106 protein-coding genes, 2 tRNA genes and 1 pseudogene (1 of these 109 running past the window's edge) are annotated in these 115343 nt (G+C 65.6%); 34 read left to right on the top strand and 75 right to left on the bottom strand.

What is annotated here, in order from left to right; all coding sequences use genetic code 11:
• The 5 genes in view from QM615_RS09955 to QM615_RS09935 are tightly spaced (at most 55 nt apart) and all read right to left on the bottom strand, a layout consistent with a single transcriptional unit that may run on beyond the window.
• Window positions 1–379 carry the 5' portion of a YdcF family protein gene (locus QM615_RS09955; RefSeq protein WP_149406190.1) on the bottom strand. 338 nt of this gene lie to the left of the window's left edge, so only the first 379 of its 717 coding nucleotides appear in the window; it begins with the start codon at window positions 377–379; its stop codon lies beyond the left edge, outside the window.
• 55 nt (window positions 380–434) lie between these two features.
• Window positions 435–1043, bottom strand: coding sequence for a response regulator transcription factor (locus tag QM615_RS09950; RefSeq protein ID WP_149406191.1), 609 nt, complete (start codon window positions 1041–1043; stop codon window positions 435–437).
• Window positions 1044–1055: 12 nt separating this feature from the next.
• Window positions 1056–2165 carry a sensor histidine kinase gene (locus QM615_RS09945; protein WP_149406192.1) on the bottom strand — a complete coding sequence of 370 codons (1110 nt, stop codon included), beginning with the start codon at window positions 2163–2165 and terminating at the stop codon, window positions 1056–1058.
• Between the two features lie 46 nt (window positions 2166–2211).
• Window positions 2212–3015 carry an ABC transporter permease gene (locus QM615_RS09940; protein ID WP_149406193.1) on the bottom strand — a complete coding sequence of 268 codons (804 nt, stop codon included), beginning with the start codon at window positions 3013–3015 and terminating at the stop codon, window positions 2212–2214.
• Window positions 3012–3941 (bottom strand): ABC transporter ATP-binding protein, encoded by a 930-nt coding sequence (locus tag QM615_RS09935; RefSeq protein ID WP_149406194.1) that lies wholly within the window; start codon window positions 3939–3941, stop codon window positions 3012–3014. The genes QM615_RS09940 and QM615_RS09935 overlap by 4 nt, the downstream gene beginning before the upstream one ends.
• Before the next feature lie 128 nt (window positions 3942–4069).
• On the opposite strand from QM615_RS09935, the gene QM615_RS09930 reads away from it, so the two are divergent.
• On the top strand, window positions 4070–6103 hold the full coding sequence (locus tag QM615_RS09930) for a TPM domain-containing protein (protein WP_262498380.1): 2034 nt from the start codon (window positions 4070–4072) through the stop codon (window positions 6101–6103).
• A 68-nt stretch (window positions 6104–6171) separates the two neighbouring features.
• Here QM615_RS09930 and QM615_RS09925 read toward each other — a convergent pair whose 3' ends face one another.
• Complete coding sequence (locus QM615_RS09925) at window positions 6172–7557, bottom strand: glycine--tRNA ligase (RefSeq protein WP_149406195.1); 1386 nt, start codon at window positions 7555–7557, stop codon at window positions 6172–6174.
• A gap of 184 nt (window positions 7558–7741) precedes the next feature.
• On the opposite strand from QM615_RS09925, the gene QM615_RS09920 reads away from it, so the two are divergent.
• Complete coding sequence (locus tag QM615_RS09920) at window positions 7742–8203, top strand: ArsR/SmtB family transcription factor (RefSeq protein WP_306437454.1); 462 nt, start codon at window positions 7742–7744, stop codon at window positions 8201–8203.
• Window positions 8200–8640 (top strand): Fur family transcriptional regulator, encoded by a 441-nt coding sequence (locus QM615_RS09915; protein ID WP_037193030.1) that lies wholly within the window; start codon window positions 8200–8202, stop codon window positions 8638–8640. The genes QM615_RS09920 and QM615_RS09915 overlap by 4 nt, the downstream gene beginning before the upstream one ends.
• A 6-nt stretch (window positions 8641–8646) precedes the next feature.
• Here QM615_RS09915 and QM615_RS09910 read toward each other — a convergent pair whose 3' ends face one another.
• The 4 genes from QM615_RS09910 to recO are packed head-to-tail and all read right to left on the bottom strand — an operon-like array spanning window position 8647 to window position 11710.
• Complete coding sequence (locus QM615_RS09910; protein WP_149406196.1) at window positions 8647–9639, bottom strand: iron-siderophore ABC transporter substrate-binding protein; 993 nt, start codon at window positions 9637–9639, stop codon at window positions 8647–8649.
• 50 nt (window positions 9640–9689) lie between these two features.
• Complete coding sequence (locus QM615_RS09905; protein ID WP_149406197.1) at window positions 9690–10109, bottom strand: hypothetical protein; 420 nt, start codon at window positions 10107–10109, stop codon at window positions 9690–9692.
• Window positions 10102–10920, bottom strand: a complete 819-nt coding sequence (locus QM615_RS09900; RefSeq protein WP_149406198.1) for an isoprenyl transferase — start codon at window positions 10918–10920, stop codon at window positions 10102–10104. The genes QM615_RS09905 and QM615_RS09900 overlap by 8 nt, the downstream gene beginning before the upstream one ends.
• Entirely contained in the window at window positions 10877–11710 is an 834-nt protein-coding gene (recO, locus tag QM615_RS09895) for a DNA repair protein RecO (protein ID WP_149406199.1), read from the bottom strand. Before recO ends, QM615_RS09900 begins: the two co-directional genes overlap by 44 nt.
• 72 nt (window positions 11711–11782) lie before the next feature.
• Between recO and QM615_RS09890 the strand changes: the two genes are divergently transcribed.
• On the top strand, window positions 11783–13204 hold the full coding sequence (locus QM615_RS09890; protein ID WP_149406200.1) for an amidase: 1422 nt from the start codon (window positions 11783–11785) through the stop codon (window positions 13202–13204).
• A gap of 77 nt (window positions 13205–13281) precedes the next feature.
• Here the strand turns inward: QM615_RS09890 and era are convergent, their stop codons facing one another.
• The 8 genes from era to hrcA all read right to left on the bottom strand — a co-directional run bounded on the left by era (window position 13282) and on the right by hrcA (window position 21139).
• On the bottom strand, window positions 13282–14196 hold the full coding sequence (gene era / locus QM615_RS09885) for a GTPase Era (RefSeq protein WP_068052356.1): 915 nt from the start codon (window positions 14194–14196) through the stop codon (window positions 13282–13284).
• Between the two features lie 15 nt (window positions 14197–14211).
• Window positions 14212–15534, bottom strand: a complete 1323-nt coding sequence (locus QM615_RS09880) for a hemolysin family protein (RefSeq protein WP_149406201.1) — start codon at window positions 15532–15534, stop codon at window positions 14212–14214.
• A gap of 40 nt (window positions 15535–15574) precedes the next feature.
• A complete protein-coding gene (gene ybeY / locus QM615_RS09875) occupies window positions 15575–16117 on the bottom strand; it encodes an rRNA maturation RNase YbeY (RefSeq protein ID WP_068052336.1) in 543 nt (180 codons plus the stop codon).
• Between the two features lie 53 nt (window positions 16118–16170).
• Complete coding sequence (locus tag QM615_RS09870; RefSeq protein WP_032394544.1) at window positions 16171–17214, bottom strand: PhoH family protein; 1044 nt, start codon at window positions 17212–17214, stop codon at window positions 16171–16173.
• 93 nt (window positions 17215–17307) lie between these two features.
• Window positions 17308–18063, bottom strand: coding sequence for an alpha/beta hydrolase family protein (locus tag QM615_RS09865; protein WP_149406202.1), 756 nt, complete (start codon window positions 18061–18063; stop codon window positions 17308–17310).
• Window positions 18060–18833: a 16S rRNA (uracil(1498)-N(3))-methyltransferase gene (locus tag QM615_RS09860; protein ID WP_149406203.1), complete on the bottom strand. Its 774-nt coding sequence runs from the start codon at window positions 18831–18833 to the stop codon at window positions 18060–18062. The genes QM615_RS09865 and QM615_RS09860 overlap by 4 nt, the downstream gene beginning before the upstream one ends.
• 3 nt (window positions 18834–18836) lie before the next feature.
• Complete coding sequence (gene dnaJ, locus QM615_RS09855) at window positions 18837–19997, bottom strand: molecular chaperone DnaJ (RefSeq protein WP_094669153.1); 1161 nt, start codon at window positions 19995–19997, stop codon at window positions 18837–18839.
• A gap of 98 nt (window positions 19998–20095) precedes the next feature.
• The gene (gene hrcA, locus QM615_RS09850; RefSeq protein WP_027497502.1) at window positions 20096–21139 is read right to left on the bottom strand and encodes a heat-inducible transcriptional repressor HrcA; all 1044 of its coding nucleotides are present in this window, start codon (window positions 21137–21139) and stop codon (window positions 20096–20098) included.
• Window positions 21140–21272: 133 nt separating this feature from the next.
• On the opposite strand from hrcA, the gene QM615_RS09845 reads away from it, so the two are divergent.
• A complete protein-coding gene (locus QM615_RS09845) occupies window positions 21273–21578 on the top strand; it encodes a type II toxin-antitoxin system VapB family antitoxin (protein ID WP_008715485.1) in 306 nt (101 codons plus the stop codon).
• Between the two features lie 9 nt (window positions 21579–21587).
• Here QM615_RS09845 and hemW read toward each other — a convergent pair whose 3' ends face one another.
• Complete coding sequence (gene hemW, locus QM615_RS09840; RefSeq protein ID WP_149406204.1) at window positions 21588–22799, bottom strand: radical SAM family heme chaperone HemW; 1212 nt, start codon at window positions 22797–22799, stop codon at window positions 21588–21590.
• A 335-nt stretch (window positions 22800–23134) separates the two neighbouring features.
• Here hemW and QM615_RS09835 point away from each other — a divergent pair, with 335 nt between their 5' ends.
• The 5 genes from QM615_RS09835 to QM615_RS09815 are packed head-to-tail and all read left to right on the top strand — an operon-like array spanning window position 23135 to window position 28638.
• Window positions 23135–24853, top strand: coding sequence for a nitrite/sulfite reductase (locus tag QM615_RS09835; protein ID WP_149406205.1), 1719 nt, complete (start codon window positions 23135–23137; stop codon window positions 24851–24853).
• The gene (locus QM615_RS09830; protein WP_149406206.1) at window positions 24850–25560 is read left to right on the top strand and encodes a phosphoadenylyl-sulfate reductase; all 711 of its coding nucleotides are present in this window, start codon (window positions 24850–24852) and stop codon (window positions 25558–25560) included. Before QM615_RS09835 ends, QM615_RS09830 begins: the two co-directional genes overlap by 4 nt.
• Window positions 25557–26501 (top strand): sulfate adenylyltransferase subunit CysD, encoded by a 945-nt coding sequence (gene cysD / locus QM615_RS09825; protein WP_149406207.1) that lies wholly within the window; start codon window positions 25557–25559, stop codon window positions 26499–26501. The genes QM615_RS09830 and cysD overlap by 4 nt, the downstream gene beginning before the upstream one ends.
• On the top strand, window positions 26501–27805 hold the full coding sequence (locus QM615_RS09820; RefSeq protein ID WP_094612786.1) for a sulfate adenylyltransferase subunit 1: 1305 nt from the start codon (window positions 26501–26503) through the stop codon (window positions 27803–27805). The genes cysD and QM615_RS09820 overlap by 1 nt, the downstream gene beginning before the upstream one ends.
• Complete coding sequence (locus QM615_RS09815; protein ID WP_149406208.1) at window positions 27802–28638, top strand: sirohydrochlorin chelatase; 837 nt, start codon at window positions 27802–27804, stop codon at window positions 28636–28638. The genes QM615_RS09820 and QM615_RS09815 overlap by 4 nt, the downstream gene beginning before the upstream one ends.
• On the opposite strand, the gene QM615_RS09810 is transcribed toward QM615_RS09815, so the two are convergent.
• From QM615_RS09810 to QM615_RS09790, 6 genes are all read right to left on the bottom strand, one after another.
• A complete protein-coding gene (locus tag QM615_RS09810; protein ID WP_149406209.1) occupies window positions 28598–29653 on the bottom strand; it encodes a sulfate/molybdate ABC transporter ATP-binding protein in 1056 nt (351 codons plus the stop codon). The two genes, QM615_RS09815 and QM615_RS09810, sit on opposite strands and share 41 nt — an antisense overlap.
• Complete coding sequence (cysW, locus tag QM615_RS09805; RefSeq protein WP_149406210.1) at window positions 29653–30453, bottom strand: sulfate ABC transporter permease subunit CysW; 801 nt, start codon at window positions 30451–30453, stop codon at window positions 29653–29655. Before cysW ends, QM615_RS09810 begins: the two co-directional genes overlap by 1 nt.
• Window positions 30450–31343 (bottom strand): sulfate ABC transporter permease subunit CysT, encoded by an 894-nt coding sequence (gene cysT / locus QM615_RS09800; RefSeq protein WP_262498381.1) that lies wholly within the window; start codon window positions 31341–31343, stop codon window positions 30450–30452. Before cysT ends, cysW begins: the two co-directional genes overlap by 4 nt.
• Before the next feature lie 6 nt (window positions 31344–31349).
• Complete coding sequence (locus tag QM615_RS09795; protein WP_149406212.1) at window positions 31350–32372, bottom strand: sulfate ABC transporter substrate-binding protein; 1023 nt, start codon at window positions 32370–32372, stop codon at window positions 31350–31352.
• Window positions 32373–32575: 203 nt separating this feature from the next.
• Entirely contained in the window at window positions 32576–32665 is a 90-nt protein-coding gene (locus tag QM615_RS22370) for an Ms4533A family Cys-rich leader peptide (RefSeq protein WP_310180897.1), read from the bottom strand.
• Between the two features lie 118 nt (window positions 32666–32783).
• The gene (locus QM615_RS09790; protein ID WP_068052375.1) at window positions 32784–33017 is read right to left on the bottom strand and encodes a hypothetical protein; all 234 of its coding nucleotides are present in this window, start codon (window positions 33015–33017) and stop codon (window positions 32784–32786) included.
• Window positions 33018–33163: 146 nt separating this feature from the next.
• Here QM615_RS09790 and QM615_RS09785 point away from each other — a divergent pair, with 146 nt between their 5' ends.
• Window positions 33164–35155 carry a glycoside hydrolase family 15 protein gene (locus tag QM615_RS09785; protein WP_410482241.1) on the top strand — a complete coding sequence of 664 codons (1992 nt, stop codon included), beginning with the start codon at window positions 33164–33166 and terminating at the stop codon, window positions 35153–35155.
• A 10-nt stretch (window positions 35156–35165) separates the two neighbouring features.
• On the opposite strand, the gene QM615_RS09780 is transcribed toward QM615_RS09785, so the two are convergent.
• Both QM615_RS09780 and lepA read right to left on the bottom strand, forming a co-directional pair.
• Entirely contained in the window at window positions 35166–36173 is a 1008-nt protein-coding gene (locus QM615_RS09780) for a nitronate monooxygenase (RefSeq protein ID WP_149406214.1), read from the bottom strand.
• A gap of 124 nt (window positions 36174–36297) precedes the next feature.
• Window positions 36298–38145 (bottom strand): translation elongation factor 4, encoded by a 1848-nt coding sequence (gene lepA / locus QM615_RS09775; protein WP_371829190.1) that lies wholly within the window; start codon window positions 38143–38145, stop codon window positions 36298–36300.
• 150 nt (window positions 38146–38295) lie between these two features.
• Between lepA and QM615_RS09770 the strand changes: the two genes are divergently transcribed.
• Complete coding sequence (locus tag QM615_RS09770) at window positions 38296–38865, top strand: type II toxin-antitoxin system PemK/MazF family toxin (protein WP_149406215.1); 570 nt, start codon at window positions 38296–38298, stop codon at window positions 38863–38865.
• A 48-nt stretch (window positions 38866–38913) separates the two neighbouring features.
• Here QM615_RS09770 and QM615_RS09765 read toward each other — a convergent pair whose 3' ends face one another.
• Genes QM615_RS09765 through QM615_RS09755 form a run of 3 tightly spaced genes read right to left on the bottom strand, consistent with a single transcriptional unit; the run spans window position 38914 to window position 42287 of the window.
• Window positions 38914–39744 carry a transglutaminase family protein gene (locus QM615_RS09765; protein ID WP_094671346.1) on the bottom strand — a complete coding sequence of 277 codons (831 nt, stop codon included), beginning with the start codon at window positions 39742–39744 and terminating at the stop codon, window positions 38914–38916.
• An 8-nt stretch (window positions 39745–39752) separates the two neighbouring features.
• Window positions 39753–40727 (bottom strand): alpha-E domain-containing protein, encoded by a 975-nt coding sequence (locus QM615_RS09760; RefSeq protein ID WP_068052387.1) that lies wholly within the window; start codon window positions 40725–40727, stop codon window positions 39753–39755.
• Window positions 40728–42287 carry a circularly permuted type 2 ATP-grasp protein gene (locus QM615_RS09755; protein WP_255183248.1) on the bottom strand — a complete coding sequence of 520 codons (1560 nt, stop codon included), beginning with the start codon at window positions 42285–42287 and terminating at the stop codon, window positions 40728–40730.
• 355 nt (window positions 42288–42642) lie between these two features.
• Between QM615_RS09755 and rpsT the strand changes: the two genes are divergently transcribed.
• The gene (gene rpsT, locus QM615_RS09750) at window positions 42643–42903 is read left to right on the top strand and encodes a 30S ribosomal protein S20 (protein WP_027497522.1); all 261 of its coding nucleotides are present in this window, start codon (window positions 42643–42645) and stop codon (window positions 42901–42903) included.
• An 81-nt stretch (window positions 42904–42984) separates the two neighbouring features.
• Here the strand turns inward: rpsT and holA are convergent, their stop codons facing one another.
• The 11 genes from holA to QM615_RS09695 form a co-directional block, all read right to left on the bottom strand.
• Complete coding sequence (gene holA, locus QM615_RS09745) at window positions 42985–43959, bottom strand: DNA polymerase III subunit delta (RefSeq protein WP_223145645.1); 975 nt, start codon at window positions 43957–43959, stop codon at window positions 42985–42987.
• 50 nt (window positions 43960–44009) lie between these two features.
• Entirely contained in the window at window positions 44010–45602 is a 1593-nt protein-coding gene (locus QM615_RS09740; protein ID WP_149406217.1) for a ComEC/Rec2 family competence protein, read from the bottom strand.
• Window positions 45599–46483, bottom strand: coding sequence for a ComEA family DNA-binding protein (locus QM615_RS09735; RefSeq protein ID WP_149406218.1), 885 nt, complete (start codon window positions 46481–46483; stop codon window positions 45599–45601). The genes QM615_RS09740 and QM615_RS09735 overlap by 4 nt, the downstream gene beginning before the upstream one ends.
• 108 nt (window positions 46484–46591) lie before the next feature.
• Window positions 46592–47440: a DegV family protein gene (locus QM615_RS09730; RefSeq protein WP_094640205.1), complete on the bottom strand. Its 849-nt coding sequence runs from the start codon at window positions 47438–47440 to the stop codon at window positions 46592–46594.
• Entirely contained in the window at window positions 47437–48186 is a 750-nt protein-coding gene (gene octT, locus QM615_RS09725) for a diglucosylglycerate octanoyltransferase (RefSeq protein WP_149406219.1), read from the bottom strand. The genes QM615_RS09730 and octT overlap by 4 nt, the downstream gene beginning before the upstream one ends.
• Window positions 48173–48826 carry a histidine phosphatase family protein gene (locus QM615_RS09720; protein WP_149406220.1) on the bottom strand — a complete coding sequence of 218 codons (654 nt, stop codon included), beginning with the start codon at window positions 48824–48826 and terminating at the stop codon, window positions 48173–48175. The genes octT and QM615_RS09720 overlap by 14 nt, the downstream gene beginning before the upstream one ends.
• Entirely contained in the window at window positions 48823–49212 is a 390-nt protein-coding gene (gene rsfS / locus QM615_RS09715) for a ribosome silencing factor (RefSeq protein WP_032394567.1), read from the bottom strand. The genes QM615_RS09720 and rsfS overlap by 4 nt, the downstream gene beginning before the upstream one ends.
• Window positions 49209–49922: a nicotinate-nucleotide adenylyltransferase gene (gene nadD / locus QM615_RS09710; RefSeq protein ID WP_394855272.1), complete on the bottom strand. Its 714-nt coding sequence runs from the start codon at window positions 49920–49922 to the stop codon at window positions 49209–49211. Before nadD ends, rsfS begins: the two co-directional genes overlap by 4 nt.
• A gap of 107 nt (window positions 49923–50029) precedes the next feature.
• Window positions 50030–51445, bottom strand: coding sequence for a vWA domain-containing protein (locus QM615_RS09705; RefSeq protein ID WP_149406222.1), 1416 nt, complete (start codon window positions 51443–51445; stop codon window positions 50030–50032).
• Window position 51446: 1 nt separating this feature from the next.
• Window positions 51447–52328 carry an AAA family ATPase gene (locus tag QM615_RS09700; RefSeq protein ID WP_149406223.1) on the bottom strand — a complete coding sequence of 294 codons (882 nt, stop codon included), beginning with the start codon at window positions 52326–52328 and terminating at the stop codon, window positions 51447–51449.
• A gap of 45 nt (window positions 52329–52373) precedes the next feature.
• Window positions 52374–53651, bottom strand: a complete 1278-nt coding sequence (locus QM615_RS09695; protein ID WP_149406224.1) for a glutamate-5-semialdehyde dehydrogenase — start codon at window positions 53649–53651, stop codon at window positions 52374–52376.
• A 113-nt stretch (window positions 53652–53764) separates the two neighbouring features.
• Between QM615_RS09695 and QM615_RS09690 the strand changes: the two genes are divergently transcribed.
• Entirely contained in the window at window positions 53765–54883 is a 1119-nt protein-coding gene (locus QM615_RS09690) for an NADH:flavin oxidoreductase/NADH oxidase (protein ID WP_188078662.1), read from the top strand.
• A gap of 4 nt (window positions 54884–54887) precedes the next feature.
• Here QM615_RS09690 and QM615_RS09685 read toward each other — a convergent pair whose 3' ends face one another.
• The 9 genes from QM615_RS09685 to QM615_RS09645 all read right to left on the bottom strand — a co-directional run bounded on the left by QM615_RS09685 (window position 54888) and on the right by QM615_RS09645 (window position 67684).
• Complete coding sequence (locus tag QM615_RS09685; RefSeq protein ID WP_149406225.1) at window positions 54888–55844, bottom strand: D-2-hydroxyacid dehydrogenase; 957 nt, start codon at window positions 55842–55844, stop codon at window positions 54888–54890.
• Complete coding sequence (locus QM615_RS09680) at window positions 55844–57274, bottom strand: MFS transporter (RefSeq protein ID WP_231911481.1); 1431 nt, start codon at window positions 57272–57274, stop codon at window positions 55844–55846. Before QM615_RS09680 ends, QM615_RS09685 begins: the two co-directional genes overlap by 1 nt.
• Window positions 57275–57388: 114 nt before the next feature.
• Complete coding sequence (locus tag QM615_RS09675) at window positions 57389–58585, bottom strand: M20 family metallopeptidase (protein WP_149406226.1); 1197 nt, start codon at window positions 58583–58585, stop codon at window positions 57389–57391.
• Window positions 58582–59907, bottom strand: coding sequence for an aminotransferase-like domain-containing protein (locus QM615_RS09670; RefSeq protein ID WP_262498383.1), 1326 nt, complete (start codon window positions 59905–59907; stop codon window positions 58582–58584). Before QM615_RS09670 ends, QM615_RS09675 begins: the two co-directional genes overlap by 4 nt.
• A 2-nt stretch (window positions 59908–59909) precedes the next feature.
• Complete coding sequence (locus QM615_RS09665) at window positions 59910–61088, bottom strand: M24 family metallopeptidase (RefSeq protein ID WP_188078679.1); 1179 nt, start codon at window positions 61086–61088, stop codon at window positions 59910–59912.
• A gap of 223 nt (window positions 61089–61311) precedes the next feature.
• Window positions 61312–62025, bottom strand: a complete 714-nt coding sequence (locus tag QM615_RS09660) for a GntR family transcriptional regulator (RefSeq protein WP_230596661.1) — start codon at window positions 62023–62025, stop codon at window positions 61312–61314.
• A gap of 15 nt (window positions 62026–62040) precedes the next feature.
• On the bottom strand, window positions 62041–63513 hold the full coding sequence (locus tag QM615_RS09655) for an NAD-dependent succinate-semialdehyde dehydrogenase (RefSeq protein ID WP_149406228.1): 1473 nt from the start codon (window positions 63511–63513) through the stop codon (window positions 62041–62043).
• On the bottom strand, window positions 63510–66365 hold the full coding sequence (locus QM615_RS09650; RefSeq protein WP_149406364.1) for an FAD-binding and (Fe-S)-binding domain-containing protein: 2856 nt from the start codon (window positions 66363–66365) through the stop codon (window positions 63510–63512). Before QM615_RS09650 ends, QM615_RS09655 begins: the two co-directional genes overlap by 4 nt.
• Window positions 66366–66418: 53 nt before the next feature.
• The gene (locus QM615_RS09645; RefSeq protein WP_068052448.1) at window positions 66419–67684 is read right to left on the bottom strand and encodes an aspartate aminotransferase family protein; all 1266 of its coding nucleotides are present in this window, start codon (window positions 67682–67684) and stop codon (window positions 66419–66421) included.
• A 94-nt stretch (window positions 67685–67778) separates the two neighbouring features.
• On the opposite strand from QM615_RS09645, the gene QM615_RS09640 reads away from it, so the two are divergent.
• Complete coding sequence (locus tag QM615_RS09640; protein WP_262498384.1) at window positions 67779–68651, top strand: ribokinase; 873 nt, start codon at window positions 67779–67781, stop codon at window positions 68649–68651.
• 83 nt (window positions 68652–68734) lie between these two features.
• On the opposite strand, the gene crcB (QM615_RS09635) is transcribed toward QM615_RS09640, so the two are convergent.
• Complete coding sequence (gene crcB, locus QM615_RS09635) at window positions 68735–69109, bottom strand: fluoride efflux transporter CrcB (protein ID WP_149406230.1); 375 nt, start codon at window positions 69107–69109, stop codon at window positions 68735–68737.
• Window positions 69106–69525 (bottom strand): fluoride efflux transporter CrcB, encoded by a 420-nt coding sequence (crcB, locus tag QM615_RS09630; RefSeq protein ID WP_149406365.1) that lies wholly within the window; start codon window positions 69523–69525, stop codon window positions 69106–69108. Before crcB (QM615_RS09630) ends, crcB (QM615_RS09635) begins: the two co-directional genes overlap by 4 nt.
• A 107-nt stretch (window positions 69526–69632) precedes the next feature.
• Between crcB (QM615_RS09630) and QM615_RS09625 the strand changes: the two genes are divergently transcribed.
• The 5 genes and pseudogenes from QM615_RS09625 to QM615_RS09605 all read left to right on the top strand — a co-directional run bounded on the left by QM615_RS09625 (window position 69633) and on the right by QM615_RS09605 (window position 75163).
• Window positions 69633–71750, top strand: a complete 2118-nt coding sequence (locus QM615_RS09625; protein ID WP_149406231.1) for a RecQ family ATP-dependent DNA helicase — start codon at window positions 69633–69635, stop codon at window positions 71748–71750.
• 104 nt (window positions 71751–71854) lie between these two features.
• A pseudogene (gene ectA, locus QM615_RS09620) lies at window positions 71855–72427 on the top strand (diaminobutyrate acetyltransferase); the annotation flags it as partial.
• A 48-nt stretch (window positions 72428–72475) separates the two neighbouring features.
• On the top strand, window positions 72476–73753 hold the full coding sequence (gene ectB / locus QM615_RS09615) for a diaminobutyrate--2-oxoglutarate transaminase (protein WP_262498410.1): 1278 nt from the start codon (window positions 72476–72478) through the stop codon (window positions 73751–73753).
• 41 nt (window positions 73754–73794) lie between these two features.
• Entirely contained in the window at window positions 73795–74193 is a 399-nt protein-coding gene (locus tag QM615_RS09610; RefSeq protein WP_032379201.1) for an ectoine synthase, read from the top strand.
• A 118-nt stretch (window positions 74194–74311) separates the two neighbouring features.
• Window positions 74312–75163, top strand: a complete 852-nt coding sequence (locus tag QM615_RS09605) for a Sir2 family NAD-dependent protein deacetylase (protein ID WP_094640217.1) — start codon at window positions 74312–74314, stop codon at window positions 75161–75163.
• Here QM615_RS09605 and proB read toward each other — a convergent pair.
• The 12 genes from proB to QM615_RS09545 all read right to left on the bottom strand — a co-directional run bounded on the left by proB (window position 75136) and on the right by QM615_RS09545 (window position 90942).
• Complete coding sequence (proB, locus tag QM615_RS09600) at window positions 75136–76275, bottom strand: glutamate 5-kinase (protein WP_188078663.1); 1140 nt, start codon at window positions 76273–76275, stop codon at window positions 75136–75138. The two genes, QM615_RS09605 and proB, sit on opposite strands and share 28 nt — an antisense overlap.
• Before the next feature lie 2 nt (window positions 76276–76277).
• Window positions 76278–77729, bottom strand: a complete 1452-nt coding sequence (obgE, locus tag QM615_RS09595; RefSeq protein WP_149406232.1) for a GTPase ObgE — start codon at window positions 77727–77729, stop codon at window positions 76278–76280.
• A gap of 175 nt (window positions 77730–77904) precedes the next feature.
• Window positions 77905–78168: a 50S ribosomal protein L27 gene (gene rpmA, locus QM615_RS09590; protein ID WP_032379202.1), complete on the bottom strand. Its 264-nt coding sequence runs from the start codon at window positions 78166–78168 to the stop codon at window positions 77905–77907.
• A gap of 60 nt (window positions 78169–78228) precedes the next feature.
• Window positions 78229–78540: a 50S ribosomal protein L21 gene (gene rplU, locus QM615_RS09585; RefSeq protein ID WP_032394581.1), complete on the bottom strand. Its 312-nt coding sequence runs from the start codon at window positions 78538–78540 to the stop codon at window positions 78229–78231.
• 235 nt (window positions 78541–78775) lie between these two features.
• Entirely contained in the window at window positions 78776–82216 is a 3441-nt protein-coding gene (locus QM615_RS09580; RefSeq protein ID WP_149406233.1) for a translation initiation factor IF-2 N-terminal domain-containing protein, read from the bottom strand.
• Between the two features lie 504 nt (window positions 82217–82720).
• Window positions 82721–83134, bottom strand: a complete 414-nt coding sequence (gene ndk / locus QM615_RS09575) for a nucleoside-diphosphate kinase (RefSeq protein WP_032394582.1) — start codon at window positions 83132–83134, stop codon at window positions 82721–82723.
• A gap of 69 nt (window positions 83135–83203) precedes the next feature.
• Window positions 83204–83593, bottom strand: coding sequence for a DUF4233 domain-containing protein (locus QM615_RS09570; RefSeq protein ID WP_094670662.1), 390 nt, complete (start codon window positions 83591–83593; stop codon window positions 83204–83206).
• Entirely contained in the window at window positions 83590–85020 is a 1431-nt protein-coding gene (gene folC / locus QM615_RS09565; protein ID WP_149406234.1) for a bifunctional tetrahydrofolate synthase/dihydrofolate synthase, read from the bottom strand. Before folC ends, QM615_RS09570 begins: the two co-directional genes overlap by 4 nt.
• On the bottom strand, window positions 85021–87696 hold the full coding sequence (locus QM615_RS09560; protein ID WP_149406235.1) for a valine--tRNA ligase: 2676 nt from the start codon (window positions 87694–87696) through the stop codon (window positions 85021–85023).
• A 9-nt stretch (window positions 87697–87705) separates the two neighbouring features.
• Window positions 87706–89697 carry a prolyl oligopeptidase family serine peptidase gene (locus tag QM615_RS09555; RefSeq protein ID WP_149406236.1) on the bottom strand — a complete coding sequence of 664 codons (1992 nt, stop codon included), beginning with the start codon at window positions 89695–89697 and terminating at the stop codon, window positions 87706–87708.
• 28 nt (window positions 89698–89725) lie between these two features.
• Window positions 89726–90511 carry a SigB/SigF/SigG family RNA polymerase sigma factor gene (locus QM615_RS09550; protein ID WP_037193137.1) on the bottom strand — a complete coding sequence of 262 codons (786 nt, stop codon included), beginning with the start codon at window positions 90509–90511 and terminating at the stop codon, window positions 89726–89728.
• Window positions 90511–90942: an ATP-binding protein gene (locus QM615_RS09545; RefSeq protein WP_149406237.1), complete on the bottom strand. Its 432-nt coding sequence runs from the start codon at window positions 90940–90942 to the stop codon at window positions 90511–90513. Before QM615_RS09545 ends, QM615_RS09550 begins: the two co-directional genes overlap by 1 nt.
• Before the next feature lie 149 nt (window positions 90943–91091).
• Here QM615_RS09545 and malQ point away from each other — a divergent pair, with 149 nt between their 5' ends.
• Together malQ and fdhD are read left to right on the top strand one after the other, a co-directional pair.
• Complete coding sequence (gene malQ / locus QM615_RS09540) at window positions 91092–93299, top strand: 4-alpha-glucanotransferase (RefSeq protein ID WP_188078680.1); 2208 nt, start codon at window positions 91092–91094, stop codon at window positions 93297–93299.
• A 34-nt stretch (window positions 93300–93333) separates the two neighbouring features.
• On the top strand, window positions 93334–94173 hold the full coding sequence (gene fdhD, locus QM615_RS09535) for a formate dehydrogenase accessory sulfurtransferase FdhD (RefSeq protein WP_149406238.1): 840 nt from the start codon (window positions 93334–93336) through the stop codon (window positions 94171–94173).
• Here the strand turns inward: fdhD and QM615_RS09530 are convergent.
• On the bottom strand, window positions 94156–94839 hold the full coding sequence (locus tag QM615_RS09530) for a CoA transferase subunit B (protein WP_149406239.1): 684 nt from the start codon (window positions 94837–94839) through the stop codon (window positions 94156–94158). The genes fdhD and QM615_RS09530 overlap by 18 nt on opposite strands.
• A complete protein-coding gene (locus QM615_RS09525) occupies window positions 94836–95585 on the bottom strand; it encodes a CoA transferase subunit A (protein WP_179272194.1) in 750 nt (249 codons plus the stop codon). Before QM615_RS09525 ends, QM615_RS09530 begins: the two co-directional genes overlap by 4 nt.
• Before the next feature lie 109 nt (window positions 95586–95694).
• On the opposite strand from QM615_RS09525, the gene pcaH reads away from it, so the two are divergent.
• The 6 genes from pcaH to QM615_RS09495 are packed head-to-tail and all read left to right on the top strand — an operon-like array spanning window position 95695 to window position 101615.
• Window positions 95695–96411 (top strand): protocatechuate 3,4-dioxygenase subunit beta, encoded by a 717-nt coding sequence (gene pcaH / locus QM615_RS09520; RefSeq protein ID WP_068052499.1) that lies wholly within the window; start codon window positions 95695–95697, stop codon window positions 96409–96411.
• Complete coding sequence (gene pcaG / locus QM615_RS09515) at window positions 96404–97042, top strand: protocatechuate 3,4-dioxygenase subunit alpha (RefSeq protein ID WP_149406240.1); 639 nt, start codon at window positions 96404–96406, stop codon at window positions 97040–97042. Before pcaH ends, pcaG begins: the two co-directional genes overlap by 8 nt.
• A gap of 23 nt (window positions 97043–97065) precedes the next feature.
• Window positions 97066–98415: a 3-carboxy-cis,cis-muconate cycloisomerase gene (gene pcaB / locus QM615_RS09510; RefSeq protein ID WP_149406241.1), complete on the top strand. Its 1350-nt coding sequence runs from the start codon at window positions 97066–97068 to the stop codon at window positions 98413–98415.
• Window positions 98412–99593 carry a bifunctional 3-oxoadipate enol-lactonase/4-carboxymuconolactone decarboxylase PcaDC gene (gene pcaDC, locus QM615_RS09505; protein WP_149406242.1) on the top strand — a complete coding sequence of 394 codons (1182 nt, stop codon included), beginning with the start codon at window positions 98412–98414 and terminating at the stop codon, window positions 99591–99593. Before pcaB ends, pcaDC begins: the two co-directional genes overlap by 4 nt.
• The gene (locus QM615_RS09500; RefSeq protein WP_149406243.1) at window positions 99590–100411 is read left to right on the top strand and encodes an IclR family transcriptional regulator; all 822 of its coding nucleotides are present in this window, start codon (window positions 99590–99592) and stop codon (window positions 100409–100411) included. The genes pcaDC and QM615_RS09500 overlap by 4 nt, the downstream gene beginning before the upstream one ends.
• Complete coding sequence (locus QM615_RS09495) at window positions 100404–101615, top strand: acetyl-CoA C-acetyltransferase (protein ID WP_149406244.1); 1212 nt, start codon at window positions 100404–100406, stop codon at window positions 101613–101615. Before QM615_RS09500 ends, QM615_RS09495 begins: the two co-directional genes overlap by 8 nt.
• A gap of 7 nt (window positions 101616–101622) precedes the next feature.
• On the opposite strand, the gene QM615_RS09490 is transcribed toward QM615_RS09495, so the two are convergent.
• Together QM615_RS09490 and QM615_RS09485 are read right to left on the bottom strand one after the other, a co-directional pair.
• A complete protein-coding gene (locus QM615_RS09490; RefSeq protein ID WP_283347296.1) occupies window positions 101623–103512 on the bottom strand; it encodes a sugar phosphate isomerase/epimerase and 4-hydroxyphenylpyruvate domain-containing protein in 1890 nt (629 codons plus the stop codon).
• Entirely contained in the window at window positions 103509–104396 is an 888-nt protein-coding gene (locus QM615_RS09485; RefSeq protein WP_283347295.1) for a shikimate dehydrogenase, read from the bottom strand. Before QM615_RS09485 ends, QM615_RS09490 begins: the two co-directional genes overlap by 4 nt.
• A gap of 109 nt (window positions 104397–104505) precedes the next feature.
• On the opposite strand from QM615_RS09485, the gene QM615_RS09480 reads away from it, so the two are divergent.
• The 3 genes from QM615_RS09480 (at window position 104506) to QM615_RS09470 (ending at window position 107541) form a co-directional block, all read left to right on the top strand.
• Window positions 104506–105183, top strand: coding sequence for a TetR/AcrR family transcriptional regulator (locus QM615_RS09480; protein ID WP_283347294.1), 678 nt, complete (start codon window positions 104506–104508; stop codon window positions 105181–105183).
• 178 nt (window positions 105184–105361) lie between these two features.
• Window positions 105362–106720, top strand: a complete 1359-nt coding sequence (locus QM615_RS09475; protein ID WP_149406248.1) for an MFS transporter — start codon at window positions 105362–105364, stop codon at window positions 106718–106720.
• Window positions 106721–106728: 8 nt separating this feature from the next.
• Complete coding sequence (locus tag QM615_RS09470; protein ID WP_283347293.1) at window positions 106729–107541, top strand: N-acyl homoserine lactonase family protein; 813 nt, start codon at window positions 106729–106731, stop codon at window positions 107539–107541.
• A gap of 79 nt (window positions 107542–107620) precedes the next feature.
• On the opposite strand, the gene clpX is transcribed toward QM615_RS09470, so the two are convergent.
• From clpX to QM615_RS09445, 5 genes are all read right to left on the bottom strand, one after another.
• Window positions 107621–108901: an ATP-dependent Clp protease ATP-binding subunit ClpX gene (gene clpX, locus QM615_RS09465; RefSeq protein WP_032394600.1), complete on the bottom strand. Its 1281-nt coding sequence runs from the start codon at window positions 108899–108901 to the stop codon at window positions 107621–107623.
• 297 nt (window positions 108902–109198) lie between these two features.
• A complete protein-coding gene (locus tag QM615_RS09460; RefSeq protein WP_008715342.1) occupies window positions 109199–109840 on the bottom strand; it encodes an ATP-dependent Clp protease proteolytic subunit in 642 nt (213 codons plus the stop codon).
• A 47-nt stretch (window positions 109841–109887) separates the two neighbouring features.
• Window positions 109888–110538 (bottom strand): ATP-dependent Clp protease proteolytic subunit, encoded by a 651-nt coding sequence (locus QM615_RS09455; RefSeq protein WP_082898933.1) that lies wholly within the window; start codon window positions 110536–110538, stop codon window positions 109888–109890.
• Window positions 110539–110621: 83 nt separating this feature from the next.
• Window positions 110622–112001, bottom strand: a complete 1380-nt coding sequence (tig, locus tag QM615_RS09450; RefSeq protein ID WP_283347292.1) for a trigger factor — start codon at window positions 111999–112001, stop codon at window positions 110622–110624.
• A gap of 112 nt (window positions 112002–112113) precedes the next feature.
• A tRNA-Pro gene (locus tag QM615_RS09445) sits at window positions 112114–112187 on the bottom strand.
• Window positions 112188–112357: 170 nt separating this feature from the next.
• Between QM615_RS09445 and QM615_RS09440 the strand changes: the two genes are divergently transcribed.
• Together QM615_RS09440 and QM615_RS09435 are read left to right on the top strand one after the other, a co-directional pair.
• A tRNA-Gly gene (locus QM615_RS09440) sits at window positions 112358–112431 on the top strand.
• Between the two features lie 108 nt (window positions 112432–112539).
• Window positions 112540–113313 (top strand): DUF1542 domain-containing protein, encoded by a 774-nt coding sequence (locus QM615_RS09435; RefSeq protein WP_283347291.1) that lies wholly within the window; start codon window positions 112540–112542, stop codon window positions 113311–113313.
• On the opposite strand, the gene QM615_RS09430 is transcribed toward QM615_RS09435, so the two are convergent.
• Together QM615_RS09430 and QM615_RS09425 are read right to left on the bottom strand one after the other, a co-directional pair.
• Window positions 113310–114104, bottom strand: a complete 795-nt coding sequence (locus QM615_RS09430) for an Fpg/Nei family DNA glycosylase (RefSeq protein ID WP_283347290.1) — start codon at window positions 114102–114104, stop codon at window positions 113310–113312. The two genes, QM615_RS09435 and QM615_RS09430, sit on opposite strands and share 4 nt — an antisense overlap.
• The gene (locus QM615_RS09425) at window positions 114105–114584 is read right to left on the bottom strand and encodes a ribose-5-phosphate isomerase (protein ID WP_283347289.1); all 480 of its coding nucleotides are present in this window, start codon (window positions 114582–114584) and stop codon (window positions 114105–114107) included.
• A 16-nt stretch (window positions 114585–114600) separates the two neighbouring features.
• Here QM615_RS09425 and QM615_RS09420 point away from each other — a divergent pair, with 16 nt between their 5' ends.
• The gene (locus tag QM615_RS09420) at window positions 114601–115263 is read left to right on the top strand and encodes a DUF429 domain-containing protein (RefSeq protein WP_283347288.1); all 663 of its coding nucleotides are present in this window, start codon (window positions 114601–114603) and stop codon (window positions 115261–115263) included.
• The last annotated feature ends 80 nt before the right edge of the window (window positions 115264–115343 follow it).

Here is a 115343-nt window from a genome sequence, read left to right as displayed (position 1 = left end):
CCGACGCGGCCTCGGTGAACAGGTCGCCCTCCTGTTTGCCACCGACCGTGACGATCTCGGGGGCGATTCCCTGCTCGTACAGCGACGCGGCCTGGGACAGTCGTGCCTCGAACACCGTCGAGGGTGTGCCGCTGTACTGAGCAGCGCCGAGTACGACGATGGCGTCGGCCTTGGAGTAGTCGTCGATGCGCGCCACCTGCCATACCCGCACCGCTGTTCCCGCGACCAGCACCAACGACATCAGTACCACTCCCGCGACCAGCCGACCGGTCCAGCGTCCGAGCGTTCCGAAGAAGCCGAGGCGCTCGGGACCGGGGTCCGGGGCATACCGGTCGTCGTACGGATCACCGTACGAATCTCGGTCGAGAGTTGAATTCACTCCTCGAGTTTGCCAGGCCCAGGCATCGGAACCGTCACGGCGCGCCTCGAACGACCTACAGCCACCCCCGATCCTCGGCCACCCGGACCGCCTCGGCCCTGGTACTGGTGCCGGTCTTTCCGATCGCCGACGACAGATGATTGCGCACCGTGCCCTCCGAGAGGTGGACCTGAGCAGCGATGGACCCAGCGGTCCCGCCCCTGGCAGCCGCGCGGAGAACCTCCTGCTCTCGGGCCGTCAGCGGAGAGACGCCTTCGGTGAGGGTTTCGGTCGCCAGCGTCGGATCTACGACGCGAAGCCCCATGTGTACGCGCCGAACGGCGTCGGCCAGCTGCTTGGCGGGAGTGTCCTTGACCACGAAACCCGACGCACCCGCATCGATGGCGCGTCGCAGGTAGCCGGGTCGCCCGAACGTGGTGACGATCAGCACCCTCGACTGCGGGGCCACGAGCGCCAGTTCGGCGGTGACCTCGATACCGTTCTTGCCGGGCATCTCGACGTCGAGCAGGACGACGTCGGGTCGATGTTCGAGAACGGCGGCGGCAACCTCGTCTCCACGTCCCACCTCGGCGACGACCTCGAGATCGTGTTCGAGCCCCAGCAGGGCCGCAAGTGCGCCGCGCACAAGGGCCTGATCGTCGGCCAACAACAACGTGATGGTCATCGCGCCTGCGTCCTATTCACCGTGTACCTCCACCCTGAACCCACCGGTCGGCACCCGGGCGATCGTCAGTGAACCACCCGCTGCCGTCACCCGTTCACCGAGACCGCGCAGACCGTTGCCGCCGGACTGCTGGTCTGCCGGTCCCACCCCGTCGTCGACGATGGAGATGCTCGACGCCGTCAGCGTCACCCTGCACTGCCGTGCACGCGAGTGTCGAACCACGTTGGTCACCGCTTCGCGGAGCACCCAGCCGAAGAGTTCTCGATGCCGCAGCGGCACCACGTCGGCGTCGCAGGGCAGATCTGCTTCGATCCCCGCCGCGGTCAAAGCCGTTCGTGCACTGGCCAACTCGGATCCGACGTCGACCTGGCGCATGCCCCCGACGGTACTGCGCACATCGGCGAGCGCTTGCCGAGCAAGGGTTTCTAACTCGGCGATCTCCACGGCCGCGCGGGCCGGATCGATCTCGATGAGCCTGCCCGCCAGTTCGCTCTTGACGGTGATGACGGTCAGCGAGTGGCCCAGGATGTCGTGCACGTCCCGGCTCATACGCTCGCGTTCGGCCACGATGGCCAGATCGGCCAATTGTTGCCTGGCGACGGCCAATTCGTGATTTCGCTGGAAGACCTGCGTGATCCCCCACGCCGCGGCCGCGCTGATCAGCAGCTGAAATGCGAAGAAGGTGTCGGGCTCCCAGGACGAGATGAAGCGTGGCACCGCTTCGACAAGCGCGACCATCACCAACACCAACACCCACGCTTGCCTGACCGGCAGGGTCATCATGGCCAGTACTGCGATGTAGACGGTCGCGCCGAATGCGGTAGTTCCGATCCATACGCTCATGAGCACGGTCAGCGTGATCATGACTCCGAGCGCGATCCACGCCTGGGAGACCGGCAGCGGCTTTCCTCTGCGGTGTCCGTTACGAAAACGCCAGAAAGTGGACGTGAACACGGCACCGAAGGCAACGATCGTCATGACCCCGGCAACCTTCGCCGGCGTGTATTCCAGAGCGAGGATGTCGTTCAACGGATAGATCAGGTACACCAGCCAGATGGCACCGAACATCCAGCCGAACCGCCAGATCCGTCCCTCGGGAAGGTCGGCGGTGAACGTGGTCATGTCGCCCACGGTATCTCTGTGGACGACATGATCAGCGGTTTCGGTCTCACGCACGCTTGGTGTCTTTCCGGAACAGCAGCGCCGCTCCGGCGACGAACACCGTCGCCCACACCACCAGGTTCACCACGGCGATCACCAGGGTGCCGGTGTCGGCCGAGGTGAACGGTGCCCGGGACACGGTCGCCAGGCCGTAGAGCGGGGTGAACTGGGCCAGCATCGGAAACCAGCCGCTGTCACCGAGCGGGACGAACAGTCCGCCGGCCAACGCCAGGAAGGCGAGCACCGGTCCGAGGATCTGCATGACGTTCTCCGAGGGCAGCAGGTAGCCCATGAACAGCCCGAACGCGGCGAACACTGCAGAGCCGAGCCACGCGATCACTCCGCAGCTGATCCACACCCAGATCGGCATGTCCGCCCCGAAGAATTTCGCGACGACGAACACCACGACGATCGCAGCGGCACCCATCGTCATGGCCACCAGAACCTTGGTGATGATGTAGGCCACGGGCTTCAACGGCGTCAGGCGGAGCTGCCTACTCCACCCCTGCGCCCGTTCGACCGACACCATCGCTCCCCCGCTCGTGGTCGCGAGCATCGCGCCGTAGACGGCCATGCTGATGGCGATGTAACCGGTGACGTTGCCGTGCGCGAACGGGTAGTTGGTCCGGTAGTCGGACTGCGTGCCGAAGATGACGAAGAACACCGGCGGCATCACCAACGTGAAGATCAGAGTTCGCTTGTTCCGGAAGAGCCTGCGGATCTCGAGTCCGAGGAAGGTCGGCGAGAAACCGCCCCAGGCAACGGCTCTGGCAGAGGTACGGGTGGCTGCGGAGTGTGCGGTCGTGGTCATCGAATGCTCCCGGCGAGGTCGTTTTCGGCTGTGTCGTTTTCGGAATCGGTGGTCAGGGCGAGGAATGCGTCTTCGAGGTTGCGCGAGACGATTTCCAGATCGGTCGCGTGTGCATCGTTGAGTAGGTACCGGGCCACGGCGTCGGAGTCGCGTCCGTGCACGATCACCCGATCGCCACGTGTGTCGACGCGGTCCACCCCCGGCAGAGCCAGCAACACCGACTGGTCGACGCCGGGCAGCGTGGCGGTGACGGTGCGTCCCGCGGCCAGGTTCTTCACCTCGGCGGCGCTGCCGTCGGCGACGATCTTGCCGTGCCGCACCAGCACGATCCGGTCTGCGTAGGCGTCGGCCTCGTCGAGATAGTGCGTTGCGAAAAGCACCGTGCGGCCGGTGCTGGCGTCCTGGCGAATGGCGTTCCAGAAGTCGCGGCGCCCCTCGACGTCCATGCCGGTGGTCGGCTCGTCGAGGACCAGCAGATCCGGATCGGGCAGCAGTGCGAGCGCGAATCGAAGCCTTTGCTGCTGACCGCCGGAGCATTTCGCCACTCGACGGTCTCCGATATCGGCGATGCCGGCCCGGGTGAGGACCTCCTTCACCGAGCGGGTGTGGGCGAACAGCGCGGAGGTCAGCTCGACGGTTTCGCGGACGGTCAGATCGCGAAGCAGCCCACCGGTTTGCATGACGGCCGAGATGCGCCCCTGCGCGATGGCGTCGGCGGGCGTTCCCCCGAACACCGAGACCGTCCCGGTGGTGGGTGTCGCCAGGCCGAGCATCATGTCGATGGTGGTCGTCTTTCCCGCTCCGTTCGGTCCGAGGAATGCGACGACCTCGCCCGGTTCGATGGACAGGCTCAGCCCGTCGACAGCCCGGACCGAGCCGTAGGTCTTGGTGACGCTTCGCAGTTCGACTGCTTTCGTTGTGGTCATGGGAATCACTCTGCTGCGGCCGAGCGGCTCCGACCTCGTTCGGCCGTCACGATTGCGAGGTGACAACTGTCATGCATCCGGATCGACCTGCTCGATCTCACGGGCGCGCAGCCGGTAGATTTCAGGCCATGGCAGTCCAGCACCGGCGGCACACCAGCGCCCCAGTCGTTCGAGAAGCAATCCATCGATTTCGTCGTCTCGCCGCCGTGGGTGCTCTGACCCTCTTCGCCGCGGTCCTGCTCGCGCCGGGAGTTGCATCCGCCGAGGCTCCGTCGCGGCTGGCCACACAGATCACCGACAACGTCCAGGCACTCGACCCGGATGCACTCGCCGAGGTGCAGACCTCGATCGACGATCTCTACGGCAGCAGCCAGGTTCGGTTGTGGGTCACCTATGTCGCGGACTTCGACAACATGTCGGCGGCGAACTGGGCCGAGCAGACGTACCAGAGAAGCGACCTCGGCCAGCGCGACGTTCTGCTCGCCGTGGCCACCGTGGACCGTTCGTACTACCTCGCGGTGAACACCGGCCTGTCTCAGATCACCACCTCCGAACAAGATTCGATCCGCGTCGACGATGTCGAACCTGCACTGCGCGAGGAAGATTGGTCCGGTGCAGCCATTGCGGCCGCCGGTGCACTCGGCGACGCGTACGCCTCGAGCGGCAGCGGTGGCTCGTCGGCACCGCTGCTGATCGGCGTCGGCGCATTGGCCGTGGCAGGCGGCGGAGCCGTCGTCTACTCGTCGCGCCGCAAGAAGGCCCGCGTCGCCGCAGAGGTCGAGGCCGTGGCGAAGATCGACCCGAGCGACCCGGCCGCACTGGCCGCCTTCCCCATCGACGTCCTCGACACGCGGGCCAAGGAAATCCTGATCGAGACCGACAACGCGGTGCGCGCCAGCGAAGAGGAACTGAACCTCGCCCGTGGAGAATTCGGAGATTCCGCGGCCGCGCCGTTCATCACCGCCTACGACAACGCCAAGAAAGCCCTGGCCTCGGCGTTCGAGATTCGTCAACGCCTCGACGACGCCATCCCGGAAACACCCGAGCAGCGACGGGCGATGCTCGTCGAGATCATCTCCTCGTGTGGCCAGGCCGATCGCGAACTCGATTCGCGGGTGGAGGAATTCGACGGGTTCCGCGATCTCGTGATGAACGCCGACGCCCACCTCGACGAGCTGACCCAGGCAGTCGTCGGCTTGACGGTGAGAATTCCGCAGTCCGAATCGGTTCTTGCTCAGCTGCATTCGGACTTCTCCGAATCGGCGCTGAACTCGATTGCCGACAACGTCACGATGGCCAAGGAGCGGATGGCGCTGGCCGAGGAGAACATCGAGGCCGGACGCTCGGCGGCGGCACTTCCGCCCGGCAAGCAGGGGCCGGCGGTCACCGCGATTCGCACGGCCGAGCGAGCCGTCGACCAGGCCACGACCCTGCTGGACGGCGTCGACCATGCCCGTGACGACATCAGGCATGCCATCGCAACCCTGCCCGACGCCATCGCGGACGTGAGACGCGACATCGAGCAGGCTCGTGGATTGGCCGAACACGGCGGGGCCGAACTGCAGGCAGCCATGACAGCCGCACAGACGGCATTGAAGAACGCGGAGACGGCGCAGTCCTCGGACCCTCTCGGCAGCTACACCGCCCTCGCCGAAGCCGATGCCGAACTCGAGAAGATCGTCGACGAGGCGTCGGCGGACAAGGCCGCCGAGGACCAACTTCGGGCCCGCCTGGATCGCGATATCGCGGCCGCCCAGGCGCAGATCACCGCCGCTGCCGACTACATCTCGACGCGCCGCGGCGGAGTGGGTGCGGACGCCAGAACGCGCCTGTCCGAGGCCGAACGACACCTCGGTGCGGCGCGTCAGCTCGAACCCGAGAACCCGGACGAGGCCCTCAAGCACGCTCACGCTGCCAGCCAATTGGCCTCGCGCGCATCGCAGATCGCCCAGTCCGACGTGCAGAACTGGGAGAATCGCCACGGTCCGCGCGGCGGCAGTAGCGGCGGCAACATCGCCGGCGCGGTCCTCGGCGGCATCCTGATCAACAGTGTGCTGCGCGGCGGGGGTGGCGGCGGATTCGGTGGCGGATTCGGTGGTGGCGGGGGCTTCGGCGGCGGTGGTGGCGGCGGCGGCTTCGGCGGTGGCGGCGGCCGTTTCTAGTTTCCAGACAGACAGACGACAGGGCCCGATCTCACGAAGAGATCGGGCCCTGTCGGTTGATGACGCTCTTACGCGCCGATCAGACGGGACGCGATGTAGCCCTCGACCTGATCGAGTGCCACACGCTCCTGCGCCATGGTGTCGCGCTCGCGGATGGTGACGGCGTGATCGTCGAGAGTCTCGAAGTCGACGGTGATGCAGAACGGCGTGCCGATCTCGTCCTGACGACGGTAACGGCGACCGATGGCTCCGGCGTCGTCGAATTCGACGTTCCAGTACTGACGCAGTTGCTGCGCGAGATCTTTCGCCTTGGGCGTCAGATCGGCGTTACGCGAGAGCGGGAGCACCGCGACCTTCACCGGGGCCAGACGACGGTCGAGCTTGAGCACGACGCGCTTGTCGACGCCGCCCTTGGCGTTGGGTGCCTCGTCCTCGGTGTACGCGTCGACGAGGAACGCCATCAGCGAACGCGTCAGACCGGCCGCAGGCTCGATGACGTACGGGGTGTAACGGGTGTCGGTGGCCTGCTCGTAGTAGCTCAGATCCTGGCCCGACGCCTTCGAGTGCACCGAGAGGTCGTAATCCGTGCGGTTCGCGATGCCCTCGAGCTCACCCCACGCGCTGCCCTGGAAGCCGAACTTGTACTCGATGTCCACGGTGCGCTTGGAGTAGTGCGACAGCTTTTCCTTGGCGTGCTCGTAGAGCCGCAGGTTCTCCGGGTCGATACCGAGGTCGGTGTACCACTTCATGCGGTAGTCGATCCAGTACTGATGCCACTCGTCGTCCTCGCCCGGCTTGACGAAGAACTCCATTTCCATCTGCTCGAACTCACGGGTGCGGAAGATGAAGTTTCCGGGCGTGATCTCGTTACGAAAGCTCTTGCCGATCTGGCCGATGCCGAACGGCGGCTTCTTGCGTGAGGTGGTCAGCACGTTGGCGAAGTTGACGAAGATGCCCTGTGCGGTCTCGGGACGCAGGTAGTGCAGGCCCTCTTCGTTGTCGACCGGGCCGAGGAAGGTCTTGAGCAGGCCCGAGAATGCACGCGGTTCGGTCCAGGAGCCGGGCTCACCGGTTTCGGGATCGCGAATGTCGGCGAGGCCGTTCTCCGGCGGGTGGCCGTGCTTTTCCTCGTAGGCCTCGATGAGGTGGTCGGCGCGGTACCGCTTGTGCGTGTGCAGCGACTCCACCAGCGGGTCGGAGAACGTCTCGACATGGCCCGACGCCTCCCACACCTCACGCGGCAGGATCACCGAGGAGTCCAGCCCGACGGTGTCGTCACGGCTGGTGATCATGTTGCGCCACCACTGCTTCTTGATGTTCTCCTTGAGCTCGACGCCCAACGGACCGTAATCCCAGGCCGACCTGGTACCGCCGTAGATCTCGCCGCACGGGTAGACGAGGCCTCTGCGCTTGGCGAGGTTGGCGACGGTTTCGACTTTGGACTTGGGTGCCACTGGCGGAGCTCTCCATCTTCGGTTACATCGTGTAAGAGGTGACGTGGGCGTTTTCGCCCTGATCAGACTATCTGGCTCGGCGGTCGAATCCGAACAGCGGTCGAGTGCGGAAGTTGACATGCGCACTTGTGCATATCACAATGAATACGATTTGCAATAACAACTACCGCACTAACCTGGTGCCATGACGTCGATCGTGCAGGGAGAGTCCGCCGGCAACGAACCGGCGGCCGAAGGAGCCGCAACCGTGTCCACGGACTCGACAGTGGAAGCAAGTTCGCCCCACCGGCAAGACCCCGAGCATCCGTTGCACTCCGGCGATCCGTTCGCCGACGCTCCCCCGGCTCACATTCCGCCGAAGGAAACTCTGGCTGCGGCAGGCGACATCCTGCGGGCACTGGCGGCCCCGGTACGCATCGCCATCGTGCTGCAGCTGCGCGAGTCCGAGCGGTGCGTCCACGAACTCGTCGTCGCCCTCGGTGTCACGCAACCGTTGATCAGCCAGCACCTTCGGGTACTGAAGGCAGCGGGTGTGGTGCGCGGAGAACGCAACGGACGCGAGGTCCTGTACCGGTTGGTCGACGATCACCTCTCCCACATCGTCGTCGACGCCGTGGCCCACGCCGAGGAAGGCCGGAACCTGTGACCGACAAGTCCACCGACACCGCCACCCCCAGACGACCCGTCGTCGTCGGGGTGCGAGCCACCAAGCAGCGCAGCGCGATCTCGGACCTGCTCGACACCATCGAAGAGTTCAAGTCCGCACAGGATCTGCACGACGAATTACGCAAGCGCGGTGAGGGTATCGGCCTCACCACGGTGTATCGCACACTTCAGACCTTGGCGGACGCCGGGACGGTCGACGTACTGCGCACCGACAACGGGGAGTCGGTCTACCGGCGCTGCTCCTCGGGACATCACCATCACCTGGTGTGCCGCTCGTGCGGTTTCACCGTCGAGGTGGAAGGCCCCACTGTCGAGAAGTGGTCGCAGAGCGTCGCCGAATCCAACGGTTTCAGCGACGTCAGCCACACGATCGAGATTTTCGGCACCTGCAGTCAGTGCAGCGCTGCCGCTCGCTGAATCCGCTCAGGCGACGGCGTCTGCCACGCGAGGCACCACCGCGTCGATGGCGAACGGAATCGACAGCACCGAGTTGTACGTGATCGCTCCACGCTGATCGATGGACAACGGAACGATGGCATCGTTTCGGGCGGCTGTCAGCGTTCCGAAGATCGGGTTCTCGGCCACGACGTCGATGTCGTCGCCGGTACCGAGGTAGAGCACCACGTCGGCGTCGAGCTGCGAGATGTTCTCTGCCGAGACCGGAACGAAGAAGTTGGTCCCGTCGTCCTGGGCCAGAATCGGTTCCGGAATCTCGAAGCCCAGCGAGGTGACGAACGTGCCGCGGGCATCACCGGGCAGATATGCACCGAATTGGCCGTCGTACGGAAGCACCACGGCTGCAGTCTTACCCGCGAACTCCGGATGTGCGGCTCGCACCTGTTCGAGCGCAGCGGTGGTCTGCGCGTTCAGCTCCTCGCCACGTTCTGATTCGCCCAGTGCGCGAGCGATCGTGTCGGTGGCCACCTCGCGATCGACGGCGTAGGCGGCCGATCCGGCCGGTCGAGCGACCGTCGGGGCGATGTCACTGAGCCTGGCGTACGTGGCCTCGTCGAAGCCCGCGTTGAGCCCGGTGATCAGATCCGGTGCCAGCGAGGCGATCAGCTCGAAGTTCGGCTCGGACTCGGAGCCCAGCAGCGTCAACGGTGCGTCCCCCACCAACTCGTCGGTCCACGGACCCAGTCCGGTTTCGTAGAACGTGTACCCGGCGTTGCCGACGGGTACTGTGCCGAGCGCGATGACGGCATCGGCGTCGGACACCCCGAGCGTGACGATGCGCGTGGGCTTCTCGGCGATGGTCGTGCTGCCGTAGATGTGATCGATGACGACCGGGAATACTCCGTCCGCCGATTGCGTCGCCGTGTCGCCGGTGTCGGCAGTCGAGCAAGCCGTCAGGGCGACACCGAGGGCGATCACCGCCACCACCGCCGTGAGCATTCGGGTCCACCGCACAGTCATCGCATCCGCCTCTACTGGGAAGTAAGTACAGGCAAACCTTAGCTGACCGATCAGGGCAGTAGGCCCTCGCGCGCCTTTTCGACTCCGGCGAGCACCAGGATGAGCATCGTCAGCATCGCCTCGTCGTCCAACCCGTTCGCAGGAAAGGTGTAGCGCAACAGCACATCCGCGAGCTTGTCGTGAGTATTGACCGAGATGGCACCGAACTGCGAATCCGCATTGCGGTCGGCGACTTTCTTGTGCAGAGCCGGCTTCAACGGCCGGTCCCACGCCAGAACTGCAGTGAGCGAGAGCACCTCGAGGTCGGGCGAGAGTCGCACGGCACGCAGCGAGCACAGAGCACCCGCATAGTCGAAACCGAGAGAACCCTCCTCACCGAGTGTGACCGTCGCGAACTGCGAGAGCGCCAACTGGGCACGGGTCTGCAACGAAAGCCCCTCGTCCGGCGTCCCGTTCGCGGTGTCACTCATACTTGACTCCACCGAATCGTCGGTCCCGCGAGGCGTATTCGATACACGCCTCCCACAGATCCCGACGGTCGAAATCCGGGAAGAGCTTCTTCTGGAAGACAAACTCCGCGTAGGCCGACTGCCACAGCAGAAAGTTCGACGTCCGCTGCTCCCCCGACGGACGCAGGAACAGATCCACGTCGGGCATATCCGATTCGTCGAGGTACTTGGCGACGGTGGCCTCGGTGATCTTCTCGGGGTTCAGCTTGCCCGCAGCCACCTGCCTGGCGATTTCCCTTGTGGCGTCCGCAATCTCGGCCCGGCCACCGTAGTTGACGCACATCGTCAACGTCATCACGGTGTTGTGCTTCGTCAACTCCTCGGCGACTTCGAGTTCCTTGATGACGCTGCCCCACAACCTCGGTCGACGGCCGGCCCAGCGAACCCGGACCCCCATCTCGTTCATCTCGTCGCGCCGCCGACGAATGACGTCACGATTGAAGCCCATCAGGAACTTGACCTCGTCGGGACTGCGCTTCCAGTTCTCCGTCGAGAAGGCGTACGCGGACAGCCACTGCACCCCGATCTCGATGCACCCGCAGACGGTGTCCATGAGCACCGCTTCACCCTGCTCGTGTCCTGCGGTGCGCGGCAGACCGCGATCCTGTGCCCACCGACCGTTGCCGTCCATCACCAGTGCGACGTGGCGAGGTATCAGTTCCGGCTGCAGGATCGGCGGACGAGCGCCCGACGGATGCCGATCGGGAGGGCGCACCGTCGACTGTTCGTCAGGCCGAGGCCCCTGCTCTCGTCGTCGAATCACGGTTCCCATCCTGCCCGACGGTGTCGGCGAACACGGAGTCAGGTTGCGCCAGCGGTACCTGATGCGGGTGCGAGCGTTCGATGAGCGGAAGCGTGCGCAGCTGTCGTTCCAGATGCCATTGCAGATGCGCCGCCACCAGTCCACTGGCCTGCTTGCGGACGGCATCGGAGGTGGTGACGGTGTAGTCCCATTCCCCGCGCTCGAGCGCAACCATCAGATCGAGAACCCCGGTCGACGGCGTCGCCGATCCCGGCGGTCGGCAATGCACACACACGGCTCCACCGGCCGCGACATGGAACGCTCGATGTGGGCCCACCGCTGCGCACCGCGCGCAGTCGGTCAGTGCGGGAGCCCATCCGGCGAAACCCATCGCGCGCAGCAGGTACGCGTCGAGCACCAGCTCGGGAGGCCTGACGTGCTGTGCGAGGGCACGCAGGGCACCGACGGTCAACTGATGCAGCCGCTGCGCGGGTGCATGCTCCTCGCCCGCCAGCCGTTCGGCAGTTTCGAGAACCGCGCAACCGGTGGTGTAGCGACCGTAGTCGGCCACGATGTCTCCGCCGAACGCGTCGACCGTGTGCACCTGGGTGACGATGTCGAGGTTGCGTCCCGGATAGAGCAGAACGTCGATGTGCGCAAACGGTTCCAGCCGCGCACCGAACTTGGATTTGGTGCGGCGAACTCCCTTGGCAACGGCCCGCACGATTCCGTTCTCCCTGGTCAACAACGTGACGATGCGATCGGCCTCACCCAGCTTGTGCTGGCGCAGGACGACTGCGTTGTCACGGTATGGCCTCACGTCATCCAGTGTCCCACGCGGGCTGCGGCGGTGACCGTTCCCGCGCTGACGAGGAGTCGATACTGTGCAGGCGTGGATTTCCATCGGTCGACTCTCGTTGCTCAGGCTGCCGCTCTCGCGTCGGGTCGCATCACGTCGGTACAGGCGGTTTCCGAATCACTCGATCGCATCGAGAAGAGCCAACCCACGCTCAACGCGTTCCGCATCGTGCGCCGCGATGCAGCCCTCGCCGAGGCGGCCGAAGCGGATCGTCTGCGGGCCGCCGGCACCACCGCTCCCCTGCTCGGCGTTCCCGTTGCCGTCAAGGACGACGTGGACGTCACCGGGGAACCGACCGCCTTCGGATGCGCGGGCAACTTTCCACCTGCCACCACGGATTCGGAGGTGGTACATAGACTGCGTGCGGCCGGAGCCGTCATCGTCGGAAAGACCAACAGCCCGGAGCTCGGCCAGTGGCCGTTCACCGGCGGTACCTTCGGGCACACCCGCAATCCGTGGGACCGTGAGCGCACTCCGGGCGGCTCCTCGGGTGGCAGTTCTGCCGCGGTGGCTGCCGAATTGGTCTCTGCCGCTCTGGGTTCCGACGGTGCCGGCTCGGTGCGGATTCCGGCCTCGTGGACCAATCTCGTGGGGATCAAGCCGCAACGCGGACGCATATCGTCGTGGCCGGAGCCCGAGGCGTTCAACGGCATCACCGTCATCGGCCCGCTCGCGCGTACCGTGGCCGACGCGGCACTGCTCCTCGACGTGGTCTCGGGCAGTCACGACGGAGATCTGCATCGTCCGACGCCGCTGACGGTCTCCGATGCCGTCGGACGCAACCCCGGTTCGCTGCGGATCGCGCTGAGCCTGCGTAAGCCGTTCATTCCGACGCCTGCCCCGCTGGACCCGGAGATCGCTGGTGCCGCTTATCAGATGGCCGCGGTACTGCGGCTACTCGGGCACCGAGTGGTCGTCGACGATCCGGCATACGGAATGTTGTTGGGGCTCAACTTCTTACCCCGCTCACTGGCAGGTGTGGCGACCTGGCTCGACCGTCTCCCCGATCCGTCTCTCGCCGACCCACGCACCCGAGCCAACGCCAAGAGCGGCCGGGCTCTGGCCGGGGCACCGCTGCGCGCAGCACGCGCCGCCGAACCTCGCATCGGGCGTCGTGTCGGCCGGTTCTTCGACGAGTACGACATCGTGCTCGCCCCGACGACCGCCACCCCGCCGCCCCGGATCGAGGCCATCGACGGCATCTCCAACGCCGACACCGATCGAGTCATCACCGAGCACTGCCCCTACACGTGGCCGTGGAACGTGCTGGGGTGGCCGAGCGTCAACGTGCCCGCAGGATTCACCGCCGCCGGCCTACCTATCGGCCTGCAGTTGATGGGCCACGAATCCTCCGAGCCGCTGCTCGTTTCCGTTGCCGCTCAACTCGAGAACGTGCTGCAGTGGCACCGCAAGCGCCCCGATCCCTGGTGGACCCAGGTGAGCGAAACCTCGTAGCCCACTACGGGACAGGAGTGAAGCCTGCGGAACGACCGATGGGTCCAGCCGTGCACATGCGGCGAAGCCGCTCCAGGTCAGAACCCGAGCTTGCCCATTTGCTTCGGGTCGGTCTGCCAGTCCTTGGCGATTTTGACGTGCAGGTCCAGGTAGATCCTGGTACCGAGTAGCTTCTCGATCTGCAGTCGCGACGCGGTGCCGACCTCTTTGAGTCGCGAGCCACCCTTGCCGATGATGATGGCCTTCTGACTCGATCGCTCGACGTAGAGGATTGCGTGCACGTCGAGCATGTTGTCGTGGCCTTCACGAGGCAAGACCTCGTCGATGACGACGGCAAGGGAGTGCGGCAGCTCGTCGCGGACACCTTCGAGAGCGGCCTCACGGATGAGCTCGGCCATGAGGACTTCCTCGGGCTCGTCGGTGAGCTCACCGTCGGGGTAGAACGCCGGGCCCGGTGGCAGTTCCGACGCCAACAGGTCGACGAGCTTCTCGATCTGCTCGCCCGATTCGGCGGACACCGGGATGACATGCGAATTCTCGCCGAGCAGCTTCGACAGCGACATCAACTGCTGCACGACGCGTTCCTTCTTGACCTTGTCGATCTTGGTGATGATTCCGATGAGCGTCGTCTTGGGCGCGATGTGCCGCACCTGTTCGAGGATCCACCGGTCGCCGGGCCCGATCTTCTCGTCCGCGGGGATGCAGAGTCCGATGACGTCGACCTCGGAGTAGGTGTCCTGCACCAGGTCGTTGAGGCGTTGCCCCAGTAGCGTTCTCGGTCGGTGCAGGCCGGGGGTGTCGACCAGGATCAGCTGGGCGTGCTCTCGGTGCACGATGCCGCGAATGGTGTGCCGCGTCGTCTGGGGACGCGAGGACGTGATGGCGATCTTCGATCCCACCAACGCATTGGTCAGCGTGGACTTGCCGGTGTTGGGTCGGCCTACGAAACAGACGAATCCGGATCGGAACTCACCGTTGTTCTGCTCGGACAAGAGCACCTCCAGATTTCAGTGTTGACGAGTGGCCTCGGACGAGCCGTCGTCCTCGGTGGAATCTTCTTCGGGTTCGAGCTTTTCGACCAGGACCGTGGCGATGCGGACGCGCCCCTTGGGATCTGCTCCACCTTCTCCACGCAGCAGCAGGCCGTGGGTGATCACCTGCGAACCGGGCAACGGTACTCGGCCGAGTTCGTAACCGAGGAGTCCGCCGACGGTGTCGACTTCCTCGGATTCGATGTCGATGCCGAAGATCTCGCCGAGGTCTTCGAGTGGCACCCGCGAGGACAGCCGATAGCGTCCGTCGTCGAGTTCCTCGATGGGCGCGACTTCGTCGGAATCGTATTCGTCGGCGATCTCGCCGACGATCTCCTCGATCACGTCCTCGATGGTCACCAGCCCGGCGATGCCCCCGTACTCGTCGACGAGCAGGGCCATGTGGTTGCGATCGCGCTGCATCTCGGCGAGCAGACTGTCGAGTGCCTTGGAGTCGGGAACGAAGACAGCCGGCCGCATCAGGTCGGACACCTGCACTCCGCGGCCACCGTCGGTGGAGTAATACGTCTGCTGCACAAGATCTTTGAGGTACACGACGCCGACGATGTCGTCCACGTTCTCGCCGATCACCGGAATGCGGGAGTGGCCGCTGCGCACAGCCAACGAGGTGGCCTGTCCTGCTGATTTGTCGGACTCGATCCACACCATCTCGGGGCGCGGGACCATGACCTCACGGGCGGAGGTGTCACCCAGCTCGAACACCGATTGGATCATCCGCCGTTCGTCGTCGGCCACGACGCCGCGCTCGCGGGCCATGTCCACCAGTTCCCGGAGTTCGATCTCGGAGGCGAAGGGGCCGTTGCGAAATCCCTTACCGGGGGTGATCGCGTTGCCGATGAGGATGAGCAGTCTGCTGATCGGTCCGAGGAGCCACCCGAGTGCACGCAACGGCAATGCGGCCGCCAACGCGATCGAGTACGCGTTCTGCCGACCGAGGGTTCGCGGACCGACACCGATCACGACGTAACTGACCAACACCATGGCCACCGCGCTGATCACCAATGCGGTGGTCGAATCGATCAACTGCGTCAGGCCACCCGCGAGCAACACGGTGCCGCCGATTTCGCACAGAATGCGCAGCAGCACCATCAGATTGACGTATCGCGGGCGGTCACCGACCACGACGACGAGGCCGGTGGCACCGGGGCGCTCGTCCTTGACCATGTCGTCGATTCGCGCACGTGAGACCGTGTTCAGCGCAGAATCGACGGCAGCGAACAGGCCTCCGAGAGGCACGAGAAGGACAGCGAACACGATGAGCGCAACAGCACTGCTCACGCGCTAGGACCCCACACTTGCACCTGTTCGACGACGCAGATCATCGGTCGAGTCCGTCGACGAAACCGGCCTTGCCGAGTAGCCTGGCGTCGCGGGCGGCCTGTTCGGCGGCCTCCTCCGCGCGCCTGGCGTCCTCGTACCATTCGGCCAGCAGACGGTTCTGCAGCTCGAACATTTCCTTCTCTTCGTCCGGCTCGGCGTGGTCGTAACCCAGCAGGTGCAGCACACCGTGCACGGTCAGCAGAGCGAGCTCGTGTTCGAGCGAATGCCCCGCTGCGGCAGCCTGATCCGCGGCGAACGACGGGCACAACACGATGTCGCCGAGCATCGCCGGCCCGGGCTCGGGCGCATCGGGACGACCGCCCGGCTCTAGCTCGTCCATCGGAAACGACATCACGTCGGTCGGGCCGGGCAGATCCATCCACCGCATGTGCAGATCTGCCATCGTTGCCGAATCCACCAGCACCATCGACAGTTCCGCAGCGGGATGCACGTCCATGCCGGCGATCGCGAACCGCGCGACCGAGACCAGCTCGGGTTCGGAGATGTCCATCCCCGACTCGTTGGACACTTCGATACTCATCTAGCCACTACCCACGCTCTCGTTGCCTGCATCTGTCGGTCCGTATGTCTGAATCATCTTCTCGCCGAACGCGGTCCACCGGTGCGGCGTTGCGCCCTGTTGGGAATGACGCCTTCCGATGTCGACTCGAACCGCTCGTAGGCGTCGACGATCTCCGAGACCAGGCGGTGGCGCACCACGTCGCTGCTGGTGAGCTGCGCGAAGTGGATGTCGTCCACGTCGGTGAGGATCTCCGAGGCTGCCCGCAACCCCGATCGCGCACCTCCGGGAAGGTCGACCTGGGTCACGTCGCCGGTGACGACGATCTTCGACCCGAATCCGAGTCGGGTCAGGAACATCTTCATCTGCTCGGCGGTGGTGTTCTGCGCCTCGTCGAGAATGATGAATGCATCGTTGAGAGTGCGTCCGCGCATGTAGGCGAGCGGGGCGACCTCGATGACGCCTGCTTGCATTAGCTTCGGGATCGCCTCGTCGTCCATCATGTCGTGCAACGCATCGTGCAGCGGCCGCAGGTAGGGGTCGATCTTCTCGTGCAGCGTTCCTGGAAGGAAGCCGAGCCGTTCCCCCGCCTCCACTGCCGGACGCGTCAGGATGATGCGGCTGACCTGCTTGGTCTGCAATGCCTGCACGGCCTTCGCCATCGCCAGGTAGGTCTTGCCGGTGCCGGCCGGGCCGATGCCGAACACGATGGTGTTGGCGTCGATCGCGTCGACATAGCGCTTCTGGTTCAGCGTCTTGGGCCGGATCGTCTTGCCGCGGCGCGAGAGGATGTCCAGGCTCAGCACCTCGGCCGGTGAATCCGAGACGCCTTCGGTGAGCATGGCGATCGATCGGCGCACTGCATCGGGAGTCAGTGGCTGAGCGCGCTTGGCCAGCGCGGCCAACTCGGAGATCACCCGTTCGGCAAGCGCCACATCGGCCACTTTTCCGGTGAGCGTCACGGCGTTTCCTCGTACGTGGATATCTGCCGTCAGCATCTGCTCGAGCGCCCGCAGGTTCTCGTCGGACTGTCCCAGCAGTGGCATCACTGCTTCGGGGGCGAGTTCCAGGGTGGACCGAACGTCACGCTCGGCGGGAAATTCGCTGTGTTCACTCACGTGGTGGCTATGGCCTGCTCTCTGGTGTCGGCTTCTCGGACGTGCATTTGGTATGGATCGAGTTTAACGCCGCAGCAACGATGCGCATTCCCATTACTCGCTGGTGGCACCGAGCACGGCGTCGAGCGAGAGCGCCCAACACCGGGAATCGGGATTCAGGAAAGCGAAGTGGTCTTCCCCCGGCACGGTCGTCAGTCGGGCGTCGTCTCCGGCAGCGCGCGCCAGCGCTACGTACCGCTCGCTCTGCGCCGCGGGCACCTGGATGTCCTCGGATCCGTGCAGGGCGATCGTCGGGATGCCGATGGGCGCGCGTGCCGCAGGCGAGGCCGACCGGTACAGCTCGGGGTCGTCCTCGTATCGGGCCTGCAACAGCGCCTCGACCGCCGGGTTCGTCCGTCCCGACGCACCGCGCGGCTCTAGATCGAGTACACCGGCCTGCGAGACGATGCGCGACGGGCGGACCTTCGTGCCGGTCTCGCCGCCGAGCCACACGGCCAGGTGACCGCCGGCGGAGTGGCCGATGACGCGGACGTCGTCGATCCCGACCGGGGCGTGCTGCTGCAGTTCCCCGGCAACCACGTCGAGTGCCGCAGTCACATCGGACTGCATCTCCGGCCAGTGCCCACCTGCGCCGACGCGTCGGTACTCGATGTTCCACGCCACCGCTCCGGCTCCGGCGACTGCGCGGGCGAACTGGGTGCCCAGATTGGACCCGTACTGTCCGCTCCAGAACCCGCCGTGTACCACCACGACCACCGGCGTCCGGTGATCCATCGGCTCGGCCGGCAGGTAGAGGTGGCCGAACTGCTCCGGATGATCGCCGTACGCGATCTTGATCCGCGCGCTCATGCGTTCTGGAAGTCGGGCGGGAGTTGGGTCCACCGCGAGGTCAGGACGCCCAGCGCGCCCAGGGCCACAGCTCCTGCCGTGGAGGTCCGCAGCACCGTCGGGCCCAGCACCACCGGCGTCGCACCCGCCTCGGTGAGAGCGGCGACCTCCCTGTCGTCGAGACCACCCTCGGGTCCGACGACGATCACGACCTCGGGAACCGAGTCGAACGGCAGGTCCCGGAACGCCGAAGTAGCCGCCTCGTGCAGCACGGCGACGATTCCGCCGCGCTCGACGACGCCGCGTACGAAGGTGTCGACCTCCCGCGAATCGTGCAGCTCGGACACCTCGGGGATGAATGCCCGACGCGACTGCTTGGCTGCTTCGGCCGCGGTGCTGCGCCACTTCGCGACGCCCTTGGCTGCCTTCGGGCCCTCCCACCGTGCGACGCATCGCGCGGACTGCCAGGGCACCACAGCATCGACGCCCGCTTCCGTGGCCAGCTCGACGGCGAGCTCCGATCGGTCCGCCTTCGGCAATGCCTGCACCAGCGTCACCACCGGAGTGGGGCGCGGCATCTCACTGCGCGATTGCACGGTCAGTTCGAGCCGGTTCTTCTCCGCTGCGGCGACGACCGTGTCGGCCAGGCCGCCCGCTCCGTCACCGAGCAACACCCGCTCGCCCACCCGGATGCGCCTCACCGTCGCGGCATGGTGTCCTTCCTTGCCGTCGAGCACCGCGAGCTCGCCGACGTTCGGTAGAGGCGAGAGGTAGAAGACCGTCGGGGCCATCGATCAGCGACCGCTGAACGCTTCCCGCAACCGCGAGAACAGGCCGCCGCTGTGCGCCGAACCGGTGGTGACGACCTCCGCCGAGTCACGGTCGCGCATCGACCTGAGCTGTTCGAGCAGATGGGTCTGCTTGCTGTCGAGCTTGGTCGGCACGATGACCTCGAGGTGCGCGTGCAGATCGCCGCGGATACCGGACCGCAGCTTGGGCATACCGTGACCGCGCAGCACCGTCGTCGAATTCGGTTGTGTGCCTTGCTCGATCGAGATCTCGGTGGGTCCGTCGATGATCGCGTCGATGTTGACCGAGGTGCCGAGAGCGGCGTCGACCATCGGAACACGGACGGTGCAGTGCAGGTCGTCACCGTCGCGCACGAACACCTCGTGCTGCTGTTCGACGATCTCCACGTACAGGTCTCCCGCGGGTCCGCCGCCGGGACCGACCTCGCCCTGAGAGGCCAGTCGAATGCGCATGCCGTTGCTCACGCCGACCGGCACCTTGACCGAGATGTCGCGACGCGACCGGACGCGACCGTCGCCGCCACACTTGCGGCAGGGGTCGGGAATGGTCTCGCCTGCGCCGCGGCAGGTGGGACACGGACGGCTGGTCATGACCTGGCCGAGGAACGAGCGCTGCACCGACTGCACTTCACCGGCACCGCCGCAGGTATCGCAGCGAACCGGCTTGGAGTCACCGTTGGTGCCCGAGCCCGTGCACAGGTCGCAGAGAATCGCCGTGTCGACGGTGATGTGCTTGGTCACGCCCGTCGCGCACTCGTCCAGGGTGAGCTTGGTACGCAACAGCGAATCCGCTCCCGGCTGGACGCGCCCCTTGGGCCCGCGCTGGGATCCGCCCGCGCCGCCGCCGAAGAACGCCTCGAACACATCTCCCAGGCCGCCGCCGAATCCGGCTCCACCGAATCCACCACCGCCGCCGCCTCCGCCGCCCTGCTGCAGCGGGTCGCCGCCGAGGTCGACGATGCGACGCTTCTCCGGATCGGAGAGCACCTCGTATGCGGTGGAGATGTCCTTGAACCGAGCCTGCGCGGCCTCGTCCGGGTTGACGTCCGGGTGCAGCTCTCGCGCCAGCTTGCGGTAGGCGCGCTTGATCTCCTGGTCCGTCGCCTGCTGGCCGACGCCCAAAGTCCCGTAATAATCCCGTGCCACGTCGTCTCTTTCGTCCTAGAAGATGAATCTCGTTCGGTGAAGCTGTGTGCCGGCCGGCCGTGCCCCCGCCGCCGGCGTTCGATCGGTTTTCGCTCGTCTCAGCGCTCGGCCAGGACCTCGCCGATGTACCTGGCAACCGCGGCGACCGACGCAATTGTTCCTGGGTAGTCCATTCGGGTCGGCCCGAGAACACCCATTCCTCCGAGGACCATGCCAGCCGACCCGTACCCGGTGGAAATCACCGATGTCCCGCGCATTTCCTCGACCTGCGTCTCCTCGCCGATCCGCACCGTGACGGTGCGGGTGTCCTGCGTCACTGCGAGCAGCTTGAGGACGACCACTTGCTCTTCCAGCGCCTCGAGTACCGCCCTGAGCGATCCGGGAAACCCCGCGTCGCCGGCGAAATCGGCGGCATTGCGCGTCAGGTTCGCCGTCCCGCCGAGAACCAGGCGTTCCTCGGGATGCTCGACCAGCGATTCCACCAGTACCGTGGCCGATCGAATCATCGCGTCGCGTAGCGCAGGTGGAGCGTTCTCGGCGAGTTCGGCCACCGCAGCCGATGCCGCCGCCAGACGCTTGCCCTCGAGTGCACCGCCGAGAAGACGCCGCAGCTGAGCAAGATTCTCGTCGTCGATGACGTCACCGAGTTCGACGATGCGCTGATCGACTCGCCCGGAGTCGGTGATGAGCACCAGCAGCAGCCGGGCCGGAGTGAGCGCCACCACTTCCAGGTGGCGAACCGAGGACGCCGACAGCGTGGGGTACTGCACCACGGCAACCTGCCGGGTCAACTGGGCCAACAAGCGGACGCCGCGTCGCAGCACGTCGTCCAGGTCGACGCCGTTCTCGAGGAACTCGAGGATGGCGCGGCGTTCGGCCGCGGACAGCGGCTTGACGTCCGCTATTCGGTCGACGAACTGCCGATAGCCCTTGTCGGTCGGCACCCGACCGGAACTGGTGTGCGGCTGCGCGATGTATCCCTCGGCCTCGAGCACGGCCATGTCGTTGCGCACCGTTGCACTGGACACCCCCAGGTTGTGGCGTTCGACCAGGGCACGTGAACCGACGGGTTCCTGGGTGGACACGTAGTCCGCCACGATCGCTCGTAGAACCTCGAACCGCCTGTCGTCGGTGCTCGACATCGGTGCCCACCTCCGTTCTCGTTTCCAATCGTCGCTCGAGTCTAGTAGCCGGCGAACGCATGCTCGTGCAAGGCCTTACTGTGGTCCGAGTGGAAACGTTCTTTCGATTCGGTCCAGCGGCTCGAGGCTCGCGATGATCTTCAAGGGTGTTCGTGACGGAAAGCCGTACCCCGAGCACGGTCTGTCCATCAGAGACTGGTCGAGAATCCCGCCACGCCAGCTGCGTCTGGACGAGATCGTCACCACCACCAAGGTGCTCGAGCTGGACAGATTGCTGTCCGAGGACTCCACCTTCTACGGCGATCTGTTCCCCCACGCGGTGCAGTTCCGCGGCGTCATCTACCTCGAAGACGGCTTGCACCGCGCAGTGCGTGCGGCACTGCGCAATCGAACGGTGTTGCACGCCAGGGTGTTCGACTACGACGCTCTCGGAGCCTGAACAGACTGTTCAGGCGGCAGCGATGGTGCGCACCACCGCGTCGGCCAGCAATCGGCCCCGGTCGGTGAGCACGAGTCGTTCTCCGCGGCGCACCATCAACCCGTCTGCGACGGTCTGTTCGGCAGCGGCGCGCTCGGCCGGCCCGAGCAACCTCATCGGCACTCCCGAGCGGAGACGGACGGTCAACATCAGCTCTTCCAGGTGTCGATCCTCGGCGCTGAGCAATTCGCTGCCGTGCACCGGTAGGTGTCCTGCGGCAAGGCGATCGGCGTACGCGGCCGGGTGTTTGACGTTCCAGAACCGGGTGCCGCCGATGTGGCTGTGTGCGCCGGGCCCAGCGCCCCACCAGTCGCCGCCGTCCCAGTAGCCGATGTTGTGGCGGCACTGCGCGTCGGCGTCGGTGGCCCAGTTCGACACCTCGTACCAGGACAGCCCTGCGGCGTTCATCGCCGTGTCGATGCGTTCGTATCGGCTCGCCAGCACGTCGTCGTCGGGTGCAGGCAACTCACCGCGGCGAACCTTGCGGGCCATGGCGGTACCGTCCTCGACGATCAGCGCGTAGGCCGAGACGTGGTCGACGCCGGCCTCGAGCACTGCCGCGAGGGACTGGTCCAGATCGCTGTCTCGCTCGCCGGGAGTGCCGTAGATGAGGTCGAGATTGACGTGCTCGAAACCGGCCGCGCGCGCTTCCTTTGCCGCGGCAACCGCTCGACCGGGCGTGTGGGTGCGATCGAGGACGGCAAGCACATGTGGTGCAGCGGACTGCATTCCGAGCGAGATGCGGGTGAAGCCCGAGTCGCGGAGCCGGTCGAAGAATTCCGGGGACGTCGATTCCGGGTTGGATTCCGTGGTCACCTCGCCGCCGTCGGTCAATCCGAAACTGGACCGAACCGCACCCAGGACGTCGGCAAGACCGTCGCCTCCGAGCAGCGAGGGCGTGCCACCTCCGATGAAGACGGTGTCTGCCGTCGGAACAAGACCCGTGCGAGCCTGCATCAGCCCCGCGGCGGTGTCCAACTCACGTCGCAGACCCTCCAACCAGGACTGCGGCGACGCCGATGTGCCCAGCTCACCCGCCGTGTAGGTGTTGAAGTCGCAGTACCCGCACCGCGTGGCGCAGAACGGAACGTGCACGTAGATCCCGAACGCGCGGTCCCCCACTCCGTCGAACGCCTCGGTCGGCAACTCGAAGGTGGGCGGGACGGGTACGACGGTATTCACGCCCTCCAGTGTCCCAGAGTTCGGGCTTACCCGATCCCACCCGCCCTGCCAGCCTATTTACCTCGAAATCGGGGTAAATAGCCGCCGCGGTCGTCCATCGCCCCGATGACGTGGCACAATGACTCCCGTGACCGACTCAGGAATTCGACTCGTGGCGCGCCGCCATGTCGATCTCGGCCGTGTCTGCAGCGCGTCGTGTCGACCCACGACCGGCTGCTGACCAGCCTCCTTCGAGCACGTCCATTCGATCCACCGGATTCCCACTGTCGTCGAAAGCGCAATTGCCTTCGCTCTCGTCCCGGGTACCGGCCAGCACAAAGATGCAGGAGCAATGCATGTCGTCGACCAGCGACGCGACCACCGACGCTGCCTCCGTCCCACCACGGGAGCGCACGCCGCGGCCGACCAAGCGTCGCGCCGAGGGCCAGTGGGCCCTGGGTTACCGAGAGCCACTGAACGCCAACGAACAGTCCAAGAAGGACGACAACCCGCTCAACGTGCGTGCGCGCATCGAGAACATCTACTCCAAGCAGGGGTTCGACAGCATCGACAAGGGCGACCTTCGCGGCCGCTTCCGCTGGTGGGGTTTGTACACCCAGCGTGAGCAGGGCTACGACGGCACCTTCACCGGTGACGACAACATCGATCTGCTCGAGGCCAAGTACTTCATGATGCGCATCCGGTGCGATGCCGGCGCGCTGAACCTCGAGCAGCTACGCACTCTGGCGCAGATCTCCCAGGAGTTCGGTCGCGACACCGCAGACCTGTCCGACCGTGAGAACGTGCAGTTCCACTGGGTCGAGGTGGAGAACGTCCCGGAGATCTGGCGTCGAATCGAAGCGGTCGGCCTGAAGACCACCGAGGCGTGCGGCGACTGCCCGCGCGTGGTGCTCGGTTCCCCGCTCGCGGGCGAGGCCGTTGACGAGATCCTCGACCCCACCTCCGCCATCGACGAGATCGTCGAGCGCTACATCGGCAAGCCCGAGTACTCCAATCTGCCGCGCAAGTTCAAGACGGCGATCTCGGGCCTGCAGGACGTGGTGCACGAGATCAACGACTGCGCGTTCGTCGGCGTCGTGCATCCCGAGCACGGGCCCGGACTCGACCTGTGGGTCGGCGGCGGCCTGTCCACCAACCCCATGCTCGCGCAGCGAGTCGGCGTCTGGGTTCCGCTCGAGGACGTTCCCGACGTGTGGGAAGGCGTCGTCTCGATCTTCCGTGACTACGGCTACCGCCGGCTTCGTACCAAGGCACGCCTGAAGTTCCTCATCAAGGACTGGGGCATCGAGAAGTTCCGCCAGGTCCTCGAGGACGAATACCTGCACCGCAAGCTCATCGACGGCCCGGCACCCGAGAAGCCCGCTCGGCCCCGCGATCACGTCGGGATCCAGAAGCTCAAGAACGGCCTCAACGCCGTCGGGGTGGCACCCATCGCGGGCCGCGTCTCCGGCACCATCCTCGCCGCCGTCGCCGACGCTGCCGAGAAGGCCGGGTCGGATCGCGTGCGGTTCACGCCGTACCAGAAGCTGATCGTCCTCGACGTTCCCGACGAGACGCTCGAGCAGCTGATCTCGGACCTCGATGCGCTGGGCCTACCTGCCCGACCCTCGCACTGGCGCAAGAACCTGATGGCGTGCAGCGGAATCGAATTCTGCAAGCTCTCGTTCGCCGAAACCCGCAAGCGCTCACAGGTTCTCGTACCGGAGCTCGAAGAGCGCCTGTCCGACATCAACAGCAAGCTCGACGTGCCGATCACGATCAACATCAACGGCTGCCCCAACTCGTGCGCACGATCGCAGATCGCCGACATCGGCTTCAAGGGCCTGTTGGTCGACGACGGGGACGGGAATCAGATCGAGGGTTTCCAGGTTCATCTCGGAGGCAGCCTCGGACTCGACAGTGCGTTCGGCCGAAAGTTGCGGCAGCACAAGGTCAACAGCTCCGAGCTGGGAGATTACATCGACAGAGTGGTGCGTAATTTCGACAAGCACCGCGAGGACGGCGAACGGTTCGCTCAATGGGCCGTGCGAGCAGACGAGGCGGATTTGCGATGAGTACCAGGCTGAATTTGACGGTAGAGGAATTGAAGGCGATCGCCGAGCGCGGTGCCCGCGAACTCGACGGAGCGAGTCCGCTGGAGTTGTTGCAGTGGACCGAGGACAACTTCGGTGACGACTTCATCGTTGCCTCCAACATGCAGGACGGGGTGCTCGTTCACCTCGCTGCACAGGTTCATCCCGGTGTGGACGTGCTGTTCCTCGACACCGGCTACCACTTCGCCGAGACCATCGGGACGCGCGACGCCGTCGAGTCCGTCTACGGCGTCCGGGTCGTCAACGCCCGAGCCGAGAAGACTGTCGCAGAACAGGATGCGATCGACGGCAAAGACCTGTTCGCCCGCGAGCCCAATCGCTGCTGTGCGATGCGCAAGGTCGCCCCGCTGAAGAAGGAACTGGCGAACTACAGCGCGTGGGTCACCGGTATCCGCCGAGTCGAGGCCCCCACCCGCGCCAACGCCCCGCTCATCTCGTTCGACGACGCCTTCGGTCTGGTCAAGATCAACCCGATCGCGCCGTGGTCCGACGAGCAGATGCAGGCCTACATCGACGAACATTCGATTCTGGTCAATCCCCTCGTCGACGAAGGCTATCCGTCCATCGGGTGCGCACCGTGCACCGTCAAACCTGCCCCCGGAGCCGACCCGCGTAGCGGTCGTTGGGCCGGCAAGGCCAAGACCGAATGTGGGTTGCACGCCTCATGACACTCGATCTCACCTCGGCCACCATCGGTCGGACCCATCTCGACGCAGATCGGTTCGACACCCTCGACGCACTCGAATCCGAGGCCATCCACATCTTCCGTGAGGTGGCGGGCGAGTTCGAGCGCCCCGTCATCCTGTTCTCCGGCGGCAAGGACTCGACAGTTCTGCTGCACCTGGCGATCAAGGCGTTCTGGCCTGCTCCCCTGCCGTTCGCACTGCTCCACGTCGATACCGGACACAACCTGCAGGAGGTGCTGGACTTCCGCGATCACGTCGTCGCCAAGTACAACCTTCGCCTGCACGTGGCCAGCGTCGAGGAGTACCTCGCCGACGGACGCCTCACTGAGCGCCCCGACGGCATCCGCAACCCGCTGCAGACCGTGCCTCTCCTCGATGCGATCTCCGAGAACCGGTTCGACGCCGTCTTCGGCGGTGCCCGACGCGACGAGGAACGGGCCCGTGCGAAAGAGCGAATCTTCTCGCTACGCAACGCATTCGGCCAGTGGGAGCCAAAGAAACAGCGACCCGAACTGTGGAACCTGTACAACGGCAAGCATTCCCCCGGTGAGCAGGTACGAGTGTTCCCGCTCAGCAACTTCACCGAGCTCGACATCTGGCGCTACATCGCCCGTGACGACGTGGAACTGGCGAGCATCTACTACGCCCACCAGCGTCCCGTCTACCAGCGTGACGGCATGTGGATGACGCCCGGAGTGTGGGGCGGACCGGCCGAGGACGAGGAGCTGGAAACCCTGTCGGTGCGCTACCGCACCGTCGGCGACGGATCCACCACCGGCGCAGTGCTGTCCGAGGCCTCCGACAACCAGGCAATCCTCGCCGAGGTGGCCGCGTCCAGGCTGACCGAACGCGGCGCCACCCGCGGCGACGACCGCGTCTCCGAGGCTGCCATGGAAGATCGCAAACGAGAAGGATACTTCTGATGAGCAGCACAGGAACTCAGCTTCTTCGCCTCGCCACCGCAGGTAGCGTCGACGACGGTAAGTCGACGCTCGTCGGACGGCTCTTGTACGACACCAAATCCGTTCTGGCAGACCAAATCGACGCGGTCACTCGGGCTTCGGTGGACAAGGGCCTGGCCACGCCGGACCTGTCGCTGTTGGTCGACGGTCTGCGCGCCGAACGTGAACAGGGCATCACCATCGACGTCGCCTACCGCTACTTCGCGACGCCGCACCGCTCGTTCGTACTGGCCGATACCCCCGGCCACGTGCAGTACACCCGCAACACCGTCTCCGGTGCGTCGACGGCTCAGCTCGTCATCCTGCTGGTCGACGCCCGCAAGGGTGTCATCACGCAGACCCGCAGGCACGCAGCGGTTCTCGCTCTGCTCGGCGTCCCACGCCTGGTGCTCGCGGTCAACAAGATCGATCTGGTCGAGGACCCCGCAACGGTGTTCGCCGAAATCTCGGCCGAGTTCAACTCGCTGACCTCATCCCTCGGCTGGTCCAGCGAGGACGTCATCGAGATCCCGGTGTCCGCACTGCACGGCGACAACGTTGCGGTGAAGTCGGACAAGACCCCGTACTACGACGGACCCACCCTCATCGAACACCTCGAGTCGGTTCCGGTCGACGCCGAACCGCACCGGGTCGGTCTGCGATTCCCCGTGCAGTACGTGATCCGGCCGCGCACAGCGGAGTTCCCGGACTACCGCGGATACGCCGGCCAGGTCGCAGCGGGCTCCGTCGACGTCGGCGACGAGGTCGTCATCCTGCCCTCCGGCACCCGAACGACAGTCGAGCGCATCGATACCGCGGACGGCGAATTGCGGACCGCTCATGCCGGACGCAGTGTCACCCTCGTCCTCGCCGACGATGTCGACGTCTCGCGCGGCGACACCATCGCCTCCCCGCAGGACGCACCGGAGCCGATCGGCGACTTCGAGGCCACGGTGTGCTGGCTCGCCGAGAAGCCGCTTCGCCCGGGCGCTCGCCTGCTGCTCAAGCACGGCACTCGCACCACCCAGGCCATCGTCGGGACACTGATCGAGCGGTTCGACGAGCAGGAGCTCACCGCGCAGGAAGGCCCGGAGTCGTTGGAGCTCAACGAGATCGGCCGAATTTCGGTGCGCGTTGCGGAGCCCATCGTGGCAGACGACTACGCCGTCAACCGGCACACGGGCAGCTTCCTGCTGATCGATCCGGCCGGCGGCAACACGTTGGCTGCCGGGCTCGTGGGCAACGCTCTGGCTGCCGTCGAGCTGGGGTCGGCAGTTCCCGCGTGAGCGCACTGATCGCGGTTGCCCACGGCAGCCGTGACCCGCGCTCGAGCGCCACGATCCACCGCGCCGTCGACGCCCTGCGTCGACGGCGACCGGATCTGGACGTGCGCGTGGCGTTTCTCGATCTTTCCGAGCCCGGCGTCGATCAGGTGGTCGACGACCTGGCCGATGCCGGGCACGGACGCATCGTCGCCGTTCCGATGTTGCTGGGCAAGGCTTTTCATGCGAAAGTCGATCTGCCCGAATTACTGCAGGCCGCGAGAACGCGACACCCGCACGTCTCGATAACGCAGGCCGACGTTCTGGGAGACGACCGACTCCTCATCGATGCAGTCCGCGACCGGATCACCGACACCGGTGTCGCAGTAACCGATTCGACGGTCGGCATCGCCCTTGCCGCTGTCGGCTCCTCGGTGGCACCGGCGAATCAGCGCACCCGGGTGATCGCGCAGAAACTGCTCGCCGGAACAGACTGGGCCGGAGCTGTGACCTGCTTTGCGACCTCGGTCTCCCCGTCCCCCACCGATGCGATCGCACAACTGCGCACGCTGGGAGCCGACCGAATCGTCGTGGCACCCTGGTTTCTGGCCCCGGGACTGCTCACCGACAGGATCGAAGCGTCGGTCGCAGGCCTGCCGAACGTGGTGCATGCCAAGGTGATCGGAGCACATCCGGCGCTGGCAGATCTGGTGTCGCGGCGCTACGACTCCGCAGTCTCGATGGGTCGGTCCGCAGGCTCCACTCCTGCGGCACGAGCTGGTGCAGCACCGGAGCCGAACGCTCTACCGCACCGGTTCAACGAACCGGTGCACCAGCAATCGCGTCGGCATCGCTAGCGTCTGCGATCTTCGGCACCCGAGTCGCTCGCACGTACACCGTCTCGCCCTCGCGCAGACCGAGAGCCTCACTGTCGCCGCGGGTGATCTGCGCCGCGAACAGTTCACCGGTGGCCGCATTCTTCAGTTCGACCTTCACCTCGAAGCCGAGGTGTACCACCCGCTCGACGACGGCCCGCGTCACACCGGCCGATTCGGCCGTCCCGCTGGCCTGAGCCTGCGCCAACGACGGATCGCGTCCGACGCGTATGTCGTGCGGCCGCACCAGAAGTCCGTTCAGTTTGGCGACCTGCCCCAGGAACGACATCACGAAGTTGTTGGCCGGGCGATCGTAAAGATCTTCCGGGCTACCCACCTGTTCGATGCGGCCCTTGTTGAGCACCGCGATCCGATCGGCGACGTCGAGCGCCTCCTCCTGATCGTGGGTCACCAGCACGGTGGTGACGTGGACCTCGTCGTGCAGTCGACGCAGCCAGGTACGGAGATCGGCACGCACCTTGGCGTCGAGCGCGCCGAAGGGCTCGTCGAGGAGCAGCACCTGCGGGTCGACGGCGAGTGCGCGGGCCAACGCCATGCGCTGGCGCTGTCCACCGGACAGCTGCGCCGGGTAGCGACTCTGGAACCCGGCGAGCCCGACGATCTCGAGCAACTCGTCGACCTTCTTGGCGATCTCGGCCTTGGGCCGCTTGCGAATCTGCAGGCCGAAGGCGACGTTGTCGCGCACTGTGAGGTGCTTGAACGCCGCGTAGTGCTGGAACACGAACCCGATCTCACGGCGCTGCGGGCTGACCCAAGTGACGTCCTGACCTGCGAGCACCACCCGACCGGAATCGAGCTGTTCGAGCCCGGCGATGGAGCGCAGCAGGGTGGACTTGCCCGAGCCACTGGGCCCGAGCAGCGCCGTCAACGATCCCTTGGGGATGTCGATGCTCACATCGTCGAGCGCTGCGAAGTCGCCGTAGTGCTTGTTGGCACCGACGACGGAGATCTCGATCTCGGGGGATGTCTCGGTCATTACTTCGTCCTCTTCTTGTCGAGGGCCGTCATCAACAGCAGCACGACGACGGCTATCGCCATGAGCAGTGTGGACGCGGCGTACGCGCCCTGCTGATTGAAGTCCTCGTACCGTGAATTGACCAGCAGCGTGAGCGTTTGGGAGATACCGGGCAGATTGGTCGAGACCATGATCACCGCACCGAATTCACCGAGCGACCGTGCGACGGTGAGTACGACGCCGTACGTCAACCCCCACCGGATCGCCGGGAGAGTGATGCGCCAGAACGTCTGCCACGACGACGCACCGAGCGTCGAGGCGGCCTCTTCCTGCTCCTCACCGATCTCGTACAGCACGGGTTCGACCTCGCGCACGACGAACGGCAGCGTGACGAAGATCGTCGCGATGACCATGCCGGGAAGCGCGAAAATGACCTTGAAACCGAGGCTTTCGACTCCGCCGAACCATCCATTGGCACCCCACAGCAGGATCAGCGCAACGCCGGTGATGATCGGCGACACCGCGAACGGCAGATCGACGATGGCTTCCAGGACACCTTTGCCACGGAACCGTCCGCGTACGAGCGCCAGTGCGGTGACCACACCGAACACGATGTTGATCGGAACCACGATGGCGACGATCAACAACGACAGCTGCAGTGCCGACTGTGCAGCCGGGGTGGTGATCTGCTCCCAGAACGTGACGACGCCGTCCTCGAACGTGCGAAACAGGATGGTGGCGAGTGGAAAGAGCACCAGAACGGCGAGATACAGCAGAGCTACGGTGCGCAGCGTCAGCTTGATCGGCAGACCGATTTTCACGAGATCTGCTCCTCACGTCGGGCCAGGCGATTGCCCACCACGCGAAGGACGAACAGCACTGCGAACGCGATCGCCAGCAGCACCACGGAGATCGCCGCCGCATCGGTTGGGCGGTCGTACTCGATGAGCTCACGGATGTACTGCGACGCCACCTGTGTGTCGTTGGGGATGTTGCCGCCGATGAGCACAACCGACCCGAATTCACCGATGGCGCGCGCGAAGGCGAGCCCCCCACCGCTGAGGATCGCCGGCAGCAGGACCGGCAGGACGATGCGACGGAAGATGGTCCAGTTGTTCGCGCCGAGCGAGGCCGCGGCCTCCTCGACGTCCTTGTCGAGCTCGATCAGCACCGGCTGAACCGCTCGCACCACGAACGGCAACGTGACGAACAGCAGCGCGACGATCACCGCGGGCTTGGTTGCGTTGAACACCAAGCCGACCGGACTCGCCGGACCGTACAGCGACAGCAGAACCAGGCTCGCCACGATGGTCGGCAGTGCGAACGGCAGATCGATCAGGGCGTTGACGAATCGCTTGCCCGGGAACTCGTCCCGCACCAGGACCCACGCGATGAGGGTGCCGAGAAAGAGGTTGACCACGGCCGCGGCCACCGACACCTGCAACGTCACCTTGAACGTGGCCAGTGCGCGTTGCTCGGTGACCGCGTTCCAGAAGCCGGTGAGACCGTCGTCGAACGACTGAACCGTCAACGCCGCCAGAGGAAGCAACACGATGACGCTCAGCCACAACACGGCGACCCCGAGACCGAGTGGCCCCACCGACCCAGGGCCCCTGAACTTTCGGCCTTCCCGCCCGGCACGAAACCGAGGTCTCGTACCGGGCGGGACTGGCGAATCCGCAGTTGCGGCTTCGGTGGTCGAAGATGGCATCGATCTCTACCGAGTACTTTCCTGATAGATCGTGGCAATTGCGCCGTTGTCGCCGAACAGGTCCGCGTCCACCTGCGTCCAGCCACCGAGATCATCGATGGTGTACAGCTTTTCGGGGGTGAAGAACTTGTCCGAGTACTCCGAGGCTATGTCCGGGTTCGTCGGTCGGAAACCGGCCTCCGCCCAGATCTTCTGGCCCTCGTCGGTGTAGACGAAATCGTTCAGCGCATTGGCGCGATCGAGATTGGCGCTGTCGTTGATCACTGCCACGGGATTGTCGATGCGGAATGTCACGGGAACGTCGACGTGCTCCACGTTCTGTCCCTGTTCCTCGATCAGGAGTGCTTCGTTCTCGTAGCTCAGCAACGCATCACCCTGGCCTTGCAGGAAGGCTTCGGTTGCGGCGCGGCCGGATTCGGGCTGAACCGGGAAGTGATCGGCGACGAGTGTGCGAACGAAGTCGAGACCGGCCTGCTTGTCCTGGCCGCCGTTGCTCTTCGCCGCATAGGGAGCGAGCAGGTTCCACTTGGCCGAGCCCGAGCTGAGCGGGCTGGGGCTGATGACCTGAACGTCGGGCTTGATCAGATCGTCCCAGGTACGGATGTTCTTGGGGTTGCCCTCGCGCACGACGATGGTCACCACGGAGCCGAACGGCACTCCGGCGTAGGCATTCTGGTTCCAGTCCTCGTCGACCTTGCCTGCCTGCACCAGACGGGTGATGTCGGGCTCGACCGAGAAGTTGACGATATCGGCGGGTGCGCCGTCGGCCACCTTGCGTGACTGGTTGCCCGATGCGCCGTAGTCCGCGTTGATCGCCGTTCCGTCACCGTCCTCGGTTGCGGCGAATGCCGGACCGATTGCGTCCCAACCGTTCTTGGGGACGGCGTAACCCACGAGGGTCAATGCGGGGCCGCTCGCGGTATCCGGCTCACCGCCGACGACGTCACTCGATCCACCGCCGCAAGCAGTGAGTAGAAGGGTTCCCACGGCCGCGAACGTGGTCAGCAGGTATCGAGAGCTATGCCTCATCGAGAAAAGGCCTTTCATGATGGTGTGCAGTGAGTGCGAGCTGGGCAGAGTCGACATTCCCGAGGTCGAACCGGAGCACCACCGTGGCCGCGAGTCATCGCGAGATCACCGTGAGCGGCAGAAAGTACGTCGTGAACCGCCCGACCGCGAGAAGTAGGCGCGTGGGCAACGGATCGACGGAACCGATTCGACGAAGGAAAGAATCAACAACAGTCGATATCGGCGACTGCCAGCATGCCGACAGCAATCAACGCCAACTGATGGCGGACGCGGTACTCGGCGGCAGAAGACACGGTCAGAAATCTAGCAGAGGTTCCGGACCGACTCTAATCGGCTATCGAGTGAGCAACCAGGCGATGACGACCAGCACCAGTAGCGCGATGAGCGCCAACGTGACCCGAGACCGTGGCATTACTGTCCATCCTTCGTCGTAGTGGTGGCCGCACCCGTCGGCTCCGCGTCGCGAGCAGCTCGTGCATCACGCCCGAGCACGTGCAGAACCACCGCGAGCACGCGGTCGAACACGCGTGCCAGCAGGAACGCGGTAGGCACGATGACCAGCAGCACGACTACGGACTGTGGCACGAACGGTAAACCCGTCACCCACAGTTCGACGCCGTCCCACCAGCGTGCGATCGATTCCACCCTCGCAGCTTAAACCAGCTCGTTCCACGCCACGCCACGCCGATCGACGACCAGCAGTGGACGCGTGCCATCTATCGGTCGATGATTACGCCATGACGGCATACGAAGATCTTTCGCCAGTGCCCCCGGTGGCCGACGAGCCCGCCATGGGGTCGGGGCATCCAGGGTTGGGCGGCGTCGAGGTCCAGGGAGCGTTGGGCAGCACCGACGCACCGGTGTCCACCCTGACGTCCTACCGGAGCGCCTTTCCGCCGATCGACGACTATGCGTTCCTTTCGGACTGCGAGACGACCTGCTTGATCGCTCGAAACGGATCGGTCGAGTGGATGTGCGTGCCTCGGCCGGACTCCCCCAGCATCTTCGGCGCGGTTCTCGATCGCAGTGCAGGCCATTTCCGTGTCGGGCCGTACGGTCAGTCGGTGCCCGCGGCACGGCGGTATCTGCCCGGTGGCCTGATCGTCGAGACGACGTGGCAGACCGAGACCGGTTGGCTCATCGTCCGCGACGCACTCGTCATGGGACCGTGGCACAACACCGATCAACGCTCTCGCACCCACAAGCGCGCACCGAGCGACTGGGACGCCGAACACATCCTGCTGCGCACCATCAAGTGCGTCAGCGGCACAGTCGAACTCGAGATGAGCTGCGAGCCTGCCTTCGACTACCACCGCGCGCCGGCTAAGTGGGAGTACACCGGCAAGGTGTACGAGGAGACCACCGCCACCTGCGAGGCCAGTGCGGGCGGCGATCAGCCCACGTTGAAGCTGACCACCAATCTCCGCATCGGCATCGAAGGACGTGAAGCCCGCGCCCGCACTCGAATGACGGAGGGCGACAACGTGTTCGTCGCTCTGTCGTGGTCGGATCTGCCTGCGCCGCAGACTTTCGAGGAGGCCGCGGAGAAGATGTGGCGCACGTCCGAATGCTGGCGGCAGTGGATCACGATCGGCCGGTTCCCCGATCACCCGTGGCGGGGCTACCTTCAGCGCAGCGCCCTGACGCTCAAGGGACTGACCTACGCCCCCACCGGTGCACTGCTGGCGGCGTCGACCACCTCGCTTCCGGAAACGCCTGGTGGAGAACGCAACTGGGACTACCGCTACACGTGGGTACGCGACTCGACGTTCGCACTGTGGGGCCTCTACACACTCGGACTCGACCGGGAGGCCAACGACTTCTTCGCGTTCATGTCCGATGTGGCGACAACAGCGAACGGCGAGGTCAATCCGCTCCAGGTCATGTACGGCATCGGCGGCGAGAAGACACTCGACGAGAGCGAACTGCCGCACCTGTCCGGATACGACGGCGCACGTCCGGTCCGCATCGGCAACGGAGCCTACGACCAAGAGCAGCACGACATCTGGGGCACGATGCTCGACTCGGTGTATCTGCACGTCAAGTCACGCGAGCACGTCCCCGAATTCCTGTGGCCCCTGCTCAAGCGACAGGTGGAGGAGGCGATCGCCAACTGGCGCAAGCCCGACCGCGGCATCTGGGAGGTGCGTGGTGAACCGCAGCACTTCACCTCCTCGAAGCTCATGTGTTGGGTCGCACTCGACCGCGGAGCCAAGCTCGCCGACATCCACGGCGAGAAGGAGTATTCGGCCAAGTGGAACGAGATCGCCGACGAGATCAAGGCCGACATTCTCGAGAACGGCACCGATTCTCGGGGTGTCCTCACTCAGCGCTACGGTGACCCGTCGCTCGATGCGTCACTGCTGCTCGCACCGCTGCTTCGATTCCTGCCTGCAGAGGACGAACGCATCCGCGCGACGGTGCTCGCCATCGCCGACGAGCTGACCGAGGACGGCCTGGTCCTGCGCTACCGAACCGACACCACCGACGACGGTCTGGCCGGCGAGGAAGGGACGTTCACGATCTGCTCCTTCTGGCTGGTGTCGGCGCTGGTCGAGATCGGCGAGCTCCCTCGCGCCAAGCACCTCTGCGAGCGTCTGTTGGGGTACGCGAGCCCACTCAAGCTCTACGCCGAGGAGATCGACCACCGCACCGGCCGTCACCTCGGTAACTTCCCGCAGGCGTTCACCCACCTCGCACTCATCAACGCGGTGGTGCACGTCATCCGCGCCGAGGAGGCTCAGTTGGCAGGGCACTTCCAGCCCGCCCACTCCAACCCCTGAGAGGGAGGGCTCAGCGGCCGAGTTGCCTCGCCCATTCGGCGATCAGCTCGGCCGCGGGTTTCGCCTGTGCCCGGCGAAAACCGGTGCCCGCCCACATCGACAGGCCCGACGGATCGCCTGCCGCCGCGGCCTTGGCTCGCATCGGTGCGGTCAGGTAGTGCAGATCGGGATAGGCCAGCGGCGCGGCGTCGGAGTTCTCGCGCATGAATTCGTTCACCAGACCCCGCGCAGGGCGGCCGGAGAATGCCCTGGTCACCGCGGTGTCGGGAGCGAGCGTCAGTTGCTCGCGGTGTACGGGTTTGGTGCCGGCCTCGGGTGTGTTCAACAACGCCGTACCGAGCTGAGCCGCGTGCGCAAGACCCGAATCGAGCAGTGGCGCAATGTCGTTGCCGTCCATCAGTCCCCCCGCGGCGATTCGCGGTAGGTCGGATGTCTCACGCACTGCGATCAGCAGTTCGGTCAGTGGCTCGTCCGGGGCCGACCCGTCGAACGTGCCTCGGTGCCCGCCCGCTTCGGGTCCCTGCACCACGAGCGCGTCCACCCCGTTCGCGGTGGCCACCGATGCGTCCGACGCGGTGGCGACGGTGGCCCACACCTCGGTTCCCACGGCGTGCAACTGGGCGACCTCGTCCGCGTCGAACGTCGCGAACGTACTCGACACCAGCGGTACCGGGTGTGCCAGCAGCCAGGCGAACTTCTCGGCGTAGAAGTCGTCCCGGCGCACCAACTCTCCCGGCTCCGCGTCGAAACGCTCGAACCAGGACGTCAAGTGCTCGGAATAGGACGCCACATCCGCACCCGATGGCTCCTCCGGCAGAAAGAGATTGACACCGAACAGCAGACCGCGCACCGAATCGATCTGCGCCGCAAAGGCTTCCGGCGTCAACAGTGCACCGGCGATCATGCCGAGCCCACCTGCCTCCGACACCGCACGGGCGAGTTCGGGAGTACTCGGGCCGCCTGCCATCGGCGCACCGACAACGGGAACACGCAGCTGCTTCAGAATCGGCGTCGTCACAGGTTCGAAATGTACTCGCCCGCCATGTGCGACTGGAGGTGGTGGGGACCGCGCGCCCTCACTGACAACTGCGCCCCGGCCCCGATCCGAGCGGGGGCGTGCAGTCGACAGAAAAGGTGTGAGGTTACTTCTTGGGCTTGTCCGACGAGGATTCCGAGGACAGTGCGGCAACGAAGGCTTCCTGCGGCACCTCGACGCGGCCGATCGTCTTCATCCGCTTCTTGCCCTCTTTCTGCTTCTCGAGCAGCTTGCGCTTACGGCTGATGTCGCCGCCGTAGCACTTGGCCAGCACATCCTTGCGGATCGCGCGGATGTTCTCGCGGGCGATGATGCGAGATCCGATGGCGGCCTGGATCGGCACCTCGAACTGCTGGCGCGGAATCAGTTCCTTGAGCTTGGTCGTCATCTTGTTGCCGTAGGCCGCGGCGTTGTCCTTGTGCACGATCGCCGAGAACGCGTCCACGGCCTCGCCCTGCAGCAGGATGTCGACCTTGACCAGCGCACCGGCCTGCTCGCCGATCTCCTCGTAATCGAGGCTGGCGTATCCGCGTGTTCGGGATTTCAGGATGTCGAAGAAGTCGAAGATGATCTCGGCCATGGGAATGGTGTACCGCAGCTCGACGCGGGTCTCGGACAGATAGTCCATGCCCCCGAGTTCTCCGCGTCGTCCCTGGCACAGTTCCATGATGGAACCGATGAACTCGCTCGGCGAGATGATGGTGCACTTGACCATCGGCTCGAACACCTCGCGCGCTTTGCCCTCGGGCCAGTACGACGGGTTGGTGACGATGTGCTCGGCACCGTCTTCCATCTCGACGCGGTAGACCACGTTCGGCGACGTCGAGATCAGGTCCAGGTTGAACTCTCGCTCGAGCCGCTCGCGGGTGATCTCCATGTGCAGCAGACCGAGGAAGCCACAGCGGAAACCGAAGCCGAGAGCCACCGACGTCTCCGGCTCGTACGTCAGTGCCGCGTCGTTGAGCTGCAGCTTCTCGAGAGCGTCACGCAGGTCGGGGTAATCCGAACCGTCGAGCGGGTAGAGGCCCGAGTACACCATCGGACGGGGCTCGCGGTAGCCGGTGAGCGGCTCGGTCGCACCCTTGCGGAAGGTGGTGACGGTATCGCCGACCTTCGACTGACGGACGTCCTTCACACCGGTGATGAGGTAACCCACTTCGCCGACGCCCAGGCCCTTGGTCGCCTTCGGATCGGGTGAGACGATCCCGACCTCGAGCAGCTCGTGCGTCGAGCCGGTCGACATCATCGTGACCTTCTCGCGCGGATTCAGCGCACCGTCGACGACGCGAACGTAGGTGACGACGCCGCGGTAGGTGTCGTAGACCGAGTCGAAGATCATCGCGCGGGCAGGCCCGTCCGGGTTGCCGACCGGGGCCGGAACCAGCTTGACGACCTCGTTGAGAAGTTCCTCGACGCCCACACCCGTCTTACCGGACACGCGGAGCACGTCGTCGGCCTCGCACCCGATGATGTGGGCGATCTCGGCGGCGTAGCGGTCCGGGTCGGCGGCGGGCAGGTCGATCTTGTTCAGCACCGGGATGATGGTGAGCTCTTTGTCGAGAGCGAGGTACAGGTTCGCGAGCGTCTGCGCCTCGATGCCCTGCGCGGCGTCGACGAGCAGCACTGCACCTTCGCAAGCCTCGAGGGCGCGCGATACCTCGTAGGTGAAGTCGACGTGGCCGGGCGTGTCGATCAGGTGCAGCACGAATTCCTCGCCGTCGACGACCCACGGGAGCCGGACGTTCTGCGCCTTGATAGTGATGCCGCGCTCGCGCTCGATATCCATCCGGTCCAGGTACTGAGCGCGCATCGACCGGTCGTCGACGACGCCCGTGAGCTGCAACATCCGGTCGGCCAGCGTCGACTTGCCGTGGTCGATGTGGGCGATGATGCAGAAGTTCCTGATCCTGGACGGATCGGTGAACGTCGTGTCGGCGAAGCTGGGCACTCGTATCCTTCGGCTGGCGTGTTCGAAATGAGCGAACGGGTTTCCCTATCGTCCCACGCCGAGAACGGTGCGCCGTCCCCGGCTGTCCGACTCGGGTGTTCTCGTCGCCGCGGTTCGGGCGATGAGCAGCAGAGTCTGCATCGCTACACTCGCCGCATGGCTGGCAACTGGAGCAGATTCGGCAAGGAACTGAGCAAGATCGCGATGCGCGAGGGTCCCCGACTGCTGCGTCAATTACAGAAGTCCGGAGCCCTACAGAAGGGCAAGGACGCGATCAGCGGGACGGCCACACGCACGTCTGCTCCGACTCCTCGTCCGGGCCGACCGGTGGCGTCGCAGACCAGGCCCACTGCGCAACGCGCCCGCACCATCGAGTACTCCCCCGACCTGGACGGCAAGGCCGACCCCGGCGAAATCGTCTGGACCTGGGTCACCTACGAGGAGGACGCCAGCCAGGGCAAGGACCGCCCGGTGTTGGTCATCGGCCGCGAGGGCAACGATCTGCTCGGCCTGATGTTGTCGAGTCAGAGCAGCCGCGACGGAGACCGTGACTGGCAGTCGATCGGGTCCGGTCCGTGGGACGCCGAAGGCCGACCGAGCTGGATTCGTCTGGATCGAGTGCTCGACGTGCCCGAGGACGGCATCCGACGCGAGGGTGCGATTCTGAGCAAGCCCCAATTCGATTCCGTCGCAAAGAGATTGCGCCGCGACTTCGGCTGGAACTGATGGGTGCGCGTTGTGCGCCCATGAACGGGCGCACAACGCGTACCAGGCTCACGCCAACCGGGTGATCTCCACGACCACGTCGAGAGCCGTCGAACCGCCGCCGGAGAAGATGCCCTTGAGCGGCGGCACGTCGGCGTAGTCGCGGCCGAGTCCGACCGAGACGTGCTGCTCGTTGACGGCGATGGCGTTGGTCGGGTCGTAGCCCCACCACGCACCGGTCCAGGCCTCGATCCACGCGTGGCTCTGGCCCTCCACCGTCGCACCGATCGCGGCCTGTTTCTTGGGATGCAGGTAACCCGAGACGTACCGGCTGGGGATGCCGATGCTGCGCAGCATCAGCAGCGTCAGGTGGGCGTAGTCCTGGCAGACGCCCTTCTTTTCCGACCACGCTTCCACGGCCGAGGTGTGCACGCCGGTGGTTCCCGGCACGTAGGACATCTCCTGGTTGACCCAGTTGGAGATCTCCACCACCGATTCCTGTGGCGGTAGGCCCTTCGACAGCTTCTTCGCCACCGACGCGAGTTGCCTGTTCTTCGGCACGTATTCGGTGTTGTCGAGGACCTCGTTGAAGCGGTCGATGACCGGCTCGCTCGCGAGTTCCTCCCAGGAGGCGTTCTCGTCCGGGTAGACGAAGGGATCGGTCTCGACCACCGACGATCCGGTGACCTCTAGCTCGGTGTGCGGTGCGTGCAGATCGAACGCCGTCACCGCTGTCCCCCAGTAGTCGGTGTAGCGGTAGGAACGCGTCACCGGGTTGGTCTCGACTCGGTTCAGAATCACGTTCTGCCGATTGTCACTTCGCGGCGTCAACCGAGCCTCGTTGTACGACGACGTCACCGGTGCGTCGTACTGATAGCCCGTGGTGTGCACGACACGCATACGCCAGCTCACAGTTCACCTTCCAATTGATCTTCGAATGTTCCGGAGCCGGCATCGGTCCACGCGACCCACGGGGCGGCGTGGAAATACTGCTTGGAGATCGCATCACCGAGTTCACGGCAGGTTTCCTGCAGCGAGAGCAAGCGCTCCTGCAGATCGTCGAGAATTTCACCGGGACGGAGGAATTCGAGTTCGCTACGAGCGCGACCGAGTAGGCGCTGAGCCTCGGCGCGCGCACCGACTCGACTGTTGGGCTGATGGTCGAGCTGATCGAGCGAACGTTCCGCCTCGTTGAGTGCGTAGAACACCGATCGCGGAAAGAGCCTGTCCAACAACATGAATTCGAGAACTCGCTGCGCGTCGAGCGCGCCGCGGTAGGTGCGCAGGTAGGTGTCGTGTGCACCGGCCGAGCGAAGCACGGTGACCCACGCCGGCGACGACGGCCGGTCACCGGCTCGCGAGAGCAACAATCGAACGATCATGTCGATGCGCTCGACCGAGCGACCGAGCAGGAGGAAGCGATAGCCGTCGTCGTGACTGAGGGTGGAGTCCGCGAGACCGGCGAACATCGCGGCGCGCTCCTCGATGTAGCTGAAGAACTCGGCCGGGCCGGTGCGCTTGGACGCCTTGATGCGCTCGTTGAGCCCGTTGTACGTGGTGTTCAAGCATTCCCACATCTCACTGGACGTCACTTCACGCGCACCACGGGCGTTCTCACGGGCACTCGACAGCGAGTCCACGATCGAACCCAATCCGTCGCGGCTGAAGGCGACGACCTCGGTCAGCGACCACACGTCGAGCGAGACATCGGGCTCGTGCTTGAACCCGAGTACTCGCAACAACACGCGCGAAGTGTGGTCGGGATCGACCGTGGCGTCTTCGAGTAGCTGGTGGACGGTGACGTCGAGAATGCGGGCAGTGTCGTCCGCTCTCTCCACGTACCGTCCGATCCAGTAGAGCGACTCTGCGTTGCGCGCGAGCATTTACTGTCCACCGCCGTTCGAGTCCGAGTTCGTTGCCTGCTGTTGTTGCTGCTGTTGCTGTTGCTGCTGATTCATCTGCTGGTCCATCGTCAGCTCCGGACCCTGTTCGGCCATCGGTGACTCCGGCGGAACGCTGACGATCTCCTCGCCGGCAAGTTCCTGCTCCTCCTGAGAGGTTCGGGTGGCGAGCACCCAGGTGTCCTTGCTGCCACCGCCCTGGCTGGAGTTGACCACCAGGGATCCCTCCGGCAGCGCCACCCGGGTCAGGCCGCCCGGCAACACCCAGACGTCGTCGCCGTCGTTGACGGCGAACGGCCGCAGGTCGACATGGCGGGGTACCAATCGGTCACCGATCTTGGTCGGCACCGTCGAGAGCTGCACGACGGGTTGGGCGATCCAACCGCGCGGATCTGCGCGAACCTTCTTGCTGATGGTGGCGAGTTCCTTCGGCGAGGCGTCGGGTCCGAAGACGATGCCGTAGCCGCCCGAACCTTCCACCGGCTTGATGACCAGTTCGTCGATGCGGTCGAGGACTTCCTCGCACTCGTCGTCCAGCCAGCACCGGAACGTGTCGACGTTGGCCAGCAACGGCTTCTCGCCCATGTAGTAATCGATGATCGTCGGAACATAGGTGTAGACGAGCTTGTCGTCGCCGACGCCGTTTCCGACGGCGCTCGAGATGACGACGTTGCCAGCGCGGGCGGCATTGACCAGACCTGCCACTCCCAGCACCGAGTCGGGCCGGAACTGCATGGGGTCGAGGTAGTCGTCGTCGATACGCCGGTAGATGACGTCGACCTGACGCTCGCCCTCGGTGGTGCGCATGTAGACGATGTTGTCTCGGCAGAACAGGTCACGTCCCTCGACGAGCTCGACGCCCATCAGTCGCGCGAGCAGCGAGTGCTCGAAGTACGCCGAGTTGGCCACGCCGGGAGTGAGAACCACCACGGTCGGATCGGCCTCGTTGAGGGCGGCCGATGCGCGCAGTGCTCGCAGCAGGTGCGAGGCGTAATCGCCGACGGCGCGGACGCGATGGCTGGCGAACAGGTCGGGGAACACCCGGGCCATCGTGCGCCGGTTCTCCATGACGTAGGACACGCCAGACGGAGACCGCAAGTTGTCCTCGAGCACTCGGAAAGTGCCCTGGGCGTCACGAACCAGGTCGATGCCGGCGACGTGGATGCGCACACCGTTGGGCGGTGTGATGCCGACCGCTTCGCGGTGGAAGTGCTCGCAGGAGGTCACCAGCCGCTTCGGGACCACGCCGTCGCGCAGGATTTCCTGGTCGCCGTAGATGTCGGCCAGGAACATCTCGAGGGCTTTGACGCGCTGCTTGATGCCGCGCTCGAGTCGTGACCATTCACCTGCGGCGATGACGCGGGGAACCTGGTCGAGCGGGAACGGGCGTTCCTGGCCCGACAGGGAGAACGTGATGCCCTGGTCGATGAAGGCGCGTCCCAGCGCGTCGGATCTCGCGTCCAGGTCCACTGCGTTCGCCGGCGCGAGCGCGGTGTGGATGCCCTTGTACGGAGTTCGGGTGCGCCCGTCCGCGTCGAACATCTCGTCGAAGGCGAGACTGTACTTGCCGACGTCGGAGTATCCCCCGAACACCCCGTCGAGCTCGGGTTCGACGCGATCCGCTGTCTTGGTTCTGGTCGCTTTGGCCTTGGTGGCGGCATGCGTTGCCGATCGCGGACTCATTCTGGCCATGTTGCTACAGAGACAGGAGTTAGGCGCGGTGGAAGCGTTAATTTCTTGAAACGGTGTTCGAGGAGAGTCCGAATTGGGTTCTGCCCAGCGGTACTGGTATTCTCGATCTTCGGCGCAGGGCTCCAACGCTCAGCAGCAGACTTCGGGCATTCCAGCATGGATCGCCCTGACCGGAATACCGACGAAGACGACAAGGATTTTACGCGTGGCCAATATCAAGTCCCAGAAGAAGCGGATTCTCACCAACGAGCGTGCACGCCTGCGCAACCAGTCGGTGAAGTCCTCGCTTCGTACCGTCATCCGCTCGTTCCGCGAGGCACAGGCTGCGGGCGACAAGGACAAGGCTTCCGAGATTCTTCTCGATGCAGGCCGCAAGCTCGACAAGGCCGCCAGCAAGGGCGTCATCCACAAGAACCAGGCCGCCAACAAGAAGTCGGCACTGGCTCTCGCAGTCAACAAGCTCTGATCCATCACTGAGCTCGATCGAGCCCGCCGCATCCGATCAGGATGCAGCGGGCTTTTTCGTGCTCTCTGCACTCTGCCGACGCTACCTACCCAGTGATGCGACCTCGGCCACTGCTTTCTCCACCGCATAGTCCGCGTCCGCTGCTTGACCTTTGACGTCTGCATTGAGCTGCGCCACCACGCGCAGCGCCTGGGCTATGGATCGCCCGTTCCAGCCGCGCGCCTGGCCCTGCGCCTTCTTGATCTTCCACGGCGGCATCCCCAGCTCCCCTGCCATTCGGAACGGGTCGCCGCGGCCCGCCGAACCCACCAACGCAATGGTGCGGACGGCATCGGCCAACGCGTCGGCGAGCAGCACGTGCGCCACGCCCCGGTGCATCGCCCAGCGCAGAGCCTCGAGAGCGCCGGCTCGGTCTCCGATCACCGCTTTGTCCGCGACGTCGAATCCGGAGACCTCGGCCTTGCCGGAGTAGTACCGACGCACCGCGGCGAGGTCGACCTTGCCCCCGGTATCGGAGACCAACTGCGAACAGGCCGAAGCCAATTCGCGAAGTTCGTTGCCGACGGACTCGACGACCGCCTCGATCACGTCGCCGCTCACCCGGATGTCGGCGGTACGGAACTCTCCGCGCACGAAGTCGATGCGTTCGGCGGGCTTGGTGAGCTTGGCGCACTCGTGCACCTGTGCGCCGCATTTCTGCAGCGCTCCGACCATCGCCTTGGCCCGGCCGCCGCCGGAGTGCATGACCACCACCACAGCACCCTCGGGCGGATCGGTAGCCGCGTCGAGCACCAGCGCTGCGGCGTCCTTGCCTGCCTCGGCGGCGGCCTCGAGCACGAGAACACGGTCCTCGGCGAACAGTGAGGGACTGAGCAGTTCGGCGAGCTCCGGGGCGCTGGCATCGCCGGTGCGCAACCGCGTGACCGGCAGGTCCTCCCCTGGTATCGCAGCACTCGCACGCACCTGAGCCACGATCGCGGCTACCGCGCGATCCATCAGAAGTTCCTCGTCGCCGAGAACCAGATGCAGAGGAGCCACACTCGAAGTCACGACCATGATCGTGCCATGCGCGGCCGACACACTCGGCATCCGCTTCGTCCGAGCGGTCACCACAGAACGTGTGCCGTCCACATCGCGAGTGCCGCTATCGCCACCGCCGCGGCCAGCCAACGAAACACGGTGAAACGCAACGCCGTCAGCAGCGCGACCGTCGAGAACGCCGCGAGTGCTGCGCCTCCGACGCCGTCGGGGACGACGATGCCCGCGCCCGGCACCGACGCGGCCCTCTCCGCCACCGTGATCAACCACCACAGCGGTGCGGACGCCAGCTGCGCGACCAGTTCCGCCAGCGAGCCGCTGACGGCAGCGATCACTGCCGTGACGATCCCCACCACCGTGATCGGAGCGACGACAGGTGCAACCAACACATTCGCCGCCACTCCCACCACGCTGAACGTTCCGGCCATGGCCGCAACCACCGGTGCCGTCACCGCGTGCGCCGCCGCGGCTACGGCCACCACCTCCGCTGCCGCTCTGGGCCAGCCGCGCGCTCTAAGCCAGTCGACCCAGATCGGAGCGACGAGCACGAGCCCTGCGGTGGCGAACACCGACAGCACGAATCCGACATCCACCGCCAACCTCGGCCACCACGCGAGCAAACCCAACACCGCTCCGCACAGCGCCGGTACCGCCTGCCGCCGTCTGCCGGTGACGAGGGCGAGCAGGCCGATCGACCCCATGATTGCGGCACGCAACACACTCGGCGACGGCCTGGCCACGATCACGAACGCAACGAGCACGACGAACGCCACCGCAACCGTCGCGCGGGGCCCGATTCCGATACCTCGCAACACCAACAGAACCGCGCCGATCACGATGGAAAAATTTGCGCCGGACACAGCCGTCAAATGCGTCAGGCCTGCCGCCCGGAAGTTCTCGGCCACCGTCTCGTCCAGCCGCGAGACGTCTCCGACCACGAGCCCGGGTAACAGACCTGCACGATCCGGTGGCATCGAATTCTGCGCTACCGCTGCCAGATTCGACCGGAACGTGTCGGCGGTAGCGGAGATCGCCCCGGGCTCGGTCACGGTGACGGGCGGACCCGAAGTGCGGATGACGGCCACACTCATGTCCGGCCTGATCGGCGCACCGAGCCGGCCCCGTACGGTGACCTCCTGGCCGGGCAGCAGTGCCGACCAACTCGACTCCGGAGCAACGATCGACACCCGACCACCGACGTGCAGTGCCTTGCCGCTCACATCGACGCGCGTCATCTCTGCCTTCACCATCACCGTCGACGGTCCGGCGGACGACAACCGGCGTGGGTCCTCTTCCAACAGCACCGACGCGGTGATCCACGCTCGGTTCTCCGCGGCCGCTGCGACGGGATGTTCGGCCAACGAGTGCATCTGAAGCCAGATCGCTCCCCCGAAGCACAGCGCCAGCACGATCACCGCGGCCGCACCGGACCGACTCGAACCAGGCAAGGCGCGCCGAATCGACAACCGGTGCAGGGATACTGCGATGAGCAGCACCACCGCCACCGCAGACGCGGTAGCAGGGAGAGCAGCACCCGGGCCTCCGAGAATTCCGATCGCGGTGATCGACCAGCACACCGCAGCGGCCGGGACCAGTCGCACATCGAAGGGCTGACGATCCTCGGTCTGCTCGGCACCGGTCGTGGCGGCCTCGGTGGTCATCCGACGTGCACCAGGTCTCGGATCTTCGCCAGTCGGCCGGGCCCGATCCCGTCCACCTCGGACAGTTGATCCACGGTTGCGAAGCGGCCGTTGGTCTCTCGCCAACCGACGATCGAGGTCGCGGTGACCGGCCCGACCCCGGGCAACGCGTCCAGTTCTGCGACGGTCGCGGCGTTGAGGTCCACCCTCCCATCGGGTGTGGAACCTCCGCCACCGACCGGTGCGCCGCTGCTGCCGTCTGCCGATGTGCCGATCCCGGAAGTGGTACTGCTGACCGGTGGAGGGGCGTCCGGCGGCACTGCTCCGACGACGATCTGATCACCGTCGGCGACTCGCGCGGCCATGTTCAGCGCCAGCAGGTCGGCGCCCTCCACTGCGCCGCCTGCCGCAGCCAGCGCGTCGGCGACTCGCGAACCCGGTTGCACCCGAACCAATCCGGGGCTCGTCACGAGCCCGACGACGCTCACCACGAGTTCGGCGTCGGCGCTGGGCACCGGATCGACCACGTCGTCGGCATCCACCGTGTCGTCGGCATCAGCCGTGCCGGTCGCGACCACGGCGAGCGGCGGCGCAGGTGCCGGAGTCGGTGCGTCTCGAAGCACCGCGAATCCCGCCACCAGCACGACGAACACCCCGGCCGCCGCCATCGCCACTGCCCCCGGTTTCCCGGGGTCGACGCGGGCGGATCGCCATCGCGACGGCAGCAAGGCCGACCACGGGGTGCCTGATCGTTCCGCTTGCGGCAGCAGCCAATCCGGGTCGGTGGATCCGGCGTCAGGTCCCGGCTCCTCGGGCACGACGCGATCGCGGTCGGAATCGTGTTGTCTGCGCACGGAGTTCAATCGCGCCACCGTGTGTGCCCGATCGTCGTTGCCGCCCATGCTCGAGGACGCTAGTGCCCGCGATCGGTTCACTCCCCGGTGATTACAGGTCGCCGATTGCCCTGTGTACAACCCGGAGGCTGTGGATGAACCGAGGGCTGGGCCCGGTTATCGGCGTCCCGGAGCCACGACGACACCGACCGCGCCGGGGCCGACGTGAGCGCCGAGAACGGCACCGAAGGGGTAGACGTCGATGCTGGTCGAGTGCGGAATTCGGGAGGCCAGCATCGCGGCTACGTCCTCGGCTCGCTCCGGGCACTGCATGTGGTGCACCGCGAGCGCAACCCCCGATTCGTCACCGACCTCGGTCGCGGCAGCGACGGCTGCGTCGACCAGCTTGTTCAAAGCCTTGGACGAGGTGCGCGCCTTCTCCTTCAACACGAGTTTGCCGTCGCTGATGTGCAGTACCGGCTTCATGGCCAGCGCAGTGCCGAGCAACGCCGCGGCGGCACCGATTCTGCCTCCACGTCGCAGGTGGTCGAGTCGATCGACGACGATGAAGCATCGCGAGGTCGTCGACGCGGCGACGGCGTCGCGGTACACCTCGTCCAGTTCTGCTCCCCCGGCGGCCGTCGCGGCCGCAGCGAGCACCGCGAAGCCCAGTCCCATGCCGGCCGAGGCGGAATCGACGACTCGGACGGCCGAGCCCACGTGATCTGCGGCCTGGCGTGCTGCCTCCCACGTGCTCGACAGTCCCCGGGATATGTGCAGGGCCACCACACCGGCACCTCGACTGCGTTCGAGAGCCGCGGCATAGATCTCGGTCAGCTCGCCCGGGGAAGCCCCCGCTGTGGTCACGGGCTTGCCCGAGGTGGACTGCTCGGGAATGTCGTCTACGCCTTCGCGATGGTCGATTCCGTCGACCAGCACGTGCAGTGGCACCAACGCAATACCGCGTTCGGCGGCGAGTGTGGCCGGCAGACAGGACGAGGAGTCGGTGACGACGGCGACGGTCATGGCGATCCGGTCACCGATCCGGCGGCGACGGGTCGCAGCACCTCCAGCATCGCGTCGGCGACCGCGACATGTGCGTCCCATCCCCAGTGGATGCCGTCGGGGTTCGCGTTCTCGGACTCGATGTTCGGTCGGACGGCGTCGGCGAGGTCGACCATGAGGACGTTCTTGTCCACGCTCCATGCGCGCAGTGCGCGTACGGCGGGTTCGCGACCCGAGTGCACCTTGCCGTAGGCATCGCAGCGGTGCACCGACGGATAGGTACCGATGACCGGAAGTTCGGGGCGCACGTACGCCAGTGCCGCGCGGGTCTGTTCCAGATACTCGACGCTGAGCCGCGGCGGCAGCGCCACGGGCCAACCGAGATGCGACAGAACAGGTTGCACCGCTTGGTATCCCGCGCGAACCACGCGCCGCAGGGCAGGCGGTCGGACGTATCTGATCTGTTCCCGGAGCGCGGTCGGCAACGGCGACGGGAGTGAATCCATGCCGCCGATTCCGAGTACGACGGCACCGGCACGGGGAATAGCTGCCCACACCCGCGGATCCTGGGTCAGAGCCCACCACGCGTCCCGACTCGTCCAGCCGATGCGCGCGACCAACTCGACCGTCCAACCGAGTTCCGCTGCAACGAGATTGGGCCAGAGCCGCGGATCGTCGACGGGCAATCCGCCCTCGGGTCCGTAGTAGCTCAGCGAGTCCGCGAGCACGAGCAGCGCGGGCTGCGCCGCCGTGTCAGAGGACGTCACTGGCCACTCGCGCCGAGGCGTTCCACACGTCCAGTCGCCAGGACGGGTTCTCCCCGGGCCCGTGCGCACCGAGTTGCACCCAGCTGGTGTTCGCGAGGCCACCGAGCACCGGCCAGCGATCGGTCGGCAGATCGAGCAGCGCGGCGGTCAGGGCCGCGATCAGACCTCCGTGCGCGACGAGGACGAGCGGTCGCTCGTTGCCGTCGGCACCCCACTCGGGCACGCTTGCGGCGAGTTCACGAACCAGCGGCACGCTGCGTCGGGCGACGTCGATGCGGCTCTCCCCACCGGGCGGGGCGACGGTGGCGTCGGCGCGCCAGGCCGGTCGCGCACCGGGGGCGATGTCGTCGACCTCGGTGTGGGTGAGTCCCTGCCACTGACCGAGGTGGGTTTCGCGCAGACGCTCGTCCACCGAGACCGCCACCCCGGCTGCTTCTCCGAGCGCGTTCGCGGTGTCGAGAGCTCGCCGCAGGTCCGAGGAGACGATCTTGATCGGCTCACGCGTCGCGAGCTCGGCGGCGGCCGTCTTCGCCTGGCTGCGGCCGAGCTCGGACAGATCGGTGTCGAGCTGACCCTGCATGCGGTCGGTGGCGTTGTATTCCGTCTGACCGTGCCGAAGCAGGATGAGCCGTCTGATCATTGCTCCGATTCCGGAGCCGGATGCTGCCCGAGACCGGGAACCTCGATGGTCGGGCAGTCCTTCCACAACCGCTCGAGCGCGTAGAAGTTGCGCTCTTCGTTGTGCTGGACGTGCACGACGATGTCGGAGTAGTCCAGCAGTGCCCAACGGCCTTCCCTGGTGCCCTCGCGACGGACCGGCTTGTGTCCGGCCTCACGCAGCTGATCCTCGATGTTCTCCACGATCGCGTTGACCTGACGCTCGTTCGGTGCCGAGGCGATGACGAAGCAATCGGTGATGTAGAGCTGATCGGAGACGTCGAGAATCACCACGTCGCCGGCCAGTTTGTCGTCGGCTGCGAGCGCGGCGATACGCGCCATCTCGGCGGCTTCGGCTGTTGCAGTCACTTCGGTGTACTCCCACTCGTATGGCTCGGGTTCGCGGTCATTGCGCTGGTGACCGACCCTGCCGGTTGCTTCTTCTGGGGCGCTGGTTCCGACATGGTGACGGATCCGTCGAGACGCTGAGCGCCTCGTGGTCTGTAGAGATTCCTCTTCGAGATGTATTGCACGACGCCGTCCGGTACCAGGTACCAGACCGGCCGATTCTCACCGGCGCGGAGTCGACAGTCCGTCGACGATATCGCGAGTGCAGGGATTTCCATCAATGTGAGAGTGTCCGCGGGCAACGACCGAAGGTGGTTGGCGAGATGTTCGACGCCCAGCTCGAACCCGGGACGCGAGACACCGACGAACTTGGCGAGCTCGAACAACTCCTCCCAGTTCTGCCACGTGAGGATCGACTCGAGCGCATCCGCCCCGGTGATGAAGTACAGCTCGGCGTTGGGATGCTGCGTCCGCAGATCGCGCAGGGTGTCGACGGTGTAGGTCGACTTCTCCCGGTCGACGTCCACCCGACTGACCGAGAAACGCGGATTGGACGCGGTCGCGATGACCGTCATCAGGTAGCGATCCTCTGCCGGGCTGACCGTCTTGCCTTCCTTCTGCCACGGGTTTCCGGTGGGGACGAAGATGACCTCGTCCAGACGGAACTTGTTCGCCACTTCGCTGGCCGCGACGAGGTGCCCGTGGTGAATCGGGTCGAAGGTGCCGCCCATCACGCCCAAACGGCGGACGGACTGCCTACCGGTGTCGTCGCCGGGGTCGGATTCGCGCTGCACAACCGCCGATTCTACGGCCGGGGTACCGCCGGCCGTCACACGCCTCACACCGGCAGCAAACGCGAGACAACGGTGGCGAGCTGCTGAGCCGATCGGCACTCGTGCATCGCGATCACGTCGGAATACACCTTGGCAGCCGAATCACCGGAACCCCACTGCGATTTCGGTTCGGGATTGAGCCAGTACGCATGTTTGGCCACCGACACGATGTGCGCCAACGCCGGCAGCTTCGGCTCGCGGTAGTTGGTGCGGGCGTCCCCGAGAATCAGCACCGAGCTGCGACTGGTGACCGCGTGCGCGTACTTCTCGTCGAACGTCGTCAGTGCATGGCCGTAGTCCGAGTGGCCGTCGTACGTCACCAGATCGGACTCGCGAACGATGCGACTCATCGCCGCTCCGAGGTCGGAACCGGAATCGAAGAATCGCGTCACCTCGTCGGTGGAGTCGATGAACGCGAAGATGCGCACGCGCGAGAACTGCTCTCGCAGCGCATGCACCAACAGCAGCGTGAAATTACTGAATCCTGCCACCGAGCCCGAGACATCGCACAGCACAACCAGTTCGGGGCGCGCTCGCCGCGGCTTGCGCTCGACCAGGTCGATCGGAATACCGCCGGTGGACATCGACTTGCGCAGCGTCCGCCGCAGATCGATCGAGCCGTGCCTGCTTCGGCTGCGCCGCACCGCAAGTCGCGATGCCAACAACCGGGCGAGAGGGGTGACGTTGCGTCGCAGCGCCGCCATCTCCGTGTCCGAGGCCCGCAGGAAATCGACTTCCTCCGCGAGCTTGGGCACCCCGTAGCTCGCCACTCGCTCACGGCCCAGCTTTTCTGCCGACCGACGCCTCGTCTCGCTCTCGATCATCTTGCGGAGGTCTGCGATGCGTTGCGCTGCAGTGCGTTTGGCAACCTCGGACTCGTAGTCGTCGGTGGGGCGATCAGGTGCGTCGTCGCTGCGCCCGAGCAATCCGTCGAGAATCTTGCGCAGCAACGTTTCGGGCGCTACGTCGCGCAGCGCCTGATATGCCGAGAACGACGGCCCGTTCGAGGACTTGTACTGTCCGAGTTCCTCGACCATCTGCGCCGCCAGCATCTGGGTCAACTCGGCGGCCTCGGCCGAATCGTCCGAGAGCAGATCGACCAACAGCTCGCGGAGAGCATCGATGTCGACGTCGCCGGCATCGGTGCGGGGCAGGGCGGTATCGATCTGCCCCGAGTCCCTGGTACCCGATGCCACCGGAAACCACAGGTCGAACAGGGCGTCGAACACTCCGCGGTGCGTCGGACGGCGCAGCAGTGCACAGGCCAGACCCTCGCGCACGGCCTCCCGATCGAGCAGATCGAGAACCGACAGGACGCGTCCGGCATCGACCGTCTCCGACGGCCCGACCGAAATTCCACGCCGACGCAGTGCGTCGACGAAACCGACGAGGTGACCGGGAATTCCGTGTGGGGCCTGCATGTCAGTTGAGCCGGAGTTCGGCTGCCGCACGAACCTGGTCCGACTGATGCTTGAGCACCACACCGAGTGTGGAGCGAACCGCTTCGTCGTCGAGGGTATCCATACCGAGCGCCAACAGTGTGCGTCCCCAGTCGATGGTCTCGGCCACCGAGGGCAACTTCTTGAGCTGCATCGCGCGCAGTACCCGCACGGTCTTGATCATCTGTTCGGCGATCGCCTCGGGTAGGTCGGGAACCCTGCTGGCCAGAATCCGGCGCTCGAGGTCGGCGTCCGGAAAGTCGAGGTGCAGGAACAGGCACCGACGCTTGAGGGCCTCGGACAGTTCACGGGTGGCGTTGGAGGTGAGTACCACGAACGGCGTCCGCACGGCCACGATCGTGCCGAGTTCGGGAATGGTGATCGCGAAGTCGCTCAGTACCTCGAGCAGCAGTCCTTCGATCTCGACGTCGGCCTTGTCGGTCTCGTCGATGAGCAGAACCGTGGGATCGGTCCGGCGAATGGCTTGCAGAAGCGGGCGCGCAAGCAGGAACTCCTCGGAGAACACGTCCAGCTTGGTCGAGTCCCAGTCGGCTGCGGTACCGGATTGGATGCGCAGAATCTGCTTGGCGTGGTTCCACTCGTACAGCGCGCGAGCCTCGTCGACACCCTCGTAGCACTGCAGCCGCACCAGTTCGGCCCCGGTCGTCTGCGCGACGGCACGGGCCAGCTCGGTCTTGCCGACTCCCGCCGGACCTTCGATCAGCAGCGGTTTGCCGAGGCGATCGGCGAGAAACACCGAGGTGGCAGTGGCCTTGTCGGCCAGATAGCCCGTCTCGGCCAGGCGCCTCTGGACGTCGTCCACGCTGGCGAACAGCGGGGGTGTCGTCGGTAGGGCACGATCCATGTCACAGCTCCTGATGATCGGGTCTGGCCGGTACTTCGAGGGTTGTCAGTCTCGGACGTGTCCGTCGCCCCACACGGTCCACTTGGTCGAGGTCAATTCGGGCAATCCCATGGGTCCACGCGCGTGCAGCTTCTGCGTCGAGATGCCGATCTCGGCCCCGAAGCCGAACTGCTCGCCGTCGGTGAACGCCGTGGAGGCGTTGACCATCACCGCCGCCGCGTCGACCCGCTGGGTGAACTCGCGCGCGGCACCGATGTCGGCAGCGACGATCGCCTCGGTGTGGCCGGTGCCGTATCGGTCGATGTGCTCGATCGCCTCGTCGATACCGCCCACCACCTTCAGCGCGATGTCGAGTGAGAGGTACTCCTGCGACCAGTCCTCGTCGTGCGCAGGCACGAGCCCGGGCAGATCCCCGTGCACCGTGACGCTGTGCATCTGGAAGGCCTGGAGCAAGCGCGGAACCATGGTCTCGGCGATCGCGGCATCGACCAACACTGTCTCGGCGGCGTTGCAGACGCTGACTCGCCGAGTCTTGGCGTTGAGCACGATCTTCTCGGCCGTCTCCGGATCGGCAGAGGCGTGGATGTAGACATGGCAGTTTCCGACGCCGGTCTCGATGGTCGGAACCGTGGCATCGCGCACGACCGCCGCGATCAGACCGGCTCCACCACGCGGAATCACCACGTCGACCAAGCCGCGAGCCTGGATGAGGTGGGTCACCGTGGCACGATCGGCGCTTCCCAGAAGTTGCACCGCGGCCTCGGGCAGACCGTGACCGCGCAACGCTCCCTGCAGTGCCTCGACCAACGCCGCATTGGACTGCGCCGCCGACGACGAACCGCGGAGCAGCACCGCGTTGCCGGATTTGAACGCGAGGCCGAACGCGTCGACGGTGACGTTGGGCCGGGCCTCGTAGACCATCCCCACCACACCGAGGGGAACTCTCAGCTGACGAATCTCCAGCCCGTTGGGCAGCGTCGAACCGCGGACGATCTCGCCGATCGGATCCGGCAACCCGGCCACCTGACGCAGTCCCGCCGCGATGCCGTCGATGCGCGACGCGGTCAGCCGCAGCCGGTCGAGCAGACCCTCATCGGTACCGGCCGCTCGCGCGTTCTCGATGTCGACTGCGTTCGCGGCGAGTACCGACTCCGAGGCAGCGACGACGGCATCTGCCGCAGCGTGCAGCACCGCGTCCTTCTCTGCGGTCGTCAGCAGCGCGAGCGCCCGCGATGCGGAGCGCGCTCGGCGTGCTGAGGCGTGCACGTTCTCTCGCTCGTCGGCAGTGCTGGTCACCGGTTCGGCCGAGACGGAAGCTGTCATGAACTACACACTAATAGGGGCCGGGAATGAAGCTGCATCGCCGCGTCGTTGCAGCACAGCGTGAAGATCGTCGACCGAACGTCGGCGCTGCCCGAAGACCGGAGGAACCCCTCGTGAGTGTGCTGTTCGAGCCCCTGACCCTGCGCAACGTCACCTTCCCGAACCGGGTGTGGATGGCACCGATGTGCCAGTACTCGGCCGACGAGGCGGGTGACAACGTCGGCGTCGCGGGCGACTGGCACCGCACCCACCTGGTGAGCCGGGCGATCGGCGGTGCCGGTCTGATCATCACCGAAGCCGCCGCCGTGAGCCCCGAGGGGCGCATCAGCCCGTCGGACCTGGGCATCTGGAACGACACCCAGGCCGATGCATTGGCAAAAATCGTCACCGAGATCTCGTCCTTCGGAACCGTCCCGGGCATTCAGCTGGCACACGCGGGGCGCAAGGCGTCGACCGCTGCTCCCTGGGTGGGTGGCAAGTCCTTGCCGGCCGAGGACCCCCGAAGTTGGGAGACCGTCGGCCCCAGCCAGGTTGCGTTCGGTGACTACGCGAGCCCGCGGGAGGCGACGACCGAGGACATCGCGAAGATCGTCGACGACTTTCGGACCGCCGCCCAGCGTGCGCTGAGAGCAGGATTCCAGGTGGCCGAAGTGCACGGCGCGCACGGATACCTGCTGCACCAGTTCCTCTCTCCTGCCAGCAACACCCGTACCGACTCGTACGGCGGAGATTTCGCGGGCCGCACGCGTCTGCTGATCGAGGTCGTCGACGCCGTGCGTGAGGTGTGGCCGGAAGAGCTGCCGCTGTTCGTCCGGCTGTCGGCCACGGACTGGCTCGACGAGCCCGAGAACAGTGAGCATTCAGCCGAATTGGAGGCCGCGAGCTGGACGTCGGATCAGACTGTCGCGTTGTCGCAGATACTCACCGAGCACGGGGTGGATCTGGTCGACACCTCCACTGGAGGCAACGTGCACGCCAAGATCCCGGTCGGTCCCGGTTACCAGGTTCCGTTCGCCCGGCGAATCCAGAACGAGACCACGATGCCGGCCGCTGCGGTCGGCATGATCACCGAACCCAAGCAGGCCGAGGACATCGTCTCGCTGGGCGAGGCAACGGCTGTACTGCTGGCACGCGAACTGCTGCGTGATCCGTACTGGCCGCGGCGCGCAGCTCGCGAACTCGGCGTCGAGATGCTCCCGGCCGTGGCACCGCAGTACGAGCGGGCCTACTGAGGGCTCACACCACGAACCCGAGCTTCTTGTCCACCACGTTGCGCAGCGGTTCGCCTCGAAAATGCCGAAGTGCGTTGTCCACGAACAACTCTGCGAGCCGCTGCTTCCACCCCGAGGCATCACCGCTCATGTGCGGGGTGACGATGACGTTCTCGGCCGTCCACAACGGGTGGTCGGCCGAGAGCGGCTCGGTGTCGAACACATCGAGTGCGGCCCCAGCGATATGCCCGGTGGCAAGGTGTGCCAGCAGTGCATCGGTATCGAGCAACTCTCCGCGGCCTACGTTGATCACCCGGGATCCGGGCGTCATCGCGGCCAACACCGCGTCGTCGACAAGTCCCCTCGTCTGTTCGGTGAGTGGCGCGACGAGCACCAGATAGTCGGCTCGTGCTGCCACGGCACCCAAGTCGTCGCTGGCGTACACGGTTCCGAAGTCGCGATCACCCTCTCTCGCTGTTCGCCCCACGCCCGAGACCGACATCCCCACTGCAGTGAGCAGGGTGGCGATGGCCCGACCGATCGCTCCTGTTCCCACGATCATCGCGTGGGCACCGTCGATTCGTTCGGTCTCGCGGTGCTGCCAGACCTTCGATTGCTGTAGTGCGCGCGAGCGTTCGGAGTCCTTGGCGAACGCGAGGATCTGGGCCAGCACGAACTCCGCGATCGGTCGATCGAACACGCCCCGCGAATTGGTCACGGTCACATTGGAATCGACCAACTCGTCGAACATCAACGAGTCGACGCCTGCCGCGGCGATGTGTATCCATGTCAGCGAGCCGCAGCGGGGCCACGCGGATCGGACTGCGGGAGAGAAGAAGTCCCACAGCAGCAGCGTGTCGGCCCCGTCGACCGCATCACCGAGGGTGTCGGCGGTGGCGTACCGGACGTCGGCGACCTCCTCGACGGAGTCGAGACCGTCGGGAAGGTCGCCGGCGTGCAGAACGACGAGAACAGGTGCCACTACTTCTTCTTGTATCCGACGAGTTCGACGCCGGACGCGGCCACCTCGTCGTCGTTGTCACCGGGGCACTGGGTTCCGCGCAACGAGCGGCCGGCGGTTTCCGGCATCAGCAGAATCGGCACGAAGGCGATGGCAGCCGCGATCATCATGTACCAACCCGGGACCAGGTTCGATCCGGTTCGGTCGATCAGGAACGTCAGGATCAGCGGAGCCGTACCGCCGAAGAGCGCCGTCGAGACGTTGTACCCGATGGCGAACGCCCCGTAACGCACCTGAGTCGGGAACAGTGCTGGCAGGGTCGACGACACACAGGAGCACATGATCACCAGCAACACTCCGAGACCGAGCAGGCCGACGCTCTGGCCGATCAGTCCGGTGTTGATGATCAGCAGGAACAGCGGAACGCTGAACACGAAGTACCCGATGCAGGCCGCCAGCAGCAACGGCTTTCGGCCCACTCGGTCGGACAGCGCACCGATGGGGTTGATGATCGCCATCATGATGATCATGATCGCCACGAGGGTGAAGTTGGACTGAGTCGTGCTGTGCCCCAACGTGTCACTGAGATACGAGGGCAAGAACGTCAGCACCGTGTAGTAGGCGATGTTGAGCAGCAGCACGAATCCCATCAGGATCAGGATCCGCTGCCAGTACGTCATCGTGGTCTTGAGCGAGGCCATGGCCCCACCTGCGCCTTCCTCGACCGTACCGCCGTCTTCCTTGGCCTCGGCGAACACGGGAGAATCCTCGAGCCGGGTACGCAACCACAGTGCGACGATGCCGAGCGGCAGAGTCACCAGGAACGGGATTCGCCAGCCCCACGCCTCCATCGTCTCGTCGCCGAGCGCGACGTTGAGCAGGGTGCACAGGGTGGCACCGCCCACGGTTCCTGCGAGGGTGCCGAATTCGAGGAACGATCCGAAGAATCCGCGGCGCTTGTCCGGCGCGTATTCGGCCATGAACACAGCTGCGCCGCCGTATTCACCACCGGTGGAGAAGCCCTGCACCAATCGGCAGACGAGCAGCAGCAGAGGTGCGGCGATGCCGATGGTGTCGAACGTCGGCAGCACGCCGATGGTCGCCGTGGCCAACGTCATCATCGAGACGGTCAGAACCAAGACCTTCTGGCGTCCGATGCGGTCTCCGAGTGGGCCGAGCACGATGCCGCCGATGGGGCGGATGATGAACGACGCGGCCAGCACGGCGAACGTGGAGAGCAGACTCGCTCCCCCGTCCTCGGACGGGAAGAAGTTGGCGGCGATGTACACGGCCAGATAGCCGTACACCGCGTAGTCGAACCACTCGACGGCGTTACCGAGCGCGGATCCGCCGATGGCGCGATGCAGAACCTTGGTCTCGTCCGGGCTCAGAGTGTCGGTGCTCGGGGGATATCCGGTCGGCGATGCTGCCGACCCTGATTTTTCGGTCACGGTCGAAATACCTCTCGCTTTTGTGGTCAAAGTGGAGCGTCGGTGTGGTACTTCGCAGCGTTCGACATTACGACGATGCGGAACATACGGTTCGGCCCACCCCCTCGTGCAACGCTAAAGCGCTGGTAGCGCAGCAATTCTGGTGGCGATCAACGCGTACGCCCTTGCGCTGTCGGTCAATTGCTGCACGGCGACGGACTCATCCGGCCGATGTGCTTGGCTTTCGATCTCCCCCGGACCGAGCACGACGGTCTTGATACCCATCTGTTGTGCCACGAAACCACCATCGCACGATGCGGTCCAGATGTCAGTCGAACGTCCAGATCCGGTGTCGAGGACCGATTGCACTGCGGTGGTGACCAATCCGTCGCTCACGCTGGTCAGAAAACCCGGCATCTCCATCGCGATTCCGATGCGAACGTCGATGTCGCGGCCGGTCACCCCGGCCGATTCGATGCGCGATCGCAGGTCGCCGACGACACCGGCAGCGCTCTCTCCCGGTACCAGACGGCGGTCGACGGTGAGCACGCAGCGATCGGCGACCATCGAGGTGCCGGTGCCTCCGGTTATCGTCCCCACATTCCACGTGGCCGGACCCAGATCGCGGTCGGGATTGGCATCCAGCTCGGCCTGGGAGCCCTCGATGATCCCGATGATGCGCGCTGCCGCGGAAATCGCGTTGGCCCCGTTACGTGGCTGCCCAGCATGCGCGGAACGGCCACGCACCTCGATCTCCAGATTTGCCGCCCCTCGGCATCCGACGATGGTGACCAGGTCCGTCGGCTCTGCCACCACGCAGCAGCTGTACTTCCGGTGCGGAAGCGCGGCGACGAATGCTCGGATACCGAGACCGGTGTCCTCCTCGTCGACCAGACACGCCAAGGTCATCGGATACTCGTCCGCGAGACCGGCACGGTGCACTGCCGTCATCGCCGCGACCACTGCGGCCAGGCCGCCTTTCATGTCGCAGGCCCCGCGGCCGAAGATTCGGCCGTCTCGAACGACTGCGGAGAACGGATCGGTGGTCCAGCCCGTACCCGCGGGAACCACGTCCGAGTGGCCGACGAACAGGACTCCCGGCCGCTCGTCGGATCCGATGGACACGATGACGTTGGGTCGCCCCGGAGCCACCTCGACGGTCCGAACGTCGAATCCCAGTGCGCGACAGTGCTCGGCGAGCACCTTCGCAGTCTTCTCCTCGGTGTCGCCGGGGTTCTCGCCGCCGGCGTCGATCAATGCCGTAGTCAGAGAGACGATCTCGTGCTCGTCGATCGAACGGAGAAGAGCGCCCTCGGAAGTCGAAACGGTCATCGGGTGGGATCGGAGGCGAGCAGGTGCTTCGACTTGTCCACCGCTGCCGCCAGCCGTCTGATTCCCTCGTCGATGCGTTCGGGCGTGGACGAGGCGAAGCACAGCCGCAGCGAATCGTGGAATTTCCCACCCACCGACAACGCCGGCCCGGGTATGTAGGCCACACCCTCTGCCAGTGCCGTCTCGAACAGGTCCTGCGTCGAGAAGTCGACGTCGTTGCCGCGCAACGTCGCCCAGAGAAAGAACCCTCCCTCGGGGTCCGTCGTGGACATCGACTCGCCGAAGTACTTGTCGATGCTGTTCTGCATCGCGACCTTGCGGGGCAGGTACACCGAGGCCAACGATCGAAGATGCTCGTCGAGCAGGCCGCGCCGGATGTACTCGGCCACCATCCGCTGACCGGGCAGGTTGGTGCACGTGTCCATGGCCTGCTTGGCGTTGACGATCAACTGCCGTGCCTCCGGGGCGGCGTCCACCCACCCCACGCGCAGGCCTGGGGCGATCATCTTGGAGAAGGTCCGCACAGAGAAGATCAACGGGTCGTTGGGACTGAGCGTGCCGAAACTGGGAATCGGATCACCCGAGAAGCGGAGCAGGCCGTACGGATCGTCGTCGAGAATCACCGATCCCCACCGGTGCGCCAGCTCGATCAGCAGCTGTCGGCGCTCGAGCGACAGGGTGACCCCGGACGGGTTCTGGAAGTTGGGGATCACGTAGATCATCTTCGGCACTCGACCAGCACGCTCGACGAGCTCCGGCAATGCCTCGACGATGAGGCCGTCACTGTCCATCGGGGCCTCGAGAATGTCGCCTCCGTAGCTGAGCACGGTGGCGGTTCCGTTGGTGTACGTGGGACTTTCGACGATCACCAGGTCGCCCGGATCGACGAACAGCTTGCACGCGATGTCGAGCCCCTGCATTCCGCCGGAAGTGATCACCACTCGCTCCTCGGACGTGGGCTCGCCGACCGAATCGAGGTACGAGAGCAACGCGTCGAGCAAGCCGGGATCGCCCTCGGTGGCACCGTAGTCGAACGCGTCGGCAGTCAGTACGCTGCCGGCGATCTCGGTGAACGCAGCGGCCGGAACGGTCTCGGCTGCAGGAGATCCCATGGCGAATCTGACGATGTCGTGCTTCTGTGCAGCGAGGAGCGATGTCGAGGAATCGATCACCGATCCCACCAGTTTGTCGGTCCGCAGGGCCCAGGGAATGGCAGGAGTGGAGCCTGCGGAACGACTTTGGGTGGCAGGAGTGGAGCCTGCGGAACGACCCTTCGTGGCAGGAGTGGAGCCTGCGGAACGACCCTTCGTTGATGCGGTCATGCTCACTCCTTCGTCAGTAGTTCTCGGGGGTACGCGGTGAAGGTTTCGAGGCCGGTTTCGGTGACGCGAACGGCCTCGGATACCTCGTATCCGTAGTCGTCCATCCACATTCCGCCGATGATGTGGAAGGTCATGTTCTCGGCGAGCACCGTGTCGTCGTCGGTGCGTAGGCTCACGGTGCGCTCACCCCAGTCGGGTGCGTAGGCGATGCCGATCGAGTAGCCGATGCGCGACGGTTTGTGCAGTCCGTGCTTGGCCAGGCTCGTGTTCCATACCTGGGCCAGTTCGGTCGCGGTGACGCCTGCCTGCACGGTCGCGAGCACGTCGTTCAGTGCTTCTCCGGTGGACTTGGCGAGGTAATCCATACGCGGACTCGGCTTTCCGAGCACGATCGTGCGGGCCATCGGGATGTGGTAGCGCCGAAACACTCCGGCCAGTTCGACGACGGTGGTCTCGCCGCGCAGGAAGGGTTGATGCGACCAGGTCAGATGTGGGGTGTCGGCTCCGGCACCGGTGGGCAGCATCGGGACGATGGCCGGATGGTCGCCGCCGAACTCCTCGGTGCCGCGTACCTGTGCGTTCATGATGGCCGCGGCCGCGTCGCACTGCCGTTCACCGACCGAGATCGATTGGTATGCAGCCGACATCGCCGATTCGCAGACTTTCGCGGCGCCGCGCATCAGGGCGATCTCCGCGGGCGATTTGACCACGCGCACCCAGTTGATGAGCTCGTAGGAGTCGGTGAAGCGATATTCGGGCAGCGACTTCACCAGTGCCTCGAAAGCCTTGGGACTGAAGTAGTACGAGTCCATCTCCAGCCCCACCTGGCCGTGCTCGAAGTTGTTCACCAACCCCAGTTCGCGCAGTTTCGCGGCGACCCAGACGAACGGGTGCGTGTCCTTGCGCTGCACGAACGTTTCGGGATAGCCGAACGTCCGATCCTGCGGCAGCCACGACGTGCGGAACGCGCCGTTGGCGTCCATCTCGCGGGCGAAGAAGTACATCTCTCCCTCGAGGGGCACGTACAGCATCTGCGGGGTGTAGAACGAGAGCGCGTTGTATCCGAGCAGGTAGTAGAGGTTCGCGGGATCGGTGACGATGAGCGCGGTGAGGTTCTGCGCTGCCATCCGCTCGCGGACGGCAGCGAGCCGGAAGGCGTACTCCTCGTCGGTGAACGTGATCGGCGTGCTGTTCGGAACATCGGGGTACCGAGCGAGGCCGGGAGCGGCCCGTCCTGTGGTCTCGTCGGGTCCGAGTGCGGTGACGTAGGCGGCGTCGGGTGAGTCGTTCACGGGCACCCCCTTCAATGAGGTCGGTTTAGTAGATTGTTGACAATCAGGCTAGGCGCTGGCGTGAGAGGTTCGCAAGACTTCGGATGTAAATGCTGTGTTGCCGAACCGGCGACTATCCAGGAGTGGCCAGTGCCGAGTGTTCGGCCTGCTCTTCGACCATGGCACGGGTCAGGTCGTGGATGGCGGTGTCCATGTGCTCGTGCACGCCCTTTTCCAGTGCGTCCCAATCCGATCCGAGCAACAGGTCGACGATCAGCTGGTGTTCCTCCACCAACGCCTCGGGCCGGTAGTACGCGGTTTCGAGGTTGGCCATGCAGATACGTGCCTCCGCAGCGAGCGTGGCGTACATGCGCGACATTCGGCTGTTGCGCGTCGCCGCGACCAGTGCGGTGTGAAACGCCAGATCCCGTTCGGCAAGACCTCGCCAATCCGCCCGATCGATGAACGGCTGCATCTGCATCACGATGGCCGAGAGCTCGTCGGCAGCCGACACCAGGCGCGCACGATCCCCGTGCACCAGAGTCCACGCGGCGCCGACCTCGATGGCCGCCCGGGATTCGTAGATCTCGGTGACATCCTCACTGCTCAGCTCGACGACGAACACGCCGCGATTTCGGTAGCTGACGAGCAGCCCCTCCTGATTGAGGCGCTGCAGCGCCTCCCGCACCGGTCCCCGCGAGATCTCGAGTTCCGCGGCGACGTTGGCCTCGTTGATCTGCTCCCCGGGGGCGTAGGACCCGTCGATGATGCGGTCGCGAATCTGGTCGGCAATGACCATCGACGTGTTGCGTGCGTCGATGGGCGTCAATCGTCTCGAACTGGGCATGATCGAAAACCTCTCTCAGCCTCGGGGAATGGCGAAGTATTTGTACTCCAGAAACTCGTCTATTCCGACTTTTCCGCCCTCACGGCCGAGTCCGGACTGTTTGACGCCACCGAACGGCGCAGCCGGATTGGACACCAGACCCGTGTTGAGGCCGACCATTCCCACCTCGAGGCGCTCCCCCATCCGCAGAGCCCGGTCGATGTCCTGGGTGAAGACATATCCGACGAGTCCCCATTCGGTGTCGTTCGCGAGGGCGATCACCTCGTCCTCGGTGTCGAACGGGACGATTGCGGCCACCGGTCCGAAGATTTCCTGGGACATCAGATCCGACGCCGCATCGACGTCGGTGAGGACCGTCGGCGGGTAGAAGTAGCCGGGTCCGTCCGGAGCCACTCCCCCGACGATCGCACGTGCGCCACGCCGAAGTGCGTCGTCGACGAGTGTCTGCACCTTGGCGCGGCCCGCCTCGTCGATCAGCGGACCAACCTCGGTTCCGTGCGCACTACCGGCCCCCACCGACAGCGCACCCATGCGCTCGGCGAGCTTGTCCGCGAACTGCGTTGTGACACTTCGGTGTACGAAGAACCGGTTGGCGGCGGTGCACGCCTCACCCATGTTGCGCATCTTGGCGACCATGGCACCGTCCACGGCGCGTGCGAGGTCAGCGTCGTCCATGACGATGAAGGGTGCGTTGCCGCCGAGCTCCATCGAGGTGCGCATCACCGTCGACGCAGCTTGCTCGAGCAGAATCTTGCCCACCGCAGTCGATCCGGTGAAGCTGATCTTGCGGGCCGCACCGCTGCTCATCCACGAGCCCACCACGCCCGACGCGTCGGTGGTGGTCACGACGTTGACCACTCCCGCCGGAACACCCGCGTCGTGCAGAATTTCCGCCAGAGCCAATGCGGTCAGCGGCGTCTGCTCGGCCGGCTTGAACACCACGGTGCATCCCGCAGCCAACGCCGGTCCGATCTTGCGAGTTCCCATTGCCAACGGGAAGTTCCACGGAGTGACGAGAATGCACGGACCCACCGGTGCCCGGGTGACCACGATGCGGTTCTTGCCGTCTCCGGTGAGGGTGTGATCGCCCGAGATGCGCACCGCTTCCTCGGAGAACCAGCGGAAGAACTCGGCACCGTACGCCACCTCACCGCGAGCGTCGGCCAGTGGCTTTCCCATTTCCGCGGTGATGATCTCAGCGAGCTCCTCCTGCCGCGCCATGATCAATTCGTATGCTGTGCGCAGGATTTCGCTGCGTGCCCGCGGCGCAGTCGCGGCCCAGTCGGCGGCGGCATCGACCGCTGCGGCCATGGCGTTCTCGGCATCGACTATGCCGCCGTCGGCGACCCTGGCGATGACCTCGCCGCTGGCGGGATCGACGACATCGAATCGGACATCGGATGCTGCGGCAGTCCACGCGCCCCCGACGAACAGTTCGGTCGGAGCAGTGATCGTGGGACGCGTGAGGCTGGTCGAACTGGCGGTCATGGCCGCGGTCCTTTCGTCGAACGTGGATCGAGTACTTGCGCCAGGTGTACGGACGCATCGCTGGTCAGGTCACCGGTGAGTTGTCGCACCTGCATGTGGCAGGAGAATCCGTCGGTCAGAATCGGGGTGTCGGGCTCGGCGGCGCGAACCGCCGGGGCGAGGGCCTGCTCGGCCACGGCCATGCTGAGCTCGTAGTGGCGAGACTCGAAGCCGAAGTTTCCTGCGACCCCGCAGCATCCGGTGGCCTCGCGCACCGCCTCGATACCGACGGCAGCCAACGCCGTGCGCTGGGTGGCGTTTCCGAACACCGCGTATTCGTGGCAATGGGTCTGCACCGTCACCGATTCGGGAACCTCGGCCGAGGGCACCCACCCGGCGGCGGCCTGGTCGATCACCGCGCCGGCGAAACTCTGCACCCGCGCCGCGACCCGTCTCGCGGCCGCGGTGGGAACCAGCTCCGGCATGTCCTTGCGGAACGCCGCAGCGCAGCTCGGTTCGGTGACGACGATGGGTCGGTCGGTGCCGTCGTCCAGTGCAGCAACGGCTTTCGTGAGGTGCTTGCGGGCGGCCTTCAGCTGGCCCGTCGAAATCCAGGTCAGGCCACAGCACACGTCGGTCCGGCATTCGGTGCTGCGGCCGGAATCCTCGAGCACGCGCTGCGCCGCGCCCGCGACCTCGGGCCGAAAACCCTGGGTGAACGTGTCGACGACCAACACCACGTCGGCGGCGCGGCCTCCGCCGATCCGTATCTCGTCAGCAAGTTCCTTCGCCGACGCGAAGCGCGGCAACGGCCGCTCGGTGGTCAGCCCACCGAGTCGAGCCGCCAGCGCGGCGATGCGCGGAGTGAGCAGACGGTTGAGCAGCGGTGCCGTTCGCTGTGTCACCTTCAGCCAGCGAGGCAACCAGCCCAGCGAATAGTGCGAGAGCGGCCGCAGTCGTCCCGCATAGTGATGATCGAGGAACTCGGACTTGTACGTCGCCATGTCCACGCCGACCGGACAATCCGACGAACAGGCCTTGCAGGACAGGCACAGGTCGAGCGATTCGGCTACGTCCTTCGATGCCCATCCGTCGGCAACGGTCGGCGAACTGCGCACCATCTCCTGCAGCACTCGGGCCCGGCCGCGCGTCGAATCCTTCTCGTCGCCGGTCGCCCGGAAACTGGGGCACATGACGCCTCCCGACGTCGTACGACACTTGCCGACTCCGACACACGACTGAGTGGCGTGCACGAACGGATCCAGATCTGCCCGCGTTCCGATCTGGTGCAGATCGAAGGTCGTCTTCCATTCCCGCTGCGGGATGCCCTGCAGCATGAGGTTGTCCATCATCGGTTCCGGATCGGTGATCGAACCCGGGTTCAGAATCCCGCGGGGATCCCAGATGCGCTTGAACCGCGCGAAGGCGTCGAGCATACGCGGTGAGTACATCACCGGGAGCAGTTCCGACCGGGCCCTGCCGTCACCGTGCTCGCCCGACAGGCTGCCCCCGTGCTTGACCACCACCCGCGCGGCGGCGCGCAGGAAGTCGTACATCACCCGTCGCCCGGCGTCGGTGCGCTGATCGAACGTGATGCGCACGTGCATGCAGCCGGCACCGAAGTGTCCGTACATCACGCCGGTCAGATCGTGTTCGGCCAGAAGCGAGTTCAGGTCGGCGAGGTAGGCGGACAGGTTCTCGGGTGCGACGGCGGCGTCCTCCCAGCCACCCCAGGACTCGACTCCGCTGGCGAGTCGAGTCGCCAGACCTGCGCCGTCCTCACGTACTCGCCACAGCGCTGTTCGATCGGCCGGGTCGGTGACGATGCGACCTTCCTTGACGCGGCCGAGACGACCGAGCGCCTCGAGCAGACGGGCCGCTTTGTCCTCGACCTCGGCCGCATCGGCCCCGTCGAGATCGACGTAGAGCCACGCGTTTCCCGCAGGCAGACCGCGGATGGAATCCGGTCCGCGCCGGTACTCCATCGTGTGGGCGATGTTGTCGTCGATACCCTCCACAGCGGCAGGCGAGAACTCGAGAATGGCCGTCACGTCGGCGGCAGCAGCCACCACGTTCTCGTATCCGAGGCAGAGCAACAACGCCGCAGGAGGCACGGGAACGACGGCGACGGTGACCGAAACGATCACCGCGCACGTGCCCTCGCTCCCGACGAGTGCACGAGCAACGTCGAATCCGTTCTCGGGCAGTAGATGCGAGAGGTGAAATCCGGACACCTGTCGCGGTATGCGGCCCAACTCGACTCTGAAGAGCGCGAGGTTGTCGGCCGCGAGCGACTGCAACTCGCGCGAGATACGTTCGGCTGCATCGGTCGCCGCCGCATCCTCCGAATGCACTGCCTCCACACCACTACGGGTCACCCGGAGTAGGTGCCCGTCGGCGGTGACCACATCCATGGCCACCGTGTGGTCGGCTGTTCGTCCGTAGCGCACCGAGTGATTGCCGCACGCGTCGTTGCCGACTGCCCCGCCCACCGTCGCACGTGTCTTGCTGGACGGGTCGGGTGCGAAGGTGAACGTCCCCGAGGTGCGCGCCACCAGTTCACGCTGCAACTCCGAGATCACGATTCCCGGCTCCACCACCGCGGTCCGCGCGTCGGTGTCCACCGAGATCACGCGGTTCATGTGGCGGGAGAAGTCGATCACGATTCCGCGGCCGATCGCGTTGCCAGCCATGGACGTTCCGCCGCCGCGGCCGATCACTGCGACTCCCGCGGCCCCGCACAGCACCATCACGGAGGCAACCTCGTCGGCGCTACGGGGGAAGACCACAGCCGCAGGCGGAATTCGGTAGTTCGAGGCGTCGTAGGAGTACTCGGCGAGCCGTCGAGACGAATCGTCGATCTCGATACCCATCTCCAGCACTCGCTGCACGAGGGCTGGAATCGGGGACCGCACCTGAGCAGACGTCACAGCACGTTCTTCAGCGTGCGCGACAACGCGTCCAGGCCCTGCCGCATCTCGTCGTCGCTCACGATCAGCGCCGGGATGATCCGGACCACGTTGCCGAGCGCGCCGCAGGTCAGCAGCAACAACCCCTCGTCGATCGCACCCTGTTGCACGCGCAGGGCGGCCGCAGCATCGGGATTGCCTGCGCTGTCGACGAATTCGAGTGCCTGCATCAGGCCGAGTCCACGTGCATCACCGATGGCGGAGTGCTCGGACTTCAGTGCCAGCAGGCCGTCGAGCAGAACTCGGCCCTGCGCGGCAGCGTTGTCGACCAGACCTTCCTCACGCACGACGTCGAGCGTGGCGACACCCGCGGCAGCGGCGACGGCATTGCCGCCGTACGTGCCGCCCTGCGATCCGGGCCACGCCTTGCCCATCAACTCCGTCGATGCCGCGATGGCCGAGATCGGGAATCCGCTGGCCAGACCTTTCGCGGTGATGACGATGTCGGGTGTGATGGTCGAATGCTGGTGGCCCCAGAACTTTCCGGTGCGCCCGACTCCTGCTTGGACCTCGTCGACGATGAGGACGATCCCGTGGGTGTCCGCCCGTTCGCGAAGTCCCTCGAGAAACTCGGGAGGCGTGGGCAGGTAACCGCCGTCACCGAGTACCGGTTCGATGATGAACGCAGCGGTGTCTGCGGGGCTGGACATCGTCATCAGCAGGTAGTCGAGTTCCTTGAGCGCGAAGGCGACCGCGGTGTCCATGTCCCAGCCGTACCGGAAGGCGTAGGGGAACGGTGCGATGTGCACTCCGCCCATGATCGGCGAGAATCCGGAACGGAACTTGGTGCCCGCGGTGGTCAACGACGCGGCCGCAACCGTGCGTCCGTGGAACCCCCCGTGAAAGGCGATGATGTTGGGCCGTCCGGTTGCCATGCGCGCCAACCGAATCGATGCCTCGACGGCCTCGGACCCGGAGTTCGCGTAGAACACGCTGTCCAGCCCTGCGGGCAACACCTCGCCGAGCTTGTCGGTCAGCGCCAGAAGCGGCTGATGCATGACGGTCGTGTACTGCGCGTGGATTATCTTGCCCACCTGCTCGCGCGCGGCCTCGACCACGCGGGGATGGCAGTGCCCGGTACTGGTGACGCCGATACCGGTGGTGAAGTCGAGGTACTTGCGCCCGTCCGTGCCGATGATCCAGCTGCCCTTTCCGTGATCGACGACGATCGGGGTCGCCTGCTTGAGTGCCGGGCTGAGGTGGGTGCGAGTCGACGCTGTCATGCGTGCCATCGTCACTCACCGAATTCAGATTGTCAACAATCTGCAATTGGCAGTTCGGGGTCAGGGCCGACTGCCGGAGCGATACAGTTCGTCGGTGTCCGCTTCGAACCCCCGCATCGTCGTTCTCGGCAGCATCAACATGGATCTGATCACCCGGACCCCCTCCCTGCCCGACCCCGGCGAAACAGTGCTGGGCACATCGTTCACCACCTCACCGGGCGGCAAAGGCTCGAACCAGGCCATCGCCGCCGCCAAGGCCGGCGTTCCGGTGTCGTTCATCGGAGCGGTCGGAAACGACGAATTCGGTGAGACACTGCGCCGAACACTGTCCAGCGCGGGCGTGGACGACCGAGCGCTGCGTACGGCACCGGGTTCGAGCGGAATTGCCGCCATTTCCGTCGATGATCACGCCGAGAACAGCATCGTCGTCGTCCCCGGGGCGAACGAACACGTTCGGGACCTCACCGACGACGACCTCGCCGTCATCTCCGACGCCGCTATCCTGTTGTGTCAGTTGGAAATTCCGCTCGACACCGTGGTGACCGCATTCGAGTACGCCCGCTCTCGCGGCGTGGTGACGATGCTGAACCCGTCACCGGTTCAGGATTTGCCCGACGCCCTGGTGGCGGCCACCGACGTGCTCGTGGTAAACGAAGCCGAGGAAGCCCGTCTCGGAAACCGAGTGAACGAAGTGGCGCACGTGATCACCACCCTCGGTGCCAGAGGCGCTCGATACCGCGGCTCGGAATCGTTCGAGGTCGCCGCTCCGCGCGTCGACGCCGTCGACACCACCGGTGCCGGCGATGCATTTGCCGGAGCACTGGCCGCGTCCTGGTTCGACGGACCGCGAACGGCAGTCGAATGGGCCTGCGCTGCCGGGTCTTTCGCCGCGACGAGGCCTGATGCGAGTACGTCCTCGGGTACTCGCGCAGACATCGACGCACTGCGAGATGCGGCCGCAGGATGAATGCCCCCGACCTCGACGAGTTCCGACTTCTACGTCGCGCGCGAGACCGGATGGATCACGAATTCGTCCTCGTCGCGACCGTCCTACATCGACGACGCGAGCGCCAGGCCGCCTGCGCACGCGAGTACGGACGCGAGCACGGTGACTGTCACGTTGACGGCGGCATCGCGTCGACGCCCCTGCTGGAGCAACCGCACGGTCTCGACACTCGCCGTGCTGAAGGTGGTGTACCCGCCGCAGAACCCGGTACCGATGACGGCTTGAACGTCGGTGGAGCCGGCTCGGAACATCACCCATCCGGCCAGCACACCCAGCAGAAACGACCCGGACACGTTGATGCCGACCGTCGCCCAGGGAAAGCTCGTCCGCGCCGCGAGACGTGATTTCACTTCAGCGTCGACGACGAAGCGAAAGACTGCCCCCAACCCGCCGGCCGCCGCGATCCACAGCGCGATCATCGAATGACCCTGCCTGCCAACACGATTCCAGCCCAGGCTGCAAGTATTCCGAGAATCACGCTGACCACTGCGTATGCCAATGCCAGCCCGGTGAACCCACCCCGAATCCCGTCCACCGCCTCGAGGGCGAACGTGCTGTACGTGGTGAACGCGCCGCAGAGACCGGTACCGAGCAGCAACCGTAATCTGCGCCGAACTCCTGCATCGGGCCCGCCGCGAACCAGCGACTCGAGCAGAAGCCCGAGCACGAACGCACCGGCGATGTTGATGCCGAAGGTGGCCGTCGGCCACTGCGACGCCGAGTGCGGAAGCTGCTCCTCGATCACGTAGCGGACAGCCGTGCCCGCCGCACCGCCGACGAACACCACGGCCAGTGCCCAGAGGTGACGGTGCACGGGGCCCTGGTCGGCCGGCATCGAATCGGAATCGGGATCGATCACCGCTGGTCCTCTCGGGCTGCACGGTCCGACCGTTTCCGACCGGCCCGCGTTGGATGTCGGATGCTTGCTGCACGATGGAGCCTATGACAACGACCACGGAGCCCACGACCGGGAACTTGCGCGCGAGCGCCGAAGAGTTGTTGCGCGAACTCGCCGGCCCGGCTGCGGTGCTGCGGGAAGACCAGTGGACGGCCATCGAGGCCCTCGTCGTGCACCGGCGGCGGGCGTTGGTGGTGCAGCGGACCGGTTGGGGCAAGTCGGCGGTCTACTTCATCGCGGCGAAACTGCTTCGCGCACAGGGACTCGGTCCGACGGTGATCGTCTCTCCGCTGTTGGCGTTGATGCGCAACCAGGTTGCCTCCGCCGAGCGGGCGGGCGTCCGTGCTGCCACCATCAACTCCGGCAACATGACCGAGTGGGACGACATCCATCAGCAGGTCGCCTCGGGCGAGCTCGACGTGCTGCTGGTCAGTCCGGAGCGATTGAACAATCCGGATTTCCGCGATCAGGTGCTGCCGTCCCTGGCAGGCGATGCGGGCCTGGTCGTGGTCGACGAAGCACATTGCGTCTCCGACTGGGGCCACGATTTCCGGCCCGACTATCGACGTATCAGAACCCTGATCGCCGAGTTGCGCGACGGTATCCCCGTGCTCGCGACCACAGCGACGGCGAACGACCGCGTGGTGGACGACGTCGCCGCACAGCTGGGTGTCGGCGGCGGCGACACGCTGGTACTGCGCGGCGGGCTCGCACGCGACTCTCTGCGCATGGCGGTGGTGAAGATCGACAACGCCACCGAACGGGCCGCGTGGCTCGCCGATCACCTGAAAACCCTGCCGGGTTCGGGAATCATCTACACGCTGACGGTCTCGGCCGCGAAGGACCTCGCGGCGCTGCTCACCGATCAGGGCCACGTCGTAGCGTCGTACACCGGTCAGACGGATCCAACCGAGCGCGAATCGCTCGAAGGTGACCTGCTGGCCAACCGAGTCAAGGCCCTCGTCGCCACGTCCGCACTGGGCATGGGCTTCGACAAGCCCGATCTCGGCTTCGTCGTGCACATGGGGGCACCCTCGTCCCCGATCTCGTACTACCAGCAGGTCGGCCGAGCCGGTCGCGCCACCGAGCGCGCCGATGTGGTGCTGCTACCCGGTCACGAGGATCGCCAGATCTGGAGCTACTTCGCCTCCGTCGCGTTCCCCCGCGAGCATCTGGTGCGGCAGGTCATCGATGCCTTGAACACCGACAAGGCCCAGTCGACGCAGGCGCTGGAGCCTCTGGTGGAACTCAATCGCAGCAGGCTGGAGATGGTGCTGAAGGTCCTCGACGTCGACGGCGCGGTCAGACGCGTTCGTGGCGGCTGGATGGCCACCGGGGAACAGTGGACGTACGACGCGGGACGTTACGAGCGTCTCGAACAGGCCAGGGACCGCGAACAGCAGGCCATGATCGACTACCAGGGCACCGACGGCTGCCGGATGGAGTTCCTGCGCAGGCAGCTCGACGACCCGGATCTGGGCGCACCCGGTAGCGAGTCCGACAGGTGCGGACGGTGCGACAACTGCACCGGTGAGCACCTGTCGGCATCGGTGGATGCGGCCGCAGTCGACTCGGCACGGGCACGATTGGACCGGCCGGGCATCGACCTGCAGCCGAGAAAGCAGTGGCCCAGCGGCATGAAGAAGCTGGGGGTGTCGCTCTCGGGCAAGATCGCCGACCCACACGAACCCGGGCGCGTGCTGGGTCGACTCACCGACCTCGGCTGGGGCAGCCGGCTGCGTGCCCTGCTCGATGCACCCGATGCTCCGGCCACCGACGCATTGGAGAAGGCGTGCATCACCGTGCTCGCCAACTGGGACTGGAAGCAGCGACCGACTGCCGTTCTGGCTCTCGACTCCCCCACCCACCCGGTGTTGGTGCGATCGATCGCCGAGCGGTTGGCCGCCGTCGGAAAATTGGACGATCTCGGTGTCATGCAGGTCAGGGCCGGTCATCCGCCGGTCTCGGCGGCCAATTCGGCGTTCAGGGTCGCCGGGCTGGTGGACTCTTGGGACGTTCCGGACGTATCGTCCGTGACAGGGCCGATTCTGTTGATCGATCTGCTGACCGACACTGGGTGGACGTTCACCTGCGCCACGTCGGCTCTGCGATCTGCGGGTGCCGAAGCGGTACTTCCGTGCGCTCTGGCGACACCGAAGTAGCGGTCCGTCGGAAGCGGGTGGTTTGAATTCCGTCGTTACGGGTACAGCCAGCCGGGCGCCGATGAAGTGACCAGCATCACATTGACGGGTTAACCTGGGAAAGCATGTCCGATTCCGGGGTCGATTTCCCGGCGCACTCGATATGCCTCGGCGACCTTGTTACGTTTGTATTTCCTATGAAGCCCGCATTGCTGAGAGGTACCCCGCTCACTGCGCCGGACGCAGTGAAGTTTCGTAAGCCACAGATCTCCGACGGAGTCCGGCTCTGGGAGATCGCAAGAGATTCGCGAGTTCTGGATCTCAATTCCAGCTACTCGTACGTGTTGTGGTGTCGTGATTTCGCGGCCACCACCGTCGTATCCGACATCGACGGCCGCGCAGTCGGTTTCGTCACCGGATACATCCGCCAGGACGCCCCGCGCACACTGTTCGTGTGGCAGGTCGCCGTGGATGCGGACCAGCGTGGCAAGGGACTTGCCGGTCGCATGCTGATGGAGCTGCTCGACCGCCTCGAGCCACAGGGCATCACGCATCTGGAAACGACGATCAGCCCGGACAACGAAGCGTCGATCGCAACCTTCACCAGCCTCGCACGCAAGCGAGGCACCGATATCGTCAGGTCGGATTTGTTCGCGCCCAACGATTTCCCTGATAGCCACGAAGCCGAGGAGCTCTACACAGTAGGCCCCGACGCGTCGCGGAATTACGAAAGGAACAAGCAGAACATGACCGAAAAGAACACCGTGACAACAGAGAAGCCCGATGTATTCGAGACCGTCGAGTCCGGCGTGCGCAGCTACAGCCGCCAGTGGCCCGCCGTGTTCACCACCGCGAAGAACTCGGTCATCACCGACGAGAACGGCAACGACTACCTCGACTTCTTCGGTGGCGCAGGCGCTCTCAACTACGGCCACAACAACGACATGATCAAGAGCGCGTTGGTCGACTACATCACCAGCGATGGCATCACCCACGGACTCGACATGTCCACCGTCGCCAAGCGCGAGTTCCTCGAGTCGTTCAAGAAGAACATCCTCGATCCCCGCGGCCTGGACTACAAGGTTCAGTTCCCCGGGCCGACGGGCACCAACACCGTCGAGGCCGCACTCAAGCTTGCTCGCAAGGTCACCGGCCGCGAGGCGATCATCAACTTCACCAACGCATTCCACGGCATGACCCTCGGCGCGCTGTCGGTCACCGGCAACTCGATGAAGCGAGCGGGAGCCGGAATTCCGTTGGTGCACACCACTCCGATGCCGTACGACAACTACTTCGGCGGCGTCACCGAGGACTTCCAGTGGTTCGAGCGCGTGCTCGACGACTCCGGCAGCGGTTTCAACCGCCCGGCCGCAGTGATCGTGGAGACCATCCAGGGTGAGGGCGGCATCAACGTCGCGCGCCCCGAGTGGCTGCGCGCCCTGGCCGAGCTGTGCTCGCGCCGTGAGATCCTGCTGATCGTCGACGACGTGCAGATGGGCTGCGGACGCACCGGCCAGTTCTTCTCGTTCGAGGAAGCCGGCATCACCCCGGACATCGTCACGCTGTCCAAGTCCATCGGCGGCTACGGCATGCCGCTGGCACTGACTCTGTTCAAGCCCGAGCTGGACGTCTGGGCACCGGGCGAGCACAACGGCACCTTCCGCGGGTTCAACCCGTCGTTCGTCACGGCGAAGGCCGCCATCGATCACTACTGGTCCGACGACATGTTCGAGAAGGAAACCCTCGTCAAGGGCGAGCACATCCAGGACCGGTTCATGAAGCTGTGCGCCAAGTTCGACGGCATCTCCACCCGCGGCCGTGGCATGGTTCAGGCCCTGGTGTTCGACGACGCAGAACTCGCCGGCAAGGTGTCTCAGCTGTGCTACGACGAGCGTCTGCTCGTCGAGACCGCCGGCCCCAAGGACGAGGTCGTCAAGCTGCTTCCCCCGCTGACCACGACGATCGACGAGCTCGATCGCGGCCTGGACATCATCGAAAGTGCCGTCGCGAAGGTCCTCTCCTAGAGACCCGTTCGCACGCACCGATATCGAAGGAGGACATCGACATGATCGTTCGCACCACGCAGGAGATCACCGGTACCGACCGCGACATCTCGAGCGAAGACGGCAACTGGCGCAGCAAGAGAATCATTCTCGGCGGCGACAAGGTCGGATTCTCGTTCCACGAGACGACGATCCAGGCCGGCACGGTGAACAACTTCCACTACGCCAATCACGTCGAGGCCGTCTGGCTCATCGAGGGCGAGGGAACGCTCACGGACCGCGAGACCGGCGAGACCTACGAGCTCGGTGCGGGATCGATGTACCTGCTCAACGGACACGAGCGCCATACTGTCGAGCCGCGCACCCAGATGCGCATGCTCTGCGTGTTCAACCCTCCCGTCGTCGGCAACGAGACGCACGACGAGAACGGTGTGTACCCCCTCGTCGAGGTACCCGCGTAACACTGGCACATCTTCACGGCCCGCACCGACGCTATCCAGGTCGGTGCGGGCCATTGGCGTATCTACGGTGCCCATCCGGCGAGGGATCGCTATCCTGGACGAAGTGAATGCAACCCCTGTGTCCGCGGCACCGTACGAGCAGCTGACTTCCCTGCTCGATGGGAAGACCGTCACCGTCGTCAGCGGTGCGGGCATGTCCACCGACTCCGGGATTCCCGATTACCGCGGTCCGCAGTCACCGCCTCGAAACCCGATGACGTTCCAGCAGTTCATCGGTGACGCCGAATTCCGTCGGCACTACTGGGCCCGCAACCATGTCGGGTGGCGACACATGGACGCCGCCGTGCCCAACGACGGCCACCGAGCTCTCGCCCGACTCGAACGGGCAGGCGTCGTCACCGGGATCATCACCCAGAACGTCGACATGTTGCACACCAAGGCGGGCAGCCGACGCGTCATCGACCTGCACGGCGTCTACGCCCGAGTTCGCTGCCTGAACTGCGAGCGGTTGATCTCGCGTTTCGAGTTGGCCCGCCGACTCGATCGCGCCAATCCCGGTTTTCTCGAGTCCGTTGCGCCCGCGGACGGCGTCGAGATCGCCCCCGATGCCGACGCCATCATTTCCTCGACCGCGCACTTCCGCATGGTCGACTGCGAATCATGTTCGGGCATACTCAAACCCGACATCGTCTACTTCGGTGAGAGCGTGCCCAAGCCGCGCGTGGCCGAGGCATACGATCTCGTCGACCGAAGCGACGCGCTGCTGGTGCTCGGATCCTCACTGACCGTGATGTCGGGCCTGCGGTTCGTCAGACACGCGTCCAAGACGTCGAAGCCCATCGTCATCGTCAACCGCGGCACCACTCGGGGCGACGAATTCGCTTCTCTCACACTGCACGCCGGGTGTTCCGAGGTAGCGACCGCGTTGGCCGACGACGTCGATCAGGCAGGAACCAGATCGTCGGCATGAACCACCGGGCGCTGTAGCTCTGCGGCCAACTCCCCTGTCGACCGCCCGAGCATCCCGGCGAGTTCCCCCGAGTCGTACGCGACGACCCCGCGAGCCACCAGTACGCCAGCGTGATCGACCAACGACACCACGTCTCCGCCGTGGAAAGAACCCGTCACCGACGTGATACCAGCGGACAACAACGATCGTCGCCGCTCCACCACGGCACGCACGGCCCCGGCGTCGAGGTGCAGTTCTCCCGCAGCATCGGCAGCATGACGGACCCAGAACTTGCGCGCCGACAACCGCGTCGGCCGGGCAGCGAAAGCGGTACCCACCGCGGACGTCGTCAGCGCATGAGCAGCATCGGATGCCGCGGCCAGCAACACCGGAACGCCGGCGTCGGCCGCGAGACGCGCAGCGGACAGCTTGGAGGCCATTCCGCCGGTGCCGAGCGCTCCCCCCGAACCGGCGACGACACCGTCGAGATCCTCGGGGCTGGTCACTTCCGGGATCAGTGTCGCTTTGCCTTTGCGGGGATCACCGTCGTACAACCCGTCCACGTCCGAGAGCAGGAACAGTGCGTCCGCACCGACGAGGTGGGCGACCAGAGCAGCCAGGCGATCGTTGTCGCCGAACCGGATCTCTGCGGTGGCGACCGTGTCGTTCTCGTTGACGATGGCCACGGCACCGAGTGAGCGCAACCGATCCAGGGTGCGCTGAGCGTTGCGGTGGTTGGTTCGCCGCGCGATGTCCTCGGCGGTCAGCAGAACCTGTCCGACCGTGCGCCCGTACCGGTGGAACGACGAGCTCCACGCATGAACCAGAGCGAGTTGACCGACGCTCGCAGCAGCCTGCTTGGTGGCCAGGTCCCGTGGTCGCTTGGTCAGGCCCAACGGTGCCATCCCTGCGCCGATCGCACCGGAGGACACGACCACCACATCGGTGCCGCTGCGCATCCGAGACTCGATGGCGTCGGCGAGCAGATCGAGTCGAGTCAGATCCAGACCGGTGTCGAGGCTGGTGAGCGCCGAGGAACCGATCTTGACCACGATGCGCTTGGCATCGGCGATCGTGCGACGGGTATCGGTGAGAGCCTCTGCGAGCGAATCGGATTCACGCACCGCCGCCACGTCTACTCCTGTTCGGTATCGAGCCCGCGACGTACCTGGCGGGCATGCTTGCGTTCGGATGCGCCGATGCGCTCGACCTGATCGAGACGGGCATCGGTGCCTCGGCCTGTCATCGTGATCTCGACACCGGCCGGAGTCTGCGGCTCCCAGTCGAACGACACGTCGCCGATGGTGACCGAAGCACCGGGCTGAGCGCCGGCCTTGATGAGTGCGTCCTCGACTCCGAGCCGCGCGAGGCGGTCGGCGAGGTAGCCGACGGCCTCGTCGTTTGTGAACTGCGTCTGACGCACCCAACGCTCGGGTCGGGTACCGCGAACGATGAAGCCGTCCGGGATGTCCGGATCCTTGACGACCTTGAAGCTGTCGTCGTTCCGAGCGACCGGGCGTAGCACCTGACGCCGCGGCTCGGGAGCCGGATGCGCGGTGCGGTACTCCTCGACGAGCTTGGCCAATGCGAACGTCAGCGGCTTGAGACCGGCACGCGTCACCGCGGAGATGGTGTACACGGGCCAGTCACGGGACTCGAACTCGGCGGTGACCATCTCGGCCAGCTCGGCACCCTCGGGAATGTCGGCCTTGTTCAACACCACGATGCGGGGCCGATCGGCCAGATCGCCGAGGCTGGCGTCTCCGGACAGCGCCGGCTTGTACGCGGCCAACTCGGCTTCGAGGGCATCGACGTCGGAGATCGGATCGCGGCCGGGATCCAGTGTGGCGCAGTCGACGACGTGCGCGAGAACGGCACACCGTTCGAGGTGACGCAGGAAGTCGAGACCGAGACCTCGGCCCTGACTCGCGCCGGGGATCAGCCCGGGAACGTCTGCGACGGTGAAGGTGGTGTCTCCGCTGGAGACCACGCCGAGGTTGGGCACCAGTGTGGTGAAGGGGTAATCGGCGATCTTCGGCTTCGCTGCGGACAGCACCGAGACCAGCGACGACTTACCGGCCGACGGAAAACCGACGAGGCCCACGTCTGCGACGGACTTGAGTTCGAGGACGAGCTCGCGTTCGATGCCCTCTTCGCCGAGGAGCGCGAATCCGGGTGCCCGCCGAGCCTTCGAAGCCAGAGCTGCATTGCCGAGGCCGCCGCGGCCGCCGGGAGCGGCGTCGAAACGTGTTCCCTCGCCGATCATGTCGGCGAGCACGTTTCCCTTCTTGTCGAGCACGACGGTGCCGTCGGGAACCTTGAGAATCAGGTCCTCGCCATTGGCACCCTCGCGGTTGCCACCCATGCCCTGAGTTCCGTTGCCTGCCTTGGCATGGCTGGAGAAGTGGAAGTCGAGCAGAGTATGGACGTTGCTGTCGACGACGAACACGACTCCGCCGCCCTGCCCTCCGTTACCGCCGTCCGGGCCGCCGAGAGGCTTGAACTTCTCGCGGTGAACCGAAGAGCAGCCGTTGCCACCTTTGCCGGCGCTGACGTGCAGCACCACGCGGTCGATGAATCGTGACATAGCTGTCTTCGATCCTTTCGTGAAAGAGAAAGCGGGAGAAAAAAGCGATAGGGGCGGACCGGTCTCATGACCCTGGTCCGCCCCTATCGGGAGCTGTGAACGTACGCCGTGGATGGTCGACACGAGCAGTTGCCCGGTCGCGTCGGCCATCGTGAGCGCCAGCGCTGCAGAAGGACTAGGCCTCTACAGCAACCGGAACGATGTTCACGGTCTTGCGACCGCGCTTGGCACCGAACTCGACTGCGCCGGGGGCGAGTGCGAACAGGGTGTCGTCGCCGCCACGGCCGACGTTGACGCCGGGGTGGAAGTGCGTGCCACGCTGACGAACCAGGATCTCGCCTGCGCCTACGGTCTGGCCGCCGAAACGCTTGACGCCGAGGCGCTGAGCATTCGAGTCGCGACCGTTACGGGAGCTTGATGCGCCCTTCTTATGTGCCATGTTGCATACCCTCCTCGGGGTGAATCAGCTTGGAAGAACTCAGGTCCTGCGGGGACCTGGTTACTTGATGCCGGTGACCTTGAGGACAGTGAGCTTCTGCCTGTGTCCCTGACGCTTGTGGTATCCGGTCTTGTTCTTGAACTTGTGGATGCGGATCTTCGGGCCCTTGGTGTGCTCGACGATCTCACCGGCGACCGAGATCTTCGCCAGCTTGTCTGCATCTGTGGTCAGGTCGGATCCGTCTACGACGAGGACCGGAGCAAGCGAGACAGCAGTGCCGGGCGCTCCCTCGATCTTCTCGACCTTGACGAGGTCACCAACAGCGACCTTGTACTGCTTTCCGCCGGTCTTGACGATCGCGTACGTTGCCATCGGAGGGCTACCCCTTGCTTCTTCGAACTTGCTCGCGTTGCGCATGGCAACACGACTGGTCTGGTAAAACGTGTTTGCTTGCTCCCTATCGGCCGGCCACGGCGATGTTCACCTAGGCCCGCTCGAGAACCGTTGTTTCCTGCAAGGCCACTACGGCACAGCAGAACGGTGTCACCGGGAGCGACTTATCAAGGTTACGGCAGAGAGACGGCCAGGGTCAAACTGCCCCGCGCTGCTAGGCATCGATGTCCACCGGAGGCCCCGCAGGCCGCGCTGCTGCGCGCCGTCTACGAGGACGTGCCGCCGGCACCTCCACCGGCTCCACGGACTGCTCGGCCGCCGCCGTGAGCGGAGCCGCCGCCTCGTCGGGTGCCGTCCCCGCCTGGTCGGAGGCCGTGGCGTCCGCGGAGTCGTCCGCGACAGGAACGACGATCACCATGCCCGCGTCGGGTGCTGTGCCGGTCGGCGCGGCTGCCTTGCGCGCCACCCGCCGTCCGCGTCGAGCCTTCGGTGCCACCGGCTCGACGGAAGGCTGGTCGGCCTCGGTCTCGGTGGCCGCATCGGCTGCCGTGACGTTCGTCTCCGCGTCGGCGACCGCAGCGGCCGCAACCTCCACATCGTCGGCGGAGACCACGGTCACCTCGGCGTCGCCGCCGGGAGCTTCGGGGGCCGGTGTCTCGACATCGGCGGGGCTGACGTCGGCCACCACGTCGTCGTGGTGCGCCGCCATGGCCAGTGCCACCGGATGCGCCCGCTTGATCGACGGATCGACCACGGGGTGTTCCTGACCGTCTGCCGCACCGGCACGATCGTTCGAGGAGGCCCGCTCGTTGCCGTCGGACCGATCGTTGCCCTCGGCCTTGTTGTCCTTGCCACGACGACGCCTGCTGCTGGTTCCCGAGTTGCCCGATTCCGAACGCGACGAGTTCGACCGACCGCCGTCGTTGTCCGGCTTGGCGTCGATGGGGAACGGGTGCACGACGATGCCACGACCCTGGCAGTGCTCACACGTGGTGGAGAACGCCTCGACGAGCCCCGTGCCGAGCTTCTTGCGAGTCATCTGCACCAGACCGAGCGAGGTCACCTCGGAGACCTGGTGGCGAGTCCGGTCGCGTCCGAGGGACTCGGTGAGTCGTCGGAGTACGAGATCGCGGTTGGACTCGAGCACCATGTCGATGAAGTCGACGACGATCATGCCGCCGATGTCTCGCAGCCGCATCTGGCGCACGACTTCCTCGGCGGCCTCGATGTTGTTGCGAGTGACCGTCTCTTCGAGATTGCCGCCCGACCCGGTGAACTTGCCGGTGTTGACGTCGACGACGGTCATCGCCTCGGTGCGATCGATCACCAGGGTGCCGCCGGACGGCAGCCAGACCTTGCGATCGAGGGCCTTGGCCAGCTGCTCGTCGATGCGGTGCGCGGCGAAGACGTCGACGGAACTGCCGTCGGCCTCGTATCGGTGCAACCGCTCCATCATGTCCGGGGCCACGGTCTCGACGTAGTTCGACGTCGTCGTCCACGCCTTGTCGCCCTCGATGACGAGCTTGGAGAAGTCCTCGTTGAACAGGTCACGGATGACCTTGACGAGCATGTCGGGCTCTTCGTACAGCGTCTGCGGTTGCACGCCCTTGCCGGTTTCGGCGTTGGCCGAGCGTTCTTCGATGCTGGCCCACTGCGCCTGCAGGCGAGTCACGTCGCGTGCGAGCTCTTCTTCGCTGACGCCCTCCGCTGCGGTGCGGATGATGACGCCGGCCTCGGGAGGCACGATGTCGCGGAGGATCTCCTTGAGACGCTTGCGCTCGGTGTCGGGCAGCTTGCGGCTGATGCCGGTGGAACTTCCACCGGGCACGTAGACGAGGAATCGACCCGCGAGCGACAGCTGCGTGGTCAGGCGAGCGCCCTTGTGCCCCACCGGATCCTTGCTGACCTGGACGAGAACCTGATCGCCGGGCTTGAGAGCCTGCTCGATCTTCCGTGAGTTTCCGCCCAACCCCGCAGCGTCCCAGTTGACCTCGCCCGCGTACAGCACGCCGTTGCGGCCACGCCCGATGTCGATGAAGGCTGCTTCCATGCTGGGCAGCACGTTCTGCACGCGGCCCAGGTAGACGTTGCCGACCATCGACGCAGTGGCACTGCTGGTGACGAAGTGCTCGACGAGCACACCGTCTTCGAGCACGGCAACCTGAGTGGTCAGCGGGTGATCTGGAGTTGCCTTCTCACGCACGACCATGACGCGGTCGACGGATTCGCGGCGAGCCAGGAACTCGGACTCGGTGAGGATCGGCGGCCGACGACGACCGGCATCGCGCCCGTCGCGGCGGCGCTGGCGCTTGGCCTCGAGACGCGTCGAGCCCGTGATTCCCTGGACCTCGTCCCGGGGTGCCCGGCTCTTGTTGCGCGGCTCGCGCTCGTGCACGACGGTGTTGGGCGGATCGTCCTCGGACGAGGCACCCTCGGCAGCGGCCTCTGCTCCGGTCTTGCGCCGGCGACGGCGTCGACGACGACGGCTGGAGCCGTCCCCGTCCGAACCGCCGTTGTCGGAGTCGTCGTAATTGTCCTGGGCACCCGAATCGGACTCGTCGTCGCCGTCCTCGGCCAAGGAGTCCGCGGTGCGCGTGTCGTCGGAGGAATCGGTCGAATCGGAGTTCTGCCGGTCCGAGGTACGGCTGCGAGTGCGCGATCGACGCGAGCGTCGTCCCGAGTTCGACTGCTGCTCGTCACTCGACAAGGACTCGTCCGAGTCGGAATCGGTCGATTCTGTGTCGGCCGAATCGGTGGTCTCCGAGTCGCCGTCGGAATCGTCGTCGGAATTGTCGTCGTTCGACTCGTCCGAGGACTGCTCGCCGCGACCACGGCCGCGGCCACGGCGGCCACGGCGGCGGCGTCGAGGCTGAGATTGATCGTCGTCCCCGTCACCGTCGGTCGATACCTCGGCGGCGCTCGACTCGTCGGCCTCGGAAGAGGACCGGTCGGTCGAGACTGCAGAGGTCTCCGGTACAGAGGTCTCGGGTGCAGCGGTCTCCGGCGTCACCGTGGACTCACTGCCGTCGGTGTCCGCGCTGGTGTCGGTGCCGGCGACCTCGTCCTTGGGCGCTGCCTTGCGGCTGCGGCGACGGCGCGCCGGGGGCTCCGCCGGTGACTCCGCCGATTCCGTCGCTGGGGCGTCCACGGCTGCGGGCTGCAGAAACAGCGGGGTGGCGAACGTCGTCGCGGTGGGCTGGTCGGTCGTTGCCGCGGACCGATCGGCCTCCGGCTCCGGAGCGGTCGCGCTGGTGAACAGCTGCGGCTCGGACCACGGGGCCTCGACGGCGGGTGCGTCGACGGGTTCCTCCGCAACCGGCTCCGGCTGCGCGGCAGTCGACGACTCGACTGTCTGCCCGGTGGGCGCTGTGGGCGCGTTGACCGAGTCACGAACGGACTCAGCGACGTCACGGCTCAGGCTCGACTGTGCACTGCGCGCTTCGATACCGAGCTCACCGAGGGTGACGAGCAACTGCTTGCTGGTGACGCCCAGAATCTTTGCCAGAGCGTGCACGCGCAGCCTGGTCGGCAGCTCGATCGTGTCGGGTTGCGCCGACGACACCGCGTCGGTTTCCACAGACGACACCGTGCCGGGAGGCTCCGTACGACCTGCGTTTGCGTTCTGTACATCTTCGGGCGGGCTTTGATCGGCCACGTAGTCTCCTCGGGCCCCCGGGCGCGTCCATCCGACTTCGGGTGTGACGCGGCCACGCGAGGGCAATCCTTGTGTACTCACGTCGGGTTGGACGTCAGCTGTTCGGTCTCGCTCCGCACCCGAGCCGATGACCACTTCGTAGTTCTCGGTGGTCGACGACAGCGTGTGCGGTGCCTGGCTGGATGGTGGTGTACCGGCGATCCGAGCGCCTGATCATCAAGCAAGAACGCGAACGAGCCTGTCTCTCGTTCGAGCATCTGCGATGACGGGCAGCGGATAGACGACAGTCATCCGATCGATACACCACACCGGACTAGCGAACTTCGGTGAAGCCTTGGCTTCGGGTGGAGCGTGAAACCTGTACGTACTGGTGCAGTGAAGTCGATCTGTCGTCGAGTATCCCACACGCTGTGATGCGTACTCGCCACGCCGCACCGTTCGGGTTCCGAGCGGATGCGGCGTGGCCGGAAGGAAGTGCTGCTTTTCGTGTCGAAGGCGGAACGGTCAGGCGAGGCCGGGGAACCAGAGTGCGATCTCGCGCTCGGCCGATTCCACGGAATCCGATCCGTGCACCAGATTCTGCTGACCGTCGAGGGCGAGGTCACCACGGATGGTGCCGGGAACCGCCTTGGCGACGGGGTCGGTGCCGCCTGCGATCTGGCGGAACGCAGCGATGGCGCGGGGGCCTTCGAGAACTGCGGCCACCACCGGTCCGGACGTGATGAACTCGAGCAGCTCGGGGAAGAACGGCTTGCTCTCGTGCTCCGCATAGTGAGCCGAGGCCAGTTCGCGGGAGACGGTCTTGAGCTCGAGTGCGACGATGCTCAGACCCTTCTTCTCCACGCGGCCGAGGATCTCTCCTACGTAACGCCGGGCAACTCCGTCGGGCTTGATCAGTACAAGGGTGCGGTCGGTCACGTCGAGAACAGTAATGGAACACAGCGATGCGGCGCGCGCCGCATCGCCGAAACCGACAGGTTTCCCCTGTCAGTCGCGCTGCCCCGGCAGCATCCCACGTCGGATTCGCTCGGTGATGTCACGGCGCAGGTACAGCAGATACAGCCACACGGCGATGAAGATCAGGCCGACGATGCCGATGGACAGATGGAACACCGTTCCGAACAGAACGAACACTTGCAGAATCAGATTGAACTTCATCGCCCAGGGCTCACCCTGCTTGCCGGCGCCTGCGATCATCGCGACCGCGAGGAGAACGATGTACGTGGTCGAAAACCACGTTGCACCGCCGCCCACGACGGCCACCACAGGCAGCGAGAGCAGAACGACGATGGCTTCGAGTACCAACGTTCCTGCACAGACACCGCGGAACCCCTTCCACGGATCGTTCGTGGGTGGTCTGAACTCTGTCTCGCTCACGCGGGGTCCTTTCCGAACAGAGTGCGGGCTGCACCGACGGTCACCACGGATCCGGTCACCACGACTCCGGCACCGGACACGGCCTCACCCGGCTCGGCAACTTCCTCGGCCAACCCGATCGCCGTTTCCAGCGCATCGGGCAGGGTCGACGCCACCACGACGCGTTCGTCGCCGAATTTGGCCACCGCGATGTCGGCCAACGCGTCCACGTCCATCGCCCGCGCTGACCCGTTGTGGGTGACGACGATGTCGTCGAACACCGGCTCCAGCGCGTCGAGGATTGCACCGACATCCTTGTCCGCCATGACACTGACGACGCCGACGAGTTTGCGGAAATCGAATTCGTCGGTGAGGGCAGCGGCGAGCGCTGCTGCCCCGTGCGGGTTGTGCGCGGCATCGAGAAACACCGTCGGGGCGTTGCGCACCCGCTCGAGTCGACCCGGATTGACCATCGTTGCGAACGCGCCGCGCACGGTGTCCTGATCGAGTTGACGATCCGGACCCGCACCGAAGAAGGCCTCCACCGCCGCGAGTGCGAGTGAGGCATTGTGCGCCTGATGCTCGCCGTGCAGGGGAAGGAAGACGTCGGTGTACACCCCGCCGAGCCCCTGCAGTTCCAGTTGCTGGCCTCCCACGGCGATCTGCCTGCCGAGGACGGTGAATTCCGATCCGGCTCGGGCCACCGCAGCGTCCGCCTGTACCGCCGCCCTCAGCAGGACCTCGGACACCTCGGGCTGCTGCTTCGCCAGAATCGCGACGGTATCGCGCGGCACCAGCGATTCCGGTGCCTTCTTGATGATCCCCGCCTTCTCTCCCGCGATCGTCGCGAGATCGTCGCCGAGGAACTCGACGTGATCGAGGCCGATCGGGGTGATGACGGCAACCTCGCCGTCGACGACGTTGGTGGCGTCCCAACGCCCGCCGAGTCCGACCTCGATGACGGCAACCTCGACCGGGGCCTCGGCGAACGCCGCGAACGCCATGGCCGTGACCACCTCGAACTTGCTCATGCGGGGTCCGCCCGCAGCCTCGGACTGCGCGTCGATCATGTCCACGAACGGAGCGATCTCGTTGTAGGTGTCGACGTAGAGCCGCGGCGAGATGGGCCGGCCGTCGATGCTGATCCGCTCGGTCGCCATCTGCAGGTGCGGACTTGTGGTGCGGCCTGTGCGCCGATGGAACGCGGTGAGGAGCGCATCGATCATGCGGGTCACCGAGGTCTTGCCGTTCGTGCCCGCGACGTGAATCGACGGGTACGCCCTCTGCGGCGAGCCGAGCAGGTCCATCAGCGCCGAGATCCGAGCCGTCGACGGCTCGATCTTCGTTTCGGGCCAACGCTTGTCGAGCTCGGCCTCCACGAGTGCGAGCTCGGCCAGATCGACCGGGCTCGGCGGAGGCAGGGGCAGGGCCTCGTCGGATTCGGTCACTTAGGTTCCCATCGATTCGAGCCGCGCCGTGATGCGGACGATCTCTTCGCCTGCGATCGTCTGGCGTGTTCTGATCTTGTCCACCACCGCATCCGGTGCCTTCGCGAGAAACGCTTCGTTGCCGAGCTTGCCGGTGGTCTGCGCAAGTTCCTTCTCCGCAGCCGCGAGATCCTTCACCAGTCGGGCCCGCTCGGCGACCAGGTCGACGGTGCCCGAGGTGTCGAGTTCGACGACCACGGTGGCCTTGCTCAGACGCACCTCGACCGACGCCGTCGCCGCGAAGTCCTCGGCCGGCTCGGTCAGTCGAGCCAGTGCGGTGACCGCCGAAATCTGCCCGTCCAGATCCGATTCGGAGACTCCGACGATGCGGGCCGCCACCTTCTGGGACGGCTTGAGTCCCTGATCACTGCGGAACCGGCGAATTTCGGTGATGAGTCGTTGCATGTCTTCGATGCGCTGTGCGGCAACAGAATCCAGCGAATCGGTGGAGGCAGTGGGCCACGCGGCGATCACCAGCGACTCGCCGCCGGTGAGCACCTTCCACAGCGTTTCGGTGACGAACGGAATCACCGGATGCAGCAATCGCAACAAGGCGTCGAGAACGTTGCCGAGTACCCCGCGCGTGGTGACGGCGATGGCGTCGTCGGCGAACTGCACCTTGGCGATCTCGAGGTACCAGTCGCAGACCTCGTCCCAGGCGAAGTGATAGAGCGCCTCGCAGGCCTTGCTGAACTCGTAACGGTCGAACGCCGAATCCACCTCTGCCCGAACCTGTTCGAGTCGGTCGAGGATCCAACGGTCGGCGTCGGTCAGCTCGGACCGCGACGGGAGATCTGCCGGTGCCGCGCCGTTCATCAACGCGAACTTCGTTGCGTTGAACAGCTTGTTGGCGAAGTTGCGCGAGGACTGCGCGTGATCCTCGCCGACCGACATGTCGGCACCGGGGTTCGCGCCGCGAGCGAGCGTGAAGCGCAGCGCGTCGGCACCGAAACGATCGACCCAGTCGAGAGGATCGATGCCGTTACCTCGCGACTTCGACATCTTCTTGCCGAACTGGTCCCGAATCAGGCCGTGCAGAAACACATCTCGGAACGGAACCTGCGGCCCCTGCTTGCCTGCGGTGATCGCGTCGTCCGCTCCGACGTAGGTGCCGAACATCATCATGCGGGCGACCCAGAAGAACAGGATGTCGTATCCGGTCACGAGAACACCGGTGGGATAGAACTTCTCGAGATCGGCCGTGGCGTCGGGCCACCCCATCGTCGAGAAGGGCCACAGCCCGGACGAGAACCAGGTGTCGAGGACGTCGGGATCCTGCTCCCAGCCCTCGGGTGGCGTCTCCCCCGGTCCGAGGCAGACGGTCTCGCCGTCGGGTCCGTACCAGATCGGAATCCGATGACCCCACCACAGCTGACGCGAGATGCACCAGTCGTGCATGTTGTCGACCCAGGCGAACCAGCGCGGTTCCTGACTCTTGGGATGAATGACGGTGTCGCCGTTACGCACTGCGTCGCCGGCCGCCTTCGCCAGGGTGTCGACCTTGACCCACCACTGCAGCGACAGACGTGGCTCGATCGGCTCGCCGCTGCGCTCGGAGTGGCCGACGCTGTGCAGGTAGGGGCGCTTCTCGGCGACGACGCGGCCCTGCTCGGCGAGTGCTTCACGCACCTTCACGCGCGCCTCGAAGCGATCCATACCGTCGAATTGCGTTCCGGTATCAGTGATCCGGCCTGCCTTGTCCATGATCGAGGGCATCGGCAACGAGTGCCGCACGCCCATCTCGAAGTCGTTGGGATCGTGTGCCGGGGTGATCTTCACTGCGCCGGTGCCGAACTCGGGGTCCACGTAGTCGTCGGCGATGATCGGGATCTGCCGTCCGGTGAACGGGTGCTCGAGGGTGGTGCCGACGAGAGCCTTGTACCGTTCGTCGTCGGGGTGGACCGCGACTGCGGTGTCGCCGAGCATCGTTTCGACTCGGGTGGTCGCGACGATGACGTGTGGCTCGGCATCGTCGAGCGAGCCGTATCGCAGCGACACCAGTTCGCCGTCGACGTCCTCGAACTTGACCTCGATGTCGGAGATGGCGGTCTGCAGCACCGGCGACCAGTTGACCAGTCGCTCGGCGCGGTAGATCAAACCGTCGTCGAACATCCGCTTGAACATGGTCTGGACGGCCTCGGACAGGCCGTCGTCCATGGTGAAACGCTCTCGACTCCAGTCGACACCGTCGCCGATGCGTCGCATCTGCCCACCGATGGTTCCGCCGGATTCACGCTTCCAGTCCCAGACCTTGTCGAGGAACGCCTCGCGTCCGAACTCTTCCTTGGTCTTTCCGTCGGCGGCGAGTTGTTTCTCCACGACGGTCTGCGTGGCGATACCCGCGTGGTCCATGCCCGGCAACCACAGCACCTCGTACCCGAGCATCCGCTTGCGACGACTGAGCGCGTCCATCAGCGTGTGGTCGAGAGCGTGGCCCATGTGCAGGCTGCCGGTGACGTTGGGCGGGGGCAGCACTATGGAATAGGGCGGCTTGCCGCTGGTCGCGTCGGCTTCGAAGTACCCGGCGTCGACCCAGGACCGGTACAGCTCCGCCTCGACCGCACTGGGATCCCAGCTCTTGGGCAGGTCGATCGAATCGGCGGGGTTCTCTGAGTGCTCTGGCGCTGAACTGGTCACCGGTCGATTCTAGTGGCCGAGGATTCGGGGCATCGACACCCTCTCGCCCAGCACGTGCTGGGCCAGGAATGCCAGCACCACCTCGTACCAGACCTTGGCGTGCTGAGGACTCAGAATCCAATGGTTTTCGGCCGGGAAGTAGAGAAAACGATGCTCGGTGTTGCCCTCGTCGTCGGCGGGCAGGCCGGATTCGCTGAGCAGTTCGTACCACAGCCGTAGGCCCTCGCCGATGGGCACGCGATAGTCCTTGTCGCCGTGGATCACCAGCATCGGCGTCGCGATGTCCGCGACGAACAGGTGTGGGGAGTTCTCGACCGCCATCTCCGGAGACATTTCCCGCGCCCAGTACCACGGCGCATCGGTCGTCGGGCCGAATTGATCGAGCGCCCAGAGGCTCGCATGGGTGACGATGGCGTCGAACCGATCGGTGTGTCCGGCGATCCAGTTGGCCATGTAGCCGCCGAAAGATCCGCCCATCGCCGCGGTGCGGGTCTCGTCGATCTCGGGTAGCGCGACCGCGACGTCGGTCAACGCCATCAGATCGGTGAACGGAGCTTTGCCCCACGCTCCCCAGCCGCGCTGTACGAACTCTTGGCCGTACCCGGTGGACAGCGCCGGGTCCGGCAGCAGCACGGCGTACCCGCGCGCGACCATCAGCCACGGATTCCACCGCCACGACCAGGTGTTCCACGAGCCGAGCGGGCCACCGTGCACCCACAGCAGCAGAGGTGCGGGTGCCGCGTCCGAGGCACCCTCGGGCAGTGCAAGCCAGCCGCGCACCCGAGCACCGTCGTCGACGACGGTGTCGATCTCGGTGAGAGTTCCGGGCACCGGACAGCGGTCGACGGAGGTGTCGAGGTCGTCGACGGTGCCGTCGGACAGGTCGATCGAGACCGGATGCGGGGCGGCCAGATACGACGCGGCGAGGGCCAGCACCCTGGTTCCGTCCGAGGACACGTGGACGTGGGTGTACGCGTCGTTCGTGTTCGTCAGCCGACGCGGCTCCGCGCCCTCACGCACGACGAAGATCGGGGACCGGCCGTCGTCGTCCGCGGTGACCAGTACCCCCGACCCGTCCGGCAGCCACACCGGGTCGATCGGCCACCGATCCCAGCCGGGAGCGAGATCGACGACCGAAGCAGACTCGAAATCGTAGCGCTGCAGCGTCATTCGAGGCGCGTCCTCGGGAGTGGAGAGCGATTCACGCACGAACACCACGGACGCTCCGTCCGGCGAGATCGCAGGTGCGCCCAGGTCGGCATCGACGTCGTCGACGATCGTCGTACGCTCCCCCGTCGCGGTGTCGATACGCACCAGCACCGTCCGCACGGTCGCCAGAGCGCCGGGGACGGACCAGGTGGACACGACGAACGAACCGTCGGCACCGACATCGAAGGCCGCTTCGTGCAACGCTCCGGCCGCATCCGACGTCAGATCGCGCAGTCCGGTCGAACCGTCCGACGATCCCGCGAACAGGTGCGGCGTCGCAGGCCCCAGATCGTGATCCCAGAAACGCACCGGAACTCCGGTGTGCAGAATTGCATCCACCTTGTTCGCCTTGCGCTCGGTGCGCAGGGCGTCGTCGTCCTCATCGGTGCTCGACGATCCGAACACCGGCGAGAGCCCGACGAGCCCGAATCCGGAACGGGCGGTCACGACCTCGCTCAGACCGGCGGACCTGGTCTCGAGAACGCGCGCCTCACCGCCCGAGGCAGGCAGAATCCACAGCCGAGCCGGATCGTCCTTGCTCGATGTGCGAGAGAACAACAGATCGCCCGCTGAGGTGAACACCGGAGCACTCTCACCCCACTCGTTGTGGGTGATCCGCCGGGCGGGCGAACCGCCGTCGACATCGATCTCCCACAACGACGTTCGGTACTCGGTCCGCGAATCGTCCAGTGCGGCAACCACGACCACCGCCCGCGAGAAATCGTGCGATGCCGCCAGGCCCGTGACCCTACGGGCTCCGATGTACTCGTCGACGTCGTCGTACACACTCATCCAGCGAGCCTAGCTTTACTGGTCGCCCTCAGTCCTCGCCGAGGTCCTCACGCAGCTGAGCGAGCGTGCGAGCCAGGATTCGCGAGACGTGCATCTGCGAAATCCCCACCTTCTCCGCGATCTGAGTCTGGGTCATCGACCCGAAGAATCGGAGCACGACGATTCGACGCTCACGCTCGGGCAACTTCTCGAGTGCAGGCCGCACCGCGAGGTAGCTCTCCATCTTCTCGAGTTCGGGATCATCGGCACCGAGGGTGTCCATCAGCGGCAACCGATCCTCGCTGACCACCGAGTCGACCGAAACGGTCTGATACGCGCTGCGCGCAAGCAAAGCCTGCGAGGCTTCCTTGACGTCGATCCCCAGCTCGGCCGCGATCTCGCTGGCGGTCGGAGCTCGGCCGAGCTTCTGCGACAGCGATCCCACAGCCTGGGAGATCATCGAGTTCAGTTCCTTCATGCGCCGCGGCACTCGAACCGACCATCCGGCGTCGCGGAAGTAGCGGCGAGCCTCGCCCATGATCGTGGGCACCGCGAACGACACGAAATCCGAACCGCGTTCTATGTCGAATCGGTCGACCGCGTTCACCAGACCGAGACGTGAGACCTGCAGCAGGTCCTCGTGTGCTTCGCCGCGGCCGCCGAAGCGGCGTGCGATGTGTTCTGCGAGAGGCAGGCAGCGGGTGATGATGCGATCGCGCAGCACTCGGCGCTGCGGTGAATTCTCGTCGAGCGCCTGCATCTGCTGGATCAGTGCGACAACGTCGCTGTAATCGTCGGACTCTCGCCGTGTGCTTCGTTCGTGCGGCACAGGCACTAGACCTTGCTCCTCCGCTTGACCACGTCGATCGCGACCGTGTGACCGGCCTCGCCCTCGACGGCGTCGTCGGCGCGCAACTCGATGGCGTCGGTCAGCGTCTGCAACACGTGCCAGCCGAAACTGTCCTTCTTCGGCACGGATGTGGAGGTCAACGTGGAGGTGACGACGATCCGGATTCCGGAGTCGCTCACCGCGAACGTGCACGAGAGCTCTGCATCGGTGACCGAGCCCTTGATCAACTGCGAACACACCTCGTCCACGACCAACTTGACGTCGGCGATGTCGTCGAGCGTGAAGTCGCTGAGCACTGCGAGTGTTTCGGCGACTGCACGGACCACCGGAAGCTGGTCGGCCTCGGCGCGCACCCTCAGCTCGACCGGTGCACCGGAACCTCGCTCCAGTTCTTCGATCTTGCTGACCCCAGCCATCCGCACTTCCTATCGTCGCCGAGCAGTCGTTTTACCGTTCGCCGACCCAGACTACCCAGCGCGGCGTGTTTCAATCCTGGCAGTCGAGCAACCGGACCCGCCCGTCGTTCGGATCGGAGCGGTGGCCGGTGAACGAAGGCCCGGCCGGCATGACGCGGGCGCGGCGAACTGGCACGATCATCGGTGTGGACTACTCGCAGGCACTTCGCTCTCTCGCCCGACGTCTCGGCACATCGACCTCGTACCGAGGCTGGGACGACACCGAACACGAAGTGAGCGACGACACCCTGCGTCAGGTGCTCGCCGCGCGCGGCTACGCGACCGAATCGACCGAGGACGTCGACCGAGCTCTGGCCGACATCGAGAACGCGCCGTGGCGGCGCCTGCTTCCGCCGGTGGTGGTGGCCACACAGGGCACCGACGCCGTGGTGTGGGTCCATGTGCCACACGGCAATCCGGTCGAGGTCTCGATGGTCTCCGAGGACGGCGAGACCATCGAGGTGACCCAGGCCGACATCTGGGTCGATCCCCGTGAGGTCGACGGCCGCCTCATCGGTCGTGCCACGTTCGTCGTTCCGAGCAGTGCACCGCTCGGTTGGCACAGCCTGACCGCGACGACGATCAGCGAGGACAACACGGTCCGGACGTCGGACACGGTCGTGGTCGTCACTCCGAAGTCGTTGTCACCCAACGCAGAACTGGCAGATCGGCAGCGGACGGGCTTGCTCACCCAGCTGTATTCGGTGCGATCGAGACGATCATGGGGAATCGGTGATCTCGGTGATCTCGAGGACATGGCCGACATCGTCGGCCGCGAGCACGGCTTCGACTATCTCCTCGTCAATCCGCTGCACGCCGACCGACCCACCACACCGGTCGAGGCGTCGCCCTATCTGCCGACCACCCGCCGGTTCTTCAACTCGCTCTACATCCGAGTGGAGAACATTCGTGAAACCGCGCTGCTGTCACCGGAACAGTTCGGCAAGGTCCGGAAAGCGGCGAAGCGGTTCGACAAGGCCAACAAGCGAACCGGAAAGCTGAACAGAGACTCGACCTTCACGGCGAAACTGCGTGCCCTGGAACGTGTTCACAAGGTGGAACGGAGCCCGGCGCGCGAATCCGCATTCCGCGCGTTCGTCGAACGCGAGGGTTCCGGACTGCGCGATTTCGCGGTGTGGAGCGCCCTGGCGGAGAAGTTCGGACCCGAGAATTCGGCCTGGACCGACAAGGCAGCACACCCGCGGACCGACTTCGTGCTCGAACAGCGCACCAAGCTCGCCGAGCGCATCGACTTCCACATGTGGCTGCAGTGGATCTGCGACGAGCAGTTGGCCGCCGCGCAACGCTCGGCACTCGATGCTGGGATGGACATCGGGATCATGCACGACCTCGCCGTGGGCGTGGCGCGCGGCGGAGCCGACGCCTGGGCGCTCGGTGACGTATTGGCGTCGGGAGTCACGGTGGGCGCGCCGCCGGACAACTTCAACCAGCAGGGCCAGAACTGGAACCAACCCCCGTGGGATCCGGACCGACTACGCGAACTGGCGTACGTCCCCTACCGCGACATGCTGCGCACGATCCTTCGTCATGCCGGCGGTATCCGCGTCGACCACATCCTGGGTCTGTTCCGCCTGTGGTGGATTCCGCAGGAGGCCGAGAATGCCGGCGGCGGAACGTATGTCGAGTACGACCACGAGGCGCTGATCGGTATCCTGGCCCTCGAGGCCGAGCGGGCAGGCGCGGTGGTGGTCGGCGAGGATCTCGGTGTCTTCGAGCCGATGGTGCAGGAGTACCTCACCGAGCGCGGCATCTTCGGCACCTCGATCCTGTGGTTCGAAGCGGACGAATCCGGGCCCATTGCACCCGAGGACTACCGCACCCTGTGCCTGACGTCGGTGACCACACACGATCTGCCCCCGACGGCCGGATACCTCGAGGGTGAACACATAGACCTGCGGTCCCGTCTCGGCCTGCTCGAACGAGACATCGAGGCCGAGAAGGACATCGACGCAGCCAAGCGCGAGGCAGTTCTCGACCTGGCGCGCGAGCGCGGATTGCTCGGTGCCGACGCCGACAACCACGAGACGGTGGAAGCTCTGCATCGCCTCGTCCAGCGCAGCCCGTCCCTGCTGATCGGTGTCGCTCTCGTCGACGCCGTCGGCGAACACCGAATTCAGAACCAGCCCGGTACCGACGAAACCCAGTACGAGAACTGGAAGATCCCGTTGGCCGACGCGAAAGGCAAGCGTGTGCTCGTCGACGACCTCGTCGATCACCCGCGCCTGGTCTCGTTGGTGAGCGCAATGGCCGACCGAGTCGACGGCCGAACAACACCGGGGTCCACAATCGAAGAATGAGTCACCCACGTCACCGCGAATCCGGCCGATACTGATGGGCCGCATCACCACCCGCAGGCCCGTTGTCCGACTCCGAGGTGAGCACCGCGTCGAACGTCCGGACACTCTCGTGGTGGAGGAGCCGCTCGAGTTGCGGGTGAACGGCGCAGCGCTGGCCGTCACCATGCGCACTCCCGGCCACGACGTCGAGCTCGTTCACGGCTTCCTGCTGACCGAGGGTGTGATCGCCTCGGGAGCCGACATCGCAGCGGCTCGCTACTGCGACGGAGTCGACGACGAGGGCGCGAACACCTACAACGTCCTCGATGTCACCCTGGCCGCGGGAGTCGCTCCGCCCGAGACCGGCGTCGAACGCAACTTCTACACGACGTCCTCGTGTGGGGTGTGCGGCAAGGGATCGTTGGACGCGATTCGCTTGCGCACCAAGCATTCCCCCGTGGCCGATTCCGTCGTCGTGACGTCGGACACTCTCACCGGGTTACCCGACACGTTGCGGGCTGCGCAGAAGGTCTTCGATGCGACCGGCGGCCTGCACGCCGCCGCCCTGTTCACTGCGGACGGCGAGATGCTCGTCCTGCGTGAGGATGTCGGACGCCACAATGCCGTCGACAAGGTCGTCGGCTGGGCGGTGACCAACGATCGAATTCCCCTGCAGGGCACGGTGCTGATGGTCAGCGGCCGCGCCTCGTTCGAGTTGGCCCAGAAGGCGGTGATGTCCGGAATACCGATTCTCGCGGCGGTCTCGGCCCCGTCCTCGCTGGCCGTCGACCTCGCGACCGAATCCGGTCTGACGGTCATCGGCTTCCTCCGCGGCCGGTCGATGAACATCTACTCCCACGCCGACCGCGTTCTCGTCTCAGACGGTAGTGCCTGAGTCGTTCCGCAGGCTCCACTCCTGACCGACGTCGACCAGTAGTTCGGCCGCGGTCGCGTTCCTGACCTCGTCCACGGACACACCCGGTGCGGTCTCGACGAGACGGAGACCGTTCTCGGTGACGTCGAGAACGGCCATGTCCGAGATGATCCTGTGTACGCAGCCCTTACCGGTCAGCGGCAGGGTGCACTGCTCCAGAATCTTCGGCTCGCCCTTGCGAGAGACGTGCTCCATCATCACGATGACGCGTCGCGCTCCGTGCACCAGATCCATCGCGCCACCCATGCCCTTGACCATGTGCCCGGGAATCATCCAGTTCGCCAGATCACCGGTGGCGCTGACCTGCATCGCCCCCAGAACGGCGACGTCGACCTGGCCGCCGCGGATCATTCCGAACGACTGCGCGGAATCGAAGTAGGACGCACCGGGAAGGACCGTGATGGTCTCCTTGCCCGCGTTGATGATCTCGGCGTCGAGTTCGTCCTCGGTGGGATACGGTCCGACGCCGAGCACTCCGTTCTCCGAATGCAGGATCACCGAGACGTCGTTGGGGATGTAGTTGGGCACGAGCGTCGGCATGCCGATGCCGAGATTGACGTACTGACCGTCGCTGAGTTCCTGCGCTACCCGTGCCGCCATATGTTCGCGGGTCATCTTCTCGCTCATGCTCGTACCGTCCTCTGCTCGATGCCGACCTCGACCGGTCCGACGTGGACCACCCGCTGTACGTGAATACCCGAGGTGTGCACCTCGTCGGGTCCGATCTCACCCGGTTCGACGAGATGCTCGACCTGCGCGATGGTGATGCGCCCCGACTCCGCCGCAGGCGGATTGAAGTTTCGCGCACTGGCGTGGAACACCAGGTTCCCGTGACGGTCCCCCTTCCACGCGTGCACGAGCGCATAATCTGCGACGATCCCGCGTTCCATCACGTAGGTGACGCCGTCGAACTCGCGTGTCTCCTTCGGTGGACTTGCCAGTGCGATTCCGCCGCTACCGTCGTAGCGCAGCGGCAATCCCCCGTCGGCGACCTGTGTGCCGACGCCTGCGGGGGTGAAGAACGCGGGGATCCCGGCGCCGCCTGCGCGCAGTCGCTCGGCGAGCGTGCCCTGCGGAGTGAGCTCGACTTCGAGTTCGCCGGACAGGTACTGCCGTGCGAATTCCTTGTTCGAGCCCACGTAGGAGCTGATGGTTCTCCGAATGCGGTGCTGCATCAACAGAACGCCGAGACCGAAGCCATCGGTTCCGCAGTTGTTGCTGATGGTCTCCAGATCTGTCGCACCCTGCGCGAGTACAGCGTCGATCAGTATTTCCGGCACTCCGACCAATCCGAATCCCCCGACGGCGATCGAGGACCCATCAGGGATGTCCGCTACGGCTTCGGTGGCGCTGGCCACGACTTTATCCAACATGAGATGCACGCTACAGCATTCTGTGCGACATATGAACAGTTTGCCACAATGCGAACACTTCGCTATTCTGGCTGTTGCGTAGATCACCCACGATCGTGAGGAACCGTCGATGCTTCATCTCCCGCCCGAGTACCGGGACCAATCGGGTGTCCATGCCCCACGCGACTTCCCCGAGTACCGGACCACCGCCCTTCGGCATCCGGCACAGCCATTGACCCTGCTCCCCCAGCGACTGACCGAGATCACCGGACCGGTGCTGGGCGAGGGACGAGTCACCGCCGCCGACGCAGACCTCACCCTGGCGAACGACGGTGAGGCGCAGGGGCAGCGGATCATCGTGCACGGCCGGGTGCTCGACAGCGACGGCAAGGCGATTCCGAACACCCTCGTCGAGGTGTGGCAGGCCAATGCAGGCGGTCGATACCGACACACCGGTGACCGGTGGCCCGCACCACTGGACCCGCACTTCAACGGCACCGGTCGCGTTCTCACCGATGCCCAGGGCAGGTATCGCTTCACCACGATCAAGCCGGGCGCGTATCCGTGGGGCAATCACCACAACGCATGGCGGCCCGCTCACATTCACTTCTCCCTGTTCGGTCAGGCGTTCACCCAGCGCCTCGTGACACAGATGTACTTCCCGGACGACCCCATGTTCTTCCAGGATCCGATCTTCAACGCCGCCCCCGAGGACTCGCGGGCCCGAATGATCGGCGCGTTCGATTACGAGGCGACACAGGACAACTGGGCCCTCGGATTTCGATTCGACATCGTGCTCCGCGGCCGAAACGCCACCCCCTTCGAGGAAGACGACCACGATGACTGATCCCGAGTTCGCCCCGCGCTACCCCGTGGTCGCCGGAGCCGATTTCACCACCGCCTCCTTCGGGCAGACCCCCTCGCAGACCGTGGGCCCGTACGTGCACATCGGATTGTTGTGGCCCGACGGCGAAAACGTGGTGCCGCCGGGCACCGAAGGCGAGATCACCGTGTCGTTCACACTGATCGACGGAGCCCGAAACCCCATGTCCGACGCCATGATCGAGACCTGGCAGGCCGATGCCGACGGCCGGTTCGATCACCCCGACGATCCGCGTGGCGCGGTGCCGTCTCGCATCACGGGCTTTCGTGGCTTCGGGCGAGCGTTCGCCGACGAGACCGGAACGATGACGATCACGACGATCAAGCCGGGACCGCTTCCCGCCGAGAACGGTGCTGTGGAGGCACCGCACATCGACGTCGGGATCTTCGCCCGCGGGATGCTCGAGCGGGTCGTGACGCGGGTGTACTTTCCCGACGAGGCCGAGGCCAACGAGCTCGATCCGGTGTTGTCCGCCGTGCCGGAGCACAAGCGTGCCAGACTCGTCGCAGCACCGGTGCACGGTGGGTACCACCTCGACATCGTGCTGCAGAACACCGATCCGGACGGCGACGAGACTCCGTTCTTCGCGCTGTGACACACCGATGGCGAGAGGGGACGATGGAATCCGAGCGAGGGGCACTGTTCGATCCGACGTTCGGTAGCGACGCGCTCGCACCGCTCGTGGGCGACCGGGCTTGGGTGACAGCGATGTTCGCCGTCGAGGCGGCGCTCTCGAGGGCCGCAGCAACGGTCGGTCTCGTGGAGACCGGTCACGCCGAGATCGTCACCACCACTGCGACCGAACTCGGGGCGAACCTGGACATCGCGCGGCTCGGAGCAGATGCCGCGGCCGGGGGTAATCCGGTGATCCCGCTGGTGAAGATTCTTCGGAACGAGGTGGCCGAGGCCGAGGTTCCTGCCACGGCAGTGCATCCCGGGGCCACCAGCCAGGACATCATGGACACCGCGCTGATGCTCCTCTCCCGCGACGCGCTCGGTGTGATCGAGGCCTCGCTCGACGCTGCAAGTGCGGCCGCGAGAAGTCTCGCCCTGACCCATCGCACCACCCCGATGGCGGCCCGCACTCTCGGCCAGCAGGCCTTGCCCACCACCTTCGGCCTGGTGGCTGCGAACTGGTTCTCGGGGCTGCGCCGCGCGCGGACAGGAGTCGCAGCCGTTCGACGCGCATGCACCGTCCAGTATGGCGGCGCTGCAGGCACTCTCGCCGCCGTGCATCCACATGGACCGGCCATCGCCGCCGCGCTCGCCGTCGAACTGGGGTTGGCTCGACAGACCGCGCCCTGGCACACCGACCGCACCGCCATTGCCGATATTGCGTGCTCGTTGGGTGTCGCAGCAGGAACGATCGGCAAGATCGCCGGGGACATCGTGTCGATGTCCGCCACCGAGCTGGGCGAGGTGTCGGAGGACGCGCCGGGCGGATCGTCGGCGATGCCGCACAAGCGCAATCCCGTTGCCGCCGTCACGGCTCGCGCTGCGGCCCGGCGGGTCCCGGGTGCAGTGGCCACCGTGCTCTCCAACATGGACCACGAACACCAGCGCGCCGCTGGAGCGTGGCATGCCGAGTGGGAGACGATCACCGATCTGCTCCGCCTCACCGGTGGTGCCGCCCACCGAATCACGCAGAGCCTGAGCGGGTTGCACGTTCATCCCGAGGAAATGGCCCGTAATCTCGACGCGACGGGCGGAGCGCTGCTCGCCGAACGTGTCACCGCGGCATTGGCAGCGCACACCGAGCAGGCCCGCGAAATCGTCACTGCGCGATGCGCGACGGGAGCGCCGCTGGACAGCGACCCTGCCATCACAGCATTCCTTCCACCGTCGACGGTGCGCGAACTACTCGACCCGGCCGCGTATCTCGGCCACGCACCCGAGCTGGTCGACGCGATCCTCGCCGAGCACGACCTCGACACCGAACACACCACAGATTCGAAGGATTCACGATGATTGTCGCACTTGCTCACGAACGCATCGAAGGACCGAGCGCCGACGCGGAGACCGTCGTGCTGATCGGTTCGCTCGGCTCCGACCGATCGATGTGGAACCCGCAGATCGCAGCGTTGTCCGCCGCCGTTCACGTTCTCGCCGTCGACCTTCGCGGGCACGGACGATCACCGGTGCCACCCGGTCCCTACTCGGTGGCCGAACTCGCCGAGGACGTGGTGGCGCTGCTGGATTCACTCGAGGTCAACCGTGTGCACCTCGTCGGTCTGTCCCTCGGCGGTGCGGTCTCGCAGTGGCTCGCCATCCATCGCCCGGAGCGAGTACGGACTCTGACGCTGCTGTGCACCTCGGCTAAGTTCGGTGAGCCGGCGCAGTGGCTCGACCGTGCCGCGGCGGTCCGAGCGGCGGGCACGGCGTCGCTGGCCGATGCCGTACTCGAGCGTTGGTTCACCCCCGAACTGGCCGCTCGCGACGCCGGTCTCGTCGAGCGGCATCGCCGGATGATCGCCGACACGTCCGACGAGGGCTACGCAGCATGCTGTGAGGCGTTGTCCGAGTGGGATTCTCGATCGGATCTGAACCGGATCACCGCCCCGACCCTGGTGATCGCGGGCCGGCAGGATCCCTCGACCACCCCCGAGGACCTGAAGATCATCGCCGACGGCGTCACCGGATCGACGTTCCGGGTTCTCGACCCGGCCGCTCATCTGGCCAACGTGGAGCAAGCCGGTCCCGTCACCGCGGCGGTTGCCGCACACATCGGGTCGGACGCGTATACCGTCGGACGCGCAGCGGCCCACGATGCCGGTATGACGGTGCGGCGCAGCGTCCTCGGCGATGCGCATGTCGACCGCAGCATCGCCGGCCGCACCGAGTTCACCGCACCGTTCCAGGATTTCATCACCCGCACCGCATGGGGTGACATCTGGAACCGACCGGGTCTCGATCACCACACCCGCAGACTGCTGACCCTGGCGATCCTGACGGCGGTGGGCAATCAGCACGAACTCGACATGCACATCCGCGCAGCGCTGCGCGCCGGACTGGAACCGGACGAACTGGCCGAAGTCTTCTTGCACACCGCGGTGTACGCGGGTGTTCCGAACAGCAACAGCGCCTTCGCTCTGGCGAACGCAGCCATCGCCGAGTCCTCGGCCGAGACCGAATCGGGTACCTCGTGAACCCCGCGGAATCACCGCCGCCGTCCTCGGACTACGTCCAGTCGCTCGGCCGGGGCCTCGCGGTGATCCGAGCCTTCGACGCCGAGCATCCGGGTCGAACACTCTCCGATGTCGCCCGAGCAACCGACCTCACCCGCGCCACCGCCCGGCGGTTCCTGCTCACACTCGTCGAACTCGGCTACGTCCGTACCGACGGCTCCATGTTCTGGCTCACCCCGCGGGTGCTCGAACTGGGCTACAGCTACCTGTCGAGCCTGTCCCTTCCGGAAGTATCGGGACCGCATCTGGAAGCTCTCGCCGAACGGGTCCGAGAATCGTCCTCGGTCTCGATTCTCGACGGCGACGACGTCGTGTACGTCGCCCGAGTTCCGGTCAGCCGCATCATGACCGTGGGCATCAACATCGGCACCCGATTCCCTGCATTCGCGACATCGATGGGACGAGTGCTGCTTGCCGGTCTACCGGCCGACGAACTCGCCGCCTACCTCGATCGAGTCCGGCTGACTCCGCTCACCGGGAAGACGATCACCACTGCCGACGCCCTCGGACGCGAACTCGAACGCGTACGGACCGACGGTTTCTGTCTGGTGGATCAGGAACTCGAAGAGGGCCTGCGATCGATCGCGGCTCCCATCCACGACAGCAACGGGACGGTCGTCGCTGCGGCGAACGTCTCCACCCAGGCTGCGCGTCATACCGCCGACGCAGTCCGCACCGAACTACTCCCGGCCTTGCTCGACGCCACCCGCGCCATCGAGACCGACCTGCTCCGGGTGAGTACCGGACCCAACGACAGACGAGGAACCACCCATGCCTGAAGCCGTCATCTGCGAACCCCTTCGGACCCCGGTCGGCCGCTTCGGCGGTCAGTTCCGCGATATCTCCGCCCAGGCCCTGGCCGCCACCGTCATCGCCGAACTCGTTGCCCGAACCGGCATCTCCGGTGCCGACATCGACGACGTCATCCTGGGTCAGGCATCCCCCAACGGCGACGCACCCGCGATCGGACGCATCGCCGCGCTCGATGCAGATCTGGGTATCGACGTCCCCGGAATGCAGGTCGACCGACGCTGCGGCTCCGGTCTGCAAGCAGTACTGCAGGCGTGCATGCAGGTCCAGTCCGGCGGCAACGATCTGGTTCTGGCGGGCGGCGTCGAGAGCATGAGTCAGACGGAGTTCTACGCCACCGGCATGCGCTGGGGCGTCAAGGCCGAGGCCGTGGCCCTGTCAGATCGACTCGCCCGAGCGCGAGTGACCGCGGGCGGCAAGAACTTTCCGGTTCCCGGTGGCATGATCGAAACCGCGGAGAATCTGCGCGCGGAACTCTCGATCGGCCGCGCCGATCAGGACGCACTCGCAGTGCAGTCTCACCAGCGCGCAGTCGCTGCGCAGAACAGCGGCGTGTTCGCCGAGGAGATCGTGGGAGTGTCGGTCCCCCAACGCAAATCGGATCCGGTACTCGTCACCACCGACGAGCATCCGCGTGCCGACACCACCGTCGAGTCGTTGGCGAAGTTGAAGGCGATTCGTGCGTCGATCGACCCCGAGTCGACGGTCACGGCCGGAAATGCCAGCGGACAGAACGACGGTGCCGCCATCGCGATCGTCACCACCCCGGAAAAGGCTGCAGCACTGGGTCTTCGGCCACTGGCCAGACTGGCCGGCTGGGGTGTCGCCGGAGTCGCTCCGCGCACCATGGGTATCGGACCGGTACCGGCCAGCGAGAAAGCGCTCGGACGCCTCGGATTGAGCCTGGACGACATGGGCATCATCGAACTCAACGAAGCGTTCGCCGCTCAGGCTCTCGCCGTCACCCGGTCGTGGGGCATCGAGGCCGACGATCCTCGGCTGAACCCACACGGTTCCGGCATCTCGCTCGGCCATCCCGTCGGCGCCACCGGAGCCCGCATCCTGGCGACGATGTTGCGCGAGATGGACCGACGGGAAGTCCGCTACGGACTCGAGACCATGTGCATCGGCGGCGGACAGGGACTTGCGGCGGTGTTCGAGCGAATCGGCTGATCACCGATCAGTACTGCAGTTGCGCCGCCAGTCGCACAGCCGAATTGGTCTCCCCGTAGCCCTCGTAGCCACCCACTCGCTGGACCACCTCGAAGAACAGGTCGTCACCCACGGTTTCGGTGAAGAAGTGGAAGAACTCACCGCCGGTCCCGTCCGCGTCGTACAGGATCCCGAGGCGCTGCATCGCGTCCAATGTCTCGGAGCCGAGTCCGAATCGCGCGTCGAGATCGCGATAGTAGTTGGGCGAGATCCGCAGCGGGGTGAGGCCACGTTCGGTCATTGCACTGGCAGCGGCGTAGATGTCCTCGCACCCGAATGCCACATGTCCGACGCCTCCGCGCCGGGCCGCGGGCAGAGGGTCCGAGTCCGACGGGCGGCCGGGAACCATGTTGAGCGAAAGCCGGATCGTGCCGTTGGCCGTGGCGAGGGTGAGTGCTCGGCTACGAACCAGGCCGATCGCGTCGACGACGTCCTGGCCCTCGTGTGGCACCATTCCGAACACCGAGCGCAGCAGCAGCATCACGCCGTCCCAGCTCTCGGCAGGCACGGCGAGGGCGATGTGATCCACGTGCGAGACGCACGCCCGGTTCTCCTGCACCACCTTGGGTGCCAGGTCGAATGCCGATTGCCAGGCACCCGCGCTGTGGCGGGTACGGAGGTCCAGCGACGTCGCACCGGTCACGGCCAGACGTACCACTGCGTCGGTGGCGTCGGCCACGCCGGGCATGGAGACGGTGGACGCGGTGACTCCCAGCGCACGAGCCCGAGTCAGCCACAGATCCGGCCGCTCGCTGCGAATCCCGATCTGGGCCAACGCCGGTAGGTGAGCCGGAACGCCGGGCGCGGTCCACAGCGTGTCCACCGTGGTGTCGACGGCGACCGCCAGCGGCCCCTGCGTGAACAGGCTGAGTCCGTGTTCGCTGTGTGCTGCGGTCAGATCGAAGCCAAGGTGTCGCAGTGTCGTACCCAGTTGCGCTGCCTTCGCAGGCCCTGCCGCGATTCGCAGGGAGACGACGTTCTCGATCGGACCGGGCGGTGGCGGCGCGAAGAGATCGTTACCGGCAGAGGGTGTTTCGACGTCGCGCACCTGCTCCTGGAGGTACAGCAGCGACCGATGCGCGTCGGATGCCGTGCGGCCGGTGTCGGAGTGCCGGAAGACGTCGTTGAAGATTTCGAGCGACCACGGGCCGGAGTACCCGGAGGCAGCGACATCGGCACCGAACCGCGCCAGATCGAAGCTGCCCTGCCCGGGAAAGCACCGGTGGTGCCTGCTCCACTGCAGTACGTCCATCACCAGGTGCGGCGCGTCGGCCAGCTGGAGGAAGAAGATCTTCTCGCCGGGGATCTCTCGAATGCCTGCGGAATCGTCTCCGCGGGACAGGATGTGGAAGCTGTCGAGGCACGTTCCCAGAGCGGGATGATCGACCTGCCGGACGATGTCCCAGGCATGGCGGTAGGTGTTCACGTGGGCACCCCACGCCAACGCCTCGTACGCCAAGCGCCTTCCGCGCCGATGCGCACGCTCGGCGAGGGTTGCCATCTGTTCGACCAGCAGGGCGTCGTCACGGACGGCACCGGCCAGCGGCGAGGAACAGACCAACAGCAGATCGCACCCCAACTGTTCCATGACGTCGAATTTGTGCTCGGCGCGAACGAGGTTGCGGGCGAACTGTTCCGGATCGGCCGAGTCGGCGTCGCGAAAGGGCTGATACAGATCGAGGGTCAGACCGAGGTCGGCTGCCTTCTTCGCGATGTCCGCGGGAAGATCCGGAGAGCTGATCAAGTCCGGCTCGAACACCTCGAAGCCGTCGAACCCCGCATCGGCGATGGCACGCATTTTCTCGTCCAGCGAACCACTGAGCGATACCGTTGCCACCGATGTGGCGATGTGCGTCATGCGAGAACACCTGCGGCGGCGCGATCCTCCAGCGCGATCAACGCGCTCATGTGCGCGATCATTCGATCGGCGTCGGCGATGCGTCCGGTGAATATCTCGAATGCGTCGGCGGCCTGGAACACTGCCATTCCGGTTCCGCTGAGCGTTCGGCACCCGACTCGGGATGCGGCAGCGAGCAACTCGGTCTCGGCCGGTCGATACACGACCTCGGCCACCCACATCCGCGGATGCAGGAGTGCCTCGGGCACAGCAGATCCGGGGTGTTCGACCATTCCGATCGGGGTGGCGTGCACCAGGCCGGTTGCGGTGTCGAGGACGGCGGCGAGCCGGTCGAGGCCTGCCGAGACAATGTCGACGTCCGGGAACATCACCGACAGGGAATCTCGGAGTTGTTGCGCCCGAAGCGGATCGGCATCGACGAGAGTGAGCCTGCCTGCGCCGCGTCGGGCCATCGCGTAGGCAACGGCCGCCCCTGCTCCCCCGGCACCGAGTTGCACCACCTCACCGATGTCGGCACCGGGTAATCCGCGACCGAAGTTGCGGTCGAATCCGGACCAGTCGGTGTTGTGGCCGACGGCACGGCCGTTGGCGAACAAGACGGTATTGACGGCTCCGAGTCGGGCGGCGTCCTCGGAGAGCCCGTCGAGAGTGGAGATGACGCGCTGCTTGCACGGGTGCGTGATGTTGAGTCCTCGAAATCCGAGGTCCGCGGCGGTCGAGACGAGACGGGGCAGATCTTCGACGGTCAGTCCACGGCTGTCCAGATCGATGATCCGGTACTGGTAGGTCAGCCCGTGCTCGGCACCCTCCCGTTCGTGCATCGCGGGAGTGAGCGACTTGCCGATGCCCGTCCCGATCAGTCCGCAGAGCAGGGATTCCGGCATGTCGATCTCCTCGGGCCTAATGTACGAGTTGGTGAATTAGCTCGACGGTACTACGCCTCCGCCTCGCGCCCAACCCTTTTGCCGCAATCGGCACCGATAGAGTTGATCCATGGCTCCGCGCGCAACCGACACGTCCGACGACAGCAGTGGACCCACCGTCAAGCGTCGACGCAACAGCGACCTGACCCGACACAACATCCTCGAGGTGGCCACCGAGGAGTTCGCGGACAAGGGCTTCGCCGGGGCGCGCATCGACGAGATCGCCGAGCGCACGCATACGACGAAGCGGATGCTGTATTACTACTTCACCGACAAGGAAGGCCTGTACAAGGCCGTTCTCGAACGGTCTTACCTGCGCATTCGCGAGCGTGAACGAGACGTCGACGTCGAGGGCCTCGGACCGGTCGAAGCCATTCGGGCCATCGCCTCCCTGACGTTCGACCATCACGAGGAGAATCCCGACTTCATCCGTCTGGTCTCCACCGAGAACATCCTGCGCGGCGAACACATCTCCAGATCCGAGGCATTGAGCAACCTCGGCAATCCCGCCGCGGAACTGCTGTCGAGCATCCTCGAGCGTGGACAGGCCGACGGGGTCTTCCGCACGGACGTCGATGCCCTCGACGTGCACATGACGATCAGCAGCTTCTGCGTGTTCCGTCTGTCGAACCGGTACACCTTCGAGGCCCTCTTCGGCCGCGACCTCACCGACCCCCAGCATCGCGAGCGCCTGCGCGCCATGCTCGGCGACATGATCATCGCGTTCCTGACCTCGCCTTCTCGCTGATTTTCGCGTTTGCGCGGTAGGTCTCGTCACTTCGGGGGTTGACACGTGGCATGGATCACGTTCAGTATTCAGGGGCACCCGGTGTTAACCATTTAGTACATTAGCGGTCCGATCGCCGAGAAAGCGTCGTCGACCAGCGCCCGAGCTCCCCCGCCTCACGAAGAGAGACACGAGAACGATGGATTCGCACACCCCTGGCTCCCACCCGACGCCGCTTCGCCCCGGGGCGAACCCGCGCAAAGCGGCGACCGCCGCATGGGTCGGCAGCGCCCTCGAGTACTACGACTTCTTCATCTACGGCACCGCAGCTGCACTCGTCTTCGGCCGCGTGTTCTTCCCGGGCTCCAACCCGGCGACCGGAACCCTGCTGGCCCTGGCCACCTTCGGCGTCGGATACCTCGCACGGCCGCTCGGCGCACTGGTCCTCGGCCACATCGGTGATCGCTACGGACGCAAGAAGGTCATGGTCGCCACCGTCCTGCTGATGGGTATCGCCACCCTCGGCGTCGGTGTCCTGCCCTCGTACGAATCCATCGGCATCGCCGCGCCCATCATCCTGGTGCTGCTTCGCTTGTGCCAGGGATTCTCGGCCGGCGGTGAGCAAGCCGGGGCCAACTCGATGACGCTCGAACACGCCCCGGACGACAGGCGCGCGTTCTTCACCAGCTTCACCCTCAGCGGCACCCAGGGCGGGCAGATTCTCGCCACCGCAGTGTTCCTGCCCGTCGCCATGCTCCCTGAGGAAGCACTGCTCAGCTGGGGTTGGCGAATCCCGTTCTTCCTCAGCGCTTTCGTCGTCGTCGCCGCCTTCGTCATCCGCCGCTCGCTCGACGAGACCCCGGTCTTCGAGGAAGAAGTGGCGTCCACCGAACCGCAGCGCCTGCCCGTGACCGAACTGCTCAGCGAGCATCGACCGGCCGTGGTTCGCGTCATGCTAGCCGCCATGATCGCCTCGGTCAGCACCATCTTCACCGTCTACGCGCTGTCCTACGCCGTCAACACCGTCGGCCTCGAGCGCACCCCGATGCTGTGGGTGGGCGTTCTCGCCAACGTCGTCGCCCTCTTCGCATTGCCCTTCTTCGGCGCCCTGTCGGATCGCATCGGCCGCAAGCCGGTGTTCTTGTTCGGCTCCATCGGCTGCGCGATCCTGATGTTCGGCTACCTGTGGTCGATCTCGAGCGGCAACTACGTCCTCATCTTCGTCTTCGGCATCGTGATGTTCGGCTTCGTGCACAGCGCCACCGGCGGCGTCTGGCCCTCGTTCTACGGTGAGATGTTCCCGGCCCGGGTTCGCCTGACCGGAACCGCACTGGGAACCCAGATCGGCTTCGCCATCGCAGGATTCGCGCCGACCATCGCAGGAGCGATCGCCGGAGCCGAGGTCGGCGCGTGGCTACCCGTCGCGATCGTCACCGCGGTCTTCTGCACCATCAACGTCGTCATCGTCGCCACGTCGAAGGAGACGTTCCGTACCCCCACCGACGAGCTCGGTCTTCGGACTCGCACCACCGACAGCGCACGCGCCGCGTCGGTCTGACCGAGATCGTGATCGACGCACTTCGACCTGCAGCGGCGGGCACCTGGACGGTGCTCGCCCTGCAGTATGCCAGTCGAACGGCATTGCGCAGCAATCTCTTTCACCAACGCGACGAGCGCAGCACCGAAATCCAGACGGTCGCCTACTACGTGTGGCTCGCTGTCTCGAAGACCCGCACGGTGCTGATCGACGCCGGCATGTCCCGGTCCACAGCCGATTCGATGGACGGGCTCGACTATCACGGGTCACCCATCGAGCTGCTCGGCGAACTGGGGCTGACACCGGATCACATCGACACGTGCATCCTGACTCACCTGCACTACGACCACACCGGGGTCGTCGCGGATCTCCCGACTGCGCGATACGTGGTGCAGCGCCGAGAACTCGAATACTGGACCGGGCCGTGGGCCGCCCGCATCACGCGAGAACAGTGGCTGCACTCGCAAGCGGACACCGAGCACATCCGAACCGCCGATCGCGGCAACCGGCTCGACCTCGTCGACGGCGATCTCGACCTGTTCCCAGGGCTGTCGGTACACGCCGTCGGCGGACACACCGCAGGCATGCAAGTGGTCAGAGTGCACACCGACCGCGGCCCGGTGGTGTTGGCCTCGGACGCCAGTCATTTCTACGAGAACATCGAGGACGAGAGCCCGTTCGCGATCCTGCACGCGCTGCCGGACATGTACGGGGCCTTCGATCGCATCCGTGAGCTCGCCGCCGACCCCGGCATTTTCGTACCCGGCCACGACCCGCTGGTATCGAGCCGATTTCCCGCAGTGACCGCCGCCCCCGGTGCGCACGCCGTGATCATCGGCTGACTACGACGAAAACGAAAAATCCCCGACCTCGCGGATGAGGTCGGGGATTCGTCGTTGTCCAGCAGGTCGATCGGCCGTATCAGGCGGACTTGTCGCGGCGCTCCGGACGCTCGGGCTTGCGCGGCACGATGGTCGGCAGCACGTTGTCGTTCACCGTCTCGGCAGTCACGACGACCTTCTCGACGTCGTCGCGGCTCGGGATGTCGTACATCACCGGCAGCAGAACTTCCTCCATGATGGCGCGCAGTCCACGGGCACCGGTTCCGCGGAGAATCGCCTGGTCGGCAATTGCTTCGAGGGCCTCGGTGGTGAACTCGAGCTCGACGCCATCCATGTCGAACAGGCGTCGGTACTGCTTGACCAGCGCGTTCTTCGGCTCCGACAGAATCGTCACGAGCGATTCCTTGTCCAGGTTCGTCACCGACGCGATCATCGGCAGTCGACCGATGAACTCGGGAATCAGACCGAACTTGATCAGATCCTCGGGCATGACCTCGGCGAAGTGATCCTGGGTGTCGATCTCGGCCTTGGAGCGAACCTCGGCTCCGAATCCGAGCCCACGCTTGCCGACCCGATCGGACACGATCTTCTCCAGTCCGGCGAACGCACCGGCCACGATGAAGAGCACGTTGGTGGTGTCGATCTGGATGAACTCCTGGTGCGGATGCTTACGACCGCCCTGCGGCGGCACGCTGGCCTGTGTTCCTTCCAGGATCTTGAGCAGCGCCTGCTGCACGCCTTCGCCGGACACGTCGCGCGTGATCGACGGGTTCTCGCTCTTGCGAGCGATCTTGTCGACCTCGTCGATGTAGATGATGCCGGTCTCGGCGCGCTTGACGTCGTAGTCCGCGGCCTGGATCAGTTTGAGCAGGATGTTCTCGACATCCTCGCCCACGTATCCGGCCTCGGTGAGGGCGGTGGCGTCGGCGATGGCGAAGGGCACGTTGAGCATCTTCGCCAGGGTCTGCGCGAGGTACGTCTTTCCGCACCCCGTCGGTCCGAGCATCAGGATGTTCGACTTCGCCAGTTCGACGGATTCGCCGCGCACGTCGCGCGCCTTGTCACCGGCCTGGATGCGCTTGTAGTGGTTGTAGACCGCAACGGCCAATGTGCGCTTGGCAGCGTCCTGACCGATCACGTAGTTCTCGAGAAAATCCTTGATCTCGGAGGGCTTGGGGAGGTCGTCGAGCTTGACTTCGCTCGATTCGGCCAATTCCTCTTCGATGATCTCGTTGCACAGGTCGATGCACTCGTCGCAGATGTACACCCCTGGTCCAGCGATGAGCTTCTTGACCTGCTTCTGGCTCTTACCGCAGAAGGAGCACTTCAGCAGATCGCCACCGTCACCGATGCGTGCCATTCGGAGGTTCCTACTTCCTTGTCCGCGTACGACCCACGCCGACCGGGTGTGGCCGAAACCTTCGTGGGCTACTTCTCGGTCTGTCGTCATGCCGACTTCGGTCGACCGAGTTCTTGGATGCGACGGTACCCGTGTTCGCCGAACATGGGCGGGTTGTTTCCGGTGATTCGCCACCCGATTTCACCGATTGCGCCATTCGGGTCGCCGATCGCGACCGCCGGGTGGAGTTCTGCACTCACACCCGGCGTCGGATTCTTCTGCCGGACCTACACGGTCCGACCGGTGGTGGTCGCTCTGCTACTTCTGGGCAGAGAGCTTGCGGTACTCGAACACGGTGTCGATGATCCCGTAGTCCTTGGCCTGTTCCGCGGTGAGGATCTTGTCGCGATCGGTGTCCTTGCGGATGACGTCGGGATCCTTGCCGGTGTGGCGGCCGAGGGTGGTCTCCATGAGTCGACGCATGCGCTCGATCTCGGCGGCCTGGATCTCCAGGTCGGACACCTGGCCCTGAATTCCACCGCTCGAAGGCTGATGAATCAGCACGCGCGCGTTGGGCAGTGCTGCACGCTTACCGGGAGTGCCGGCGGCGAGCAGGACGGCCGCGGCAGACGCAGCCTGGCCGAGGCAGACGGTCGCGACATCGGCACGGACGTACTGCATCGTGTCGTAGATCGCCATCAGCGAGGTGAACGATCCACCGGGCGAGTTGATGTACATCGTGATGTCTCGATCGGGATCGAGGCCCTCGAGCACCAGCAGCTGCGCCATGACGTCGTTGGCGGACGCGTCGTCGACCTGGACGCCGAGGAAGATGATGCGCTCCTCGAACAGCTTGTTGTACGGGTTCGATTCCTTCACGCCGTAGCTGGAGTGCTCGACGAAGGAAGGCAGGATGTATCGGGAGGACGGCAGCTGATTGGGGTCGAACAGGTTTGTCATCGTTTCTCCAAGATGTAAGTGATCGAGGGTCGCCGGGAGCGGCCGAATTACTCGCCGATTCCGCCGGCCTGCCGCGCACGGCTGACGACGTGATCCACGAACCCGTATTCCTTGGCGGCCTGCGCCGTGAACCAGCGGTCACGATCGGAGTCTTCGGTGATCTGCTCGACGGTCTGACCCGTGTGCAGGGCGATCAGCTCTGCCATCTCGCGCTTGGTGTGCGCGAACTGCTCGGCCATGATGGCGATGTCGGAGGCGCTGCCGCCGATACCGGCCGAGGGCTGGTGCATCATGATGCGCGCGTGCGGCAGGGCGTAACGCTTGCCCTTGGCACCGGCCGAGAGCAGGAACTGACCCATCGAGGCCGCCAGACCCATTCCGTAGGTCGCGATGTCGCACTCGGCGAATTCCATCGTGTCGAAAATGGCCATACCCGCGGTGACCGAGCCACCGGGCGAGTTGATGTACAGCGCGATGTCGCGAGTGGGGTCCTCGGCCGAAAGCAGCAGGATCTGAGCGCACAACTTGTTGGCGATGTCGTCGTCGACCTGGGTACCGAGGAAAATGATGCGGTTTTGAAGCAGACGCTCGTACACGGAGTCGCTGAGATTCAGCCCTGCTGCAGCCGAAGTCATGACGGGACTCTGCTGGTGCGAAGCCGCCGGATTCTGAACAGTCACGGTACCTGCCTTTTCCATAACAAATCGTTGGTTCCTGACACAGACACTAACGAAAGACGGCGGCTCCGGAGTCCCGGAACCGCCGTCGTTCGCTGTGAGCGTTACTTCTCTTGTTCGCCCTCGGAAGAATCTGCTGCTTCGACCTCGTCGGGAGCATCGGCGGGGCTGCCGAACAGCTCTGCGGTGTCGACGGTCGCGCCGGTGGTGTCGGTCACGTTGACGCGCTCGACGACCGAAGCCAGCGCCTTACCGCGCTTGACATCGGCGAACACGGCACCGAGCTGGTTGGCCTGCTGCACCTGCTGAATGAACTGCTCGGGCGGCATGCCGTAGCGCTGCGCCTGGAAGATGATCCGCTCGGTGAGCTCTTCCTGCCCGACCTGCGTGTTCTCGGCCTCGGCGATCGCATCGAGCAGGAGCTGGGTACGCACCGACTTCTCGGCACCTTCCTTGACGTCCTTGTCGAATTCCTCGCGGCTCGAACCCTGCGACTCGAGCAGCTCGGCCAGTGCTTCCTCGTTGTGGTCGAGGCCGTGGATGGCCTCGTGCACCTGGGAATCGACCTCGGCCTTGACGACGGCCTCAGGAGCCGGAATCTCGAGCGTGTCGAGCAGGGTCTCGAGCACCTTGTCGCGGATCTGACCGGCCTGCTCGACCTTCGCGACTCGCTCGACGCGCGTCTTCAGGTCGGCGAGCAGTTCGTCGAACGTGTCGAACTCGCTGGCCAGCTGGGCGAACTCGTCGTCGGCCTCGGGCAGCTCGCGCTCCTTGACGGACACGACCTTGACCGTGACGACGGCTTCCTTGCCTGCGTACTCACCGGCGACCAGGGTCGAGGTTAACTCCTTCGACTCGTCCGCGGAGACGCCGATGATCGCGTCGTCGAGTCCGTCGATGAGCTGGCCGGAGCCGACCTCGTGGGACAGTCCGCTCGCGGTTGCCTCTTCGACGTTCTCGCCGTCGACGGTGGCCGAGAGATCGATCGAGACGAAGTCGCCCGACTGGACGGGACGATCGACACCGGTCAGGGTGCCGAAACGCTGGCGGAGCGACTGCAGCTGCTCGTCGACGGCCTCGTCCTTGATCTCGAGCGGATCGACGACGACGCTGATGGTCGAGTAGTCGGGCAGATCGATCTCGGGACGAACGTCGACCTCGGCGGTGAACGTGAGCTCGGTGCCGTCCTCGATCTTGGTGATCTCGATCTCGGGCTGGCCGATGACCTTGATCTTCTCGTTGGTCACGGCCTCGGAGTAACGGGCGGGAAGAGCGTCGTTGACGACCTGCTCGAGAACTGCCCCGCGGCCGACGCGCGCTTCGAGCAACTTGGCCGGAGCCTTGCCGGGACGGAAGCCGGGGAGGCGGATCTGCTGAGCCAAAGCCTTGTACGCGCGGTCGAAATCAGGCTTGAGCTCCTCGAAGGGCACCTCAACGTTGATACGGACTCGCGTCGGGCTCAGCTGCTCGACGGTGCTCTTCACGGAACATGCTCCTTTGGGTAATTCTTGCTTGCTGGTGGTGCTTACGGTGCTGGCTTGCGGTCTTACCTCGCCCGCCGCGAACACGGCGAACCGTGCCTGCGGCCCTCATTTGTCGGGGTGACAGGAATTGAACCTGCGACCCTCCGCTCCCAAAGCGGATGCGCTACCAAGCTGCGCCACACCCCGTCGTACCCACACCATTGAACAGCAACCGATAGTAGCCCCCCATGGGCGCCCCACCGATGACGTTCGGCGGAACCGGTCGCGGCGGGCCGGTTTGGAATCCTGCGTCGGCGTTGGGTACAGTCTTGAAACGCAGGCGACGGAACTGGCGATCCCACGACTGTTGTTTGCACGCCGATGTAGCTCAATGGTAGAGCCCCTGTCTTCCAAACAGGCTACGCGAGTTCGATTCTCGTCATCGGCTCCATCGAGAAGCCCCGCACTGTCAGTGCGGGGCTTTTTCGTGTCCGCGTACTCTGGACGGTGTCCGAATTGTCCGTACAACCGGGCATGCACCGTCGGCGGAAGGCCCGCAGTGGAAATAATCCTGATCGTCATCGTCGTCGCCGCAGTGGCCCTGTTGGTCCTGCGAAGCAAGAAGAACTCGGCTGCGGCCGCCGAAACCGCGCTGGCCGACGCCAAGGCCGATGCCCGCCAGTCGATCGAACGCCTGGGCGGTCAGGTCTACAACCTGATCGGCACCGACACACCGTCCAAGCAGGCCCTGGCCGATGCGTCCGAACGCAACATCGCTGCCGGTTCGCAGATCGACCAGGCCACCACCCCCGAACAAGCCAGACTGGCCAAACAGACCGCGCTCGAGGGCCTCTATTACATCCGCGCCGCACGACTGGCCATGGGCATGGATCCCGGCCCGGAGGTGCAGGGCATCGACGGCCAGCAACAGGCAGGTCGCGTCACCGAAGAACGCAAGGTCGACTTCGAGGGCCGTGTGATCGCGGCATCACCGGATCCGTCCGATCGCACCCCCAACTACTACCCGGGTGGCCGTGTCGCGGGCCGTCCGGTGCCCGCGGGCTGGTACTCCGAGCCGTGGTGGCGTCCCGCCCTCGTCGCCGGTGCATGGGGAATGGGATCGATGTTCCTGTTCTCGGCGATGTTCTCCGGCATGGCCGGCGTTCCGGCCGAGACCGCGGCCGGCGGCGAGACGGGAGCCGACGGTTCGGACGGCGGTAGCGGCGACGACCTCGGTGGCGACACGGAATACGGCGCCATGGACGACGGGGGCGGTGGCATGTTCGACGGCGGAGGCGATTTCGGCGGGGGCGGCGACTTCGGCGGTTTCTAGGTCGCCTGACAGACCGGGCACCAGAACAGGTTTCGCGCCTGCATCACCGAGTGCAGGATGTCGGCTCCGCACACCCGGCAGGGATATCCCTGCCTGCGGTAGACGTACGAGCGCGGTCGCCGCGCACCGTAGGTGTCGCCGTGATCGTCCTCGGGCCGAATGGTGATGATGCGACCGCGTCGAACACCGATCTTCATCAGCTCCACGAGGTCGAGCCAGATCGCGTCCCACTCCGCTCGATCGAGGTCCTTGCCCGGTCGCATCGGGTTGATCTCGTGCCGGAACAGAATTTCGGCGCGGTAGACGTTTCCGACGCCGGCGAGCACCTTCTGATCCATCAGCAAGGTTCCGATTGCCGTGCGCGACTTGGAGATTCGGGCCCATGCCCCGTCCGGGTCGGCGTCCTTGCGCAGGGGGTCCGGGCCCAGGCGCGCCACCAGGGCGTCGACCTGCTCGTCGGTGTAGATCTCGCAGGCCGTGGGTCCGCGCAGGTCGGTTCCGTACTTCTCCCCCACCATGCGCAACCGCACGGCACCCACCGGATCGTTCAGCGGCAAGGATTGTTCGGTGAACTTCCCGTACAGGCCGAGGTGGATGTGCACGATCAGATCCGACTCGTATCGGTGTAGCAGATGCTTGCCCCAGGCCTCGGCCTTCTCCAGTACGAGACCGTCGATCAGCGCGGCACCGGAGGTGAAGCGCCCCTGCGGACTGCTCGCCTCGACCGGTGCCCCACCGAACCGACGTTGATGCAACCGAGCCAGTCGGTGCAGAGTGTGCCCCTCGGGCACCTACTCGGGCTTTCCCGGCACGACGGGTGCCTCGCCGCTGCGTTCGTACTCGGACAGGATGTCGACGCGGCGCTGGTGGCGCTCCTCGCCCGAGAACGGAGTGCCGAGAAAGGCGTCGACGATGGAGAGGGCCTCGGGAAGGGTGTGCATGCGGCCACCGATGCCGATGAGCTGAGCGTCGTTGTGCTCGCGGGCCAGCTTGGCGGTCTCGACGCTCCACGCCAGCGCGCAACGTGCGCCCGGCACCTTGTTGGCAGCGATCTGCTCACCGTTGCCGGAACCGCCGAGCACCAGGCCGCGGCTACCCGGGTCGGCGACGACGCGACGTGCTGCGTCGATGCAGAATGCCGGGTAGTCGTCGACGGGGTCGTAGTCGAAAGCACCGCAGTCGACGGGCTCGTGCCCGGTCGCCGTCAGGTGTTCGATGATCTGATTCTTGAACTCGAGGCCGGCGTGGTCGGCACCCAGGTATACGCGCATGCCTAGAGTCTGACAGGTGAACTCCGAAGCCGAGAAATTCGCCGGTGTGGACGGCGCGAAAGGCGCGTGGGTGGTCGCGGTTCTGGCCGAGACCACATTGACGTGGACCGCGTGCGCGTCGGTGACGGAGGTGCTCGAGGTGACACGGGACTGCGCTCGGGTGGGCGTCGACATGCCGCTGTCGTTGCCCGAGCACGGATATCGCGTCAGCGAATTGGAGGCGAAGACGTTTCTCGGTACGGCGCGCAGCTCCATCTTCCACACGCCGGTCGCAAGCGTGCTCGACGCCGAGTCGTATCCCGAAGCGTGTGCCGTTTCTCGGCAGCTCACCGGCAAAGCGATCAGCAAGCAGACGTGGCACATCCTGCCGTCCGTGAAGGCATGGCGGGATGCGGACGTCGATCGGGACAGGTACATCGAGGTACATCCCGAATGCTCGTTCCGGGCCATGTCCCCGGCGACGGTCTTCTCATCGAAGAAGACCGGCCGCGGTGTCGGACAACGACTGGCCTCGATGATGCGATGGAGCGAACACGTCGATCTGGCGGATCTGCCGCCAGGACCCGCCGTCGACGACTTCCTCGACGCGGCCGCAGCGGCGTGGTCGGCGCGACGCTTCCACCTCGGCGAGCATTTGACGTTCGGTACCGCGGACGGCAAGGATCGAATCGTGGCCTAGCGCCCCCTCGTGAGTGAAAGCTCCAGACGGGTTCACGTGGTCGTCGCAACGAGCAGTCGTTTGTTGTACTCCTCGAGTGG

The sequence above is a fragment of the Rhodococcus sp. IEGM 1341 genome, from assembly GCF_030056895.1.
Taxonomy (GTDB): Bacteria; Actinomycetota; Actinomycetes; order Mycobacteriales; family Mycobacteriaceae; genus Rhodococcoides.
This window is presented reverse-complemented; position numbering and strand designations above follow the sequence as displayed.

Excerpts from the sequence above, each read along its gene's own strand:
- QM615_RS09950 (WP_149406191.1), bottom strand. The coding sequence starts at position 1,043 with ATGACCATCACGTTGTTGTTGGCCGACGATCAGGCCCTTGTGCGCGGC.
- QM615_RS09945 (WP_149406192.1), bottom strand. The coding sequence starts at position 2,165 with ATGACCACGTTCACCGCCGACCTTCCCGAGGGACGGATCTGGCGGTTC.
- QM615_RS09940 (WP_149406193.1), bottom strand. The coding sequence starts at position 3,015 with ATGACCACGACCGCACACTCCGCAGCCACCCGTACCTCTGCCAGAGCC.
- QM615_RS09935 (WP_149406194.1), bottom strand. The coding sequence starts at position 3,941 with ATGACCACAACGAAAGCAGTCGAACTGCGAAGCGTCACCAAGACCTAC.
- QM615_RS09930 (WP_262498380.1), top strand. The coding sequence starts at position 4,070 with ATGGCAGTCCAGCACCGGCGGCACACCAGCGCCCCAGTCGTTCGAGAA.
- QM615_RS09920 (WP_306437454.1), top strand. The coding sequence starts at position 7,742 with ATGACGTCGATCGTGCAGGGAGAGTCCGCCGGCAACGAACCGGCGGCC.
- QM615_RS09910 (WP_149406196.1), bottom strand. The coding sequence starts at position 9,639 with ATGACTGTGCGGTGGACCCGAATGCTCACGGCGGTGGTGGCGGTGATC.
- QM615_RS09905 (WP_149406197.1), bottom strand. The coding sequence starts at position 10,109 with ATGAGTGACACCGCGAACGGGACGCCGGACGAGGGGCTTTCGTTGCAG.
- QM615_RS09900 (WP_149406198.1), bottom strand. The coding sequence starts at position 10,920 with ATGGGAACCGTGATTCGACGACGAGAGCAGGGGCCTCGGCCTGACGAA.
- ybeY (WP_068052336.1), bottom strand. The coding sequence starts at position 16,117 with ATGAGTATCGAAGTGTCCAACGAGTCGGGGATGGACATCTCCGAACCC.
- QM615_RS09865 (WP_149406202.1), bottom strand. The coding sequence starts at position 18,063 with ATGAGCGCGCGGATCAAGATCGCGTACGGCGATCATCCGGAGCAGTTC.
- QM615_RS09860 (WP_149406203.1), bottom strand. The coding sequence starts at position 18,833 with ATGGCCCCGACGGTCTTCTACCTCTCGCCTCTACCGAACGTCGGCGAG.
- hrcA (WP_027497502.1), bottom strand. The coding sequence starts at position 21,139 with ATGTCGAGCACCGACGACAGGCGGTTCGAGGTTCTACGAGCGATCGTG.
- QM615_RS09845 (WP_008715485.1), top strand. The coding sequence starts at position 21,273 with ATGATCTTCAAGGGTGTTCGTGACGGAAAGCCGTACCCCGAGCACGGT.
- QM615_RS09835 (WP_149406205.1), top strand. The coding sequence starts at position 23,135 with ATGTCGTCGACCAGCGACGCGACCACCGACGCTGCCTCCGTCCCACCA.
- QM615_RS09830 (WP_149406206.1), top strand. The coding sequence starts at position 24,850 with ATGAGTACCAGGCTGAATTTGACGGTAGAGGAATTGAAGGCGATCGCC.
- cysD (WP_149406207.1), top strand. The coding sequence starts at position 25,557 with ATGACACTCGATCTCACCTCGGCCACCATCGGTCGGACCCATCTCGAC.
- QM615_RS09820 (WP_094612786.1), top strand. The coding sequence starts at position 26,501 with ATGAGCAGCACAGGAACTCAGCTTCTTCGCCTCGCCACCGCAGGTAGC.
- QM615_RS09810 (WP_149406209.1), bottom strand. The coding sequence starts at position 29,653 with ATGACCGAGACATCCCCCGAGATCGAGATCTCCGTCGTCGGTGCCAAC.
- cysT (WP_262498381.1), bottom strand. The coding sequence starts at position 31,343 with ATGCCATCTTCGACCACCGAAGCCGCAACTGCGGATTCGCCAGTCCCG.
- QM615_RS09795 (WP_149406212.1), bottom strand. The coding sequence starts at position 32,372 with ATGAGGCATAGCTCTCGATACCTGCTGACCACGTTCGCGGCCGTGGGA.
- QM615_RS09785 (WP_410482241.1), top strand. The coding sequence starts at position 33,164 with ATGGGGTCGGGGCATCCAGGGTTGGGCGGCGTCGAGGTCCAGGGAGCG.
- QM615_RS09770 (WP_149406215.1), top strand. The coding sequence starts at position 38,296 with ATGGCTGGCAACTGGAGCAGATTCGGCAAGGAACTGAGCAAGATCGCG.
- QM615_RS09765 (WP_094671346.1), bottom strand. The coding sequence starts at position 39,744 with ATGCGTGTCGTGCACACCACGGGCTATCAGTACGACGCACCGGTGACG.
- QM615_RS09760 (WP_068052387.1), bottom strand. The coding sequence starts at position 40,727 with ATGCTCGCGCGCAACGCAGAGTCGCTCTACTGGATCGGACGGTACGTG.
- QM615_RS09755 (WP_255183248.1), bottom strand. The coding sequence starts at position 42,287 with ATGTTCGACGCGGACGGGCGCACCCGAACTCCGTACAAGGGCATCCAC.
- holA (WP_223145645.1), bottom strand. The coding sequence starts at position 43,959 with ATGGTCGTGACTTCGAGTGTGGCTCCTCTGCATCTGGTTCTCGGCGAC.
- QM615_RS09740 (WP_149406217.1), bottom strand. The coding sequence starts at position 45,602 with ATGACCACCGAGGCCGCCACGACCGGTGCCGAGCAGACCGAGGATCGT.
- QM615_RS09735 (WP_149406218.1), bottom strand. The coding sequence starts at position 46,483 with ATGGGCGGCAACGACGATCGGGCACACACGGTGGCGCGATTGAACTCC.
- QM615_RS09730 (WP_094640205.1), bottom strand. The coding sequence starts at position 47,440 with ATGACCGTCGCCGTCGTCACCGACTCCTCGTCCTGTCTGCCGGCCACA.
- QM615_RS09720 (WP_149406220.1), bottom strand. The coding sequence starts at position 48,826 with ATGATCAGACGGCTCATCCTGCTTCGGCACGGTCAGACGGAATACAAC.
- nadD (WP_394855272.1), bottom strand. The coding sequence starts at position 49,922 with ATGGGCGGCACCTTCGACCCGATTCACCACGGGCACCTCGTCGCGGCC.
- QM615_RS09705 (WP_149406222.1), bottom strand. The coding sequence starts at position 51,445 with ATGCAGGCCCCACACGGAATTCCCGGTCACCTCGTCGGTTTCGTCGAC.
- QM615_RS09700 (WP_149406223.1), bottom strand. The coding sequence starts at position 52,328 with ATGGATCGTGCCCTACCGACGACACCCCCGCTGTTCGCCAGCGTGGAC.
- QM615_RS09695 (WP_149406224.1), bottom strand. The coding sequence starts at position 53,651 with ATGACAGCTTCCGTCTCGGCCGAACCGGTGACCAGCACTGCCGACGAG.
- QM615_RS09675 (WP_149406226.1), bottom strand. The coding sequence starts at position 58,585 with ATGACCGTTTCGACTTCCGAGGGCGCTCTTCTCCGTTCGATCGACGAG.
- QM615_RS09670 (WP_262498383.1), bottom strand. The coding sequence starts at position 59,907 with ATGACCGCATCAACGAAGGGTCGTTCCGCAGGCTCCACTCCTGCCACG.
- QM615_RS09660 (WP_230596661.1), bottom strand. The coding sequence starts at position 62,025 with ATGCCCAGTTCGAGACGATTGACGCCCATCGACGCACGCAACACGTCG.
- QM615_RS09655 (WP_149406228.1), bottom strand. The coding sequence starts at position 63,513 with ATGACCGCCAGTTCGACCAGCCTCACGCGTCCCACGATCACTGCTCCG.
- QM615_RS09650 (WP_149406364.1), bottom strand. The coding sequence starts at position 66,365 with ATGGGTATCGAGATCGACGATTCGTCTCGACGGCTCGCCGAGTACTCC.
- QM615_RS09645 (WP_068052448.1), bottom strand. The coding sequence starts at position 67,684 with ATGACAGCGTCGACTCGCACCCACCTCAGCCCGGCACTCAAGCAGGCG.
- crcB (WP_149406230.1), bottom strand. The coding sequence starts at position 69,109 with ATGATCGCGCTGTGGATCGCGGCGGCCGGCGGGTTGGGGGCAGTCTTT.
- crcB (WP_149406365.1), bottom strand. The coding sequence starts at position 69,525 with ATGCCGGCCGACCAGGGCCCCGTGCACCGTCACCTCTGGGCACTGGCC.
- QM615_RS09625 (WP_149406231.1), top strand. The coding sequence starts at position 69,633 with ATGACAACGACCACGGAGCCCACGACCGGGAACTTGCGCGCGAGCGCC.
- ectB (WP_262498410.1), top strand. The coding sequence starts at position 72,476 with ATGACCGAAAAGAACACCGTGACAACAGAGAAGCCCGATGTATTCGAG.
- QM615_RS09610 (WP_032379201.1), top strand. The coding sequence starts at position 73,795 with ATGATCGTTCGCACCACGCAGGAGATCACCGGTACCGACCGCGACATC.
- obgE (WP_149406232.1), bottom strand. The coding sequence starts at position 77,729 with ATGTCACGATTCATCGACCGCGTGGTGCTGCACGTCAGCGCCGGCAAA.
- rpmA (WP_032379202.1), bottom strand. The coding sequence starts at position 78,168 with ATGGCACATAAGAAGGGCGCATCAAGCTCCCGTAACGGTCGCGACTCG.
- rplU (WP_032394581.1), bottom strand. The coding sequence starts at position 78,540 with ATGGCAACGTACGCGATCGTCAAGACCGGCGGAAAGCAGTACAAGGTC.
- QM615_RS09555 (WP_149406236.1), bottom strand. The coding sequence starts at position 89,697 with ATGAGTGTGTACGACGACGTCGACGAGTACATCGGAGCCCGTAGGGTC.
- QM615_RS09545 (WP_149406237.1), bottom strand. The coding sequence starts at position 90,942 with ATGGCTGGGGTCAGCAAGATCGAAGAACTGGAGCGAGGTTCCGGTGCA.
- malQ (WP_188078680.1), top strand. The coding sequence starts at position 91,092 with ATGACGCGGGCGCGGCGAACTGGCACGATCATCGGTGTGGACTACTCG.
- fdhD (WP_149406238.1), top strand. The coding sequence starts at position 93,334 with ATGGGCCGCATCACCACCCGCAGGCCCGTTGTCCGACTCCGAGGTGAG.
- QM615_RS09530 (WP_149406239.1), bottom strand. The coding sequence starts at position 94,839 with ATGAGCGAGAAGATGACCCGCGAACATATGGCGGCACGGGTAGCGCAG.
- QM615_RS09525 (WP_179272194.1), bottom strand. The coding sequence starts at position 95,585 with ATGTTGGATAAAGTCGTGGCCAGCGCCACCGAAGCCGTAGCGGACATC.
- pcaH (WP_068052499.1), top strand. The coding sequence starts at position 95,695 with ATGCTTCATCTCCCGCCCGAGTACCGGGACCAATCGGGTGTCCATGCC.
- pcaG (WP_149406240.1), top strand. The coding sequence starts at position 96,404 with ATGACTGATCCCGAGTTCGCCCCGCGCTACCCCGTGGTCGCCGGAGCC.
- pcaB (WP_149406241.1), top strand. The coding sequence starts at position 97,066 with ATGGAATCCGAGCGAGGGGCACTGTTCGATCCGACGTTCGGTAGCGAC.
- pcaDC (WP_149406242.1), top strand. The coding sequence starts at position 98,412 with ATGATTGTCGCACTTGCTCACGAACGCATCGAAGGACCGAGCGCCGAC.
- QM615_RS09495 (WP_149406244.1), top strand. The coding sequence starts at position 100,404 with ATGCCTGAAGCCGTCATCTGCGAACCCCTTCGGACCCCGGTCGGCCGC.
- QM615_RS09490 (WP_283347296.1), bottom strand. The coding sequence starts at position 103,512 with ATGACGCACATCGCCACATCGGTGGCAACGGTATCGCTCAGTGGTTCG.
- QM615_RS09485 (WP_283347295.1), bottom strand. The coding sequence starts at position 104,396 with ATGCCGGAATCCCTGCTCTGCGGACTGATCGGGACGGGCATCGGCAAG.
- QM615_RS09480 (WP_283347294.1), top strand. The coding sequence starts at position 104,506 with ATGGCTCCGCGCGCAACCGACACGTCCGACGACAGCAGTGGACCCACC.
- QM615_RS09475 (WP_149406248.1), top strand. The coding sequence starts at position 105,362 with ATGGATTCGCACACCCCTGGCTCCCACCCGACGCCGCTTCGCCCCGGG.
- clpX (WP_032394600.1), bottom strand. The coding sequence starts at position 108,901 with ATGGCACGCATCGGTGACGGTGGCGATCTGCTGAAGTGCTCCTTCTGC.
- QM615_RS09460 (WP_008715342.1), bottom strand. The coding sequence starts at position 109,840 with ATGACAAACCTGTTCGACCCCAATCAGCTGCCGTCCTCCCGATACATC.
- QM615_RS09455 (WP_082898933.1), bottom strand. The coding sequence starts at position 110,538 with ATGGAAAAGGCAGGTACCGTGACTGTTCAGAATCCGGCGGCTTCGCAC.
- QM615_RS09425 (WP_283347289.1), bottom strand. The coding sequence starts at position 114,584 with ATGCGCGTATACCTGGGTGCCGACCACGCCGGCCTCGAGTTCAAGAAT.